The following is an 86454-nucleotide window of genomic DNA, read 5'->3' as shown; positions in this document are numbered from 1 at the left end:
CAGGGCAGTGGGTGCTTCCCGCAGCGAAATCAAGGAGGAGCCCGAAGGGCGGGGGACATTCGCGGAGGGAAGTACCCGCTGTCCTGTGCACGCGCCCCCGGCCAACCAAACGAGAACCTTCATGACCTTCTCAGTAGCCATAGACAACACCGGCGAACGCTACCCCTGCAAACCCGACCAGACCCTGCTCGGCGGCATGGAGCAATTGGGCCGCAAAGGCATCCCCGTCGGCTGCCGAGGCGGCGGTTGCGGCGTCTGCAAGGTCCGCATCGAATCGGGCCATGTGCGCCACGAGCGCATGAGCCGCTGCCACGTCAGCGCCGCGGAAGAAGCCCAGGGCTACGTGCTCGCCTGCAGGGCCTACCCGCAAAGCGACCTCGCCCTGCGCGCCGTCGACAAGTTGGCCCGCTGCATCGAACGGCATGCGGCAACGACTTCCAGAAATTCCAGTTCCCCCACCTGAACCTTTTCAACCACCAAGGAGACTCTCATGGCAATCACCGGCGTCATCCGTCCCGGACACGTGCAACTGCGCGTGCTCGACATCGAGGCCGCGCTCAAGCACTACCGCGACGTGCTGGGCCTGATCGAAACCGCTCGCGATCCGCAGGGCCGCATCTACCTCAAGGCCTGGGACGAGCACGATCACCACAGCGTGGTGCTGCGCGAGGCCGACGAGGCCGGCATGGACTTCATGGGCTTTCGCGTCGATTCGCCCGCCACGCTCGAGAAGCTCGCGGCCGATGTCAAGGCCAGCGGCCTCGCGACCGATCTGCAGTGGATCGAGGCCGGCGAGCATCTGCGCACCGGCCGGCGCTTTCGCTTCACCGTGCCCACCGGCCATTCGATCGAACTGTTCGCCGAGAAGGAAAAGGTCGGCAACGGCATGTCCTACGAGAACCCCGAGGTCTATCCCGACGATCTCAAGGGCATGGCGCCCTCGCGCTTCGACCATTGCCTGCTGTACGGCGACGACCTCGACGGCACCATGAAGTTGTTCATCGACGTGCTGGGCTTCCAGCTCGCCGAGAGCGTGGTGGCCGGTCCCGAGCGCATGTACATCGCGGCCTTCCTGACCTGCTCGACCAAGCCGCACGACATCGCATTCATCCGCCATGCCGAGAAGAACAAGTTCCACCACGCATCGTTCCTGCTCGACAACTGGGGCGAGGTGCTGAAGGCGGCCGACATCATCTCGAAGAAGCGCGTGTCGCTCGACATCGGCCCCACGCGCCACGGCATCACGCGCGGCGAAACCATCTACTTCTTCGACCCGAGCGGCAACCGCAACGAGGTGTTCTCGGGCGGCTACATCTACTACCCGGACAAGCCGCCGCTGGTGTGGACCGACGACGAGCTCGGGCGCGCGATCTTCTATCACGACCGCAAGCTCAACGAGAACTTCCTGAGCGTGCTGACCTGAGGAGCGCTCGATGAAGCAGTTCATGAACTTCATCGGCGGCGAGTTCGTCGCCGGCGCGAAGACCTTCGAGAACCGGGCGCCGGTCGACAACCGCCTGATCGGCCTGGTGCACGAGGCCGGCGCGGCCGAGGTCGATGCCGCCGTGCGCGCGGCCCGCGCCGCGCTCGACGGCGAATGGGGCCGCATGAGCGTCGCGCGTCGCGTCGAGCTGCTGCATGCGGTGGCCGACGAGATCAACCGGCGCTTCGACGACTTCCTCGCCGCCGAGATGGCCGACACCGGCAAGCCGCATGCGCTGGCCTCGCATGTCGACATCCCGCGCGGCGCGGCCAACTTCAAGGTGTTCGCCGACATCGTGAAGAACGTGCCCACCGAGAGCTTCGAGATGGCCACACCCGACGGCGGCCAGGCGCTCAACTACGCCGTGCGCTCGCCGCTGGGCGTGATCGGCGTCGTCTGCCCCTGGAACCTGCCGCTGCTCCTGATGACCTGGAAGGTCGGCCCCGCGCTGGCCTGCGGCAACACCGTCGTCGTCAAGCCCTCGGAGGAAACGCCCGCCACCGCAACCCTGCTTGGCGAAGTGATGAACGCCGTCGGCATTCCGCCGGGCGTCTACAACGTGGTGCACGGCTTCGGGCCCGACTCGGCCGGCGAGTTCCTGACCCGGCATCCGGGCGTGAACGGCATCACCTTCACGGGCGAGACCCGCACCGGCGAGGCCATCATGGCTGCGGCCGCCAGGGGCGTGCGGCCCGTGTCCTTCGAACTCGGCGGCAAGAACGCCGGCATCGTGTTCGCCGATGCCGACTTCGACAAGGCCGTGGCCGGCATCACGCGCTCGGCCTTCGAGAACTGCGGCCAGGTCTGCCTGGGCACCGAGCGGGTCTATGTGCAGCGGCCGATCTTCGACAGGTTCGTCGCGGCGCTCAAGGCCAAGGCCGAGGCGTTGAAGCCAGGTCCTTCGGAAGAACCCGGCGTCGGCCTCGGCCCGCTGATCTCGCGCGAGCACCAGCGCAAGGTGCTGTCGTACTACGAGAAGGCCGTGCAGGAAGGCGCCACCGTCGTCACGGGCGGCGGCGTGCCCGCCATGAAGGGCGCGCTGGCCGAAGGCAACTGGGTGCAGCCCACCATCTGGACCGGCTTGCCCGAGACGGCCGCCGTGATCCGCGAGGAGATCTTCGGCCCCTGCTGCCACATCGCGCCCTTCGACACCGAGGAGGAAGCGATCGCGCTCGCCAACGCCACCGACTACGGCCTCGCCACCACCGTGTGGACCGAGAACCTAGGCCGCGCGCACCGCGTCGCCAAGCGCGTCGAGGTCGGCATCTGCTGGGTCAACAGCTGGTTCCTGCGCGACCTGCGCACCGCCTTCGGCGGCGCCAAGGCCTCGGGCATCGGCCGCGAGGGCGGCGTGCATTCGCTGGAGTTCTACACCGAGCTCCGCAACGTCTGCATCAAGCTCTGAGGACACGGCAGTGACCAATCCCGAGATCGCCCACAGCGTGCGCACCGGCGGCTTCGCCACCAACGTGCACGACCTGGGGCAGGGCGCGCCCGTGCTGCTGATCCACGGCTCGGGCCCGGGCGTCAGTGCCTGGGCCAACTGGCGGCTCGTGCTGCCGGTGCTGGCCGCGAGTCGGCGCGCGATCGCGCCCGACATGGCCGGCTTCGGCTTCACCGAGCGCGTGCCGGGCGCGGCCTACGACATGGACGGCTGGGTGCGCCAGGCGCTCGACCTGCTCGATGCGCTCGACATCGAACGCACCGACCTGATCGGCAACTCCTTCGGCGGCGCGCTCGCGCTGGCGCTGGCCATCCGCGCGCCGCAGCGCGTGCGCCGGCTTGTGCTGATGGGCAGCGTGGGCGTGCCCTTCGCGATCACGCCGGGCCTCGACGCCGTCTGGGGCTACACACCCTCGTTCGAGAACATGCGCCGCATCATGGACGTGTTCGCCTTCGACCGCACGCTGGTCAGCGATGAGCTCGCGCAGCTGCGCTACGAGGCCAGCATCCGGCCCGGCTTCCAGGAGTCGTTCGGCGCCATGTTCCCGGCGCCGCGCCAGCGCTGGGTCGATGCGCTGGCCAGTCCCGAGGCCGACATCCGCGCGCTGCCGCATCGCACGTTGCTGATCCACGGCCGAGAGGACCGCGTGATCCCGCTCGCCACCTCGCTGACGCTGTCCGAGTGGATCGCCGACAGCCAGCTGCATGTGTTCGGCCGCTGCGGCCACTGGACCCAGATCGAGCATGCCGCGCGCTTCGCGCGGCTGGTCGGCGACTTCCTGGCCGAGGCCGACTGATTTCTTCCATCCCAACGCAAAGAGAGACCATGGACCCCACACTGATCCAGCAGCTCGGCGACGAGCTCTACGAGGCGCTGCGCGCGCGCGGCGTCGTCGATCCGCTCACCAGCCGCCACGAGGGCATCACCGTGGCCGATGCCTACGGCGTGCAGCAGCGCATGATCGCGCGCCGCCTCGAGGCCGGCGAGCGCATCGTCGGCAAGAAGATCGGCGTGACCTCGCGCGCCGTGATGAACATGCTCGGCGTGTTCCAGCCCGACTTCGGCTACCTGCTCGACGGCATGATCGTCGGCGAGGGCGAGTCGATCGACAGCACCACGCTGATCCAGCCCAAGGCCGAGGGCGAGATCGCCTTCATCCTCAAGCGCGACCTGATGGGCCCGGGCATCGGCAATGCCGACGTGCTGGCCGCCACCGAATGCGTGATGCCCTGCTTCGAGATCGTCGACTCGCGCATCCGCGACTGGAAGATCAGGATCGCCGACACCGTGGCCGACAACGCCTCGTGCGGCGTGTTCGTGCTCGGCGACAGCGCGGTCGATCCGCGCCGCGTCGACCTCTCGACCTGCGGCATGGTGCTCGAGAAGAACGGCGAGATCATCGCCACCGGCGCGGGCGCCGCCGCGCTCGGCTCGCCGGTCAACGCGGTCGCGTGGCTGGCCAACACCCTCGGCGCGCTCGGCATCGGTCTCAAGGCCGGCGAGGTGATCCTCTCGGGCGCGCTCGCCGCCATGTTCCCGGCCCAGGCCGGCGACAACTTCCGCGTCTCCATCGGCGGTCTCGGCGGCTGCTCGGTGCGCTTCCATTGACGGAGAAAAACCCATGACGAACAAGATCAAGTGCGCGCTGATCGGCCCGGGCAACATCGGCACCGACCTGCTCGCGAAGCTGCAGCGCAGCCCGGTGCTCGAGCCGGTGTGGATGGTGGGCATCGACCCCGAGTCCGACGGCCTGAAGCGCGCCCGCGAGATGGGCCTGAAGACCACCGCCGAGGGCGTGGACGGCCTGCTGCCGCACGTGAAGGCCGACGGCGTGCGGATCGCCTTCGATGCCACCAGCGCCTACGTGCATGCCGAGAACAGCGCGAAGCTCAATGCGCTCGGCGTGCTGATGATCGACCTCACGCCCGCGGCCATCGGCCCGTTCTGCGTGCCGCCGGTGAATCTGCAGGCGCTGATGGCCGATGCCGGCGAACGGCCCGCCAACGTCAACATGGTCACCTGCGGCGGCCAGGCCACCATCCCGATGGTGGCGGCGGTGTCGCGCGTGCAGCCCGTGGCCTACGGCGAGATCGTGGCCACCGTGTCCAGCCGCTCGGTCGGCCCGGGCACGCGCAAGAACATCGACGAGTTCACCCGCACCACGGCCGGCGCTGTCGAGCGCGTGGGCGGCGCCGCGAAGGGCAAGGCGATCATCATCGTCAATCCCGCCGAGCCGCCGCTGATCATGCGCGACACGGTGCACTGCCTGACCGAGGACACGCCCGACGAGGCGCGCATCACCGCCTCGGTGCACGCCATGATCGCGGAGGTGCGGCGCTACGTGCCGGGCTACAAGCTGGTCAACGGGCCGGTGTTCGACGGCAAGCGCGTGTCGATCTACCTCGAGGTCGAGGGCCTGGGCGACTACCTGCCCAAGTACGCCGGCAACCTCGACATCATGACCGCCGCCGCGGCGCGCACGGCGGAGATGTTCGCCGAGGCGATGCTCTCCGGCGCCCCGCAACCCGAAGCCGTCGCGGCATAGGAGCACCCACCCCATGAACACCAACACCCTCAAGGGCCGCCGCGTCACCGTGCACGACATGACGCTGCGCGACGGCATGCATCCCAAGCGCCACCTGATGACGCTCGAACAGATGAAGCACATCGCCACCGGCCTCGACGAGGCGGGCGTGCCGCTGATCGAGGTCACGCATGGCGACGGCCTGGGCGGCAGCTCGGTCAACTACGGCTTTCCGGCCCACTCCGACGAGGAGTACCTCGGCACGGTGATCCCGCTGATGAAGCGCGCCAAGGTCTCGGCGCTGCTGATCCCGGGCATCGGCACCGTCGACCACCTGCGCATGGCGCACGGCCTGGGCGTGCACACGGTGCGCGTGGCCACGCACTGCACCGAGGCCGACGTGTCGGAGCAGCACATCGCGATGGCGCGCAAGCTGGGCCTCGACACGGTCGGCTTCCTCATGATGGCCCACATGGCCTCGCCCGAGCTGCTGGTGCGGCAGGCGCTGCTGATGGAAGGCTACGGCGCCAACTGCATCTACGTGACCGACTCGGCCGGCCACATGCTGCCCGAGGACGTGAAGGCGCGGCTGGGCGCGGTGCGCGCGGCATTGAAGCCCGACACCGAGCTGGGCTTCCATGGCCACCACAACCTGGCAATGGGCATCGCCAACTCGATCGCCGCGGTGGAGGCGGGCGCGAACCGCATCGACGCCGCTGCCGCGGGGCTGGGCGCGGGCGCGGGCAACACGCCGATGGAGGTGTTCGTCGCGGTCTGCGACCGCATGGGCATCGAGACCGGCGTCGACGTGTTCGGCATCCAGGACGTGGCCGAGGACCGCGTGGTGCCGATCATGGACCACGTGATCCGCGTCGACCGCGACTCGCTCACGCTGGGCTACGCGGGCGTGTACTCGAGCTTCCTGCTGTTCGCCAAGCGCGCCGAGAAGAAATACGGCGTGCCGGCGCGCGAGATCCTGGTCGAGCTGGGCCGGCGCGGCATGGTCGGCGGGCAGGAGGACATGATCGAGGACACGGCGATCACGCTGGCGCGCGAGCGCCGGGCGCCGGTGCCGGTGGCCGCCGAGGTCGTGCAGGAGGTGGCGGCATGAAGCTCGATGCGAAGACCATCGCCGCGCTCGCAGAGCATCTCGAGACCTGCGAGCTCGAGGCGCGCGACACGCCCAAGATCACCGACGAATACCCGCAGATGGACTGGGACGACGCCTATGCGATCCAGGACGAGATCCGCCGCCGCAAGACGTCGCGCGGCCTGCGCATCGTCGGCCTCAAGGCCGGCCTGACCTCGCACGCCAAGATGAAGCAGATGGGCGTGACCACGCCGGTCTTCGGCTTCATGGCCGAGAACTACGCCGTGCCCGAGGGCGGCGAGTGCCGGGTGAGCGAGCTGATCCATCCGAAGGTCGAGCCCGAGATCGCCTTCGTGACGAAGCGCGCGCTCAGGGGCCCGGGCTGCCACATCGGCGCGGTGCTCGCGGCCACCGACTTCGTGCTGCCGGGCATCGAGGTGATCGACAGCCGTTACCGCGACTTCAAGTTCGACCTCAAGAGCGTGGTGGCCGACAACACTTCGGCCTCGCGTTTCGTGGTCGGTGGCCGGGCCGTGCCCGCGAGCGAGGTCGACCTGCGCACCACGGGCATCGTGCTCGAGAAGAACGGCCAGCCCGTGGCCTTCGGCGCCGGCGCGGCGGTGCTCGGCCATCCGGCCGCGGCCATCGCGATGCTGGCCAACCACCTGGGCGCGCGCGGCGAGGAGATTCCCGCCGGCACGCTGATCCTGTCGGGCGGCATCACCGAGGCGGTGGCCGTGCAGGCGGGCGACTCGGTCACGCTCAAGGTGCAGGGCATGGGCAGCGTCGGCCTGCGCTTCGTCTGAACAGGGAAGGAGCCGGACCATGCCGTTTGCGCAGATCTACCTGATCGAAGGCCGCACCGAGGACCAGAAGCGCGCGCTGATCGAGAAGGTCACGGCCGCCATCGTCGAGGCCGTCAACGCGCCGAAGGAGAATGTGCGCGTGTGGCTGCACGACGTGCCGAAGGAGAACTGGGGGATCGCCGGGGTGTCGGCGAAGGACCTGGGGCGCTAGCGGCCTCGCCGGTGCCGGTGCCGGCCAGCGCGCGGCGCAATGCCGGCGCCTCGGCCTCGATGTGGGCCCAGAGCCGGCTCGCGACCGGCCCCGGCGAGCGGTCGCGCCGGCGCGCCGCCACCAGTTCCTCGACGCTGCCGGGCAGGTGGCGGCCCGCGATCGAGCGCAGCCGGCCGTCGCGCAGCTCCTCCTCGATCAGGAAGCGCGGCATGTGGCCCCAGCCCAGGCCCAGCAGGATCACTTCCTTCTTCATGAGCTGGTCGGCCACGGTGCACTGGTGCGCGCCCTCGATCAGGAAGTGGTCCTTGGGCGGCGTGTGGCGCGCGGTGTCGCGCATCACGCACTGGGTGTAGGCGCGCATGCTCTCGGGCCCCGGCGCGCGCGGCAGCGGCTCGGCCAGCAGCGCCGGCGCCACCACCGGCACGAAGGGCACCTTGCACAGGTCGATCCACTCGAGTCGCGGATCGCGCTTGTCGATGCCGTGCAGGATCAGGTCGGCCTCGCCGTCGAACAGCCGTTCGGCCGGACCGGCCACCGCCTCGAAGTACAGCGCGAGCCGCGTGCCCGGGCACTGCGCGAAGAAGCGCGCCAGCATCGCCAGCACCTGCGGCCGCGGGCACAGGTCGCCGATCACCACGCGCAGCTCGCTTTCCTCGCCCACCGCGAGCTGGCGCGCATGGCCGCGCAGGCCCTCGAGCTCGCGCAGCAGCGACTGCGCGCGCGCATGGAAGGAGCGCCCGGCCTCGGTGGGCTGCACGCGGTAGCCGCCGCGGTCGAGCAGCACCAGGCCGAGCTGCCGCTCGAGCTTGGCCACGGCCGCGAACACCGCCGGATGCGAGCGATGCAACTGCGTGGCGGCGGCCTGGAAGCCGCCCGCGCGCACCACCGCGTCGAAGCATTGGAGGTCGTGCAGGGTGAAGTCGCTCATGTTCGATTTTCTGACAAGGATTGATCGAACTTTGTAATTTCTTTCGCCAGGGGGCGCAACTACGATTTGACGCACGGTGATCGCCGTTGCAGGGGCCCGAGGCTCCGAAGCCATGCCAAGGAAAGCACGCCATGAGCCACTTCACCCACACCACCACCGCCGGCGACGGCGCCCGCATCGCCTACCGCTTCGATGGCGATGCCGGCAAGCCCGTGCTGCTGCTGTCGAACTCCATCGGCACCACGCTCTCGATGTGGGACGGCGAGGTCGAGGCGCTGGGCCGGCATTTCCACGTGCTGCGCTACGACACGCGCGGCCATGGCGGCTCGGGCGTCACGCCGGGCGCCTATTCGATGGACCGGCTCGGCCGCGACGCGATCGAACTGCTCGACGCGCTGAAGATCGAGCGCGCGCATTTCCTCGGCCTCTCGCTCGGCGGCTTCATCGGCCAGTGGCTGGGCGTGCACGCGCCCGAACGCATCGACCGGCTGGTGCTGGCCAACACCTCCTCGTGGCTCGGCCCGGCCCGTGTGTTCGACGAGCGCATCGTCGGCGTGCTGGCCGCCCCCGACATGAAGGAGACGGCCGAGGGCTTCCTGCGCAACTGGTTCCCCGAGCGGCTGCTGACCGAGAACGGCCCCGTGGTGCAGGCCTTCCGCCAGGTGCTGCTCGAGATCGACCCGCAGGGCCTGGCCGGCGCGCTCGCCGCCGTGCGCGACGCCGACCTGCGCCGGCCCATCGCGCTGATCGAGCGGCCCACGCTGGTGATCGCGGGCGAGTTCGACCCGGTCACGGCCGCGAGCCATGGCGAACTGATCGCGGCCACCGTGCCGGGCGCCCGGCTGCTGACCTTGCCTGCGGTGCACCTGTCGAACGTGGAGTTTCCGAAGGAGTTCGTGGGCGCGGTGGTCGATTTCCTCGAGGGCCGATGAAGGGGAGGCAAAAGGGGGCAGGCGGGGCGCGGACGATCGATTGTTTCCTTCCCGTGAACGCCGCGGTTCCATTTGCCTAGGGTTTTTACCTAGGTTCGAGGCGCACAATTCATCTCACGGACCAGCCGCCGACTCCAAGACAAGTAGAAGGCAGCGACTGATCTGGGTGAACAGGCACTGGCGAGGTGGCCGCCCCCGAAGGGACGGCGCCCCACCCAAGACCGGTTCGAATCATCCAAAGTCAAGTCACAAGAATTGAAGGAATACTCAAAATGAACGCCTCGAAGCTCCTCTCCGCCGTTGCCCTCTCCCTGCTCGCCGCTGCCGGTGCAGCCCATGCAGAAACCTATGAGGGTGTGCATCCCCTGACCTCGGCCGCCAGCCGCGCCGAAGTCGCCGGCCAGGCCGTCATCGCCGCTCGCAGCGCCGATCCCTATGCCGAAGGCGCCAACGCCGGCCCGGCCCAGATGATCGTGTCGCAGACCAGCCGTGCTGCCGTGCGTGCCGAAGCCGTTGCCGCAGCACACAGCGACAACCCCTACGCCGAAGGCGCTTCGTCGGGCGTGGCGCCGCTGGTCGCCAGCACCGTGGACCGCAACGCAGTGCGCGCACAAGCCCGCGCTGCTGCCCGCGGCGACTCGCTGCCGCTGTAATCGGCACCCGGAACTCGGTCGCATCGTGCGGGTCGGCCCCGCGATGAGGCCAGAGGTTCAGCCAACGAAGAAGCCGGCCCTTGCGAAAGCAGGGGCCGGCTTCTTTGTTGGCTCTGCGCCATCGCGCCGATCGACGGCGAAGGAGGTCCGACAGTCAGCCCGCCCGCTCCTCGACCCCATCCACCCGATCCGTATAAAACGCCACATGGTCCTTGATCCCCGCCACCGCGTCATACGGCGACTCGTAGGTCCACACCGCATTGACCGAGCGCTCGCCGCCGGCCGGGATGCTGAAGTAGTTGCATTCGCCCTTGTACGGGCAGTAGGTCGTGTGCGTGCTGCGCCCGAGCAGCGACATGTCGACGTCGGCGCGCGGGATGTACTGCACGGCCGGGTACGAGGCCTCGCGCAAGGTGAGGGCGGCGCGGGTGTCGGCGATGGTGTGGCCGCCGAGCGTCACGACCACGCGCGCGGGGTTGAGCGCGACGGTGATCGGATGGTCGGGGCCGGGGATCTTGATGCTTCGGGGGCTGTTCATGGGGCGGGCTCCTGAGGATGGCCGGCCATCTTGCCGCCGGGCGGGTGGGGCCGCGCCGCCCGCGCGAATCCACCTATCCGCGCCAAGGTCAAGGCGCGGGCCGCGAGCGCGCGCCGCTCAGGCTGCTGTTGCTGTCGCCGCGTTCGCGTAGCGCGCCGCCGGCACGCTGTGCGACAGGTTCGGGCCCAGCGCCTGGCGCGCGGCGTCGAAGCGCTTCCAGTCTTCCACGTCCGGCAGCGAGGGGATGGTGATCAGCTCGCCCGCGTCGAAGCCGGCCAGGGCGCTGTCGACCAGGTCCTCGGCCGACATCACGATCTCCTGCGGCAGGTGCTCCACCGGCACGCCCGCGATGCCCCAGAAATCGGTGCGGGTCGCGCCCGGCAGCACGGCCTGCACCTTCACGCCCTTGGCGCCGAGCTCGTGGTGCAGCGACTGGCTCAGGTTGACCACATAGGCCTTGCTGCCGCTGTAGCTGCCGTTGAGCAGCTCGGGCGAGAGCGCGACGATCGAGGCGATGTTGATCAGCGCGCCGCCGCCGCGCGCGACGAAGCCGGGGGCCACGGCGCGCGTGAGGCGCGTGAGCGCGACCACGTTGAGCTGGATCATGGTGTCGATCTGGTCGGGGTCGGAATCGAGCAGGGTCGCGGTGGCGCCGAGGCCGGCGTTGTTGAGCAGCAGGGTGATGCGTTCGTCGCTGCGCAGCCGCTCCTCGACCCGGCGCAGGTCGGCGGTGGCCGTGAGGTCGGCCGCGAGCACCTCGACGCGGCGGCCGGTCTCCCGCACCAGCCGTTCGGCCAGTGCCTCGAGGCGCTCCTTGTTGCGCGCCACCAGCACGAGGTCGTAGCCGCGGCGCGCGAGGCGCTCGGCGTAGACGGCGCCGATGCCGGTGGAAGCGCCGGTGATCAGCGCGGTGCCCTTGCCGGGGGCGGAGATGGCGATGTCTTGCGAGCTCATGGGAAAGGTCCTTGGATGTCGAAGGGGATGAGGAAAGGTGGTTTGACAGCCAGGAGTTTGGGGCGGACACTGATGTCTCAAATGACATGTTTCCCTTATTTGAAGACATCATGACCCAGCGCATCGGACTCGTCGTCTTTCCCGGTTTCCAGATCCTCGACCTGGTGGCGCTCTCGGTTTTCGAGCTCGCGAACGCCGAGGCGGGGCGCACGGTCTACGAGCTCGAGGTGCTGTCGGAGCACGGCGGCCCGGTGGCCAGCACGGCCGGCGTCACGGTCGATTCGCGCGCCTTCGACCGGCGCCGCTTCGACACGCTGCTGGTCGCGGGCTCGACCACGGTGCCGCCGAGTTCGGGCGGGCTGCTCGATTTCCTGCGCCGCGCGCTGCCGCGCACGCGGCGCCTGGGCAGCATCTGCACCGGCGCCTTCGTGCTGGCCGAGGCCGGCCTGCTCGACGGGCGCCGCGCCACCACGCATTGGCACTTCGCGCGCGAGCTGCAGCGCGGCTTTCCGGCGATCAAGGTGGAGGAGGACGGCATCTTCATCCAGGACGGCCCGGTCTGGACCTCCGCCGGCATGACCGCCTGCATCGACCTCGCGCTCGCGCTGGTCGAGGGCGACCTGGGCCTCGAGCTGTCGCGCTCGGTGGCGCGCAAGCTGGTCATCTACCACCGGCGCGCGGGCGGGCAGTCTCAGTTCTCGGCGCTGCTCGAGCTCGAACCGCGCACCGACCGCATCCAGCAGGCGCTCGACTATGCGAAGAAGAACCTGCACAAGAACCTCTCGGTCGACCAGCTCGCCGAGGTGGCGCACCTGAGCCCGCGCCAGTTCAGCCGCGTCTTCCTGGCCGAAACGGGCCAGTCGCCGGCGCGCGCGATCGAGAAGCTGCGCGTGGAGACCGCGCGCATCCTGATCGAGGAGGGCGGCCAGTCGGTCGACCGCATCGCGGCGCAGACCGGCTTCTCCGATCCCGAGCGCATGCGGCGCGCCTTCCACCGCGCCTTCGGTCAGCCGCCGCAGAGCCTGCGTCGCGCGGCGGCGCGCACGCACGCACCCGCGATGTAGGTCGCGGCATCCGAAGCGCCGCGGCGCGCGTACCTGTTGCCATGACCGCCGTTCGGATCGCCAATTTCGTCGTGTTCCAGCTCGCCTGGTTCGCGGCCGTGCTCGGCGCGGCGCATGGCCATCCGCTGTGGGGCACGGCCTGCATCGCGGCGGCGATCGCCTGGCACCTGTGGGTGTCGGCCCGGCCCGCGCAGGAGGCCCGGCTGGTGGCCATCGCCTGCGCGCTGGGCGTGGTGATCGAGACCGGCCATGCGCTCGGCGGGCTGGTGCGCTACCCCTCGGGGCAGCCGGTCGCGCAGCTCGCGCCGTACTGGATGGTCGCGCTATGGGGCCTGTTCGCGATCGCACTCAACGTCACCCTGCGCTGGCTGCGCCGGCGCTACCTGCTCGCGGCGGTGTTGGGCGCGGTCTGCGGGCCGGCGTCGTTCGTCGCGGGCGTGAAGCTCGGCGCGGCCCAGTTCGTCGACCGGGTGCCGGCGCTCGCGGTGCTCGCCGTCGTCTGGGCCGTGGCGATGCCGCTGCTGGTGTGGCTCGCGCAGCGCTTCGATGGCGTGGGCGAGCCGATGCGCTAGAAGTCGCGCGCGAGTTCGTCGGCCCGCGCCCTGGCGCGCGCGAGGTTCGCGGCCACCGCATCGGGCGGCGCCAGCGTCGGTGCCACGGCCAGCTCCACCACGTCGACGATGCCGAGGAACTCGAGCCAGGTGCGCATGTACGGCTTCTGGAAATCGCGCGCATGCGAGGGCAGGCCTACCGGATAGTCGCTCGCGCTCGAATAGACCAGCGCCGCGCGCTTGCCATGCAGCAGGCCGGTGTAGCCCTCCTGCGCCGACCAGCGCCAGTTCTCGCCCGGCAGGGTCACGACGTCGATGTAGTGCTTCAGCCGGTAGGGCAGTCCGAAGTTCCACATCGGCAGGCTGAACACGTACTTGTCGGCCGCGTTGAACTCCTGCGCGAGGCGCACGGCGCGCTGCCAGTGCAGCCGTTGTTCGTCGGTGGCGGTTTGCGCGCGCAGCACCGCGAACTTGGCATCGATCATGGTGGCGTCGAAGGGCGGCAGGTCGAGCGCCCAGACGTCGAGGGTGCGGATCTCGGCCGTGGGGTCGCGCTCGCGCAGCCGCTGCAGGAAATGCCGTGCCGTGTCGATCGAGCGCGAGCGCCCGCCCGAGGGCGAGGCCTGGATGTGAAGGATCGTCGAAGCCATGCCGCTCAGCCCTCCAGCGTGCGCAGGCCGACGGTACCCGCCACCACCAGCGCGATGCAGGCCATGCGCGGACCCGACAGCGCCTCGCCGAAGGCGAGCACGCCCATCAGCACCACGCCGACCGAGCCGATGCCGGTCCACACCGCATAGGCCGGGCCCAACGGCAGATAGCGCAGCGACCTGGCGAGCAGGAAGATGCTCAGCAACGCGCTCGCCACGCCGACGACCGAGGGCCAGAGCCGGGTCCAGTCCTCCGAGCGCTTGAGCGCCGCGGCCATCGCGATCTCGACCAGGCCGGCCGCGAGCAGTAACAACCATCCCATGATCCGTTCCTCCGTTGTGTGTAGGGTTGATGTGGAAACGGATAATTCCGGCCCAGGCACCAAGCCACAAGTACGCACCTTCTGGTAACCATGGGAATCGCCATGCCCGCATCGAAGAAACCCGCCGCCGTGGCAGAGCCCGCGCCCGCCGACGTCTGGAGCGCCGGCTGCCCCTCGCGCCGCGTGCTCGAGCTCGTCGCCAACAAGTGGGCGCTGCTGATCATTCCGCTGCTGCGCGACGAGCCGCTGCGCAACAACGAACTGCTGCGCCGGGTCGGCGGCATCTCGCAGAAGATGCTCACGCAGACCCTGCGCGATCTCGAGATCAATGGCCTGGTGCTGCGCGAGGACCACCAGACCGTGCCGCCGCACGTCGAGTACCGGCTGAGCCCGCTGGGGCTGTCGCTGAGCCGCACGCTGATCGCGGTCGACCGCTGGGCCGAGGCCAATCACGCGGAGATCGACCGCGCGCGGCAGGCCGCGATCGCCGCGTTCTGAAGTCGCTGTTCAGTCGAGCGTGATGCCCACGCGCTTGATCACGCCGCCCCATTTCTCCGACTCGCTGCGCATCAGCCGCGCGAAGTCCTCGGGCGTGCCCGGCAGCACGTCGCCGCCCGCGCCGGCCAGGCGCTGCGCCACGTCGGGCGCGGCCAGCACCTTCTGCAGCGAGGCATTGAGCCGCTGCACCACAGGCTGCGGCGTGCCCTTGGGCGCGAGGATGCCGAACCAGCCGATGGCCTCGAAGCCCGGGTAGCCCGACTCGGCCACGGTCGGCAGCTCGGGCGCGATCGGCGAGCGAGTGGCGCTCGTGACCGCCAGCGCATGCAATCGGCCGGCCTTCACCAGCGGCATCGAGGTCACCATGGTGTCGAAGGCGAAGCTGACCTGGCCGCCCATGAGGTCGGTCAGCATCGGGCCCGCGCCCTGGTAGGGAATGTTCGAGACCTCGATGCCGGCCTGCGCCTTGAAGGCTTCCACCGCCAGGTGCGTGGTGCTCGCGCGCACGCCCGAGCCGTAGTTGATCTTGCCGGGCGCGGCCTTGGCGGCGGCCACCAGCTCCTTCATGTTCTTCGCCGCGAAGCGCGGATTGGCCACGACCATCAGCGGCGTGCGCGCGGCCGTGCCCACGGGCACCAGGTCGTTGAACACGTCGAAGCGCATGTCCTTGTAGAGGAAGTGGTTCACCACCACCGCGGTGCTGCCCATCAGCAGCGTGTAGCCGTCGGCCGTGCTCTTGGCCACGTAGTCGGCCGCGATGTTCTGCGAGGCGCCGGGCCGGTTCTCGACCAGCACCGGCTGGCGCAGGTCCTGCGCGAGCTTCTCGCCGACGATGCGCGCCGCGAGGTCGGCCGGCCCGCCGGGCGGGAAGCCCACCACGAGGTGGATCGGCTTCGAGGGATAGGCACCCTGCGCGATGGCGCACAGGGGCGCGGCCAGCGCGAGGCCGGCGGCGAGCAGCAGCGCGCGGCGCGGCGAGGAAGGGCGATGGCGGAAAGTCATGGCATGTCTCCAGCAAGAGGGCGTGCGGATGCGCCCTCGGGTTCGTGTTCAGGGGATGTGGCTCGGATGCGCGGTGCCCGGCGAAGGCCAGTGCGCGCGCAGGAAGGGCAGCAGCTCGGCGAGCACCGCCTCGGGCGCTTCTTCCATCATCAGGTGGCCGCAGTCGATCTCGCCGCCACCCACGGGCGTGCCTTCGGCGGTCGCGTCGCGCCAGATGTGGATCGGCGTGCGTTCGGCCGGGAAGCGCCCGCGCTCCCACAGCACATGCACCGGGCAGCGCACGCGCTCGCCGGCGGCACGGCCGTGTTCGTCGTGTTCGAGGTCGATCGACGCGGCGGCGCGGTAGTCCTCGATCATCGCGTGGCGCACGCTCTCGCGCGAGAAGGCGCGCAGGTACTCGGCATGGGCCTCGGGCGTCACCGCGTCGAAGCGCCGCACCATGTTGCGCAGCGTCCAGTCGAGGAAGAAGGCCGGGTCGGCCGCGAGCAGGCGCTCGGGCAGGTCGAAGGGCTGGGCCAGCATGAACCAGTGCCAGCTCTTGAGGCCGAAGTACTTGTTCGCGCGCGCCCACATCTCGACGGTGGGAATCACGGTGATCGAGCCGAAGGCCGCGACGCGTTGCGGATGGTCGAGGCACAGCCGGTGCGCCACGCGCGCGCCGCGGTCGTGGCCGATCACCGCGAAGCGCTCGAAGCCCAGCGCGCGCATCAGCGCCGCCTGGTCGGCCGCCACCGCGCGCTTGCTGTGCGCCGCGTGCAGCGGATCGCCGGGCGGGCCGAGGCTGTCGCCATAGCCGCGCAGGTCGGCCGCCACCACCGTGTAGTGGCGCGCGAGCACCGGCGCCATGCGGTGCCAGGCCGCATGCGTCTGCGGGTAGCCGTGGAGCAGCAGCAGGGGCGGGCCCGAGCCGCCGATCTCCGCGAAGATCCGCGCCTCGCCCACGTCGACGAGGCGCGGCTCGAAGCCGTCGATGAAGGCGCGCGTCATGCCGCCACCTCGAGCCGCTCGGGCGCGATCGCGAGGATCGCGGGTGCGAAGAAGTCGGCCATCAGCCCGAGCTGCCGCTCCATCATGTGGCGGCCCTCGTGCGCGATGCAGCCGCGCTCGCGCGCCACCTGCAGCAGCGGCGTGACGGCCGGCGCCATGATGACCTCGGCCACCCAGAGGCCGGTGCGCAGCGCGCTGGCGGGCACGGGCAGTGGATCGTCCGCGCGCATGCCGACCGGCGTGGCGTTCACCAGCAGTTCGGCCTCGCCGGGCTCGCGGCCGTTCCAGGTGCTGGCCTCGACGCCATGCAATTGCAACTGCCGTGCGAGTGCTTCGGCTTTCGCCGCGTCGATGTCGCACACGCGCACCGAGCGCGCGCCGGCATCGGCGAGTGCGAAGGCAATGGCCGAGGCCGCGCCGCCCGCGCCCGCGATGCAGGCCGCGCGTCCGCGCGGATCGAAGCCAGCGGCGCGCAGTCCCGCCACGAAGCCGGTGCCATCGAGCAGCTCGCCCTGCCAGCCGCCCTGCGCGGTGCGGCGCACCACGTTGGCGGCGTTGGCACGCTCGGCACCGGGCAGCAGGCCATCGCCGAGCAGGTCCGCCACGCGCTGCTTGTGCGGCACGGTGACGATGAAGCCCGCGAGGTTGCGCAGCGTGAGCAGCGCAGGCAGCAGGGCCGCCACGTCGTCGGCGCGCACATGCATCGGCACCAGCACGGCATTGAGGCCCGCCTGCTGCAGCCGGGCCGTGAGCGGCGCGGGCGCCTTCACCTGCGCGACCGGGTCGCCGAGGATGCCGAGCACCGCGGTGCGGCCGTCGAGCCGCAGCGCGGGTTGAAGAGAGACGTTCGTGTCAGTGAAGGGCATGTGCGTGTTCCTGCTGCGGTCGTGCGACGGCATCGAGCCAGCGCCTGGCCGTGGTGTACGCCAGTTCGGCGCGCCTTGCCATGCCGAGGTGATGGCGGCGCACGGCCGAGGGCGCCTCGATCGACAGCACGGCATCGGCCGCCACCGCATCGAGCACATCCGCCAGCGGCAGCGCGCCTTCGCTCGGCAGCAGGCGGTGCGCGCGTGCTTCCTCGCCGGGCGACAGGGCCGGATGGCGCCGCGCGGGTGCATCGCTGAACTGCGCCCAGCTGCGCGCGATTCCCGGCGTGCGCGCGATGCGATCGGCCGTCGCGCCGCTGCGAAAGAAGTGCAGCGTGTCGACCAGCACATGCACGTTCGATCGCCCGGTCTCGCGCACCAGCCGCAGCGCGGCATCGAGCGTGGGCACGGCCGTGTAGACCATGAACTCGAGCCCGAGCGAGAGGCCATGCGCACCCGCGATCTCGCCGAGCGCCGCGAGGTGGGCGGCGGCCCGCGCGTGATCGTCGTCGTCGCCATTCACCACCAGCCAGCGCGCCCCCAGCGACGCCGCCACCGCCAGCATCGGCTCGAAGCGCCGCGCCTCGAAGCCGGCCGACAGCCGCACCACCTCGACGTCGTGCACCTTCACGTCCAGCGCGCTCATCAGCGCGCGCGTCTCGGCCAGCATCGGCGAGCCTTCGTGCATCGGATGCGGCGCCTCGCCCGGCCGGGCCGGATGCAGGCGCAGGCCGACCGAGCGAAAGCCCGCCTCGCCGGCCGCGCGCACCAGCTCGGGCGGCGTGGCGTCGAGCAGGCTCAGGTGCGCGAGCGACAGCGTGCGGCCCACTACAGCGTCCCCTCGAGCACGGCGCCGTCGGCGATCAGCGTGCGGCGCAGTCGTGCGCGGTCCACGTCGCGCACATCGCCGCTCCAGCCGTCGTCGAGCGCGCACAGCGCCGCCGCGGTGCCGGCGGCCTGGCCCATCGCCATGCAGGTGCCCATCACGCGCACCGAGCTCTGCGCCTCGCGCGTGCTCGAGATGCAGCGCCCCGCCACCAGCAGCCGGCGCTGGCCGCGCGGCACCAGGCATTCGTAGGGGATGTCGTAGGAGCCGCCCTCGGCGATGGTCTGGTGCCGGTGGCCGTCGACCGCGAGGATGTCGAGCTCGTGGCCGCCCTTGGCGATGCCGTCGACGCGCTTGCGGCCCTGCATGATGTCGGCCTCGTCGAGCACGTGCTCGCCGAGGATGCGCCGCGTCTCGCGCACGCCGATCTTCGGCGCCACCGCGGCCAGCGCCGCCTGCTCGAAGCCCGGCACGCGCCGGCGCAGGAAGGCCAGGCCCTGCGACACCTGCGCCATCAGCCGCGGCAGCGCCTCGCTCAGCGAGGCCGCGCGCGTGCCGTCCACGCCCGCGAGCTGGGTCGAGTTGATGCTGACCTCCTTGCGCGCGGTCGAGGTCGGCACGATCGCGAGCACCGAGGTCGGGTACATCTCGCCGGCATCGATCGCCTCCTTGAGCAGGCCCTGCGTGCCGCGCAGCAGCACCTTGGGCTGGCCCTGGGCGTACAGCGCCTCGGCGCACTGGCGCGCATCCATGCCCAGGCCCGGGTAGTCGCCGAGGCCGAAGTGCGCGGGGTTGTCGCGCACGAAGCGCAGCAGCGGCTCGGTCTCGACGCCGCACACGCGGTAGACCAGGCTCGGCGGTTGCAGCGCGCCGCTGCCGGGCGCGCCTTTCTCGCTCGGTGCGCCCGCGGCCACGGCCACATCGCCGTCGCCCGAGCAGTCGATCACCACGCGCGCCGCGTACCAGGCCTCGCCGCCCTTGTGCATCAGCCGCACGCGGGTTTCATCGCCATCGGTCTCGATGCCGCAGAAGAAGGCCTGCACGCGAAGGTGCACGCCGGCCTCGGCCACGGCCTGCGTCACGGCGATCTTCATGAGCTCGGTGTCGAAGCACACCAGGTGCAGCGCGCGGTAATCGAACACCGGGCCGATGTAGCCGCCCAGCGGCTTGAGCCGGTCGAGCAGCTCTGTGACCACGCCGCCCACGATCCAGTCGCCGCGCGTCGAGAGGCAGCCGAGCATCGAGATGCCGCTGATCAGCTCGCCGCCGATCATCGGCGCCGATTCGACCAGCAGGGTGCGCGCGCCGCCGCGCGCGGCCGAGATCGCGGCCGCCACGCCGGCGCTGCCGCCGCCGATCACGATCACGTCGAAGCGGTTCTCGCCGGGGATGTCCTGTCTTTGCGTCATGCCTTCTTTCATTGCTTGGGAGCCGGCAGCGCCGGGAAGATCGTTTCCATGCCCATCGCGATCGCGAGCAGCGCGCGGTCGCTGTTCCACAGGCCGTCGATGGCCAGGCCGATCGGCAGGCCCTCGTCGGACAGCGCGATCGGCACCGTCACGCCCGGCAGCACGGCCGTGCTGGTGGGGCCGGTGTTCGCGATGTAGGCGGCCAGCGTGCTGGTGGTGCGGCCGTTGATCGTCACGCTCATCTCGGTGCCGCGGATCGGCAGCGCCGGCGCCAGCGTCACGGGGTAGAGCAGGGCGTCGAGCCGGTTGCTCTCGAACGCGCCGCGCAGCAGCGCCTGCAGCTTCGGCCGCTCGACCTTGAGCGCGGTCTCGTAGGCCTCGCGCGTCGGCGCGCTGGCCGACACGATGCGGTTGCGAAAACCCGCCGCCACGTCGGGGCTCGCGATGTCGGCGACCAACTGGTCGAGGCTCACGCCGGTCTTGTGCTTCGCGAGAAAGGCGGCGATGCCCACGCGCGCTTCGTAGTCGGTGACCGGCGCGACCCTGGCCGCGACCTCGCGCAGCCGCGGGATCTCGATCTCGACGATCTGCGCGCCCGCGCCCTTGAGTTTGTCGAGCGCGGCATCGAAGGCGCGGCGCGTGGCCTCGTCCGCGTTGTCGTAGAAGGCCGCGCGCGCTACGCCCAGGCGCAGGCCCGCGGGCGGCCTGGGCTGCACCTCGCCGCGGCTGCCCGAAAGGATCTCGTCGAGCAGTGCCAGGTCGGCCACGCTGCGCGCCAGCGGGCCGATGGTGTCGCGCGCGGTCGAGACCGGCAGCACGCCTTCGCCCGAATAGCGCCCCGCGGTCGGCCGCAGCCCCACGATGCCGTTGAGCGCGGCCGGGATGCGCACCGAGCCGCCGGTGTCGGTGCCGAGCGCGGCCGGCACGATGCGCGCTCCCACGGCCGCGCCCGAGCCGCCGCTCGAGCCGCCCGCGAAGCGGCTCGGGTCGTAGGCATTGCCCACCGCGCCATAGGCGAAGTTGTTGCCGGTGGCGCCGAAGGCCAGTTCGTGCAGGTTGAGCTTGCCGATCACGATCGCGCCCTCGGCGCGCAGCCGCGCCACGGCCGGCGCGTCCTGCGTCGCCACATAGCCCTGCAGCGCGCGCGTGCCGCCGGTGAAGGGCAGGCCCTTGACGAGGATGTTGTCCTTGATCGCGACCGGCACGCCATGCAGCCGTCCGAGCTTGCGGCCCTGCGCCACGGCGCGGTCGGCCTCGGCGCAGGCGCGGCGCGCGCCGATGCGGTCGATGGTGATGAAGGCATGCAGGTCCTGGTGCAGGTCGGCCGCGCGCAGCGAGCGCTCGACCAGTTCGCAGCTGGTGGTGGTGTGCGCGCGGATCGCGGTGGCGGCCTCGAGCAGCGTGGGCATGGGCGCGGGCTGCGCGTGCGCGACGCCGGCCAGCGCCAGGCATGCGATCGCGGCGGCGGGTTGGAGGATGAGCTTCATGGGAGCAAGAGGAGGTGGGATGAATCAGGCATGCGCATCGAGCAGCCGCGCGATCGTGTCGGCGTGGTCGACCATCGCGTCGTGGCCGCCCTGCACCTCGACGAAGGTCCAGGCCGGGTCGTTGCGCAGCCGTGCCTTGTGCGCGTCGAACACCGGCATGGCGGGCGCCGAGGCCGCGATGTAGAGCCGCTTGCGCGCGGCCGCGCCGGGCGCGGCGCGCAGCGAGATCGGCTGCAGGTAGGTGCCGTTCGGGTGGTCGGTCAGGCGCGCGTCGACCCAGGCGATGTCGGCCGGATTGCCGAGACCGAAGGCCTTGGCCGGCAGCTTGGGCCAGCGCGGATTGCCCGCGCGGTGCGCGGCCTGCAGCTCGGCCTTGCCGGTGGCGTCGAGGTAGTCGAGCATGCGTTCGCCGTCGTGCGGTGCGAAGGCATCGAGGTACACCACCGTATCGATGCGGCGCTCGGCGGCGAGCCGGTCGAGCGCGCCCGTGATCGGGTAGCCGCCATAGCTGTGGCCCACCAGCACCACCTGGCGCAGGTCCTGGCTGCGGATGAAGCCGGTCACGTCGGCGATGTGGGTCTCGAGGTCGATCGCGGTCGAGATCTCGCCGATGCGTTCGCCGACGCCCGCGAGCGTGAGCACGCGCACCTCGTGGCCCCGGGCGCGCAGCAGCGGGGTCAGCCGCTCCCACGACCAGGCGCCATGCCAGGCACCGTGCACCAGCACGAAGGTCTTGCCCGAGGGGCGCGGTGCCGGCGCGGCGCTGCTGCAGCCGGGCAGGGTGGTCGCGGCCGCCGAGGCGACCGTGGCTGCCGCCGCGGCACCGAGCGCGCCGCCGCTTTCGAGGAATCGTCTGCGTTCCATTGGGTTGTCTCCAGGTTCGAAGGTCATGAAAAAAGGGATTCAGCGCAGCGGCGACCAGTCGGCCGGCCGCAGCACCAGGCCGGTGTGCGTGCGTTCGTGCTGCCGCGCGGCGCGGGCCCAGTCGGCCCAGCCGGGCACCGAGTCGGGCCGCGCCTGCAAGGCGGAGAGCGCGGCGAAGTCGTCGAAGGCCCACAGCACCAGCGCCTCGCTGCCGTTGCGCAGCGCGGTCTCGTAGGCGCCGAACAGGCGCGGCGCGCCCGGGCCCTCGATGCGCGCGGCGGCCTCACCGAGCCGCGCGAGGTAGTCGGGTGCGCCGCCGGCCTCGAGCCCGATGGTCTGCTGCAGCACGACCGGCGCGCGCACGCCCCCGGCCAGCAGCCGCGCGCGGTCGATGCTGTAGTCGGCCGCCAGCAGCACGCGGTCGAAGCCGCCCGTGCGCTCGCCGTAGAAGCGCTCGAGCGGCTCGTGGAACAGGTCGGGCGTGGCGTCGAAGTGGCGCCCGAAGCCTTCCCAGCCGCCCTGCATCTCCCAGAAGGTCACGATCTCGGGCCAGCGGCCCGTGAGGAACACCGGCACCCAGGCCGCCATGCAGCCGTTGCTGGCCGAACCGCGCGCATTGCCCTCGGTGCGCACCAGGCGGCCCAGGGTCTCGAGATAGCGGGTGTGGGCGCCGGGCTGGCGCACGGGGTCGAGGATCTCGTGGAAATAGAGGCGCTGCATAAGACGGCGAGGTGTTTCGATGCTTCAACGCGAGGTGGTCTGGAATCGGTGTTTGTTCATGTATATGAACTGTTCCAGAATATAAACACGCAAACCGCGACTGTCAAACACCCGGCGCGTCGATCGGTGGGACGCGGGCCGCGCGCTTCCTAGAATCGGCGCACCTCACAGCACAGGCACCCATGGACGCAGCAGACAGCAAGCCCCCCGAATCGGCCGCCGTGAAGTCGGCGGACCGGGTGCTCGACATCCTCCAGCTCCTCGCGCGCCAGGGCGGGGCGCTGACCCATCACGAGATCGGCATCGCGCTCGGCATCCCCAAGAGCAGCCTCACCCACCTGCTGCGCAACCTGGTGGCGCGCGAGTTCCTCGGCTTCGACGGCGCGCAGAGCACCTATGCGCTGGGCCCGGCCGTGTTCGAGCTGGTGCGCGGCAGCGGCCTGCGCGAGCGGCTGATGGCGCAGGCCCGGCCCATCGTCGACTGGCTCGCGCGCACCGCGGGCGAGGCCACCTCGTTCTCGGTGCTGCGCGGCGACGAGGTCGAGCGCGCCTGCGTGGCCGAGTCGCGCGCGCCGCTGTCCTACCGCATGGCGGTGGGCGACAGCTTCCCGCTCTACTCGACCTCGGCCGGCAAGGCGATCCTCGCGGCCATGCCCGCGGCGCGGCGCCAGGCCTATCTCAAGAACGTGCGGCTGCAGGCCCAGACGCCCGCCACCGCCACCACGCTCGCGGTGCTCAAGCGCCAGCTCGAGGAGGTCGGCGAAAGCGGCATCGCCTATTCGCGCGGCGAGCACACGCCGGGCGTGGTGGGCATCGCCATCGCCATCGATTCGGGCGACCCGGCCGCGCCCGCGGCCTTCAACATCGTGGTGCCCGATGTGCGCTACACACCGGAGTTCGATGCGCGCTGCGTCGAGCTGCTGGGGCAGGCGCGCGAGCGCTTCCACGCGGCGTCGCCCGCGCGCTGACGCACGTCGAGATGGTCATGACCCGTCTTCTCCACCGCATCGCCGCGCTGCTGTGCGCCTGCACCCTGTCGCTGGGTACGCAGGCGCAGGACTGGCCCGTGAAGCCCGTGCGCATCGTCGTGCCCGCGCCCGCGGGCAGCTCGCTCGACCTGATCGCGCGCACCCTGGCCGACCGCCTGCGCACCGCGTGGAAGCAGCCGGTGGTGGTCGAGACCAAGGCCGGCGCCGGCGGACTCATCGGCATGGACGCGGTGGCGAAGGCGCCGCCCGACGGCCATGTGCTGGGCATCGGCTTCAACGGCCCGATCGCCTTCGGCCCCTACATGTACGCGCGCATGCCGTACGCACCGGCGCGCGACCTGCTGCCGATCGTGCTGACCACCTCTCAGCCCAACGTGCTCGCGGTGCAGGCGAGCAACCCGGCGAACACGCTGCCCGAGTTCATCGCCTGGGTGAAGGGGCAGCGCGACCGCTTCAGCTATGCCTCGGTGGGCGCGGGCAGTTCCTCGCACCTCACGATGGAGCTGCTGCGCAGCGTCACGCACATCGAGGCGGTGCACGTGCCCTACGCGGGCTCGCCGCCGGCCGGGCTCTCGCTGGCCTCGGGCGACACGCAGGCGCTGTTCACCGTGGCGCCCGCGCTGCTGCCGCTGATCCAGGGCCAGCGCGTGAAACTGATCGCGATCACCAGCGCGCAGCGCTTCGAGCTCATGAAGGAGCTGCCGACGGTCGCCGAATCGGGCTACCCGGGCTTCGAGTCGCTGGCCTGGAACGGCCTGTTCGCGCCCGCCGGCACGCCGGGCGAGGTGGTGCGCCGCATCAATGCCGACGTCAACGCCGTGCTGCGCGATCCCGCCGTGCGCACGCTGCTCGCCAACCAGGGGCTGGCCGTGGGCGGCGGCTCGCCCGAGGAATTCAGGGCCTTCATCGACAGCGAAGGCCGCAAGTGGGGCGCGATCATCGCCAAGGTCGGCATCCGGCTCGACCAATGATGGCGGCCCCCGATCCGTTTCCCCACCGCATCACGAACAACGAACAAGAGGAGTACCCCATGGCCGAGTTTCCGCAAGACATCTACACCGAACCCGAGCCCGATCCGCACACGCTCGCCAACCTCGGCCCGCTGACCGGCCTGGCCGGCATCTGGATGGGCACCATGGGCCACGACGTGAGCCCGAAGGAGGACGGCCCCGAGGCCGAGGCCTTCATCGAGCATGCCGAGTTCCAGCCGATCGACGCGCAGACCAACGGCCCGCAGATCTTCTACGGCCTGCGCTACCACCTGCGCATCGTGAAGCCCGACGACGTCGAGACCTTCCACGACCAGGTCGGCTACTGGCTCTGGGAGCCCGCCACCGGCGCGCTGGTGCAGACCCTGTCGATCCCGCGCGGCCTCACGGCCATGGCCACCGGCCAGGCCGCGCCCGATGCGCGCAGCTTCCGCCTCGAGGCCGTGCGCGGCGGCGACACAAACGGCATCGTTGCCAACCCCTTCCTCGAGCACGCGTTCAAGACCCTGCGCTACACCATCGACGTGACGCTGCACGACGACGGCAGCTGGTCGTACGAGCAGACCACGCTGCTCGACGTGCGCGGCAAGCCCGAGCCCTTTGCGCACACCGACCGCAACACGCTGCGCAAGATCGGCGAGCCGACGCCGAACCCGACCGCGCAGGCGGCGCTGGCCGAGGCCGCGGGATCGGTGGCTTCGGCGGTCGCTGCTGCCGAAGCAGGGGACACGATGATTCCGATTCCGCCCGCCGACGACAGCGTGAAGCCCGCGGTGCCGGGCGTGCCCGACGCGCTGGCCTAAGCCGTCGGCATCCGCTCGAAGGCCTGCAGCGCGGGATCGAGCGCATCCCATGCCAGCCCGCGCACGCGGTAGGTGAGCACCTGCGGCGCGAAGCGTTCGGGCTCGTCGAGACTGCCCGCATGCACCGCGATCAGCTCGGGCATGCCCGAGAAGCGCACGAACAGCGGGGTGCCGCAGACCGGGCAGAAGGCATGGCGCTTCTGCTGGCCGCTGTCGGCCGCGATCTCCCATTCGCTGGCCGCGCCGGTGATCGCCATGTCGGCGCGCGCCGGAAAGGTCAGGTACGAGCCATGCCCGGTGCCGCTGCGCCGCCGGCAGTCGCTGCACTGGCAATGGTTCTGGAAGATCGGCGCATGCTGCGTGCTGTAGCCGATCGCGCCGCAGGCGCAACCGCCGGTGTAGGGCTGGGTCATGGCGTTTCTCCGGGTGCGCGGCCTCAGGCCGCCTTGGGTTTCGCGAAGACGTCGATGCCCTCGCCGGTCTCGAGCAGCGACTTGAGGCTCGACAGCACGATCGGCCAGCCCTGCTGGATGCCCTTGGCCATGCCGCTGCCGGCCTCGAGCTCGTCGTGCGTGACGGTGAGCCGCACCATGTCCTCGTACGGCACGATGTCGAAGGCCACGCGGCTGTAGGCCTCGGGGTCGGCCGCCTGCGAGGCGCCGGCCCAGGTGATGACCAGCCGCGTCGGCGGCGCGATCTCGACCACCTGGCCCACCAGCTCGACCGGGCGCTCGTCGTTGGCACGCACGTGCTGCCACGGCGAGCCGGGCTTCCAGTCGGAGACGTTCTCGTGGCCCCAGTAGCGCCGCGCGATCTCGGGCCGGGTGATGGCCTCGAACACCTTCGCGGGCGTCGAGCGGATGTAGGTCACGTAGACATAGCTGATCTTCTCTGGCTTCATCGTCACTCTCCTTCGAGTTCCTTCTTGAGGTCGTGCAGCAGCGCGAGCCGCTGATGTTCGAACTTGCGCACCCAACGCTCGTAGACCTCGTGCAGCGGCACCGGGTTGATGAAGTGCAGCTTCTCGCGGCCGCGCCAGACCGTGGTCACCAGGTGGGCCGCCTCGAGCAGCCCGAGGTGCTGCGTGACCGATTGCCGCGCCATGTCCAGGTGCTCGCAGAGTTCGCCGAGCGTCTGCCCGTTGTGGTCGTGCAGCAGATCGAGCAGCTTCCTGCGGGTCGGGTCGCCCAGTGCCTTGAAAACCTTGTCAGCGTCCATGCGTCGTTGTTCGTGCGTGAGCAGATGATATGCAGGCAAATACCTGCATGTCAAGCCGGCCCTTGCCGCGACCGATGGGCGAGGCGTTGCTTCAGGAGAGCGCCGCTTCCACGTCCGCGTGGAACTTCGCCGAGCAGCACTCGGTCGCGCCCAGGTACAGCGAGGCCTGCGCGCCGCTCGCGAGCGTGGACTGCACCGACACGCCGAGCGCGAAGTCCTCGGCCAGCGCACCCCAGTACGAGTCGAGGTTGCGGCGCCAGTGCCGCTGCGCCTTCTCGTTCGCGGGCGGCTCGGGGATCAGCATGGTCGCGATCACGCGCGAGCGCTCGGGGGCCTCGGGCAGCACGGTGAAGGCGTTCGCATGGTCGCCCTCGTGCAGGATGAAGGTGGCCGGAAAGAAGTAGTAGATGACGTTCGAATGCGGCCCGAGCTGCCACTGGTCCTCGGGCAACTCACTCAGCCGCTCGATGCCGCGCTTGGGCAGGAAGAGGCGCTGGTGCGCGCCCTCGTGGTCGGCGATCAGCAGGTTGTCGTGGAACATCTGCGCGATGCTGTCGCGGTGCGCGTACTGGAAGTGATAGGTCTCGAGGTTGGCCTCGAACGGGATCTTCCAGTTGGCGGCGTTCGCGAACTCGCGCTGGTCGAACGGCACCCAGCGGTCGTAGCCCCAGTGGCGCAGGTCGGCGCCGAAGCGGCCGAGCCAGCCTTGCATGTCGATGCGCGTATCGTCCTCGCCGCTGGCCACGCGCGGAATCGCCCAGACGAAACCCAGTGCCTCGGCCACCGGCACGCGCGCGAGCTGGCAGTCGGCAGCCGGCGCATGCGGAAAGTCGGCCTCGCCGGGCCGTCCGCGCAGGCTGCCGTCGAGCCCGTAGGTCCAGCTGTGGTACGGGCACACGAACACGCGCTGGTTCGACGTGCCGGCCGGCCGCAGCCGCGCGCCGCGATGGCGGCAGGCGTTGACGAAGCCGCGCAGCTCGCCCTCGCGCGTGCGCACCAGCAGCAGCGGCATGCCGGCCGCATCGATGGCCAGCGTGTCGCCGGGCCGCGCGAGCGCGGCCGAGGGGCACAGCGCCAGCGGATGGCGGCGGAAGATGCGCTCGACCTCGCGCGCATGGCGCTCGGGGTCGAGGTAGCGCGACACCGGACTCAGCGAGGGTTCGCCGCGCTCGGTGCCGCCGCTGGCGATCAATGCCAGCGCGCGCCGGATCAGCGCCTTCTGTTCGTCATGCTGCATGCGCCTGTGCCATCGATGCGGCCTCCACGGGTGGGGGCTTCATTGTGGCCAGCGGTGGGCAGTTCGGCTTGTCTCAACTGGTCGAGGCCTCGTCGAATCCCTCGAAGCGCGCGAAGTCCTCGACCGTTCGCCGCGGCATCGCCATCCGGTTGACCTCGGCCGACGGCTCGCCCCAGCCCATCGACATGCCGCAGGCCGTGACCTCCTCGGGTGGCATGCCCAGCCGCGCCGCGATCAACGCATGGAAGGGCGCGAACGACACCTGCGGGCAGGTGTCGATGCCGCGCGCCTTGGCCGCGATCATCACGTTCTGCACGAACAGGCCGAGATCGAGCCAGCTGTGGCGCGCGAGCCGCGCATCGATGCCGAAGATCAGCCCGACCGGCGCGCCGAAGAAGCCGTAGTTGCGCCGCGTCTGCCGCGCGCGGGCCGCGGCGTCCGCGCGGTCGATGCCCAGCGCGCCGTAATAGCACGCCGCGAAGGCCGACTGGTGCTCGCAGAAGGGGCCGGGCAGCGGATCGGGAAAGTGCGAAGGCGCCTCGAAATCGCCCGCCACGAAGGCCGCGTCGAGCGCATCGCCGAGCGCCTTCAGCGGCGCGCCGGCCAGCACGTGCACGCGCCAGGGCTGGGTGTTCGAATTGCTCGGCGCCGTGGCCGCCACCTGCAGGATCTCGCGCACCAGCGCCTGCGGCAGCGGCCGCGGCGCATAGGCGCGCACCGAGCGGCGCGCGCGCAGCACCGCGTCGACATGGCGTGCGCTGTCGGTGGGAGCGTCGGCCCGCTGCATCGCTCAGTCCCGCGGGGCCGGGTGGTAGGCGATGCGCCCCGCCGGCAGGAAGAACAGCGCGATCACCGCGCCGCCGCGCGCCTCGGGATAGTGATGGCTGCCCGGCGCGGGCGCGGTCCAGCCGGCTTCGCACCAGCCGTTGGGCCCGTTGAGCGCGGCGCCTTCGTTCAACGGCACCACCATGTTGAACTCGCCGTAGGGATGGGCGTGGTACTGGCCGCGGTAGGCGTGGCCCGGGTTGCCCTGCGTGTTGCCGGTGCTGTCCATGTAGACGGCCGTGATGCTGAAGCCCAGCGTGCGCTCCGAGGGCTCGGCGATGCGGCTGCGGCGGTAGATGGGCCCGTCGAGCTCGACGTTGGCGGCCCAGCCGTCGCGCACGCCTTGCTTCACCAGCCGCGCGAGCGACTGGTAGAGCGCGCTGTCGGGGCCATGGGTGCGGTTGAGCCACTGCTCGACCTCGGTGCCCGTGGTCATGTCCTTGATCTCCTCGAGGAAGGGAAGGCTTCGCTCGATCAGTTCCTCGCGGTCGGTGTGCGTCGTGCTCATGTCTTTGCTCGTGGGGGTTGGAGGGTTCATTCGTCCGAGCGGAAGCCCGAGGCCCGCACCACGGGCCCCCAGGCTTCGCGCTCGCGCCGGATCTGGCGCGCGTAGTCGTCGGGTGCCTGCGTGTGCACCTCGAGGCCAACCTGGTCGAAGGCCGCGCGCAGGCCGGGGTCCTTGCTGGCCACGACCATCGCCTCGTGCAGCGCGCGCACGCCGGCCTCGGGCGTGCCGGGCGGCGCGAACACGCCGTAGTTCTCGGCGCCGCGGATCTGCGCGAAGCCTTGCTCGGCGAAGGTGGGCACAGCCGGCATGAAGCGCGAGCGCTGCTCGCCGCTCACGGCGAGGATGCGCAGCTTGCCCGACTGCAGGTAGGGCAGGAAGTCGGCCACGAAGCCGAGGTAGGCCGGGATCTGGCCGCCCAGCAGGTCCTGCATCGCCGGCGCCGAGCCGCGGTAGCCCACGTGCTGCAGCTTGAGCCCGCCGGCCTCCGACAGCTGCCAGCCGAGGAAGTGCGCCACCGAGCCCGCGGCCGGCGAGGCGTAGCTCGCGCCGGCGGGCGTGGCGCGCACCCAGGCCAGGTAATCCTGCAGGCTCTTCACCGAAGCCGGCACCGCGCTGCTGACCGCCAGCGCGCAGGTCGCGATCACCAGCGGCGAGACCGGCACGAAGTCGGTGGCAGGGTCGTAGGCCAGCTTGCTGTAGACATGCGGGTAGATCGTGAGCGCCGAGGCCTGCGTGCACAGCAGCACGCTCGCATCGGGCTTCTCGCGCTTGAGCTGGCCGCTCGCGATGCGCCCGGCCGCGCCCGCGCGGTTGTCGACGATGTAGTGCCGGCCCTGCTTGCGCCAGGCCTCGGCGAGCTGCCGCGCCGTGGTGTCGAGCGTGCCGCCGGCCGGGTAGCCGACCAGCAGCTTGCCCGGGCTGCCCTGCGACTGCGCGAAGGCGCGCGGCAGCCAGCCGGCGGCCGGAAGGGCGAGCGCGGCCTGCGTGAAGCGGCGGCGTGTGAGTGCGTTCATGGCGGGCCTCGTGGTGTGAAGTGGCCGAATGATCGGCCGGCCCCGAATTGAATGGAACTGGCGCTTTTGCAAGCGCAGAATGCACGGCATTCAACTCACGAAGAAGCGCGCCATGAGCATCGGACGCATGGACCTCAACCTGCTGAAGGTCTTCGACGCGGTCTTCGAGGACCGCAACCTGATCCTGGCCGGCCGCCGCCTCAACCTCAGTCAGTCGGCCGTGAGCCATGCGCTCACGCGGCTGCGCGAGCTGGTGGGCGACGAGCTGTTCGTGCGCACCGGCAAGGGCATGCAGCCCACCGGCCGCGCGAGCGCGATGGCGCCCCCGCTGCGCGACGCGCTGCGCCGCATCGAGGCCACGCTGGGCGTCGAGCCTTTCGATCCCGCACTGTCGTCGCGCCGCTTCACGATCGCGGCCAACGACCACATCACTGCGGTCATCGTCGCCGGCCTCACGCGCGCGCTGCAGCAGGCCGCGCCCGGTGTCGACCTGGTGATCCGCCCCTCGACCCGGCTCGACCTCGCCGAGCAGATCGACCTGGGCCGCATCGACCTTGCCATCGGCACCTTCTCGCAGGTGCCGGCGCGGCTCAATGCGCGCACGCTGCTGTCGCAGGGCGAGGTGATCCTGATGCGCAAGGGCCATCCGGCGGCCAGGCGCAAGCTCGCGGTGCGCGACCTCGCGAAGTACGCGCTGGTCACCACCTCGCTCGGCGGGCAGGAGGAGGGCGCCGTCGACGGCTTCATCCTCGAGCGCGGGCTCGCGCGCCAGTCCGAGATGTTCGACCGCTCCGCGCTCGCCGAGGCCCTGGCCGCGATCGGCCAGGTGCCGCGCCTGCGCGTGACCGTGCCGCATTCGCTGGCCATTCCCGCGCTGCTGCGCGAGAGCGACATGCTGTCGATCGTGCCGGCCTCGCTCGGCGCCTACCTCGCGTGCGCCGGCGAACTGCTGCAGCGCCAGCCGCCGTACCGCGCCGCCACCGTGGTCACGCGCGCGGTCTGGCACGGGCGCAACGACCACGACGCCGCGCATGCCTGGCTGCGCGAGATGGTGGCCGCGGCGGCCAGGGCGGCCGGCGGCGAGGGCTGATCAGAAGTCGTCGAGCTTGAGCTTGCCCAGCCGCGCCACGATCAGGTCGTGCAGCGTCTGCGCCGCCACCGACAGGCTGCCCTCGCTGCGCTGCACCAGGTAGACCGTGCGCGTGAGCGCGGGCAGCGGCAGCGGCCGCGTCACCAGCGTCTCGCGCCGGAAGTGGAACAGCGTGAGCGCCGGCACCACGCTGATGCCGAGCCCGGCCTCGACCAGTCCCATCACCGTGGCCAGGTGCTCGACCTCGAACACCGCGTTGAGCCGCAGCGGATGCAGCGCCACGTCGAGCGCCTGCCGCACGCTGCTGTTGCGCGCCATCTGGATGAAGGGCCAGGGCGCGAGCTTCTTCGCCGTGAGCCGGGTCTCGCGCGCGAGCGGATGGTCGGTGCGGCACACCAGGTGGAAGCGGTCGGCGCACAGCCGCTGGCCGCGCAGGTCGCTGTAGGCCGCCTCGCCCGCGCCCGAGGCCGCGAGCGCGAAGTCGGCCTGGCCGCTGCGCACCAGCGCGATGCAGGCGTCGGACAGCGCATCGTCGAGGTCGACGCGGATGCCGGGCCAAGCCTGCATGAACTCGGCGAACACGCTCGGCAGCCAGCCCGCGGCCAGCGAGGGCAGGGCGGCCACGCGCACCCGGCCCTTGCGGCGCTCCACGTGGTCGGCCAGGTCGGCCATGGCGCCGCCCATGTCGTCGAGCAGCCGGCGCGCCGAGCCCTCGAACAGCCGCCCCTCGGGCGTGAGCTGCACGCTGCGCGTGTCGCGGTCGAACAGCCGCGTGCCCACCGCGTCCTCGAGCGTGCGGATCAGCGCGCTGAACGCCGGCTGCGACAGGTGGCTGGCCTGCGCCGCGCGCGTGAAGCTGCGCAGCTCGGCCAGCGCGAGGAAGGCGCGCAACTGGCGGGTCGAGAGATCGGGTGTCTTGCGCGCGGCGGCGCTGCTGGTGCTCATCGCTTGTCTCCGGGGCTCGGTCGTTGTTATTCGAAATACAGATCAATCGATCTGAACTTTCGATTTTACGGATCAGGTACGGGTGCCTACAGTCGCCGGCCATGGATTCCCCCGCATCGCCGCCCCTCCTGATCGGATGCGCCGCCGGTTTCTCCGGCGACCGCACCGACGCCGCCGGACCGGTGGTCGACACCCTGATCGCGCGCCTGCGCCACGGCCTGGCCGGGCAGCGCGCCTTCCTGATCTTCGAGACGCTGGCCGAGCGCACGCTCGCGCTGGCGCAGCTGCGCCGGCGTGCCGACCCCGAGGCCGGCTACGAGCCGCTGCTCGACGCCATGCTGCGCCCGGTGCTCGCGCGCTGCCTCGACAACGGCATCCGCATCGTCAGCAACTTCGGCGCCGCCAACCCGCGTGCCGCCGCGCGGCACATCGCACGCATGGCCCGCGAGCTCGGCGCGCCGGTGCCGCGCATCGCGGTGGTGGAGGGCGACGACCTCTCGGGCCCGGCCCACCGCGCGCTGTTGCGCGAGGCGCTCGGCGCCGCGATGGACGGGCTGCGGGTGGTCAGCGCCAATGCCTACATCGGCGCCGAGCCGATCGCCGCCGCGCTCGACGCGGGTGCGCAGGTGGTGGTGTGCGGCCGCGTGGCCGATCCCTCGCTGACCGTCGGCCCCGTGCTGTCGCACTTCGGCTGGCGCGCCGACGACTGGCACCGGCTCGGCCGCGCGACCATGGCCGGGCACCTGCTCGAATGCGGCGCGCAGGTCTGCGGCGGCTATTTCGCCGACCCCGGCTACAAGGACGTGCCGGGCCTCGCGGCCGTGGGCTTTCCCATTGCCGAGATCGATGCCGACGGCCACTGCACCATCGGCAAGGCCGACGGCACCGGCGGCCTCGTGAGCGAGGCCACGGTGAAGGAGCAACTGCTCTACGAGGTGCACGATCCCGCCGCCTACCTCACGCCCGACGTGGTGGCCGACATCGCCGAGGCCGAGGTGCATGCGCTGCCCGGGCCCGACCGCGTGGCGCTCTCGGGCGTGCGCGGCCATGCGCGGCCCGCGCACTACAAGGTCAACGTCTGCCACGAGGGCGGCTGGCTCGCCGAGGGCGAGATCTCCTATGCCGGGCCGCGCGCCGAGGCACGGGCGCGGCTCGCGGCGCAGGTGCTGCGCGAACGGCTCGAGGGGCTTGCCTTGCGCGTGGACCTGATCGGCGCGCTGAGCATCTTCGGCGACGACGCCGGCCAGGCGCTCGCGGCCACGCCCGACAGCGGATTGCGCGACGTGCGGCTGCGCGTGGCCGCCACCCATGCCGAGCGCGCGCAGGCCGAGCGGCTGGCGCGCGAGGTCACGGCGCTCTACACCTGCGGACCCGCGGGCGGCGGCGGCGTGCGCACCGCGCTCACGCCGCGGCTCAACACCATCTCGTGCCTGCTGCCGCGCGAGGCGGTGCCGGTGCGCTTCGAGCTGCTCGATGAAGGAGAGGGCGCATGAGCACCGAACACCCGTACCTCGACGTCCCCCTCTACCGCGCCGCCCACGGCCGCACCGGCGACAAGGGCGATCGCTCGAACATCAGCGTCATCGCCTGGCATCCCGCGCTCTATCCCGTGCTCGCCGAGCAGCTCACGCCCGAGTGCGTGGCCGAGCAGTTCCGCCACCGCGCCCCTTCGCAGGTGCAGCGCTTCCTGCTGCCGAAGCTGCATGCCATGAACTTCGTGCTCGACGCCGTGCTCGACGGCGGCGTCAACGATGCGCTCAACCTCGACACCCACGGCAAGGCGCTCTCGTTCCTGCTGCTCGACATGCCCGTGCGCGTGCCGAGCGAGCTTGCGCACCACCTGGCCGGCCCCTGAGCGCCGAAGCAACCCTTCACCGAATTTCCAACCATCGACCCCGGAGACAACAAGACCATGAACCGACGTTCCCTCACCCTGCTCGGCGCCGCGCTGGCCCTGGCCCCGCTGCTGGGCCAGGCGCAGTCCTTCCCCGAGAAGCCGATCACCTTCGTCGTGCCCTTCGCGGCCGGCACCGCCACCGACCAGATCGCGCGCGCCCTCGGCAACGTCATCACGGCGGAGACCAAGCAAGCCGTCGTCATCGACAACCGTGCCGGCGCCAGCGGCTTCATCGCCTCGCAGTTCGTTGCCAAGGCGCCGGCCGACGGCTACACCGTGCTCATCACCACCAACACCACGCACGCGGCCAACGAGCATCTCTACAAGAAGCTGCCCTACGACCCGGTGAAGGACTTCGCGCCGCTCGCCGGCCTGGGCAAGGGCGGCCAGATCATGGTGGTGAACCCGGCCTCGAACGTGAAGAGCGTGGCCGACTTCATCGCGCTCGCGAAGAAGGAGCCGGGCAAGCTGAGCTTCGGCAGCGGCAGTTCGTCGAGCCGCATGGCCGGCGAGCTGCTGCAGCAGATGGCCGACATCAAGCTGCTGCACGTGCCCTACAAGAGCAACACCCTGGCCGTGACCGACCTGCTCGGCGGCCAGATCGACATGATGATCACCGACACCGCCACCGGCCTGCCGCAGGTCAAGGGCGGCAAGCTGCGCGCGCTCGGCATGTCGAGCGCCAGCCGCTCGCCGCTCGCGCCCGACGTGCCCACCATCGCCGAGGCCGGCGTCAAGGGCTACGAGATGGGCTACTGGTTCGCCGCCTACGCGCCCGCGAAGACCCCGCCGGCCGTGGTCAAGCGCCTCAACGAACTGCTGGTGAAGGCCGCGAAGAGCGACAGCGCGAAGACCGCCTTCTACGAGCGGAGCGGCACCGAAGTCTTCACCACCTCGCCCGAGGAACTCGCGAAGTTCCAGGCCGGCGAATCGCAGAAGTGGGGCCGCATCGTGAAGGCGGCCGGCATCGAGGCGGAATAAGCCCGGGCCTCCGGGCCGGGTCGGGACCGATCCGCGCCCGCTTTCTACCGGAGGCATGCGGCCGCATGGAAGGCGGCCGCGGCTCCGCGCATTCATAGAACGACAAGGAGATAGACATGACTTGGATTCCCGTATCGCGACGCGGGCGGATCGCGCACGCCACCACGCGGCTGGCCGCCGCTGCCATCGGCGCCTGCGCGCTCGCCGCCTGTGGCGGTGGGGGCGGCGGTACTTCGCTGCCGCTGCTGCCGCCGTCCGCACCGGCACCGGCTCCCGCGCCGGCCACCCCGCCAGCACCACCCCCGGCCGCCGCCGCGCCGCTGGCCTGCGAACTCGCGAGCTTCGCCACGCTCAAGCTCGACCGTGCCTCGGTCGATGCCGTGCAGGCCGTGCCCGCCGGCGACTTCACACCGCCGGGCTCGCGCACCGCGCTCACCGGCATGCCCGACTTCTGCCGCATCCAGGGCACCACGAACTCGGCGGTCGATTCCTCGGTGCGCTTCGAACTGTGGGTGCCGATGTCCGCCGGCTGGAACGGCAAGCTGGTCGTGACCGGCAACGGCGGCTACTCGCCGAGCCTCAACTACGGCGACATGCGCAACGCGCTGCTGCGCGGCTTCGCCACCATGGGCGGCGACACCGGCCACAGCGGCGAGGATATGCTGTTCGTCATCGGCCATCCGCAGAAGATCGTCGACTGGGGGACCAGCTCGGTGCACGACATCACCGTGGCCGGCAAGACCGTGCTCGCGGCGCTGCAGGCCAAGGCCGCCACGCGCAGCTACTACTACGGCTGCTCCACCGGCGGCCACCAGGGCTATGCCGAGGTGCAGCGCTACCCCGGCGATTTCGACGGCGTCATCGCCGGCGCGCCCGGCGGCAACCGCACCTCGCTCAATGCCGAGTTCCTCAACCGCTTCCTGGCCAACCACGCGCCCGGCGACAACACCACGCCGATCCTCACCAGCGCCAAGATCCGCCTCGTGACGCAGAAGGCCGTGGCCGCCTGCGATGCGATCGACGGCGTCACCGACGGCGCGATCGCCGATCCGCGCGAGTGCACCGGCGCCAGGTTCGACGTCGCGAGCCTGCTGTGCACCGCGGGCGACGGCCCCGACTGCCTGACCGCGCCGCAGGTGGCGGCCGTGCAGCGCATCTACGCGGGCGCCGTGAACCCGCGCACCAAGGCCACCATCTACCCGGGCCCGGCCGTCGGCTCCGAATCGGGCTGGGCCAGCTACTGGGGCACCACCGAGCCCACGCGCGCCGACTTCTGGCGCTACTGGGTGTTCGACAACCCCGGCTGGGACTGGTGGAGCTTCGACTTCGACCGCCACATGACCTATGCGCTGGCCAAGGTCGGCCCGGCGGTCGACCAGGTCAACCCCGACATCTCGGCCTTCAAGGCGCGCGGCGGCAAGCTCATCGCCTACCAGGGCTGGAGCGATCCGGTGGTGAGCCCGCACGACACCATCGCCTACTACGAGAAGGTCAACACGCTGCAGGGCTCGCGCGCCGAGACCGACGGCTTCTTCCGCCTCTTCATGGCGCCCGGCATGGGCCACTGCTCGGGCGGCACCGGTGCCACCAGCTTCGGCAACCAGGGCGGGCCCGTGCCCGACCCGAGCGCGCGCAACGATCTGCTGGCCGCGCTCGACGACTGGGTCGAGAAGGGCAAGGCGCCCGACGTCATCGTCGCCAGCCGCATCGCGGGGGGCGCCGTCACGCAGACGCGGCCGCTGTGCCCGCATCCGAAGCGCGCCGTCTACAAGGGCACGGGCAGCACCGACGTGGCCGAGAACTTCGCCTGCCAGTGAACCCGCGCGAGGCGCGCGGCCGCGCCGCCGCCTCGCGAACCCTGCCGCCGCGGAGATCGGCACCGCGCCAACCGGTCATCAACAACCACACCTGGAGACAGACATGAATCGATGGAGCCTCGCGGCTGCCAGCGCGGTCACGGCCGCGCTTTTCCTGACCGCCTGCGGCGGCAGCGGTGGAGGCGGCGGCGGCCTGCTGCTGCCCCCGCCCGCCAGCAACCCGCCCGCGCCACCGCCGCCCGCGGCCAGCGCGCCCAAGTACACGCTCTCGATCGCCAGGACCGAGGACGTGCCCGGCAGCTTCGGCAGCGCCGGCGCCTACGAGAAGATCACCGGCACCTTCACCGGCGAGGTCGACCCCAAGGACACGCACAACGCCATCATCCAGGACCTCGCGCTCGCGCCGACCAATGCCAACGGCAAGGTCGAGTACAAGTCCGAGTTCGTGCTCTTCAAGCCCAAGGACATGAGCAAGGCCAGCGGCGTGCTGCGCTACGACGCGCCCAACCGCGGCAACATCGTCAACCTCGATCCCTACTTCGCATCGCGCGGCTACGTGTTCCTCACCGCCGCCTGGCAGGGCGACGTGCCCGCCGCCACCGGCAAGGTCACGCTGACGGTGCCCGTGGCGAAGAACCCCGATGGCAGCACCATCACCGGCCCGTACCGCGCCGAGCTGCTGCCCACCGTGGCCACCGGCGATTCGCTGCCGCTGCCCGGCGGCCCGTTCAATGCCGCGATGCAGGCCTATGCCACCGCCAGCCTCGACAACACGAAGCCGGGCTACGTGCTCACGCGCCGCATCAACGAGGAAGACGCACGCCAGCTCATCCCGGCCAGCGAATGGAAGTTCGCCAAGTGCGCCGCCGGCAACCCGTTCCCGGGCACGCCCGATGAGACCAGCGTGTGCCTCAAGGCCGGCTGGGACCCGGCCTATATGTACGAGCTCGTCTACGTCGCCAAGGACCCCAAGGTCATGGGCCTGGGCCTCGCGGCGCTGCGCGACATGATCGCCTTCTTCCACCACGAGGCCAGCGATGCCGCCGGCACCGCCAACCCCGTGGCCAGCGCCATTCGCAACACCATTGCATCGGGCGTGTCGCAGTGCGGCAACTTCATGAAGACCTTCGTGCATCTCGGCTTCAACGAGGACCGCGCGGGCCGCAAGGTGTTCGACGGCGTGTTCGCGCAGATCGCCGCGCGCCAGACCAACATCAACACCCGCTTCGCCATTCCGGGCGGCGGCGGTGGCGTGCGCAGCGACCACACCGCCTTCGGCCAGGCCGGCACGCGCGGCCTGTCGAAGGACTACGTCGACGACGTGGCCCAGCGCCGCGGCGGCATCCTGTCGCGTTGCGAAGCCAGCGGCACCTGCCCCAAGCTCTTCATCGGCTTCAGCGGCACCGAGTTCTACGTGCTGCAGGGCTCGCCGCTCCTGACCGACGCCTGGGGCACCACCGACCTCGCGCAGCCCGCCAATGCGCGCGTGTACTACTACGCCAGCAGCCATCACCTGCTGGGCCTGCCCTCGATGCCCGGCAGCGCGGCCGGCGCGCTCTACGCCACCAACGGCAATGCCGGCGTGATCCCGGTGGTGCGCGCGCTCTACCAGAACCTCGAGGACTGGGTCGTGAAGGGCACCAACCCGCCCGACAGCCAGGTGCCCAGGCTCGCCGACGGCACCCTGGTGCGGCCGCAGCAGGTGAAGTTCCCGGCCATTCCGGGCGTGGGCTACACCGGCCTGGTCAACACCTTCTCGCTGCTCGACTGGGGCCCCAACTACCGTCCGCAGGACGAGAGCGGCATCGCCACCCAGGTGCCACCGGCCTACCTGGGCCGCGACTACGCCATCCTCGTGCCGCAGGTCGATGCCGACGGCAACGACATCGCCGGCATCCGCAGCCTCGACGTGGCCGTGCCCCTGGGCACCAACACCGGCTGGAACTACACCAGCAAGCCCGCCACCATCGACCAGGCCGGTCTGTTCGGCGCCTACTTCCCGTTCGCCAAGACCACCGCCGCGCGCACCGGCAGCGGCGACCCGCGCCTGTCGCTGCAGGAGCGCTACACCGACCAGGCGGGCTACGTGTCGGCCGTGACCGCCGCCGCCAACGACCTCGTGGCCCGGCGCTTCATGCTGCGCGTGGATGCCGACGCGGCGATCGCCGCCGCGGCCGCGACGCCGGTGCTGCCCTAAGCCTCGGCGACAGCCTGGGCTTCGGCCGGTGCCTGGTGCACCCCGAAGCCCGAGCGGCCCGGCGCGATGTCGGGCCGCAGGGTGAGGGCGGGAATCTCGTAGTCGCCGTGGTTCTGGCGGCGAAACGGGATCGGCGCCGTGCTGAACAGCGTGTCCATCCTCGCTCCCAGTTCCTGCTCGATGCGCGCATAGGCGGCCGCGTCGACCTTGCCCGTGCGGTGCACCACGTAGGGCGGCAGCACCTCGAAGCCCGGGTAGTAGAGGATCCCGTGATGGATCGGGAACAGCAGGTCGTCCATCGGCCCGTTGATGCCGCGCGGCGCGTAGTGCGAGGCCCAGCCGCCCGTGGTGGTGACCACCATCGCGCGCTTGCCCGCCATCGAGCCTTCGCCGAAGCGGTCGCCCCAGTGGCTGTCGGAATGCTCGCCCACCCCGTAGGCGAAGCCATAGGCATAGATGCGCTCGATCCAGCCCTTGAGGATCGCCGGCATCGAATACCACCAGAGCGGAAACTGCAGGATCACCGCGTCGGCCCACAGCAGCTTCTGCTGCTCGGCCTCGATGTCGGCCACCTGCGTGCCGGTTTCGAAGGCACGCAGCGAATCGAGCGCGGGGTCGAAGGGGGCGGCCGCGTCGCGCGCCGGAAAGTCCGCCGCTTCGAGCGTGGGCTTCCAGCGCATGGCATAGAGATCGGAGGTGCGCACCGAATGGCCCTGCGCCTCGAGCCGTTCGCGCATGAAGCGATGCAGCGAGCCGTTGAGCGAGGCGGGTTCGGGATGCGCGAGCACGAGGAGTACGTTCATGGATTCACCTGAGGTCATGAGGAAAGAAGAGGAGCGATGACCGCAGGTTAGGCAGCGTGGCGATATATTGGAAATGAATAGTTCGAATTCCAGGAATTGCCATGAACAATTTGAGCCGTCTCGACCTCAACCTGCTGCTCACGCTCGACACCCTGCTGGCCGAGCGCAACGTCACCCGCGCGGCCGAGCGCCTGAACCTGTCGCAGCCTTCGGTGAGCGTGCAGCTCGCCAAGCTGCGCGAGGTGTTCAACGACCCGCTGCTCGTGCCCGCCCAGCGCGGCATGCGGCCCACCGCGCGCGCCGACGAGTTGCGCGAGCCGTTGCGTGAGGCCCTCGAATCGCTGGGCCGCGCCGTCGCGCCCAGCAAGCCCTTCGATCCCGCCGAGGCCACCACCACCTGGCGCGTGGCCGCCGCCGACTATGCCGAGTCGGCCATCCTGCTGCCCGCGCTCGCCGCCATCCGCGCCGCCGCGCCTCACACCCGGCTGGCCGTGGTCGAGGCCGTGCCGCTGCGCATGGCGCGGCAGCTGGAGCAGGGCGAGGTCGACCTGTTCTTTCACACCAGCGTGGGCGCGCCGCCGGGGCTGCACCGGCGCGTGCTGTTCCACGAACGCTATGTGCTCGCCGGTCGCGCCGGCCACCCGCGGCTGAAGCGCCGGCCCACGCTCGCGCAGTTCTGCGCGCTCGAGCACGTCGTGGTGTCGTTGAGCGGCGGCGGCTTCAGCGGCCCCACCGACGAGGCCCTGGCCGAGAAGGGCCTCACGCGGCGCGTGGCGCTCTCGGTGCCGCACTTCCTTTTCATGATCTCGGTGCTGCAGACCACCGACATGGTCGCGATGCTGCCCGAGCGGCTGGCGCGCGGGGCCGCGGGGCTACGCGTGGTGGAGGCGCCGCTGGAGGTGCCGGGGTATGAGATGGCGATGCTTTGGCATGAGAGGAAGCATCGGGATGCGGGGCATCGGTGGGTGAGGGAGAGGGTGGTGGAGGGGGTGGGGCGGGAGTGAGGTTGGGGCGCTGGCGGGGCATCGGCTTCACCGTCCCGACCGTCTCAGGGATCAGCCAGCAGTGCGTTTCGCAGCGAATCGGCGTCGAATCGAGGTGAGCCATCGAGCACCCCTGAATCGTTGAATACACAGCTTCCCTCGTGCTTGCAGAAGGCATATGCAACGGCGCCTCCGAACTTCCAGTCGCCTCGGGTGGTGACGTTGACCATGTAGGGTCGACTGGAATCTTCCGTGATCTCTATCGGCAGCTCGCTGATGGAGGTCCAGCAGAAGTCGTTGGGGCCTTCTCCCTCGAACATGAGGAAGGAGGTCATCAAGTTGGTCGCCGGGACGTCATCATTTCTACGTAGAGACAACCGTGGAGGCGCTTTCCCCAGTTCCAGAAACACCTCGGCGACGAGGGACTCAACTTCCAAGACGTCGGCGGGCGGTTGCGAGATAGGGATGAACAGACTGTTTGCCACGCGAGCGAGTGTAGTAGCTCAAACTTGTGCGAAGGCCTGCTGGCAGTGCGACAACGGCTCGTCGATGCCGCTATGCGGCGGTGTCGAGGATGCAAAAACACGGCCTTCGGGCAAGCTTTCCGGCGACGCATAGTCCGAGGACGATGTCGGTGATGCCTCAGTCAGCATCTGGTCCAGACCCTCATTCATTCGGCCAGCGCGAATCGCGATGGATGGCTTCTTGCAAACGCTCTAGAAACAGCACCAAGTCCGATTCGCCGCCGGTTGTCTTCAGATCTGAGGTCACCTCATCAAGCGCTAGACCGACCGAGCGGAAGTCATCGAGATTCAGGTGGTCCAGAAGAAGCATGTCCATAACCCCTTCCTCATATGCGATGAGAGCTGCGGAAAGTGCTGCGCGGTTGGATTCGGTCTCACGCAGTCTGAGTTCGTCCGCGATCCAAACGAAGTCCACTCCCCGGATATCGAATTGAACATCTGTCCCTACAAGGATGGTCCCCGCCACAGCTGTACTGTCCTTCGTATTGATTGATGAGCGTGGCGCGTTGTGCCAGTCGGTAGCGATCCTACCCGGCAGATCGGGCCACAGCGCGACTTCCTGCGACGCGGAAGTCGCTCGGCGAGGTTACCGAGCTGACCGAAAATGGAGGCTCATACGGAGCCGCATGACCTCTGATGACCTCCCTTGAACAGAGAGCGACATTGAGAGCATTGATGTTGACGGCCGGTCGGTGTCCGTCGTGGCACGAAAGGTGTTCGTGCTTGGTGAGCTCGGGCCGCGTCGGATCCGGGTGACCTTTCTGGGAGTCTCCAGCGCAACGCTCAAGGTGACAGAGCACATAGAGCCGCCGCAGGGCCCGGAATACTTCAAAGCACCGTACTTGCCGAACCTGGCCCGGTGAGCCTAGATGATCATGAGCCGGGTGCCTCGAGGACGTCGTCGAGCGACAGCCTTGGCAGCCCGTCGTTCGCATCGCTGAACTGCAGCCTCATTGTCTAGCCCACCAACCGGTCTACTCGCAACCGATACCTCCTGCCTTAGGCACCAGTTTCCCAAGTCAGCAGGCCGATGTGATCGGCCGTCGCATACAGGATGTCCAACTCGTTCCATTCGGAGCGCAGGAGAACACCTGAGACGATGCTGGAACTGAGCGGAGGCACTGAAATGTCGTCCCGCGTGAGGACGTCGTCAACGTAGACGCCAGCTGCGGGATGCCGCGAACTGGCCCGAAGGAGTGACGCAGTGATCTGCATGCGCACGGCAATCTCTTGCCGGACTTCGTCGACAGGCGATTCGCGAAACTGGAAGTGCTCCAGCGCCGGCGTGATCCAATGCTTGACGATGTTCTCCGCGTCACCTACCGTCGTCTGGGTGCGATCCCACTCTTCCAGCCAGTGCAACTCGATCGACATGAGCTGGACCAACGCGTCGAACATGGACATGCGTGAGGTACGCGGAATTTCCACGATGTAGACGGACTCACCTCCTTCCACGCGTGTGCGGTGTTCGACCCGACTTGCGGCCAGACAGCACGCGTTCTGGACCAGTGTGGTTAACGGACGACTGGGGCAGAGGCTGTAGATCGCGGCGGATGAAAGCATGAATCGATTTTGCCCCGCGATCGGCGCGACCTTGGCTGAGGATGCGATGCGTTTTTCTTCAATACGAGACGAGAAAAAGTGGGCCGGACGGCCCTGAACAACCGACCTCGTTGGTTGCTGCCGTTTTTCCAAAAGAGTGAGGGCTGCGGCGTCGCTCGATAACGACGGCCGATGCACCTTCTTCATGGTCACCGACCTCGCAACCAGTGCTTGAGCGCCACCAATTCCGCCTTCACTTTTCGCCGGTGCTCTACCGGAAATATTGGAGGTACGGCTTCATCGAAGTCCGCCAGGAACTGCGCGATCTCTCTGCGATGTGCTGGCGTGAGCGTCTGCCAGAGAGCTTCACGGTCCTTGCCCCGGGGCGAGCATGTCGAGCGCCTGCCCTACGATTCCTTGATCTGTGTGGATGCCCTGTTGGTAGCAGTCCAGAAGGATTGATATCGGCCAGGGCAGTTCATTTCGTTCAGAGATCCGGCGCCCTGACGCTTTTATCGAGCCGCCGAGCGCTGGAACAAGTCTCTCGATTCTCGAGCCAATTCGTAAGCCAGCCAAATCACATTGTTGAGATGCCCACCCCCGGCATCCTCACACCACCGAGTTCCAGCCCCATGGCTACACCAAAGCAACGAGGTCAACTGCTCCAACTTGTTCTCGAGAAGATCCTCCGGGCTTGGGCCGGTGTAGGTGGGTGCTACCGCGCTGCGAGATACCGGCGTGCGACGCCGGGCCATAATCCGTCTAGCCATTTGGTGTGCTCCTTTCAAGGTGTTGCACGTCTTGTGGTTAGACGGCCAGGGTGTGTCAGCACCTTGGCCGTCGCCTTTTGTGCCCCACGTTCGCCACGATGCCCGATGCATCGACGGCCCGCCGCGAGGCGAAGCGGTTGATTCGTTCATCCGTTCAGAGTGTCGTGCGTGCTGCCTTCCTTGCCCATATAGCGGGTCGTTGGGGGAGAAGGGCATCTACTGTAGAGATTTACAGCGTGGAAAAGGTGGCCGAATGCAAACCACGGGCAAAGTCATGAGGATGGCCTGAGGGTCAATAGAGGCTGCGTTCTCGGCGGCCGCCGCCAGGAACCGTGTACCTCATCAGTCCGGCAATCTCGATTTGGAAGTCGTGGAACACGCATGTGCGATGAGGTCGAAGGCTGGTCTTTGGCTGTCAGCCGCGACCTGGCGTTCGTCGCCCCCTCGCAACAGACCCTTCGCGTGCGCGAGCGAACTGAGCGATGTGCAGATGACAATCGGCCCGCGAGCAGACACCCGCAGTGGTCTTCGTCAGGCCGCTTCCTCTCTGAAACTCTTGGCATCAAAAAATGCGATCAGCTTTCTACGTCTTGATTTCTGCAATCGCTTCGACTGCTGCGTTCGCGCAGCAGCCGCCTGTCGACCTGCCGCCACAGCAGGCTTCCCCGTCGTTTCAAGACGCCAAGAATCGCCCTACGGAAGCACAAGCCCGTAGGTTGGTTGAGCGAACGTACGCCTACTTCGCTGCGAAAGATGCAGGGCGCTTCGCGGACGCATATTCAACCTTCTCCGCAACTCAAAAGCAGACAGTGCCGTTCGATGGATGGAAGGCCCAACTCGAGAACTTCTATCGCGCGGCAGGAAGCGTGCAGGGGAGGAAGATTCAGAAGATCACTTGGTACAAGGATCCTCCGAACACCCAGCCCGGGATTTATGCAGCTGTCGATTTCACCGGCCAGTTCCCCAATCTGAGCCTCTACTGCGGCTTCGTGGCATGGCGCCAGCAGGACGACGGGGCGCTCGAAATCGTTCGCGAGGAAGCGAATTCCATCGAGAAGTCGGTCGCGGAGAGGATGACTCCCGAAATGATGCAGCGCGCTCGAAATCAGTTTCGATGCTAGGTGGGCTGCCGTCCAAGCATACTCAAGCCCGGGACTGGCAAGACGCACCGCGCCTACCTGTGGGCCTACACGCCTGGCGCCTTCGAAGACATGAAGACCGTTGTCTACGACTTCGCCGATAGTCGGGCTGGCCAGCACGCGCAGGGCTTTCAGGACGAATGGCGCGGCGCACTCGTGTGTGATGACTACTCGGGCTACAAGGCACTGCTGGCCAAGGGTGTCGTCGACGCTGGCTGCCTGACCCATGCGCCGCGCAAGTTCGTCGAACTGCACACGGCCAATAAGAGTCAGATCGCAGCGGCTGGCATCCGGTACTTCGCCCGGCTCTACGAGATCGAGCGCGAGGTGAGGGACTTGGACGCAGATGAGCGGCGCCAAATCCGGTAAATCTGAGAGACGTCCTCTTGCGCCTTCCGACGCAGCCGCATAGGTGCATCCAGGAACTGCAGCCTCACCACTGGACACCGTCGACTTGACTACTCATCGTCAACACCGCCGGTTGCCCATCCACGCTCGCTGACATACGACTTCACGTCGCCAAAACTGGCGTCCGTGACATGAAACAAGTAGGCAAAAGCAAGGAGCGACCCACACCTCAAATAGAGCGTCTCAGCGTCCCGCTCCACCTCAAGAGGAAGAAGATCAAGCCCGCGAACTGAGTGTTCGGGCGGCATCGGGCGCCCAAGTACTTGTTCGATACGCAGATGGGTCTCAGCAAAGGCCATTTCTGTTCGTTGAAGGAAGGAGTAGAAATGATACTGGCCCGTCACGACGGAATGCCCGACCGCTTACCATTCACCTTCCATGAGCGGCTCGTTTTTCTTTGGACAACACACGGTTTTCGTATCGAATCGGCGGCTGACAACGCTCGTTGAGTTCGCTCTCTCCACTGCCAACGATCAAGCCACAACGGACGAATCACGGGCATTCGTCGACCGTTTCGAAAAACTCCAGGCAGACACATTCTTCCCAGGCATCGACATCGATCTGGAAGAACTTTTCATCTCGTCGTCAGAGCGACGGTTCTGGGCGAGCGTCTTCGCTGAGCTAGCTAAGCGGATAGAACAGCGACGAATCGGTAGTCCCGATCAGCACGATTGGCGCCAGGAAGCCGCAGATCAGGCGGCGCGGATTGCTCGGATGCTGGTCTCTAATCAAGACGAAGGCTGACAAGACCGGTTCCTGCAGGGAGCTTCTCGGCAACGATCTCTGCAGGGCGTCAAGATGTCTTCGCTGGACGCTTACAAAAATGGGTCTGCTCAGTCCTTCAATCTGCGTTAGACCTGCCGCTCGTCGCCGGCGCAATTGAGTTTGGCGAAAAACTAGGTGGTGTTGAATGCGTATTGCTCGGAGATCGGGACTGGACGTCGAGAGCTGCTCTGCGTCGAGCCCTGCTCGGTATGGAGGAAAGGGTAGAAATTGAAGCACTGGTCCCCAGTTAGGTTACTCACTTCATGCTCCCATCCGGTCCAGCGCAACTGATCATAAAAGGCGTGAAGACGTTTGGAAAATGCCCATTGCGTGAATGCGGCATGACCAACTCCAAGGTTTTCCCACTCGAGCGTATCCGGTGCAAGGTAGTACATGACCCCTTGGTCGTCACCGAAAGCACCGCCGTTGATCGCGAAGAATCCGCCGACCGCATCGTCTGCTACAAGGCAGAACCCGTTCGACCGTCCTACGTTCCAAGCCGCTATGTTGCGAGTCAACCTGTGGTGACCTGAGCCGAGCATCCTTAGCCACCCCCGGTCTATCAAAATGCCGCCAGTGCCATACGCAATGGCGCCAAGCACAGATCGAGTGGTCACTTGAAGTTCAACAAGGATTTCGCCACTGCTTGTGGAAGGCGGCAATATTTCTACTGGGAGTTCGGCCTCCCGAGCCCATTGCTCAACGATCGCCATTGCTGGCTCTTGGACTTCCAGCAATTCATGTAGCGGACGCATTCACGTGTTCCTCAGAGTCCGGCTATGGCCGATAGCGGAAGTCTAGCCGTGTGCGTCTTCCTTCGGTCAAGAGGGGATGGCCGGCCGCTTACAAAATTCCCCGCGACTCAGCGGCGCTGGTATCGCCCAAGCCGCTGACAGGTGAAGGTGCACTGACGTCAAGGCGTTGCGATGAATTTCGCCGGCGTATCGTGCGCCCTGGGCCGGACGGGCTGTGAGGTTACAGTCGCTGCCATCGGAGGGGCAGCGATGGTCAAGATCTCGAGAATTGCGGCAATTTCTTTCTTCGCCCTCGCGTGCGCAAGTAGCACGGTGGCATTCGCGGAGTCCGAGCTTCTGCCCAGGGACATCGGGCGTGGCGTTCACATTTCGGTGCCGCGCGAATGGCATTCGCAACGTGCTCTGGTTGAAATGGAAGAGCGCATTCGATCGGTCGATGCAGGAAAGCCGGGGATTGCGGGAAAGATTGGCGAGCAGGTGAAAACCAAGGCGGTGCTGCTGGCAGTCGGGCAATTCGAGGACCGGACCTCGCCACAGATCAAAGTGACCAGCCAGCAGCCCCCGACCATTACCCGGGACTATATCGCTGGTGCTACGGACGAGTCACTGAAGGCCCTCGCCCCTCGCGTGGAAGACCATCTGAAGGAGTACGTACGTCACTTGGGCAATACGCTAATCTCGGTGACTCCAATGCGGGTCGTCATGTTTGGTGGCCAGCGTGCCCTCGCGAGCGAGTCGGTGCGGACATCGAAGTACGGAAACGTAGTTCAGCGCCAATACATCGTCGCAACGCCGACGCAGACCCTGCTCTTCACCATGGTGTTCCAAGAGGCTGAAGCGGCGACGCAGCGGCCATTGTTTCAGCGGGTGGAGCAATCCGTGCGGGTGGACTGAGGGCCCAGATCGGACGACCTTCCTCGGCTCAGTGACTCCGCAACCTGTCTCGGGTTCGCCAGGGAACGCTATCGTCTTTGTCTGAAGGGGCCAACGGAAGTCGGTGCTGCGAACATGATCCTCGTGAGCAACGCAAACAACAGCCCCGCCGATTGCCTTGCGCGCTACGAGTCTATCGGCGGCCGACCTGGGCATTTGTTCGGAGCCGCTGCAGGACGTCGCGCAAGAGCCTCTCCCAGAGTGCATTCTCCCGGCGCCTGCGTTAGGGGGCATGGAGCGGGCGGTTCATGTCGCGATCGCGCCGATCTCCACGGCGGCGTGGTGCTGGCCTGGTGCGGGTGTACTGGCGAGAATCGCGAACATGGCCCGCGCGCTGTAAGGTACTCGGCCCACTGCCCACGGAGAACATGAAAACCCGCAAGCTCCTCGAAGCCGACCTGCCAGCGTTGCTCGATCTCTACAAGCACCTTCACGCGACGGACGACCCCCTTCCCGCCCCGCTTGTCGTCGATGCGATCTGGCAGGAAATCCTGGCAAGTCGTCACCTTCACTACTTCGGTGGATTCGAGGGCGCCGAACTGGTCTCCAGCTGCAACCTGACCGTGATCCCCAACCTCACGCGCGGCTGCAGGCCCTATGGCGTGATCGAAAACGTGGTGACGCATGCGGCGTACCGCGGCAGAGGGTGCGCGAAAGCCTTGTTGGCCGAAGCGCTCGACACGGCCTGGTCCGTGGGCTGCTACAAGGTGATGCTGATGACCGGTCGCAAGGATGAGGCGACGTTGAAGTTCTACGAATCGGCCGGTTTCGATCGGCATGGAAAGCAGGCCTTCATCGCGAAGCCCCCTGCGGAGGCCGCCTAGTCTTCTCACGCAGAGTACCGGCGGCCATCGCGGATGTCCGCGACCCCACCTAGGTCAGATTCAATCCGCCATCCGACAGCAGCACTTCGCCAGTGAGGTAGTCCGAGGCAACCAGCATCGCAACAGCGTGCGCAATGTCGTCCGGGCTTGCGGCCCGATGCATGGGCGCACGCTCGCGCCACAGCGCCTGTGCGGCGGTCCAGTCGGCGGTGAGCGGCGTGTCGACCAGACCTGGTGCGACTGCGTTGACGCGAATGTCCGGCCCCAGCGACAGTGCGAGCAGGCGGGTCATGTGATTGAGCGCGGCCTTGCTGACCGCATAGGGAATGGATGCGCCCTTCGGGCGAACGCCCGCATGTGAGCTGATGTTGACGACGCAGCCCGCTCGACGGCGCAGGGCGGCGTCGCGCAAGGCCGATTCGGCCAACGTGATGAGATGGAAGGGCGCCACGACGTTGATTTCGTGGAGTTCATGCCACACCGCGGAAGTGGCGGCGGCGAGGTCCGCGTGCGGAATGACTTTGCTGATCCCGGCGTTGTTGACCAACACGTCCAACTGACCCCACGCGGCGATCGCTTCGCTGACGAGCCGCACCCTGTCTGCTTCCAGGGAAAGATCGGCTTGAACGTAGACGGCCTGCTTCATCTCGGCAGCCATTGCGCGACCTGTTTCCGCGGAACTTCGAGAGTGAAGGACCACGGCGTAGCCCGCCTGGCTCAACCTTCGCGCGATGGCGGCACCGATGCCGGAAGTGGACCCCGTGACCAACGCGACACGAAGCGTGGGATCGATTGTCGGATTGACGTTCATCTGAAAAACCTCAGTCTGGTTGCGATCGAATGCGCCGTTGTTGCCGCTCCGAACGAGCGATGAACACGGCGATGCCCAATGAGAGCAGCGACGTGGTCGACATCGCCGCGAGCAGGGCGTTGCGTGGATGGGACTCGTCGAGGAACAGCCCGGCCGCAAAGGCAGTGGCGCCGGCCCCGATGGCCGTCATGGCCGAAGCCAGGCCCAGCGCGGTGCCGGCGAAGCTCGCGTGGATCGACAGCACGCGGCTGTTGGCCGTGGGCATTGTCAATCCGTTGCCGAGTCCCACGCACACGCAGGGGCCGAAGAACGCGCGCGGATGAGCAAACCCCAGCACTGCCAACGCCACGCCCACCAGCATGCCTGCGCAGGTCAGCAGTCGCCCGGCAATGATGAACTGGATCGGCTGCCACCGCCGTCCGCAGCGCGCAACCGTGTAGCTTCCGGCGATGAAGCCCGCGGGCACCAGTCCCATGTAGGCACCCACCATCGCCGCGGAGGTTCCATAGGTCTGCATGGCGACGGCTGGCGCGCCGCCGATGAAGACGTAGAGGGTGCCGATGGAAGAGGCCATGCAGAGCCCATAGGCCCAGAGCTGTGGGGAACGAAGCAGTTGGCCGTACCCGCCGAGCTGTTTCGACATCGTCGTGAAGCGATGGTGGTGTGTTTCCGGCAGGTAACGCAAGGCCAGGCAGAGCGCCGCGGTGCCCAGGAGCACGAAGGCGGCGAAGTTCGCGCGCCAGCCCAGCCAGCTGTCGAGAACGCCGCCCACGGTGGGGCCGAGCATCGGGGCTATCGCCCAGGCGGACGAGACATAGCCGATCTGGCTGACCATCCCTTCGCCCGCCGTGTCGCGGATCGCGGCCAGCGACATGGCATATCCGGCAATGGCGCTGCCCTGCAGCAGCCTGCAGGCTAGGAACACCTCGATGCTGCGCGCGAAGAAGCATCCGATCGAGCCGATCACGAAGACGAGCAACGCGACCAGCAGCACGGGCCGGCGCCCGAACCTGTCGGACAGCGCGCCGGCGATCAGGTGCGTCAACGCGGTGACGACGGCGTAGCCGGCCACGGCGACGTTGACCGTCGCGAACTCGGCGTCGAACTCCTTCGCGATGCTCGGCAGGGAAGGAACGAACATGTTCAGCGGCAGAACGCCGAGCGCCGACAGGGCGATCAGCAGCCAGAGGGGTGGGGCGTTTCGATGATGAGGGGGCACGGGGCGACTCCTTTGCGCGCATGCCTCTTGCGGGGATGCGGTGACCTGACAACAAGAGCCATCCATCGAGGATGGGTACGTGGTGGCTCTCGTCGGGTCAACAGGAGCTGGGGTTCATCGGGCCTTTGGGGCCGATGATGGTGCGTGCGATTTGCTACGCGGCGAGTTTGTGGGCTCGGTGGCGTGGACTTTACACCAGCGCGATGAAACCGTATCGGTGTGAAGACTGATCAGCAAGCTTGAATGGTGCGCTGGCGAATGCCGAATATGCCCGAGCGCACTTCGGTGCATATCCGCCGGCCGACCTTATAGCTCGAAAGGGAGTCCGCGGGGACTACCAGTTCCACCTTGCTTCCTTCGATCGATGCAATCACGACGTGGCGCCATGGCTTCGTTGACGTGTATGTGCTGGAGACGACTCCTCGCTCGACGTAGCCATGCGCTGGGAGGGTCAGCGCGTTCAAGTGAAGCAAGATGGCTGGTCCCAGGGCCATGCCGATTCCTGCCGCGATCAAGAACGACGCCCGCCGGACGATGACCCACACGAACAATGCGTACGGCAAGCCCACGAGCAAGCCGAGGAAGAACGCTTTGGAAATGTCGTCCGTGCTCGTATCCAGAACCGCGCGCCAGACCAGCGCAGCCGTCAGGCAGGACAACGGTTCGGTCATGTTGATCCTGGCCTTGTCTGTAAAGCCCCCGTCGCCTTTCAAACGGAAATAGTCGTTCGCGAAAAGTGGTGCGACAGTGATGCAAAGAAGCGTGGCATAGGCCGTGGAGATCGCGACCCAGTAAGGGCGTGGGCGTGCCACCAACCATATGAAGATGGCAACGATCGCCAGCGCACCGTAGAACTTGACGCGTCGACCGAAAGGGCCGAGCGTGGGGTTGAGTTCGGGAAGGGCGAGGCCGCGTTTCATGGTTTTGGGGCACGGAGCAAATGTCTTGTGTGCCGAGTTTCCAGTCAGGCTAGTCCCGCCTGATCGACCGTACCAGCAGCTCGGCTGGCCACATCGAAAAGTGCCCACATCCACCGAACTTCGGGTCCGGCGCCCGCAAGATGCCAGAGACAACAACCCTCTTTCCTGACCAACGAATCAGCATCCCTTCGTCCATTGCGGGCGTTTCGTCGTCCACTTCCAGCCATAGCGTGGAACGTTCGCCGCGTTCGGCTACGGCGGTGGATTCGAGGGATCGATTCTCGAATCTCCAGGCCAGGAGTCCGATGACCTCGACCAACTCGCCACCGAAGGCCGACAGTCGTTCGAGGGTTTCGTTGACCGTGAATTTCATTCCTCGGCCGCCTTGGCCTGCTTCGTGGCGACACCTTCTTCTGTCTCCAAGCGAAAGCTCACGCCGCACTTGAGGCATTCCTTTGGGTTGAGGGCAACGTATTGGGAGGCTTCTACTTGGCACGTTATGAGCGACACACGCGTTGCCATTGGAGTCGCGCCGCAACGGGGGCACTTGTACCTGAACATCCTGACAAGCGCGTACAGCACAAGCGTGAAGGATGGAATCGCAAGGAGTTCAGGTGGCGGTTTCGGCTTGAACACATTCAACACAATCGCGGCAACGATGCTAAAGAGAAGAATCAATCCGAACGCGACAAGAATGTGCCGCCGCCGATTCCGGAAGTCTTGATATTCATCCGGCGACAGCGGACCCAGAGTGCTCAGGTCCTTGCGCGGGTGATAGCGGCGACGAATCATGACGTGACTTGTTCAACGAGAAGGCGATGCAGGTATACCAGCTTTGCGGTGAGCCCGGTCCCGCAATTGCGACGCCTTGCCGCAGCGAACGATGACCGGTGTTGCGGCGTCTACACAACGCTTCCGTTGCTGCGTCGCGATGCTGGTGTTAGCCTCCGCATCCCCAAAATTGACCCATTGCACTGCGGCTCGATGATCGACCGCATGAAAACCATGAAGCAGTTCCCGACCACCCAACACGCACCGAAGACCCGCGAAGCCGCGGCCGTCGCGCTGCGCGCCGAATTCGCAGAACTGCTTTCCTAGAGCCTTTCACACCTGGAGGCTCGGCCTCCGTGTTCCACAAGACCCGGTAGGCCTCGAGCCACCGGGTTTTTTGTTTTTCGCCTGCCCCTTTTGGAGATCCGGACATGAGCCTCGAACGAGAACGTCTTCCTTCCGCCGCATTCGCTGCCGGCGTGACGTCGTGCGTCGAATCCGTGGAGTGGTTCGTGTAGAGCTTCCAGGCCCTCGTGTGCCTGGAGGTCCATCCTTCAGGCCGAAAAGAAAGCCTGTCGGGTGGTCCACCCCGGCAGGCTTTTTTTTCGCCCGCATCGCGGGCATCGCGAGTTGGGTGCGCGCGCACCGACAACCCGCCGAGCGTTTCGCCTGGCCAGCGGATCGCATCGGCTTTTCAACGCTGAAACTGGAGAAAAATGATGAACAACAAGGTTCATGTGAATGTCGGAACCATCGGTCACGTCGACCATGGCAAGACGACCCTGACGGCTGCGCTCACCTTCGTGCAGGCCGCTCGCATCGGCGGCCGTGCGCTGTCCTATGGGCAGATCGACAACGCGAAGGAAGAGCGCGAGCGCGGCATCACGATCAATACCTCGCATGTCGAGTACGAGTCGGACAGCCGCCACTACGCGCACATCGACTGCCCCGGGCATGCCGACTACATCAAGAACATGATCACCGGCGCCTCGCAGATGGACGGCGCGATCCTGCTGGTGGACGGCACCGAAGGCGCCGCGCGGCAGACCATCGAGCATGTGCTGCTGGCGCGCCAGGTGAACGTCGGCCACATGGTGGTGTTCGTGAACAAGATGGACCTGGTGGCCGCGAGCGACCGCGCGGAGATCGAGCAACTGATCGAGATGGAGATCGGCGCGCTGCTGGCAGCGCACGGTTACGACGATGCCCGGTTCGTCTTCGGCAGCGCGCTGAAGGCCCTGGCCGCCGCCGAACGTGGCGACCTCGCAGGCGCCGACGTGCAATGCATCGTCGAGCTCGTGAACGCGCTGGACTCGCGCATTCCGGATCCGGTGCGCGACTACGCCGCGCCGTTCATGATGCCCGTCGAAGGCGTGCACACGATCACGGGCCGCGGCACCGTGATCAGCGGCCGTGTCGAGCGCGGCGTGATCCGCGTGGGCGACAGCCTGGAGATCGTCGGGCTCAGCTCGGTGGGTGACGAGAAGGTGGTCGTCACCGGCGTGCAGTCCTTCCACAAGGACGTCGCCGAGGGGCGTGCCGGCATGAACGTCGGGCTGCTGCTGCGCGGGGTCAAGCGCGACGATGTCGTGCGAGGCCAGGTGGTCGTGAAGCCCGGTGCGCTGAAGCCGTACCGGACGGGGCGTGCGCAGGTCTTCGTGCTGAGCAAGGACGAAGGCGGTCGTCATACGCCGTTCGGTTCGGGCTACCAGCCGCAGTTCTTCTTCGGCACGACCGACGTGACGGGTGTGATCCGCGTCGACACCGAAACCGGCCTGGTCGAGCCGGGCGCGCAGGCGCAGATCGGTTTCGAGCTGAACAAGCCCGTGGCGATCGAGAACGGCATGCGGTTCGCGATGCGCGAAGGCGGCAAGACCGTCGGCGCGGGGATCGTGACCGAGGTGCTGGGCTGAAAGGCTGAGGCCTGTTTTCCCCTGTCGTCCGCTTGGCGGGCGGCAGGGGTTTTTTCTGTCCAAACAGCCCTGCGTGGGCAGCGTTACCGAAAGAAAAGCAGCCGGAAGATCGGCTGAAATTCATCGCGCCGACAAGGGCGTTGGAAGGCGAAACGGCCGAAAACCTTTCAGGAGTTCGTTCCAGAAAAAGCGTTTGCGACAAAGGTTGGCACTACCCCGACGCCAGAGCAGCAGACGTCTACAACCTGAGCCATCAATGATTCCAAACTCCGCATATCTGTCACTTGATGCGGAACTGCTTGATCGCTATCCCTCTCGCAGTGCAGCGACCAGCCATGGCTCGCAGCTAGCAATGCCAATGTTGCCGCCAGAAAAGCCGGTCCTGACGGCCAGGCGTATGTACGTCGCTTGTCCAGGGTCGGTGCAAGACTGATGACAAGTGGCTCGTCATCTGTCGACTTGCCGATGAGGATGCCCTCAAATTTGCAGAGCAACTCATCAGTTGTTCCCCAATTTGATTCGAATGGTGCGGTCACCAAGCCCTCGACATGGTGGTCGAGGGAGAGCGTGAAATGGTCAGGAGCCCTCACGAATGGGGATGTGGTCATCTGAGTGCTTGCGTTTGGAGTCATCGATGAGCGTCCGCGATTGGCTGTTTCTGGTCGAGGGGCCTCGTTCGCTCGATCGGGTTGCTATAGGCTGAACTCGACATAGGTGTGATCCTCTCCGGCGAATTCCTCCTCGAGGATGGATCGGATGAGATCCCAGTCACCGCCGGCCAGGCCCGCCCCGATCTTGGGGTAGCCAATACGTTTTCCCGAGAAGCGGGATTTCACGGCGCCCATGGCCTTTCGGATCGCTTCGTAGTCCGCCTTGATGCCGGTACCTCGCCAATGAAACTGGGTGTATGCGTTGACCACATGGAATGAGCGGGTGCCACGGAGGATCTCCGCTTCGGAGAATGTTCCGAGCTTCCGCTCGTCTCCCTTCGTCGTACGGCAGTCCGCTGCGTAAGCCTCCGGGAAGCGCTGCTTGATCGAGAGAGCAATGCCCTTGCCCATCTGGCATTGGCAATTGCATCCATGAACGATGACGTCGAACTTGCCATCCAGCGCGAATTGGAGAAGATCTCCTGTGACGGTTTTCATGAGAAAAAAAGCTTGTTTCTGAGGAGCGAAGTTCGAGCATATGGGATGCAGCAGTCGCCATCGCGATGTGGATCGCTTACGCCGTTGTCGACCAGCGATAGCGGATGAACTTCATTGGCGTGCAGATGACCAGATGCGTCTCGTTCCACAGCTCTCTCGACAGAAGATAGGCGGGCCAGTCGCAATGCGGCGGTACATCGATCCGCGCAAAGCGATTCAGATACTCAGCGATACGCCACCTGTCCTCCACTCGGTAGAACGGCACGGACTCCTCGAGCGTCAGCGCTTGTGAGGCGTCGGCGGTCGACTTGACAAACGCCTTCACGTCCGGGTGTGGAAACTTCGATCGACCCGATACATCGATCTCAAGGGACTCCTCGCTGCCAGGATCGTCGAACTCGAATGGATCGATACGAAGAGAAAACATCTGGTTCGAGAAAGTGTGTATGCGGTCTGCCAACTTCTAGCCGAGCTGCTCTGCCAGCCCCACGATGATGCCCTCGGGCCCGCGAATGTAGGCGAGCCGGTACGACTCCCCGTACTGCATCTGTCCGATGATTTCGGCGCCATGGGCCTTGATGCGCGCGACGACATCGTCGAGGCCTTCGACGGCGAACATCACGCGGCGAAGACCCAGGGCGTTCACGGGCGTTGCCACGGGCCCGAACCGCACGGCCTCCGGCGTGTGGAACTTGTCGAGCTCGATGCCTTGCCCGTCGGGCGCGCGCAGCATCGCGATGGTGGATTTCACGTTGCCGAGCCCGACGAGCTTGCCGACGTCGGGCCCTTCCACCGTGGTCTGGCCCTCGAGCGCGAGGCCCAGTTCGATGAAGAACGCCTTCACGGCTTCGAGATCGTCGACGACGATCAGGACGTTGTCCATTCGCTTGATGGTCATGGCTGGGGTTCCTTTGGTCAGGGGCGCTCTTGTCCGGCGCGGTTCAGTTCGCTCAGGTAGGAGCCGGGCTTCTGCTCGATCTCGCTTTCGGGCCCCAGCACCGCGATGACGGTTCCCTTGATGTAGACCCGAAGCTCCGCCGGCACGGCGAAGAACTTCACCAGGTCCGGCCGGTCGATGGCCAGCTGATAGAGCGAGGTCTTCGTGAAGCGCGACGGATCTTGAGAACCTTCCTTGTCGTCGAGATCGGTGAACCACCAGCCCGAGTCGTTCGCGTCGTCAGGCTCCGCGCGCGTGAGCAGGATGCGCGACGCCGACTTGTAATCCACGTGCACCACGACGCTGTTCTGCAAGGAAGGAAACTCCGGCGCGACCTCCGCGACGAGGCTCTCGACGACATCCTTCTGGTTGCGCAGTTGCATCAGGGTGCTGTCCACCGAATCGATGAAGCGCACGGGGATCTGCTGCATGTCCGGCTCCGTGATCCGCAGCAAGCCGTCGTCGGTGTCCTCGAGCATCGTGTACATCCAGCCGACCTGGAGGCTCTGGCCGCCGCTGAACTTCTCTCCCTCGGCCACGCGGCTCTCGAGGAAGTGGAGGAACCAGGCGATGTCCGCCTCGGGAATGGCCTTGTTGCTCACGCGAATGCGGAACTCGGGGTGGCCGAAGCGTTGGCAACCCTGGGTCGTGTGGACGGCCTCGACCTGGGGTTCTATGGGCTTGCTCTTGCCGAGCGATGAGAAGAGGGAGCGCAGGGACATGGGAATTTTGTTCGGAGCGAATGGTGCCGGCGCGAGCGCGGCAGGCCAACGAATGAATCTCATGGTTTCCCGAGCATGGCGGCTCGGGACGCGTTCTGCATCCTAGCCGAGCTCATGGCGCGTTCGTCCTTTCGAATCTTCTTATTACCAACGACGTCGTCGTCTTTCAGGAGCATCGAGCGCTAGACTGCTGCTCCCTTTTTGCAGGAGACGACAGCATGTCCCGATTGCTCGTGCGCAGCTTCGGCGTTTCGCTCGATGGTTTCGCCGCCGGCTCCGACCAGAGCTTGCAGAACCCGCTGGGCGTTCGCGGTCCCGAACTCATGGACTGGTTCTTTCCCACGCAGGTCTGGCAGCGGATGCAAAAGGGGAGCGAGGCCAAGGGCGAAACCGGTGTCGACAACGAGATCGCCGAGCAGGGCTTCGCTTCGATGGGCGCCTGGATCCTCGGGCGCAATATGTTCGGTCCGGTGCGCGGCCCCTGGCCCGACGAGAACTGGAAAGGTTGGTGGGGCGACGAGCCGCCGTACCACGTGCCGGTCTTCGTGCTGACCCACCATGCGCGCGCGCCGCTGACGATGCAAGGCGGCACCACCTTCCACTTCGTGACCGGTGGCATCCACGAGGCACTGGCACTGGCGCGCGATGCCGCGGGCGGGCGTGACGTGCGTGTGGGTGGTGGCGTGGCGACGGTGCGCGAGTACTTGAAGGCCGGGCTGCTCGACGAACTGCACCTGGCCGTGCGGCCGGTGCTGCTGGGCAAGGGCGAGGCGTTGTTCGAGGGACTGGACTTGCCCGCGCTGGGCTATCGCTGCGAGCGGCAGGTGGTGGGGGAGCGGGCTACACACATGTTCTTGCGCAAGTCGGCTTGAGGCTGGCTGTCGGCGGGACGGGGCGACTGGGAGGACGGGCTACTTGCCGTCCGCCGCGCCGAGACGGGGCCGCAGCTCCCTGACCCTCGCATCGAGATTGGCCGGCGTGACCTGCCAGCGCCGAGGATCCTCGTACTCGAAATCCGCGCGAACCCGCCGCGTCTGCCGGTTGAATTGAAAGAGCATCTTGATAATGCCCTTGTCGCCTTTCTTGCCCTTCAGCAGCAGCCAGTCGCGATAGGCCTTCACCTCGCGCTCGATTGGGTCCTCAAGAAAGGCGGCCGCATGGGCCTGGCCCCGGGCGTCGTAGACATAGCCGTAGCTGCCATTGACGTCGCCATCCGCATCGATCGAGAAGATCGCGGAGACCTCGACCCAGTCGACCCCTTGCGGTTCGCCGCTGTTCACGATCTCGCGCGCGATGGCGCCCATCAGTTCCATGTTCTGCGAGACGGGCTGGGCGGGTGTCGGTGCGACCATGCCGAATGCGGTGATCGCCGCGGTCAGGAATTTGGCGAAGGGGAATTTCATTGCGTCGATGTTCGCTGGATGGCGCGATCAGGCGCTGTGGGGAGGCCTTGTCTCGTACTGAGGCAACGCATCGGTGATCTCGAACCACGGCGCCTTCGACCCCACGTACACATGGCACAGCGGCCGCACGCCCGGGTCGCCATCGAGCACGCCGAGCGCGACACCGTACACGGCCGGCTTCGCATCGAGCTTGCTGATGAGGCTCGAACCGCACACCGAGCAGAACCCGCGGTGGTCGCCTGGCGACGATTCGTAGAACCGCACCAGCGCCTCACCCCTGGTCCAGCGAAAGTCCTTCGCCAGGATCTTGCCGCGCGCGCGAAAGGCGGTGCCGTGCGCCTTCTGGCACATCGAGCAGTGGCAGTACAGCGGGTCCTTGATCGTGCCGTCGATCTCGATCGCTACGCCTTGGCAGAGGCAGCTTCCTTTGAGCACGGGTCATCTCCTTCGGTGTCCCCCGGGAGCATAGGGCAGCATGGGACAGGCGAGTATTTCATGCATCCGATCGGGGCGGTGGTGGCAATGGACGTGTCCGGTAAAGCCGTTTCGAAATCGAAGGCATGGGCAGTCCGCTCGCGGAGGTGTCCCCGAATGGAGCGCGGCAGAATGGCGCAATGTTGTCGACATTCATCCGGATTGCCGTCCCGTTTTTGATCAGTCTCGTCGGCACCTACCTGTCGGGGGTCTATCTGTACGCCTTGGCAAGTCACATTAAGTGGTTCGTGGCCATTCCTTTCTGGCTGTCGGGCGCGGGCATCGGCTTTGGCTGCGGAGTGCTTTTGACGCAAGGTTGCGTTCGGGCCTTGCGGTGGGGAGGCTTGATCGGCGCCGCCGGGCTGGTGCTGCCACTCGCCGCAGCCAGCGCAGGCTTCGCGATGGTCGTTCTCGCACCGTTCGTCGTGGTCTACGTTTTCATTCAGGGTGTCGCGGCACGTTTCGGCGCGAAGTACGGACTGCGGCTCAGGCCCCGGTGAGGCCCTGGACTTCAGTCCGGGGCAGACACGGTTTTCCGAGATCTCGCTGTCGGTCCGAAGGGCGCGTCCAGGCCGCTATCAAGAAGGCGGCCTGAGATTACTTGCCGCTCACTTGCACGGCAGGGTGCCTCGGCCAGCATGCGCGCGGCGCGCAGGAACGCCACCGGCCCGACCCAGCTCGGATTCCAGTCGTCTCCCACCGGCACCTGCCGCTTGTGGGCGATGACCAGCTCGCGTTTCGGAACGACCAGGATGTACTGCCCGTGCACCCCCCACGCCATGTAGGCGCCATGCAGTGGCGAGTCGGGCGGCTCCTCGAGCAGCCACCACAGGTAGCCATAGCCGAAGCCGCGTCGCGCCGTGTGCGGTGGATGCATCTGGGTGGAGGGCGTCGCTTCGCGCGTGATCTGTCCGATCCAGTCGGCCGGCACCAGTTGCTGCCCGCGCCAGTTGCCCTGGCGCAGCATCAGGTAGCCCAGACGCGCCATGTCGCGCGTGGACAGGTAGAAGGGATACGCGAGGTGTTGGGACCGCTTCGCATTGCCGGTGCGCGCGTGGCGAGCCATATCGAAGTCTTCGAGTTGCAGCGGCGCCGCCAGGTCTTGCGCAAAGGCCTGGTAGATGCCCTGGCCGGTCAGGCGTTCGAATGCCGTGCCGGCGGCGTTGAAGTCCCAGTTGTTGTAGAGGAAGTAGCTGCCGGGCGCCTGCGAGCCGCGAGGGGGCGCGGCGGCCGCATCGTCTCCGCCATTGGCGGCTGCGTGGTAGACCCCCGAACGGGCGGCGAGCAGGTCGCGCAGCCTGGCCTGCCGTTCGATGGGCAGCAGGCCCCCGATGTCATCGATGCCCAGTTCGGCCAGCGTGCGGTCGAGGTCGATGGCGCCGTTGGCGACGTACTTGCCGTACATCATCGACAGCACGCTCTTGCGCACCGAGAACACGATGCTCACGGCCTGGACCGGCCCTTCGCTGAACAGCACGCGACCGTCCTGCACGGCCATGAGCGCGGTCGTGTCGAGCGTGCGCACGTAGGTGCGGGTCGCGTCGAGGCTGCGGCGGCAGGCGCTGGCCGATGCGGGTTCGGGGGCGGTGGCCCAGGAGGCTTCGGGGAAGGTTGGCGATGCCGCGGGCGGGGCGGTCGTGCAGGCGCTGGCGAGCAGCAGGGCAAGGCCGCATGCGCACCAAGAGGTCAATCGGCGTTTGGTGTCGCTATCGGACTGCATGCGATTCGAGTCTACCGAGGTGCGATGATCGTCCTCATCCGGATGGAACACGACTGTCCGGGCGCTTGGTCTCTTGGAGACACGCATTGCCTCTTGTCCTGGCTATCTGCTTGCCACCCCACTCGATGAACATGACGGGCCTTCCCTCACTGCCGCTCGAACTTCTGGAGCGCGTGCTTCCCGGCGCGAAGCTCCTGCCGGACTCGATCCTGCAAGCTGCAGATCGCCGCGAGATCGCCTACGAATTCGTCTTGGTCACGGATTGGCCTGACCTCGATGCACCGGATGCCAAGCTCCAACTCTTCGATCTGGTGTTTGCGGGGAAGTCTTTCCCCGAGGGAGATGTTGTCGTCGTGACCGATGAGAGCTTTCGCAGTGGGCAACCGATTCAATGCCAGGGAGGCGAACTGCGTAGAACGTTGGATCGCTCACCGCAGTTCGTTTTCGACGGAGACGTCATTTTTCTCTGGCGTGAGATCGCTGCTCTGAGCGTCTTCCATCATGAGGGTGGATTCGCGCACATCGGGTGGTGAGGTGGCTTGCCTCCTTCTGTGAGGATAGGTTGGCCGGGTGAATTCCGTCCCGACATGCGGCAGTCTCCGCCGCCTGGTCGAGGTGGATTCCTAGAAAGCGGATGGTGCCCGCCTACAAGCCCGCATGGTGCGCATAACTAGAAAGGCTGAAGACAAGAAAGGTCTCCAGCCATGACCCTCGAACAAACCATCGACAAGTTCAAGCAGGTCGACGCCGCGCGCGCCGACTACCCCGGCGAGCACCTGATCGTGCTCGGCGCCGGCGTGTTGCTGCTGCTGGCCGCCGGCCGCAGCCGTTCCTTCCTCACGCGCATCGTCGCCGGGGCGGCGGGCGGTGCGTTGATCGGCCGGGCCGCGAGCGGCACCGGCGGCATCGCGAAGCTGGCGGGTGCATTGCAGTCCGGAGGCCTGGCATGGCCGCGCCGTTGATGGAATCGCTGCGCGCCGTCCGCGCGCCCAGGTACTGGGCCCTGGGGCTGGGCGTCGCCGTGCTCGCGGTGTTCCTGTTCTACCTCGCGCTCAGCAGCCTGGTGCATGAGAGCGCCGGGCGCGCGCCGCGCTTGCCGCCATCGATCATGCCGGAGCACGTGAAGGCGCCCAGGTCCACCATCGACAGCACCCAGCCGGCCGAATCGGCCCGCGCACCGGTCACGCCATCGATCGCCAAGCTGGACACCACGATGGCCAGCGCCGCAGCGACCACGAACAAGACGGTCCCGGCCTTCATCGAGGTCCAGAAGTGCGTGATGCCCGAGGGCGATGCGATCTACTCCGATGCGCCATGCCCGCAAGATGCCCAGGCCAGCACGCTGCGCCTGCCGAGCCATCCGAACGCCGCCGCACGCCTCTGAGTCGCAGCACCGATGGGGCTCAGGTCGCGGCGGGCACGCTTTCGCGCTCGATCGGCAACCACAGCGTGAACCGCGTCCCCGCGCTCCCCGACTGCCACCCGACCGATCCGCCGATGGCCTTCGCGCGCTGCTGCTGATTGCGCAATCCGCGCCCGCCGCGCTGCAGCGCCTCGGCCACGTCGAAGCCCGGCCCGTCGTCCTCGATCGTCACGCACACGAGGTCGTCGGTGGCCGCGGTGCTCACGCGCAGGGTGGTGGCGCGCGTGTGGCGCATCACGTTGGCGATGCACTCCTGCATGATGCGCAGGATGTGCAGCGCGCTGCCCGGGTCGAGCCAGGGCAGCGACGGCACGGGCTGCACCTCCCAGCGCAGCGCGATGCCGGCGCCCTCGATGCGCGGCGCGAGGCGGAATCGCAAAGTCGCGAGCAGCAGCAGCAGGTCGGGGTCGACGATCTCCATCGAGTCGATGGCGAGCTTGAGGTCGTCCATACAGCCCTTGAGCATGTCGGCGATCTCGGCCTCGCTCATGCTGCCTTGCTCCACCGAGCGGATGGCGCCGATCAGCGAGGAGCCGAGGCCGTCGTGCATGTCCTGCATGAGGCGGCGGCGCTCGGCGTTGAGCATCTGCTCGTTCTCCACCATGCGCAGCCGTTCGTAGCTCTGCTTGAGCTCGTCCTCGCGCTCGCGCAGCCGGTGCGCCAGGCCCTTGTTGAGCCGCGCGACCTCGGCGAAGGCGCCGGTGTAGCGCATGAACATGATGTACGAGAAGACGAAGAACAGGCCGATGATGGCGTAGGGCGAGGTGTAGACGCTCTCGGGGCTCAGCAGGTTGTTCTGCAGCAGGGCGTCGTAGCAGGTGAACGGGACGGCGATCATGGTCCAGGCCGCGACCAGCCGGCCTTCGGGCAGTTGCACGCGGTAGGCCTTGCGCAGGTTCACCGAGAAGATCAGCACGGCCACGGGCAGCACGACGAGGTTGAGCAGCGGGGTGAACAGGTACAGGCTGACGATCGAGCGCGAGACGTGCGGCACGGTGGCGAGGTTGCAGGCCAGCACGAGGCCGACCGTCAGCCGCGTGAGCCAGGGCGAGGGCTGGCCGTGCAGGCGCTCGAGGAACAGGTGGATGAGCAGGATCAGCCACAGCAGGCTGGCCACGGTCATCCACTCGAACCATTCGTCCGACATCGGGATGTAGCTGCCGCCCACGTAGTAGTGGAGCATGCGCAGGAAGGCCGCCGCCGAGATGGCGAAGAACAGCAGGTAGAGCGGCTCGCGGCGCTTGCCCAGCCACACGGCGAAGGCGAAGGCACCGACCGCGAGGAAGGCGGCGCTGCCCATGAACGGCAGCTGCACCTGCAGCATCTGGCGCGCCTGGTAGCGCCAGGACAGGTCGTCCTCGTGGCCCACCCACACGGTCGAGAGGCCGCTGCCGCTGTTGCGCAGCCGGTCGACGCGGATCAGCACCGAGGCCGGCGTGGGTGCCTGCGCCGCGAGGTTGAGCGGCAGCAGCAGCGGATGGTTGTAGCCGTTGTGGATCGGGCTGCCGTGCGACTGGTAGATGAGCACGCCGTCGCCGTACACCGCGATGTGGCCCAGCGTCTTCCAGCGCGGCAGATAGAGCAGCCGCGGCCGCTCCGAGGGCGGCAGCGCGCCGAGGTCGAGGCGGTACCAGTCGGTGACGGTGCGCACGCCACTGGAAGCGGTGGGCACGAGTTCGCGCTCGGCGGTGTAGGGCAGGCCGACCGGCTTCCAGCCGCCGCGCGGCAGTTCGGCGTCGACCGACAGCAGCGGCGGGGCCGTGAAGCCGGTGCCGTTGACCGACTGCAGCTCGGCCTCGGTGATGTGGATCGGGTGGTCGCCCGGCAGCACGGGCGCCGCGGCGGGGGCACGCGCGCAGCACAGCAGCAACAGCACGATCAGCGGCAGCGCGCGCCAGAAGGCCGCGATCCCCCGACCGGCTTGCTCGCCGTCGTTGTTGCCCTGTCTCATCGAACGCTTGCGCCCTGGAACTCGCTGTCGGCTCGCGGCGTGCGCCGGACGGACGCCGGCCTTTGCAGCGAGCGGCGCGCCCGCGGGCCGCCGGTTTCTCCCCGATCGAACGGCCGCGCGCACTGGCAGCCCGTTCGTTGTCCCGTCTTCGCGGGTCGACGGCAATTATCGGCGCGCCATCGCCCCCGCGGCCCTTGCCCTCACATAGAACGCGGGCCAAAGGTGTGCGCGCGCCACATTGGAATCCGGGTGCAGCCTGCCGAGACTAGCGGATGGCCATCGGTCCTCGGGCCGGCGGTCATCACCACTGGAAAAAACAGGAGACTTCATGACGATTCGCCATCTGCGCGCCGGTGCCGCCTGCGCCGTTCTCGCCCTGCTGCAACTCACGGCCTGCGGCGGCGGTGGAAGCAGCAGTGCCGGCTTCGTGGCCTTGCCCCCGCCCACGACGAGCAACCCGCCGCCCGACACGCCACCACCCGCGCAGTCCCCGGTGCTGCGCGCCACGGCCTACGGACCCGTGCAGGGCAACGACGACTCCGCGACCAACGGCACCTACAGCTGGAAGGGCGTGCCCTTCGCCAAGCCGCCGGTCGGCGCGCTGCGCTGGAAGGCGCCGGTCGACCCCGAGCCGTGGACCGCGACGAAGACCACGCAGAAGCTCGGCAACGCCTGCGCGCAGACCGGCCGGCTCTACGGCCCGGGCCAGAACAACCGCTACGACGAGACCATCGGCACCTCGATCGGCAAGACCACGGGTTCCGAGGACTGCCTCTACCTCAACATCTGGACGCCCTCGACCGCGGCCGCGACCGACAAGCTGCCCGTCATCGTGTTCGTCTACGGCGGCAGCAACATCACGGGCTACACCGGCGACCCGGTCTACGACGGCGCGGCGCTCGCGAAGGCGGCCAACGCGGTGGTGGTGTCGATCAACTACCGGCTCGGCATCCTCGGCTTCCTGGCCTCGCCGCAGCTCAAGGCCGGCGTGGACGCGAACGACGACTCGGGCAACTACGCGATCCTCGACCTGATCAAGGGCATGAAGTTCGTCAACGCGAACATCGCACGCTTCGGCGGCGACCCGGGCAACGTCACGCTGATGGGCCAGTCGGCCGGTGCGGTCAACGTCTATGCGCTGATGGTCTCGCCGCTGGTGGTCAACACCAAGCCCGCGCTGTTCCAGCGCCTGGTGCCGCTGAGCGGCGGTGTCGCCACCGCGACCACGGTGCCGAACCAGAACAACGCGCTGCTGGCGGCGCTGCTGGTGGCCGACGGCACGGTGAAGGACACGGCGGCGGCCACCGCCTACATCGCGTCGCAGAGCAACGCCGACCTCGCGGCCTACCTGCGCTCGAAGAGCGCCGACACGCTGCTGCAGACGGTGCTCAACAAGCTGGCGCCGCAGGGGCTGTCGGCCTCGAATCCGCTCAACGACGGCGTGGTGGTGCCGACCAATCCGATCGCGGCGATCAACGCGGGCGAGTTCCTCAAGGTGCCGGTGCTGGCCGGCTACACGCGCGACGAGACCAAGCTGTTCCCGCAGAACCTCGCGACCTCGCCCGCCTTCGGCGGCATCAGCGGCCGGCTGCTCGACGACCCGACGGTGTTCTCGATGGCCTACAACTACGACCCGAACGCGGCGCCGACCACCTCGCTCGAGCAGTGGATCCCGGGCCAGTACCTGCCGGTGACGACGCCGGTGACCGGCTTCAACGCGCGCACCGACCTCTACAACCAGTACTTCTTCATCGCGCTGCGCAAGCAGATCTTTCCGGTGCTCGCGGCGCAGAAGGTGCCGCTGTGGTGGTACCAGTTCAACTGGGACAAGTCGCCGGCGCCGTTCAACGACATCTTCGGCGCGGCCCACACCTTCGACCTGCCGTTCGTGTTCGGCAACTTCGGGCCCTCGCTCTATTCGAAGTTCGCCAATTCGAAGGCCAACGAGCCGGGGCGGCTGCAGTTGTCGGACGCGATGATGAAGAGCCTGGCGGCGTTCGCGCGCGGCGGCGATCCGAACAACGCGGCGCTGGGCGTGAACTGGCCGCAGTATCCGGCGATGCTGAACTTCGATGCCTCGCTGACGGCGAAGGCGATCACGGTGCAGCAGTAAGGCCGCGGCGCGCGAGCGCCCGAGCCGCCCGGGGCCGGTCCTGCCGGCCCGGGCGGCTTTTTTCTTTTCACAGGATCGGCATGCTCGCTTCCTTCAGCACCCGCAGCACGAAGTGCGACTTGCTGTGCCGGATGCCGGGGATCTTGTAGAGCTTCTCGCGCAGCAGCCGCTCGTAGTCGCGCGTGTCGCGCACCGCGATGCGGATGTAGTAGTCGTAGTCGCCCGAGACCAGGTAGGCCTCCTGGATCTCGGGGATGGTGGCCAGGGTGCGGCCGAAGTCGTAGAGCGTCTCGTCGGTGTGGCTCTCGAGCGTGACCTGCACGATCACCGAGTCCTGGTAGCCGAGCTTGGCCGGGTCGATGTCGACCGTGTAGCGCTTGATCACGCCCTGGGCCTCGAGCTTCTTGATGCGCGTCCAGCAACTGGTGGGCGAGAGGCCGACCTCGGCGCTGATGTCCTGCAGGGTCTTGCGCGAATCGAGCAGCAGAACCCGGAGGATCGCCATGTCGATCTTGTCGAAAAGTCCTTCGTCGTCTTGCGAAGATTTGCGATTGATTTTCATGTTTAAGGCCTGAATATCCAAAAATCAGAAGCAAATTCTGCCTCAAACACGGAAGAATTGACGGCATGAGACTGCTCGACCTCCCCACCGACCTCGCTTCGACGCTGAATTCCGAAAATTCTTCGGACATCGGCGCGGCCACCGACCTGCCCCTCGATGCCGCGCTCGCCATCGACACCGCGCCGCGCGTGCGCAACGGCGCCGAGGCGCTGCTCGACACGCTGGTGGCCTGCGGCGTCGACACCATCTTCGGCTACCCCGGCGGCGCCGCGCTGCCGCTGTACGACGCGCTGCACGGCGAGCCGCGGCTGCGCCACGTGCTGGTGCGCCACGAGCAGGCGGCCGTGCACGCGGCCGAGGGCTATGCGCGCACCACCGGCCGCGTGGGCGTGGTGCTGGTCACCTCGGGGCCGGGCGTGGGCAACACCATCTCGGGCCTGCTCGACGCGATCAGCGATTCGGTGCCGCTCTTGTGCATCAGCGGCCAGGTGTCGACCGCGGTGATCGGCACGCAGGCCTTCCAGGAAAGCGATGCGCTGGGCATGTCGCGCCCGGTGACCAAGTGGAACCACCAGGTGCGCAGGCCCGACGAGGTGCCGACGATGGTGCGGCGCGCGCTCGAGGTCGCCACGTCGGGCCGCCCCGGCCCGGTGCTGCTCGACGTGCCGAAGGACGTGCAGCTCGCGCTGCCGGGGCAGGGCGCGCCGGTGCCCGTGCCGCGGCCGCTGCGCACGCATCGCTCGCCGGTGCCGCCGCGCGCCTGCATGCAGCGCGCGGCCGACCTGATCTCGACCGCGCGCCGGCCGGTGCTCTATGGCGGCGGCGGCCTCATCAACGCCGGCCCCGCGGCCTGCGAGGCCTTCACGCAGCTGGTGCGGCGGCTGCATGCGCCGTGCACGCTCACGCTGATGGGGCTGGGCGCGTTCCCGGCCTCGGACCCGGCCTTCCTCGGCATGCTCGGCATGCACGGCACGCTCGAGGCCAACCTCGCGATGCACGAGGCCGACCTCGTGGTCTGCGTGGGCGCGCGCTTCGACGACCGCGTGACCGGCAAGCTCGACCGCTTCTGCCCGCATGCGCGCAAGATCCACATCGACATCGACCCGAGCAGCATCAACAAGGTGGTGCAGGTCGACGTGCCGATGGTGGGCGACTGCGCCGCCGTGCTCGAGGCGCTGCTCGCGCTCTTGCCCGAGCGTTTCGAGGCCGCGCGGCTCGCGCCCTGGTGGCAGCGCATCGAAGGCTGGCGCGCCGAGGACTGCCTGGGCTTCGCGCCGCGCGCCGACGCGATCCTGCCGCAGCGGCTCATGGCCTCGCTGCAGCAGGCGATCGCTGACACGGGGCGCGACACCATCGTCTCGACCGACGTGGGCCAGCACCAGATGTGGGCCGCGCAGTACCTGCGCTTCGACCGGCCGCGCCGCTGGCTCACCTCGGGCGGCGCCGGCACCATGGGCTACGGCCTGCCGGCGGCGATCGGCGCGCAGGTGGCGCATCCCGAGGCGCTGGCCGTGTGCGTGAGCGGCGACGCCTCGGTGCTGATGAACATCCAGGAGCTCTCGACCGCGGTGCAGCACCGCGCGGCGGTCAAGCTGGTGCTGTGCAACAACGGCTACATGGGCATGGTGCGCCAGTGGCAGGAGCTCAACCACGGCAACCGCCTGAGCCACAGCTGGAACGAGGCGCTGCCCGATTTCGTGGCGCTGGCCAAGGCCTTCGGCTGGGGCGCGCGGCGCGTGAGCGACCCGGCCGAGCTGCCCGCGGCGCTGGCCGAATGCCTGGCGAGCGAGGGGCCGTTCTTCCTCGACGTGCAGGTGGCGGCGCAGGAGAACTGCTTTCCGATGATGCCGGCCGGCGCGGCGCACAACGAGGTGATGCTGGCCAAGGACCGCTGGTACCAGCCGAAGGAGGCCTGAACCCACGATCCCCCGCTGTGCGCTATCTTCCCCAGCGCGCGCCGCTTACCCGCGGCGCGTGTTCCGCCCGCAGGCCGCTTACCGGTGGCCGAATGGGCATCTCCCGCGACTCTTACCGGAGCCTTCTCTCATGTCCCACGATCTCGCCAGCGTCTCGCTGGACGACAAGTACACATCCACCTCCGGCCGCGTCTACCTGAGCGGCATCCAGGCGCTGGTGCGCCTCATGCTCGTGCAGCGATGGCGCGACCAGGCCAACGGCCTGAACACCGCCGGCTTCGTCTCCGGCTACCGCGGCTCGCCGCTCGGCGGGCTCGACGAGGCGCTGTGGAAGGCGCAGCCGCACCTCGATGCCAACCACGTCAAGTTCCTGCCCGGCGTGAACGAGGAACTGGCGGCCACCGCCGTCTGGGGCACGCAGCAGGTGCACCTGACCGGCGAGAGCGCGGTCGATGGCGTGTTCGCCATGTGGTACGGCAAGGCGCCGGGCGTGGACCGCTGCGGCGACGTCTTCAAGCACATGAGCCACGCGGGCACCTCGCCCCATGGCGGCGTGCTGCTGGTGGCGGGCGACGACCACGGCGCCTATTCGTCGACCCTGCCGAACCAGAGCGACCACCTGTTCGCGGCCTCGATGATCCCGATGCTCTATCCGCAGAGCGTGGAGGAGTACATCGAGCTGGGCCTGCACGGCTTCGCGATGTCGCGCTTCGCGGGGCTGCCCGTGGGCTTCAAGGCGCTGGCCGACACGGTGGAATCGTCGGGCTCGATCCCGGCCGACGCGCAGAACGTGCGCACCCTGCTGCCCGAGGACTTCGTGCCGCCCGCGGGCGGCATGCATGCGCGGCTGTCGACCGACACGCTGGGCGTGCAGGCGCGCAAGCAGGAGGCGCTGATGCAGGACGCGAAGATCTACGCGGCCATCGCCTATGCGCGCGCCAACCGGCTCAACCGCGTGACCATCGACGCACCCTCGGCGCGCCTGGGCATCGTGGCCTCGGGCAAGTCGTACCGCGACGCGCTGGAGGCGCTCGAGGAGCTGGGCATCGACGCGGCCGAGGCGGCGCGCATCGGCATCCGCGTGTTCAAGGTGGCGATGCCCTGGCCGCTGGAGCCCGACTCGATCCGCGAGTTCGCCGACGGGCTCGACGAGATCCTGGTGATCGAGGAGAAGCGCCAGATCGTCGAGTACCAGCTCAAGGAGCATCTCTACAACTGGCGCGAGGACGTGCGCCCGCGCGTGATCGGCAAGTTCGACGAGCGCGGCGAATGGGGCGCCCATCCGCGCGGCCAGTGGCTGCTGCCGGCCACGGCCGACTTCTCGGTGGCGCAGATCGCGCGCGTGATCGCCGCGCGGGTGGCGCGCTTCCACACCAGCGACATGATCCGCACGCGGCTGGCGATCCTCGACGCCAAGGACGTGGTGCTCGGCAAGGCCGTGGCCACCCCGGCGCGGCCGGCCTGGTACTGCTCGGGCTGCCCGCATAACACCTCGACCAAGGTGCCCGAGGGCAGCCTGGCGCTGGCCGGCATCGGCTGCCACGTGATGGCGACCGCGATCTATCCCGAGCACAACCGCACGACCACCCACATGGGCGGCGAGGGTGCGCCCTGGCTCGGCCAGGCCTGGTTCTCGAAGCGCCACCACGTGTTCGCCAACCTCGGCGACGGCACCTACTACCACTCGGGTTCGATGGCGATCCGCGCCGCCGTGGCCGCGGGCGTGAACATCACCTACAAGATCCTCTACAACGATGCGGTGGCGATGACCGGCGGCCAGCCGGTCGACGGGCCGGTGAGCGTGCCGCGCATCGCACACCAGGTGGCGGCCGAGGGCGTGCGCCGCATCGCGCTGGTGGCCGAGGACCCGACGCGCTGGCGCGACCGCTCGCCGCTGCCGGCCGATGGCGGCGGCTTCGTCCTCACGATCCACCACCGCGACGAGATGGACGCGGTGCAGCGCACGCTGCGCGACTACGAGGGCGTGTCGGTGCTGATCTACGACCAGGTCTGCGCGGCCGAGAAGCGGCGGCGCCGCAAGAAGGGCGAGTTCCCGCAGGCCTCGCACCGCGTGTTCATCAACGAGGCCGTGTGCGAGGGCTGCGGCGACTGCGGCGAACAGTCGAACTGCACCTCGCTGCTGCCGCAGCCCACGCCCCATGGCCTCAAGCGCCGCGTCGACCAGAGCGCGTGCAATGCCGACTACTCGTGCGTCAAGGGCTTCTGCCCGAGCTTCGTGAGCGTGGAAGGCGTGAAGCCGCGGCGCATCAAGCCCGTGGCCGCGCGCGGCGCCGAGGCCGACGCGGCGCTGCCCGAGCCGCCCGTGCATGCGATCGAGGGCATGCACAACATCCTCATCACCGGCATCGGCGGCACCGGCGTCATCACCATCGGCGCGCTGATCGGCATGGCCGCGCATCTCGAGGGCCAGGCCGCGAGCGTGCTCGACATGACGGGCATGTCGCAGAAGAACGGCTCGGTCACCTCGCACGTGCGGCTGGCGCGCGACGCGGCGCAGCTCAAGGCGCAGCGCATTCCCACCGGCGAGGCCGACCTGGTGCTGGGCTGCGACATGCTGACCGCGGGCGCGCCCGACGCCATCGCCAAGATGCGCCCGGGCCGCAGCTATGCGCTGGTGAACACCTTCGAGCAGCCCACCGGCCATTTCGCGCAGGACCCCGAGTGGAGTTTCCCGGCCGGCCAGGTGCGCGCGCTGATCGAGGAGTCGGTGGCCGGCAAGGCCGACTTCATCGACGCGACGGGCCTCGCGACCCGGCTCATGGGCGATGCCATCGCGGCCAACCTGTTCCTCTTGGGCTTCGCGTTCCAGAAGGGCTATGTGCCATTGAGTTCGGCCGCGCTGCTGCGCGCGATCGAGATCAACGGCGTGGCCGTGAAGGCCAACCAGCAGGCCTTCCACTGGGGCCGGCGCGCCGCGCTCGACCTCGCGGCCGTGGCGCGCGAGGCCTCGCCCGCGCAGCCGGTGGCGCTGCAGCTGCCGCAGGGGCTCGACGCCTTGCTCGCGGACCGCACCGCCTTCCTCACGGCCTACCAGGACGCGGCCTATGCGCGGCGCTTCTCTGACTTCGTGGCGCGGGTGCGCGGCGCGGAGCAGGCGCGCGGCCGCGGCGATCGCTTCACGCGCGCGGTGGCGGCCAACCTGTTCAAGCTGATGGCCTACAAGGACGAGTACGAGGTCGCGCGCCTGTACACCGACGGCACCTTCATGAAGAAGCTGCAGCAGGAATTCGAGGGCACGCCCAGGCTGCGCTTCCATCTCGCGCCGCCGATCCTGGGCCAGCGCGATGCGCAGGGCCGGCCGGTCAAGCGCGCCTTCGGGCCGTGGATGCTGCGGGGCTTCCGCGTGCTGGCCGCGCTGCGCCGGCTGCGCGGCACGGCCTTCGATCCCTTCGGCCGCACCGAGGAACGCCGGACGGAGCGCCGCCTGATCGAGGAGTACCGCGCGGGCATCGAGGACATCCTCGCGCACTGGGACGAGGTCGATGCCGAGACGGCGCTGGCGCTCGCGAAGCTGCCCGAGCAGATCCGCGGCTACGGCCATGTGAAGGAGGCGAGCATCGCCGCCGCGCAGGTGCGTCGCGATGCGCTGCGCGCGCGGCTCGTGGCGCCGCGCGCCGAGGCGGGCGCGGTGGCGCGCGAGGCGGTGCCGGCCTGAGGGGGGAGGGCGAGGGCGATTCCGGAATCACCTGTTTTGGACAAGGTGATCCGGAATCGATAGACTCGCCCGCCATGGCCCGACCCAAAGCCTTCGACCGCAACGCCGCCCTGCAGGGCGCGATCTCCGTGTTCTGCGACCACGGCTACGACGGCACCTCGACCGAGATGCTGCTCGCCGCCATGGGCATCAGCCGCCAGAGCATGTACGACACCTTCGGCGACAAGCGCAGGCTCTACCTCGAGGCGCTGCAGCAGTACGCCGTGGGCCATGTGTCGCAGCACATCCGCGCGCTGCATGGCGCCGCCTCGCCGCGCGCGGGGCTCGAGGCCATGCTCGACGGCATGGCGACCCATTTCGGCGCGCACGGACAGCCGGGCTGCATGGGCATCGGCGCCGTCTGCGAGTTCGGCCGCGGCGATGCCGAGGTCAGCCTGCTGACCGACACCGCGGGCCGCATGCTGCAGTCGGCCATCGAGGGCCGCATCGGCGAGGCGCAGGCCGCGGGCGAGATCGATGCCGCGCTCGCACCGCGCGCGGCCGCGCAGTTCCTGATGGCCACGCTGTCGGGGCTCAAGATCTCGGGGCGCGGCGGCGCCTCGGCCGAGGACCTGCGCGACGTCGCGCGGATGGCCATGCGAAGTCTGCGTTGAGTTCGTGCGCGCACCCGGACTCGGGTGCGCTTTTTTTTCTCTATTCTGGATCGATCGATCCGTTAAAAAGGAAGTCGACATGACGAAATCCCTCTCCGGCAAGGCCGCCCTCGTGACCGGCGGCTCGCGCGGCATCGGCGCGGCCATCGTGCGGCGGCTCGCGAACGACGGCGCGGCCGTGGCCTTCACCTATGCGTCGTCGGACGCGGCGGCGCGAGCGCTCGTGGCCGAGATCGAAGGGCAGGGCGGCCGCGCGCTCGCGCTGCGCGCCGACAGTGCCGATGCACAGGCCGTGCGGCAGGCGGTCGACGCCGCGGCCGAGGCCTTCGGCGGGCTGCATCTGCTGGTGAACAACGCCGGCATCCTCGTCGGCGGCCTGGTCGAGGACTACGCGCTCGCCGACTTCGACCGCATGTTCGCGGTCAACGTGCGCTCGGCCTTCGTGGCGGTGCAGGCGGCGCTCAAGCACATGGAGCGTGGCGCGCGCATCGTCATCACGGGCAGCGTGGTGGCCGATCGCGTGGGCTTCGCGGGTTCGTCGGTCTATGCGATGACCAAGGGCGCGGTGGCCTCGATGGCGCGCGGCCTCGCGCGCGACCTCGGGCCGCGTGGCATCACGGTGAACGTGGTGCAGCCCGGGCCGACCGATACCGACATGGCGCCGAAGTCGGCCTACGGCGAGCGGCTGGAGCCGCTGATGGCGCTGGGACGCATGGGGCACGACAGCGAGATCGCGGGCATGGTGGCCTACCTCGCGGGGCCCGACGCCAGCTTCGTCACCGGCGCGGCGCTGACGGTGGACGGCGGCTACCTGGCCTGATCAGGCCGGCGGGCGGGTCGCGCGGTAGCCGCCCGGCGTGGTGCCGAAGCGGTCGCGGAAGGCGCGGCTGAAATGGCTGGGGTCGTTGAAGCCGTTGCGGAACGCGATCTCGGTCACGCTGAGCTGCACGAGCCGCTCGTTGGCCAGTTCCTCGGCCGCGCGCTCGAGGCGGCGTTCGCGCAGGTAGGTGCCGTACTGCGTCTGCTGCGTGGCGAACAGGCGGTGCACCAGCCGCTTGGAGATGCACAGCTCGCGCGCGATCGCCTCGACCGAGAGCTCGGGGTCGCAGAGGTTGGCCTCGACGTAGGCCGCGAGCCGCTGCCAGCGGTCGCGTTCCTGGCGTTTGGCCGCGCCCGCATCGCCGGCCTGCGGCGCGCCGGCCACCGCTTCGCAGTAGATGGCCGCGAGCAGCGAGACGAAGGATTGCTCCGAGAAATAGGCCAGCGCCGGATGCGGCTGCGCCTGCACCGCGAACAGGCGGTCGAGCTGCTGGCGCGCCGACTCGGCCAGCGTGGAGTCGGCCTGGGCCAGCGAAGGTTCGAAGTTGTCGCGCAGGTCGGCATAGATGCCGAAGAAGCGCCCGGCCGGCAGCCGCAGCTGTACCAGCCGGCCCGATTCGTCGAGCGCGCAGGTCGAGGGCAGCCGCGTGGTGCGGAACACGATGTCGCCCTTGCGGAAAGGCAGCCGGCGGCCGGCCTGCTCGATCGTGCCCTGGCCGTCGACCGCGATCATCGCGAGCACCTCGCCCGCGCCGTCGTGGCCGGACTGGCCCGCCGCATGGCGCACCTGCATCGGCGTGGAATCGAAGCTGACCGCGATGCCGCCGCCCACGAGCCGGCAGGCCTCGAGATTCATGCGCGGATGGCTGTGCTGCACGCTGAGTTCGCCGGGGTAGACCAGCGCGTCGAGCGTGGTCGAGTAGCCGCGCAGGTCGCCCGGGTAGAAGGGGCGCAGGTGCGGCGCGAAGCTCAGGTGCGGGGTCGGGTCGTGGTGCATGGTGGGCTGGGAGCCGGGCCGCGTGCATGGTTCGTGCCAAGGGCGGTCCGCGCCCGCAGTCTGGAGGGGGCGCCGCGGCCGCACATCGAGACTTTCCACTAGCGGGCGGGATCGGGGTCCCATCGCGTTGGCGCGCTGGATCAATGCGCGTGCGCGCAGGCGCAAGGCCCGGCGCGGCATCGCTTCCTACATTGGCGGCCATCGACCACCGATGAAGGAAAACCGCGTGAACCCCACCGTCACAGACGCCCCCTCCGCCGACGCGCCCCTGAAGCTCGACGGCCTCACCGTCGGCCACTGGAGCGATGCCGAGAAGCTCGCGCTGAGCTGCCGCATCCTCGCGAAGGAGGGCCATTCCGAAACCCTGGCCGGTCAGATCACGGTGCGCCAGCCCGACGGCAGCTTCCTCACCACGCCGCTGGCGCATGCGTTCGGCGAGATCCGCGCGGGCTCGGTGATGCGCATCGACGATTCGCTGCGCGTGCTCGAGGGCCGCGGCGTGCCCAACCCGGCCGTGCGCTTCCACCTCTGGGTGTACCGGCGCCGGCCCGACGTCCACTGCGTGATCCACACCCATCCGCCCTATGTGTCGGCGCTGTCGATGACCGGCGAGCCGCTGCAGGTCGCGCACATGGATGCAACGCCCTTCTTCGACGACTGCGCCTTCCTCGCCGAATGGCCGGGTCTGCCGATCGCCGACGTGGAGGGCGAGATCATCTCGGCCGCGCTCGGCGCCAAGCGCTGCGTGCTGCTGGCCAACCATGGCTTCCTGGCCGCCACGTCGAGCGTGGAGGAGTCGCTCTACCTCTCGGTGCTGATCGAGCGCGCCGCGCGCAACCAGCTGATCGCGCAGAGCGCCTACGGCCGGCTCAAGCTGGTCGATCCGGCGCTGGCACGCGAATCGCACGACTTCCTGCTGCAGCCCAGCATCGTGAAAGCCAGCTTCGCGATGTTCGCGCGGCAGGTCGAGGAGCACAAGGCATGAACACCATCGCCACCCCGGTGGGCGCCGCCGCGCCCGCGGCCGCCAAGCCGCAGAGCGTCTGGAAGGTCGGCGCCGCCACCATGGCCGGCACCGCGATCGAGGGCTTCGACTTCCTGGCCTACGGCACGGCGGCTGCGCTGGTCTTCAACAAGCTGTTCTTTCCGAACTTCGATCCGGTGACCGGCACGCTCGCGGCCTTCGGCACCTTCGCGAGCGGCATGCTCGCGCGGCCGATCGGCGGCATCGTGTTCGGCCACTACGGCGACCGGCTGGGCCGCAAGGCCATGCTCACGCTGAGCCTCTTGATGATGGGCATCTGCACGGTGCTGATCGGCGTGCTGCCGACCTACGAGTCGATCGGCCTCTGGGCCGCGGTGCTGCTGGTGCTGCTGCGCATCGGCCAGGGCTTGTCCTTCGGCGGCGAGCTCGGCGGGGCGATGCTGATGGCGGTCGAGCATGCGCCGCCGCGCTGGCGCTCGCTGGTCGGCAGCATGCCGCAGATGGGCGCGCCGATCGGCGTGCTGCTGTCCTCGGGCGCCTTCGCGCTGGTCACGCAGCTGCCCGAGGACGCCTTCCTGCACTGGGGCTGGCGGCTGCCGTTCCTGGCCAGCGCGCTCTTGATCGCGGTGGGCATCTTCATCCGCACGCGCATCGACGAGTCGCCCGAGTTCGAGGCCGTGAAGGCGCACCGCAAGACCGCCGCGCTGCCCGCGCGCGAAGTGGTGCTGGCGCACTGGCGGCCGCTGCTCCTGACCATCGGCGGCAAGCTGGCCGAGGTCACGCTGATCTACACCATCCTGGTGTTCTCGATCTCCCATGCGGTCACGCGGCTGGGCTTCTCGCGCGGCGATGCGCTGCATGCGCTGGTGCTCGGTTCGTCGCTGATGGTGCTGACCATCCCGCTGTTCGGCTGGCTGGCCGACCGTGTCGGCGCGCGGCGGCTCTACGTGTTCGGCGGCGCGCTGCTGGCCTTGATGGCGCTGCCGTTGTTCCAGGCCATCGGCAGCGGTTCGCTCACGGCCTACACGGCGGCGATGGTGGTGGCGCTCGCGCTCAACTACCCGCTGATGTTCGCGCCGCAGTCGAACCTGTATGCGGCGCAGTTCCCGGCCGAGCTGCGCTACTCGGGCATCTCCATCGGCATCCAGATGGCGGCCGCGCTCGGCGGCGGGCTGGCGCCGATCATCGCGGCGACGCTGGTGGCGAAGTACGGCAGCATCGTGCCGGTGGGGGCGTATGTGGCGGTGTTGGGGGCGGTGGCGGCGCTGTCGGCGTGGAAGATGCGGCCGGCGGCGAACGAGGGGTGACTCCTTCCCCAACTCCTTCCCCCTTTGGGGGAAGGTCGGGATGGGGGCACCGGGCGGCCGATGTTCGCGGGGCGATGGATGCGCCCGGTGCCCCCACCCCGGCCCTCCCCCAGCGGGGGAGGGTGAAAGTCAGGAGTGGCCGTCCACGCGCATCTGGAACAGGAAGTACGGCGGGATGCACGCGCCGAGCCCCTCGGGCTGGCCTTCGGCCTGCGCGCAGATGTAGTCGTCGCGGCAGGGCGCGGTGGCCGAGCAGCTGCGCAGGTTGCCGGGGCGCGTGTGCTTCGCGAGGCATTCGCCGAACGGGCGCTTCGCCGCCAGGCACTGGTTGAAGTCGCTGAGGATCGCGATGCCGCCGCACGTGCCGTTCGGGTCCTTGGGATCGCAGGGGCCCGAGCACATGCCGCCGGGGAAGCCGACCGAGGTCTTCTCGCAGACCGAGGCGGCGCCCTCGCAGGCGGTGCGCGGCAGCTTCTCGGCACGATCGAGCCAGGGGTTGGCCGAGGCCGTGATGCGCGTGGGTTCGCAGCGCGCGCCGACGATCGCCGGCTCGGGTCGTGTGTTCGCATCGAGCGGCTCGGCGAGCGGCCGGAAGGGATCGGGCTTCGGCGTGGTCAACGCTGCCTGCAGGTAGCGCGCACGGCGCGCGAGTTCGTCCTGCAGATGCGGCGAGTGCGGCACCGCGAGCGCATTGCCGGGCGTGAAGCTGCGCGAGGCGCCGCGGCGATCGAGGCCCAGCAGGTGGAAGCCCGCGACCGCGCGGCTCTGGTGGCAGCCCATGCAACTGAGGTCGTCGAGCCGGCGCAGCAGGGCCCGCGGTGACTGCAGCGTGCGGCTGCCGGGCACGGCCTGCCATTCGCTCTCGGCGAAGAGCTGCGCGAACGGGCGGTTGGCGAGGCGCTCGAGGCCACGCGGCGCGACCGAGATGGCCTCGGTGGCGAGGAAGCGCTCGGGGATCCTGAGCGTGGCTTCGTCGAGCGCGCGCAGGTTCTCGGGCTGGCGAAGCCATTGCTTCAGTTCCTGGCGCAGCGGCGCGCTGGCCTTGAGCTTCGCGACATCGGGCGTGTTCTCGAGCGGGCCCACGTCGTAGCGCTTCGCGGCCGCGTTCCAGCGGAAGGCACGCATCATGTATTCGGCATGGCCGCCGAGATCGGGCCGCACGGCCGAGGGCCAGCGCACGCTCTGCAGGTTCACCGTGAGTTGCGAGATGCGCGCGGGCGCGAGCCGTTGCGGCGCGAGCGGGCCGTCGGCCGACACCAGCCAGCGGCCCAGCGCCTCGTCGGCCATCGCGGCCTGCGGCGGCTGCCAGCGCTTCGCGGCCGCGGCGCAGCCGCCGTCGGCATCGGGCGCGTCGCCGCGCAGCTCGACGTTGACGGTCATCGGCAGCCGCGACTGCATCGCGCTCGTGCGGTAGGCGAGGCGGTACACGAGCCGGGTCTCGCCGCAGGCACCGTCCTGGAATGGGCGGCGGTCCATGCGGTTGGCCACGCCCACCAGTTCGAAGAAGGCATCGGGGCTCGCGAGCCAGCGTGCGTCGAACAGGCGGTGGGGATACTTCGCGATGCCGACGCCGGCCTGTTTGTCGCGGCGCTGGATGGCCGCGAGGCTGGCGCCGAGGGGCTCGGCGATGGACCGCCAGGCCTTCGAGCGCATCAGCACCTCGTTGCTCGCGATGCCGTCGGCGGCCGGCGTTTCGGCCAGCCAGTGGGCGAAGTCGGCACCGGACTTCTCGGCCGCCTGCAGCGCGGCGGGCGCGGTGACGAGCAGCAGCGGCTCGGCCGCGTGGGCGGTGGCGAAGAGGGAGGCCAGCGCGAGGCCGGCGAACAGGCGGTGGGGAAGCGGCACGCGGACCATTGTGCCGCGACGGTTCACGCGCTCGTGGCGGTCTCCAGCCGCTCGCGCATCATCCGCGCCACGGCCACGCCCTGCGGCTCGCCGAGCCGTTCGAGCGCGGCGATCACGCCGCGCCGGTCTTCCTCCGAGCGGTCCTGGTTGAGCTTGAACTTGCCCTCGAGCGATTGCACGGGAATCTCCACCGCCGCGATCATGTCGAGCCGCGGCGCGACGAAGTCGAAGGGCATGGCGTCGAAGTCCCAGCTGCCCGCGCATTCGGCGCGCAGCGGCGTGTCGTAGACCGCGACGGTGCGGCGCAGCACGGCGTGGATCGCCATGCGTTCCTCGATCACGCGCGGCGTGCCGCGCGCATGGATCGCCGTGTAGTTCCAGGTCGGGAAGGTGCTCTGTTTGACGTACCAGCTCGGTGTGACGAAGGCATGCGGGCCCTGGAAGATCACCAGCGCCTCGCGGCCCGCGCGCAGGTCCTCGAGCTGCGGGTTCTTCCGCGCGAGATGGGTGGTGAGCAGGCCCGGCTCGCCGTCTCGCGCATCGAGCAGGAAGGGCAGGTGGGTGGCACTGGCGCCGGCCGGGCCGACCGTGACCAGCGTGGCGAAGCTCCAGGCGCGCATGCCTTCGTGCAGCGTCGCGAGCTCGGCCTCTGCATAGGGCTTGGGCGTGTACATGCGGCGGCTCAGCGCGTGGCGAGGTCGCGCAGCCAGCGCACCGAATCGTCGAAGGCGCGGCCGGCCACGTCGGCGACCGAGACCGCCTCGAGGAAGCCGTGGATGGTGCCGGGGTAGAGCCTCTCGCTGACAGCCACGCCGGCCTCGCGCAGCCGCGCGGCCATCAGCCGGTTGTCGTCGTACAGCGGATCGCATTCGGTGACCACCATGCAGGCCGGCGGCAGGCCCTCGAGCCGGGCCGAGAGGCTGTGCAGGCGCGGGTCGGCGAAGTCGGCCGGCCCGCGCGCATAGAGGCCATAGAACCACAGCATCATGTGCAGCGACAGGCCGTACTCGCCCGCGCCGTAGCGCACCACCGAGTCGCGGTAGAGCTCGGTGCTGTAGGCACCGTAGTTCAGCAGCATGCCCAGCGGCAGCGCATCGCCCTCGTCGCGCAGCACCAGGCAGGCGCCGACCGAGAGGTTGGCGCCGGCCGAGTCGCCGCCGATGAAGAGCTGCGCGGGATCGATGTCGAGCGTGCCCGCATGGGCGGCCAGCCAGCGCATCACGTCCACGCATTCGTCGTGCGGCTGCGGAAAGCGCGCTTCGGGCGCGCGCGTGTAGTCGATGCCGATCACAGCGATGCCGGCGCGGCCCGCGTACTCGCGCATCACGCGGTCGTGGGTGTCGAGGCTGAACAGCACGAAGCCGCCACCGTGGATGTAGACCAGTGCACCCTGCAGCGCGCGCTGCGCGGGGTAGTGCACGCGGATGCGCACCTCGCCGTGGCGCGTGGGCACGCGGTGGTCGACGCTGCGCGCCATCTCGGGCCCGCCCCGCGTCCACGGCGCGCGCACCTTCTCGGCATTGGCGCGGCCCTCGGCGATGGGAATGGTGTGGCGCTTCGGATAGCGCGCGCCCTCGGCGCCCATGAGGCGCATGAACTCGACGATCTGCGGATCGAGCGGCGGCGGGGCGCTGGGATGCTGCCAGCTGTAGGGCAAGGGGGAGGTCACGCGAAGGCTTTCTCGGGAACGGGTTGGATGTCGATGGCGGGCTCGGCCAGCTCGTGCAGCGGCCGCGGCGTGGCCGCCAGCAGCGCCTGGGTGTAGGCATGGCGCGGCCGGTCGAACACCGCGTCGCGCGCGCCTTGCTCCACGATGCGGCCGCGCTCCATCACGATCACGCGGTCGGCGATCTGCTCGACGGCCGCGAGATCGTGGCTGATGAACAGGCAGGCGAAGCCATGCTGCTGCTGCAGGCTCTGGAACAGGCGCAGCACCTGGGCCTGGATCGTCATGTCGAGCGCGGACACCGGCTCGTCGGCCACCACGAAGGCGGGCCGGCGCACCAGCGCGCGCGCGATCGCCACGCGCTGGCGCTGGCCGCCCGAGAGCTCGTGCGGATAGCGCGCGCCCAGGCCGTCGAGGCCGACCTCGTCGAGCGTCTCGGCCACGCGCCGCAAGCGTGCCGCCGCATCGAGCTCGGGCAGGTGGCGCAGCGGCTCGGCCACGATCTCCTGCACGCGCATGCGCGGGTCGAGCGAGGAGAAGGGATCCTGGAACACGAGCTGGCAGGCCAGCCGGAAGCGGTGCAGCGCGGCGCGGCCGGCGGTGCGCACGTCCTCGCCGCGGAACAGGATCTGCCCGGCGTTCGAGGGCGCGAGCCGCAGGATGGCGCGGCCCAGCGTGGTCTTGCCCGAGCCGCTGCCGCCCACCAGCGCGACCATCTCGCCCGGGTGGATGTCGAGGTCGAGCGCATCGATGACGGGCACCGGCGGCTGGCGCTTGAAGAAGCCCAGGCGCGCGCCCGGGTAGCTCACGCCGAGGCCGCGCACCTGCAGCAGCGGCTGGCGCGTTTCGGTGGCTGTCGGCTTGGCGGCCTGGCGGCGCGGCAGCGCGTCGACCAGCTTGCGCGTGTAGGCCTGCTTCGGCGCGACCAGGATCGACGGCACCTCGCCGGTCTCGACCAGCCGGCCCTTCTCGAGCACGATCGCGCGCTGCGCATAGCGGCCCACCAGGCCGAGGTTGTGCGTGATCAGCAGCACGGCCGTGCCGTTGTCGCGCGCGAGCTCGACCATCAGGTCGAGCACCTCGCGCTGGCTCAGGGTGTCGAGCGCGGTGGTGGGCTCGTCGGCGATCAAGAGGCGCGGCTTCAGCAGCATCACGCTCGCGAGCATGATGCGCTGGCGCATGCCGCCCGAGAACTCGTGCGGATAGGCCTGCATGCATCGCTCGGGGTCGGCGATCTGCACGCGGCGCAGCATCTCGAGGCTGCGCGCGCGGATCTCGGCGGCCGACAGCCGGTGGTGCATGCGCAGGCCCTCGGCCATCTGCTCGCCGATGCGGTGCACCGGGTTGAGCGAGACCATCGGCTCCTGGAACACCATGCCGATGCCCGGGCCGCGGATCGGCCGCATGGCCTGCGCGTCGTGCCGGCTCAGGTCCTGGCCGTCGAACACGATGCGCCCGCCGGTCTGCGCGATGCCGGGCGGCAGCAACTGCAGGATGGCGCGCGCGGCCATGGTCTTGCCGCTGCCCGATTCGCCGACCACGGCGAGGAATTCGCCGGGCCGGACCTCGAACGAGAGGTCGTGCACCAGCGGCTGGGTGCCGTGGCGCAGCGCGATCCTCAGGTGCTCGACCGAAAGAACGGGAGAGGGGTTGGAAGGCGCGCTCATGACTTCTCCGTCCGCGGATCGAGCCGGTCGCGCAGCGATTCGCCCAGCAGGTTGATGCCCAGCAGCGTGAGCGCGATGCACAGGCCCGGCACCACGCACAGCCAGACGGCCGAGACCATGTAGGGCCGCGCGCTCGAGAGCATGTTGCCCCAGGTGGGTGCCGGCGGCGGTACGCCCAGGCCCAGGAAGCTCAGCGCGCTCTCCGACAGCAGCACCCAGCCGAACATGCTGGTGGCCAGCACGGCGACCGGCGCCACGCAGTTCGGCAGGATGTGGCGCCACATGGTGTAGATCTCGCCGTTGCCGATCATGCGCGAGGCCTCGACGTATTCGCGCTCGCGCAGCGAGAGCACGGTGCCGCGCACCACGCGCACCACCGAGGGCGCGTAGGCCAGGCTCAGCGCGAGCACGATGCCCCACTGGTTGGCGCCCACGATCACCATCACGGCCAGCGCCAGCAAGAGGCCCGGGAAGGCCAGCAGCGTGTCGTTGAAGGCCATCAGCACGCGGTCGGTCCAGCCGCGCACGAAGCCCGCGACCACGCCCACCACCAGCCCGATGGCGGTGGCCAGCGCGACCGTGAGCAGCGCCACCAGGCAGCTGGTGGAGGCGGCGCGCATCGCGCGGCTGGCCACGTCGCGGCCGAACTCGTCGGTGCCGAGCCAGTGCGCTATCGAGGGCGCCTGCAGCTTGGACTTGAGGTCGATGCCGACCGGGTTGTAGGGCGTCCAGACGGCTGCCACCACGGCCAGCACCAGCAGCGTGGCGATCAGCACGCCGCCCACCAGGGTATGGGTCTTGATCTTCATCACTGCACCGACACCCGCGGATCGAACAGGGGATAGCACATGTCCACGACCAGGTTGATGACCACGTAGATGCAGGCGGTGAACAGCAGGCAGCCCTGCAGCACCGGATAGTCGCGCGCGAAGATCGAATCGATCATCAGGCGGCCGAGGCCGGGCAGGGTGAACACCGTCTCGAGCACCGCGATGCCGCTGAGCAGGTGGCCGAGGATCAGCCCGATCATGGTCAGCGTGGGATTGAAGGCGTTGGGCAGCACGTGGCGGCGCAGCACCTGCGACTCGGGCACGCCCTTGGCGCGCGCATGCGTCACGTACTCGAGCCGCAGGATCTCGATGGTGCTGGCGCGCGACATGCGCGTGAGCACGCCGGTCTCGACCAGCACCAGCGTGACGATCGGCAGGATCACGTAGAGCACGCCCTGCGAGAAGCTCTCCGACAGCGGCACGTAGCCCACCACCGGCAGCCAGTGCAGGTACTGGCCGAAGAACATCAGCAGCAGCAGGCCGAGCCAGAAGCTCGGCACCGAGAGCATCAGCGTGGCCGCGCCGATGATGGCGAGGTCGGCGGGGCGGTCCTTGCGCCAGGCGGCGACCAGGCCGGCGGGCACGGCGATCAGCGAGGCCAGCGCCACCGCGACCAGCACGATGACGGCGCTGACCTGAAAGCGTTCCCAGATCAGCGGCAGCACCGGCAGGCCGTTGGTGGTCGAGACGCCGAGGTCGCCGCCCAGCGCCTGGCGCAGCCAGACCAGGTACTGCAGCGGCAGCGGCTGGTCCAGGCCCATCTGGTGGCGCATCGATTCGAGCTGGGCCGGGTCGGCCCCTTCGCCGAGCATCAGCAGCACCGGGTCGCCCGGGATCAGCCGCATCAGCGCGAAGACCGCGATGGAGACCAGCAGCAGCGTCGGGATCGTCATCGCGATCCGGCGCAGGAGGTAGGCGGGCATGAAGGCGCGGCCTCCGCTCAGCCGCCGGCGGCGGCCAGCCGCACGTTCCAGAAGCGCGGCTTGGCCGGCGCCCAGCCCTTGAAGCCGACCACGTTCCTGCGCATGGCGGTGGCGTCGCTGGCGTTGAACAGCACGATCATCGGCACGTCCTGCAGCATCTGCCTGTGCATCTCGTCGAACAGCGCCTGGCGGCGCGCCTTGTCGCGCGAGACCATGGCCTCGGCCAGACGGGTCTGCGCATAGGCGCTGTCCCAGACCTTGCGCGGCTGCGCGGCCTTGTCGCCCGACACCATCTCGTAGTTGAGCGCGGGATCGATGCGCGCCGAGTAGACGAAGGCCATGCTCTGGTACTGGCCCTTGGTGTAGCGGTCGAGCTGGGTGGCCCAGTCGAGCACCTCGAGCTCGATGTTGATGCCGGCCTCGGTGGCCATGGCCTGCACCAGCACGGCGGCCGAGTAGAGCGCCTCGTAGCGCTTGTTGGCGATCATGCGGATCGGCTGGCCGCGGTAGCCGGCCTCGGCCAGCAGCTTCTTCGCGGCGGCGATGTCGCGCTTGAAGCCGCCGGCCTGCGCCGCGTCGTAGTAGGGGCTGGTCGAGGGCACGACCGAGTTGTTGACGGCCGACAGGCCCTCGGTGACCGAGCGCGCGATCTCGGGCGTGTCGAGCGCCAGCGCCAGCGCGCGGCGGATGCGCACGTCCTTGAGCACGGGGTCGTTGGTCTGCAGCAGCAGCGCGACCATGGTCATCACGGGCGTGGTGTCCACGCGCACGTCGCTGCGCCCGCGCATCTCGATCACGTCGGAAGGGCTGGGGCTGATGAAGGCATCGATGCCGCCGCTGTAGAGCGCGGCCTTGGCCGCGGCCGAGTCGGGGATGACGACGAAGCGCAGGTTCTCGACCTCGGCCTTCTTGCCGCCCGTGAGGCCGTCGCGCGGCTCGGTGCGCGCGGTGTAGCCGTCGAAGCGGGTGAGCTCCACGTACTGGCCGCGCTTCCATTCCTTGAGCTTGTAGGGGCCGGTGCCCACCGGCTCCTTCCACTGGCCATCGGCTCCGACCGAGCTGCGGTGCAGGATGGCCGCGCCGCCGCAGTCGGGCCGCGCCATCATGGTGAGGAACAGCGCGCTCGCGCGGTCGAGCTTGAACACCACCGTCTTCGGGTTCGGCGCCTCCACCGAGAGCACCTTGGTCATGCCCTTGCCGTCGAACTCGCTGAGGCAGCGCCAGCCGCTTCCGGGCTTGAGGTAGCGCTGCCAGCTCCAGACCACGTCGTCGGCGGTGAGCGTGGCGCCGTTCTGGAACTTCACGCCGTCGCGCAGCGTGAAGGTGTAGCTCAGGCCGTCGGCCGAGGTGTCGACCTTGCTCGCGAGCATGGGGCCCACCGAGGTGTCCTCGCGCAGCGCGACCAGGCCCTCGCCGATGTGCAGCAGCACGTTGTCGGTGTTGTCGTCGCGGTTGCCGCCGGGGTCGGTGCTGCGGATGTCCGAGTTGATCTGGATGCGCAGCGTCTGGCCGGCGCCGGACGCGCCCTGGGCGAAGGCGGTGCCGGCGGCGAGGCCGAGCGCCAGCAGGGCGGCGGCGCGCGAGACGGAAGGCGGGCGGGCGGGGGGCACGGGTGGGTTCATGGCAAACACTCCTGGCGGGGGCTGGGCCGGTCGGGATCGGATCGGGAGGAACTCAGAGGGAATAGTCGGTGAAGCGGTGGGCCTTGAAGGGCGCCGGCGCGATGCGCATCTTCCGTGCCGCCGGGTCCATCACGATGGTCGCCACGGTGGCCGAGGAGGCGCCGCCCGGACCCGCGCTCGGGCTGCGGCAGACCGCGCGCGGCGCGCCGAAGCGGTCCTGCAGCGCGTCGAGCACGTCCTGCTCGGTGAGGTCGCCGGCGCGCTTGCGCAGGGCCTCGGTCACGCGGCGGTCGCGGTAGAGCGAGTCGGGCGTGGTCTCGAGGCTGCGGTCGACCACGCGCGCCAGCGCGGCCGGCGTCTTGAAGTGGTTGGCATGCACCAGCACGCCGTCCTCGGGCTGCTGCCAGAACACCTGCTCGGGGCAGGTCTCCAGGCTCACGGCCTCGCCTTCGGCATGGGTCAGGATCATGTTGTTGGAGATCGAGCGCGCGCTGCGGCAGACCACGCCGAGCGCATTGGCGTAGAGCTCGGACTGCAGGATGCCACGGCGGATCAGCGCCAGCGGCACGCCCTGCTGGCGGCCGTCGCTGTCGGCCTTGATGAAATTGCCGGTGACCGCGATGCCCGCGCTGTTGAGGCCGGCACGCGCCAGCGTGCCCGCCTCGGCGAAGGTCAGGATGGCCGGGCCCTTGGCCG

89 protein-coding genes and 3 pseudogenes (1 of these 92 cut by a window edge) are annotated in these 86454 nt (G+C 68.7%); 42 read left to right on the top strand and 50 right to left on the bottom strand.

Features of this window, described 5'->3' with window-relative positions:
• Positions 1-121 precede the first annotated feature (121 nt).
• The 9 genes from KV106_RS15985 to KV106_RS15945 are packed head-to-tail and all read left to right on the top strand — an operon-like array spanning position 122 to position 7558.
• Positions 122-463: a 2Fe-2S iron-sulfur cluster binding domain-containing protein gene (locus tag KV106_RS15985; protein WP_261211033.1), complete on the top strand. Its 342-nt coding sequence runs from the start codon at positions 122-124 to the stop codon at positions 461-463.
• 27 nt (positions 464-490) lie between these two features.
• A complete protein-coding gene (locus tag KV106_RS15980; protein WP_057597595.1) occupies positions 491-1423 on the top strand; it encodes a catechol 2,3-dioxygenase in 933 nt (310 codons plus the stop codon).
• Positions 1424-1433: 10 nt separating this feature from the next.
• Entirely contained in the window at positions 1434-2888 is a 1455-nt protein-coding gene (locus KV106_RS15975; RefSeq protein WP_261211032.1) for a 2-hydroxymuconic semialdehyde dehydrogenase, read from the top strand.
• Positions 2889-2898: 10 nt separating this feature from the next.
• Positions 2899-3723: an alpha/beta fold hydrolase gene (locus KV106_RS15970; protein ID WP_261211031.1), complete on the top strand. Its 825-nt coding sequence runs from the start codon at positions 2899-2901 to the stop codon at positions 3721-3723.
• Positions 3724-3752: 29 nt separating this feature from the next.
• Positions 3753-4535 (top strand): 2-oxopent-4-enoate hydratase, encoded by a 783-nt coding sequence (gene dmpE / locus KV106_RS15965; protein ID WP_057597598.1) that lies wholly within the window; start codon positions 3753-3755, stop codon positions 4533-4535.
• A gap of 13 nt (positions 4536-4548) precedes the next feature.
• Positions 4549-5472, top strand: coding sequence for an acetaldehyde dehydrogenase (acetylating) (locus KV106_RS15960; protein ID WP_261211029.1), 924 nt, complete (start codon positions 4549-4551; stop codon positions 5470-5472).
• 13 nt (positions 5473-5485) lie between these two features.
• Positions 5486-6562, top strand: coding sequence for a 4-hydroxy-2-oxovalerate aldolase (gene dmpG / locus KV106_RS15955; protein ID WP_261211028.1), 1077 nt, complete (start codon positions 5486-5488; stop codon positions 6560-6562).
• On the top strand, positions 6559-7347 hold the full coding sequence (dmpH, locus tag KV106_RS15950) for a 2-oxo-3-hexenedioate decarboxylase (RefSeq protein ID WP_261211026.1): 789 nt from the start codon (positions 6559-6561) through the stop codon (positions 7345-7347). The genes dmpG and dmpH overlap by 4 nt, the downstream gene beginning before the upstream one ends.
• Positions 7348-7366: 19 nt before the next feature.
• Positions 7367-7558 (top strand): 2-hydroxymuconate tautomerase, encoded by a 192-nt coding sequence (locus KV106_RS15945; RefSeq protein WP_057597602.1) that lies wholly within the window; start codon positions 7367-7369, stop codon positions 7556-7558.
• A gap of 25 nt (positions 7559-7583) precedes the next feature.
• Here the strand turns inward: KV106_RS15945 and KV106_RS15940 are convergent.
• Positions 7584-8486, bottom strand: a pseudogene (locus KV106_RS15940) (LysR family transcriptional regulator); the annotation flags it as partial.
• 131 nt (positions 8487-8617) lie between these two features.
• On the opposite strand from KV106_RS15940, the gene KV106_RS15935 reads away from it, so the two are divergent.
• Positions 8618-9418 carry an alpha/beta fold hydrolase gene (locus KV106_RS15935; protein ID WP_261211025.1) on the top strand — a complete coding sequence of 267 codons (801 nt, stop codon included), beginning with the start codon at positions 8618-8620 and terminating at the stop codon, positions 9416-9418.
• Between the two features lie 272 nt (positions 9419-9690).
• Positions 9691-10071: a helicase SNF2 gene (locus KV106_RS15930; RefSeq protein WP_261211024.1), complete on the top strand. Its 381-nt coding sequence runs from the start codon at positions 9691-9693 to the stop codon at positions 10069-10071.
• Between the two features lie 154 nt (positions 10072-10225).
• On the opposite strand, the gene KV106_RS15925 is transcribed toward KV106_RS15930, so the two are convergent.
• On the bottom strand, positions 10226-10609 hold the full coding sequence (locus tag KV106_RS15925) for a DUF427 domain-containing protein (protein ID WP_261211023.1): 384 nt from the start codon (positions 10607-10609) through the stop codon (positions 10226-10228).
• 117 nt (positions 10610-10726) lie between these two features.
• Positions 10727-11563 (bottom strand): SDR family NAD(P)-dependent oxidoreductase, encoded by an 837-nt coding sequence (locus tag KV106_RS15920; RefSeq protein WP_261211022.1) that lies wholly within the window; start codon positions 11561-11563, stop codon positions 10727-10729.
• 110 nt (positions 11564-11673) lie between these two features.
• Here KV106_RS15920 and KV106_RS15915 point away from each other — a divergent pair, with 110 nt between their 5' ends.
• Both KV106_RS15915 and KV106_RS15910 read left to right on the top strand, forming a co-directional pair.
• Positions 11674-12627 (top strand): GlxA family transcriptional regulator, encoded by a 954-nt coding sequence (locus KV106_RS15915; RefSeq protein WP_261211021.1) that lies wholly within the window; start codon positions 11674-11676, stop codon positions 12625-12627.
• A 41-nt stretch (positions 12628-12668) separates the two neighbouring features.
• Positions 12669-13199, top strand: a complete 531-nt coding sequence (locus KV106_RS15910) for a DUF2878 domain-containing protein (RefSeq protein WP_261211020.1) — start codon at positions 12669-12671, stop codon at positions 13197-13199.
• Here the strand turns inward: KV106_RS15910 and KV106_RS15905 are convergent.
• Together KV106_RS15905 and KV106_RS15900 are read right to left on the bottom strand one after the other, a co-directional pair.
• Positions 13196-13828, bottom strand: a complete 633-nt coding sequence (locus tag KV106_RS15905; RefSeq protein WP_261211019.1) for an FMN-dependent NADH-azoreductase — start codon at positions 13826-13828, stop codon at positions 13196-13198. The two genes, KV106_RS15910 and KV106_RS15905, sit on opposite strands and share 4 nt — an antisense overlap.
• A 5-nt stretch (positions 13829-13833) precedes the next feature.
• Positions 13834-14151: a DMT family transporter gene (locus tag KV106_RS15900; RefSeq protein ID WP_057596317.1), complete on the bottom strand. Its 318-nt coding sequence runs from the start codon at positions 14149-14151 to the stop codon at positions 13834-13836.
• 102 nt (positions 14152-14253) lie between these two features.
• On the opposite strand from KV106_RS15900, the gene KV106_RS15895 reads away from it, so the two are divergent.
• Entirely contained in the window at positions 14254-14649 is a 396-nt protein-coding gene (locus tag KV106_RS15895; RefSeq protein ID WP_057596318.1) for a winged helix-turn-helix transcriptional regulator, read from the top strand.
• Between the two features lie 9 nt (positions 14650-14658).
• Here the strand turns inward: KV106_RS15895 and KV106_RS15890 are convergent, their stop codons facing one another.
• Genes KV106_RS15890 through KV106_RS15855 form a run of 8 tightly spaced genes read right to left on the bottom strand, consistent with a single transcriptional unit; the run spans position 14659 to position 22810 of the window.
• On the bottom strand, positions 14659-15651 hold the full coding sequence (locus tag KV106_RS15890) for a tripartite tricarboxylate transporter substrate binding protein (RefSeq protein WP_261211018.1): 993 nt from the start codon (positions 15649-15651) through the stop codon (positions 14659-14661).
• A 48-nt stretch (positions 15652-15699) separates the two neighbouring features.
• Positions 15700-16638, bottom strand: coding sequence for an alpha/beta fold hydrolase (locus tag KV106_RS15885; RefSeq protein WP_261211017.1), 939 nt, complete (start codon positions 16636-16638; stop codon positions 15700-15702).
• Complete coding sequence (locus tag KV106_RS15880; RefSeq protein WP_261211016.1) at positions 16635-17504, bottom strand: shikimate dehydrogenase family protein; 870 nt, start codon at positions 17502-17504, stop codon at positions 16635-16637. Before KV106_RS15880 ends, KV106_RS15885 begins: the two co-directional genes overlap by 4 nt.
• Entirely contained in the window at positions 17491-18333 is an 843-nt protein-coding gene (locus KV106_RS15875) for a sugar phosphate isomerase/epimerase family protein (RefSeq protein WP_261211015.1), read from the bottom strand. Before KV106_RS15875 ends, KV106_RS15880 begins: the two co-directional genes overlap by 14 nt.
• Positions 18333-19739 (bottom strand): FAD-dependent oxidoreductase, encoded by a 1407-nt coding sequence (locus KV106_RS15870; protein WP_261211014.1) that lies wholly within the window; start codon positions 19737-19739, stop codon positions 18333-18335. The genes KV106_RS15875 and KV106_RS15870 overlap by 1 nt, the downstream gene beginning before the upstream one ends.
• Before the next feature lie 8 nt (positions 19740-19747).
• Positions 19748-21226, bottom strand: coding sequence for an indoleacetamide hydrolase (gene iaaH, locus KV106_RS15865; RefSeq protein ID WP_261211013.1), 1479 nt, complete (start codon positions 21224-21226; stop codon positions 19748-19750).
• Positions 21227-21250: 24 nt separating this feature from the next.
• Positions 21251-22090, bottom strand: a complete 840-nt coding sequence (locus KV106_RS15860) for an alpha/beta hydrolase (RefSeq protein WP_261211012.1) — start codon at positions 22088-22090, stop codon at positions 21251-21253.
• Between the two features lie 39 nt (positions 22091-22129).
• Complete coding sequence (locus KV106_RS15855) at positions 22130-22810, bottom strand: NIPSNAP family protein (protein ID WP_261211011.1); 681 nt, start codon at positions 22808-22810, stop codon at positions 22130-22132.
• A 182-nt stretch (positions 22811-22992) separates the two neighbouring features.
• Between KV106_RS15855 and KV106_RS15850 the strand changes: the two genes are divergently transcribed.
• The 3 genes and pseudogenes from KV106_RS15850 to KV106_RS15840 form a co-directional block, all read left to right on the top strand.
• A complete protein-coding gene (locus KV106_RS15850; RefSeq protein ID WP_057596327.1) occupies positions 22993-23778 on the top strand; it encodes an IclR family transcriptional regulator in 786 nt (261 codons plus the stop codon).
• A gap of 17 nt (positions 23779-23795) precedes the next feature.
• The gene (locus KV106_RS15845; RefSeq protein ID WP_261211010.1) at positions 23796-24770 is read left to right on the top strand and encodes a Bug family tripartite tricarboxylate transporter substrate binding protein; all 975 of its coding nucleotides are present in this window, start codon (positions 23796-23798) and stop codon (positions 24768-24770) included.
• 59 nt (positions 24771-24829) lie between these two features.
• A pseudogene (locus KV106_RS15840) lies at positions 24830-25462 on the top strand (FABP family protein); the annotation flags it as partial.
• Between the two features lie 125 nt (positions 25463-25587).
• Here the strand turns inward: KV106_RS15840 and KV106_RS15835 are convergent.
• The 7 genes from KV106_RS15835 to KV106_RS15805 all read right to left on the bottom strand — a co-directional run bounded on the left by KV106_RS15835 (position 25588) and on the right by KV106_RS15805 (position 30392).
• Positions 25588-26004: a GFA family protein gene (locus KV106_RS15835; protein WP_261211008.1), complete on the bottom strand. Its 417-nt coding sequence runs from the start codon at positions 26002-26004 to the stop codon at positions 25588-25590.
• A gap of 23 nt (positions 26005-26027) precedes the next feature.
• Complete coding sequence (locus tag KV106_RS15830) at positions 26028-26492, bottom strand: SRPBCC family protein (protein ID WP_261211007.1); 465 nt, start codon at positions 26490-26492, stop codon at positions 26028-26030.
• Between the two features lie 2 nt (positions 26493-26494).
• Entirely contained in the window at positions 26495-26809 is a 315-nt protein-coding gene (locus KV106_RS15825) for an ArsR/SmtB family transcription factor (RefSeq protein ID WP_261211006.1), read from the bottom strand.
• 91 nt (positions 26810-26900) lie between these two features.
• Positions 26901-28046 (bottom strand): aromatic ring-hydroxylating oxygenase subunit alpha, encoded by a 1146-nt coding sequence (locus tag KV106_RS15820; RefSeq protein ID WP_261211005.1) that lies wholly within the window; start codon positions 28044-28046, stop codon positions 26901-26903.
• A gap of 73 nt (positions 28047-28119) precedes the next feature.
• Complete coding sequence (locus KV106_RS15815) at positions 28120-28833, bottom strand: nitroreductase (protein WP_261211004.1); 714 nt, start codon at positions 28831-28833, stop codon at positions 28120-28122.
• A 3-nt stretch (positions 28834-28836) separates the two neighbouring features.
• Complete coding sequence (locus tag KV106_RS15810) at positions 28837-29379, bottom strand: 4-hydroxylaminobenzoate lyase (RefSeq protein WP_057596333.1); 543 nt, start codon at positions 29377-29379, stop codon at positions 28837-28839.
• A 26-nt stretch (positions 29380-29405) separates the two neighbouring features.
• Positions 29406-30392 carry a tripartite tricarboxylate transporter substrate-binding protein gene (locus KV106_RS15805; protein WP_261211003.1) on the bottom strand — a complete coding sequence of 329 codons (987 nt, stop codon included), beginning with the start codon at positions 30390-30392 and terminating at the stop codon, positions 29406-29408.
• Between the two features lie 112 nt (positions 30393-30504).
• Between KV106_RS15805 and KV106_RS15800 the strand changes: the two genes are divergently transcribed.
• On the top strand, positions 30505-31482 hold the full coding sequence (locus KV106_RS15800; protein WP_261211002.1) for a LysR family transcriptional regulator: 978 nt from the start codon (positions 30505-30507) through the stop codon (positions 31480-31482).
• Here the strand turns inward: KV106_RS15800 and KV106_RS15795 are convergent, their stop codons facing one another.
• Positions 31483-32427, bottom strand: a complete 945-nt coding sequence (locus KV106_RS15795; protein ID WP_057596335.1) for a LysR family transcriptional regulator — start codon at positions 32425-32427, stop codon at positions 31483-31485.
• Between the two features lie 101 nt (positions 32428-32528).
• On the opposite strand from KV106_RS15795, the gene KV106_RS15790 reads away from it, so the two are divergent.
• The 5 genes from KV106_RS15790 (at position 32529) to KV106_RS15770 (ending at position 39319) form a co-directional block, all read left to right on the top strand.
• Positions 32529-33920 carry an acyclic terpene utilization AtuA family protein gene (locus tag KV106_RS15790; RefSeq protein WP_261211001.1) on the top strand — a complete coding sequence of 464 codons (1392 nt, stop codon included), beginning with the start codon at positions 32529-32531 and terminating at the stop codon, positions 33918-33920.
• A complete protein-coding gene (locus KV106_RS15785) occupies positions 33917-34282 on the top strand; it encodes an AtuA-related protein (RefSeq protein WP_261211000.1) in 366 nt (121 codons plus the stop codon). Before KV106_RS15790 ends, KV106_RS15785 begins: the two co-directional genes overlap by 4 nt.
• A gap of 57 nt (positions 34283-34339) precedes the next feature.
• Positions 34340-35305: a Bug family tripartite tricarboxylate transporter substrate binding protein gene (locus tag KV106_RS15780; protein WP_261210999.1), complete on the top strand. Its 966-nt coding sequence runs from the start codon at positions 34340-34342 to the stop codon at positions 35303-35305.
• A gap of 116 nt (positions 35306-35421) precedes the next feature.
• Positions 35422-37122, top strand: coding sequence for a tannase/feruloyl esterase family alpha/beta hydrolase (locus tag KV106_RS15775; RefSeq protein WP_261210998.1), 1701 nt, complete (start codon positions 35422-35424; stop codon positions 37120-37122).
• A 103-nt stretch (positions 37123-37225) separates the two neighbouring features.
• Complete coding sequence (locus tag KV106_RS15770; RefSeq protein ID WP_261210997.1) at positions 37226-39319, top strand: alpha/beta hydrolase domain-containing protein; 2094 nt, start codon at positions 37226-37228, stop codon at positions 39317-39319.
• Here the strand turns inward: KV106_RS15770 and KV106_RS15765 are convergent.
• Positions 39316-40122: an NAD(P)H-dependent oxidoreductase gene (locus KV106_RS15765; RefSeq protein ID WP_261210996.1), complete on the bottom strand. Its 807-nt coding sequence runs from the start codon at positions 40120-40122 to the stop codon at positions 39316-39318. The two genes, KV106_RS15770 and KV106_RS15765, sit on opposite strands and share 4 nt — an antisense overlap.
• Before the next feature lie 101 nt (positions 40123-40223).
• Between KV106_RS15765 and KV106_RS15760 the strand changes: the two genes are divergently transcribed.
• A complete protein-coding gene (locus KV106_RS15760) occupies positions 40224-41126 on the top strand; it encodes a LysR family transcriptional regulator (RefSeq protein WP_261210995.1) in 903 nt (300 codons plus the stop codon).
• A 44-nt stretch (positions 41127-41170) separates the two neighbouring features.
• Here KV106_RS15760 and KV106_RS15755 read toward each other — a convergent pair whose 3' ends face one another.
• The 3 genes from KV106_RS15755 to KV106_RS15745 all read right to left on the bottom strand — a co-directional run bounded on the left by KV106_RS15755 (position 41171) and on the right by KV106_RS15745 (position 43378).
• Positions 41171-41590, bottom strand: coding sequence for a hypothetical protein (locus KV106_RS15755; RefSeq protein WP_261210994.1), 420 nt, complete (start codon positions 41588-41590; stop codon positions 41171-41173).
• 181 nt (positions 41591-41771) lie between these two features.
• Entirely contained in the window at positions 41772-42095 is a 324-nt protein-coding gene (locus tag KV106_RS15750) for a hypothetical protein (RefSeq protein ID WP_261210993.1), read from the bottom strand.
• Between the two features lie 533 nt (positions 42096-42628).
• Positions 42629-43378 carry a hypothetical protein gene (locus tag KV106_RS15745; protein ID WP_261210992.1) on the bottom strand — a complete coding sequence of 250 codons (750 nt, stop codon included), beginning with the start codon at positions 43376-43378 and terminating at the stop codon, positions 42629-42631.
• Positions 43379-44510: 1132 nt separating this feature from the next.
• Between KV106_RS15745 and KV106_RS15740 the strand changes: the two genes are divergently transcribed.
• From KV106_RS15740 to KV106_RS15730, 3 genes and pseudogenes are all read left to right on the top strand, one after another.
• On the top strand, positions 44511-45062 hold the full coding sequence (locus tag KV106_RS15740) for a DUF4019 domain-containing protein (protein WP_261210991.1): 552 nt from the start codon (positions 44511-44513) through the stop codon (positions 45060-45062).
• Between the two features lie 15 nt (positions 45063-45077).
• A pseudogene (locus KV106_RS15735) lies at positions 45078-45446 on the top strand (IS66 family transposase); the annotation flags it as partial.
• Between the two features lie 420 nt (positions 45447-45866).
• Positions 45867-46232 carry a hypothetical protein gene (locus tag KV106_RS15730; protein ID WP_261210990.1) on the top strand — a complete coding sequence of 122 codons (366 nt, stop codon included), beginning with the start codon at positions 45867-45869 and terminating at the stop codon, positions 46230-46232.
• Positions 46233-46384: 152 nt separating this feature from the next.
• Here KV106_RS15730 and KV106_RS15725 read toward each other — a convergent pair whose 3' ends face one another.
• Positions 46385-47008, bottom strand: a complete 624-nt coding sequence (locus KV106_RS15725) for a DUF2625 domain-containing protein (RefSeq protein ID WP_261210989.1) — start codon at positions 47006-47008, stop codon at positions 46385-46387.
• Between the two features lie 249 nt (positions 47009-47257).
• Here KV106_RS15725 and KV106_RS15720 point away from each other — a divergent pair, with 249 nt between their 5' ends.
• Together KV106_RS15720 and KV106_RS15715 are read left to right on the top strand one after the other, a co-directional pair.
• Positions 47258-47902: a hypothetical protein gene (locus tag KV106_RS15720; protein WP_261210988.1), complete on the top strand. Its 645-nt coding sequence runs from the start codon at positions 47258-47260 to the stop codon at positions 47900-47902.
• Between the two features lie 407 nt (positions 47903-48309).
• On the top strand, positions 48310-48765 hold the full coding sequence (locus KV106_RS15715) for a GNAT family N-acetyltransferase (RefSeq protein WP_261210987.1): 456 nt from the start codon (positions 48310-48312) through the stop codon (positions 48763-48765).
• Between the two features lie 49 nt (positions 48766-48814).
• On the opposite strand, the gene KV106_RS15710 is transcribed toward KV106_RS15715, so the two are convergent.
• The 5 genes from KV106_RS15710 to KV106_RS15690 all read right to left on the bottom strand — a co-directional run bounded on the left by KV106_RS15710 (position 48815) and on the right by KV106_RS15690 (position 52507).
• Complete coding sequence (locus tag KV106_RS15710) at positions 48815-49576, bottom strand: SDR family NAD(P)-dependent oxidoreductase (RefSeq protein ID WP_261210986.1); 762 nt, start codon at positions 49574-49576, stop codon at positions 48815-48817.
• A 10-nt stretch (positions 49577-49586) separates the two neighbouring features.
• A complete protein-coding gene (locus KV106_RS15705) occupies positions 49587-50795 on the bottom strand; it encodes a Bcr/CflA family efflux MFS transporter (RefSeq protein ID WP_261210985.1) in 1209 nt (402 codons plus the stop codon).
• 230 nt (positions 50796-51025) lie between these two features.
• Positions 51026-51715, bottom strand: coding sequence for a hypothetical protein (locus KV106_RS15700; protein WP_261210984.1), 690 nt, complete (start codon positions 51713-51715; stop codon positions 51026-51028).
• A 49-nt stretch (positions 51716-51764) separates the two neighbouring features.
• Positions 51765-52088 (bottom strand): hypothetical protein, encoded by a 324-nt coding sequence (locus KV106_RS15695; RefSeq protein ID WP_057598636.1) that lies wholly within the window; start codon positions 52086-52088, stop codon positions 51765-51767.
• A complete protein-coding gene (locus KV106_RS15690; protein ID WP_261210983.1) occupies positions 52085-52507 on the bottom strand; it encodes a hypothetical protein in 423 nt (140 codons plus the stop codon). The genes KV106_RS15695 and KV106_RS15690 overlap by 4 nt, the downstream gene beginning before the upstream one ends.
• Before the next feature lie 695 nt (positions 52508-53202).
• Between KV106_RS15690 and tuf the strand changes: the two genes are divergently transcribed.
• Entirely contained in the window at positions 53203-54399 is a 1197-nt protein-coding gene (tuf, locus tag KV106_RS15685; protein WP_409976527.1) for an elongation factor Tu, read from the top strand.
• A gap of 167 nt (positions 54400-54566) precedes the next feature.
• On the opposite strand, the gene KV106_RS15680 is transcribed toward tuf, so the two are convergent.
• The 5 genes from KV106_RS15680 to KV106_RS15660 all read right to left on the bottom strand — a co-directional run bounded on the left by KV106_RS15680 (position 54567) and on the right by KV106_RS15660 (position 57206).
• A complete protein-coding gene (locus tag KV106_RS15680; protein WP_261210981.1) occupies positions 54567-55007 on the bottom strand; it encodes a hypothetical protein in 441 nt (146 codons plus the stop codon).
• Between the two features lie 84 nt (positions 55008-55091).
• On the bottom strand, positions 55092-55547 hold the full coding sequence (locus KV106_RS15675; protein ID WP_261210980.1) for a macro domain-containing protein: 456 nt from the start codon (positions 55545-55547) through the stop codon (positions 55092-55094).
• Positions 55548-55623: 76 nt separating this feature from the next.
• Complete coding sequence (locus tag KV106_RS15670) at positions 55624-55974, bottom strand: hypothetical protein (protein WP_261210979.1); 351 nt, start codon at positions 55972-55974, stop codon at positions 55624-55626.
• 36 nt (positions 55975-56010) lie between these two features.
• Entirely contained in the window at positions 56011-56445 is a 435-nt protein-coding gene (locus KV106_RS15665) for a VOC family protein (RefSeq protein ID WP_261210978.1), read from the bottom strand.
• 17 nt (positions 56446-56462) lie between these two features.
• On the bottom strand, positions 56463-57206 hold the full coding sequence (locus KV106_RS15660; RefSeq protein ID WP_261210977.1) for an immunity protein Imm33 domain-containing protein: 744 nt from the start codon (positions 57204-57206) through the stop codon (positions 56463-56465).
• A gap of 218 nt (positions 57207-57424) precedes the next feature.
• Between KV106_RS15660 and KV106_RS15655 the strand changes: the two genes are divergently transcribed.
• Positions 57425-58078: a dihydrofolate reductase family protein gene (locus KV106_RS15655; RefSeq protein ID WP_261210976.1), complete on the top strand. Its 654-nt coding sequence runs from the start codon at positions 57425-57427 to the stop codon at positions 58076-58078.
• Positions 58079-58117: 39 nt separating this feature from the next.
• On the opposite strand, the gene KV106_RS15650 is transcribed toward KV106_RS15655, so the two are convergent.
• Positions 58118-58609, bottom strand: a complete 492-nt coding sequence (locus KV106_RS15650; protein WP_216087397.1) for a hypothetical protein — start codon at positions 58607-58609, stop codon at positions 58118-58120.
• 27 nt (positions 58610-58636) lie between these two features.
• Positions 58637-59044, bottom strand: a complete 408-nt coding sequence (locus KV106_RS15645; RefSeq protein ID WP_261210975.1) for a GFA family protein — start codon at positions 59042-59044, stop codon at positions 58637-58639.
• A 125-nt stretch (positions 59045-59169) separates the two neighbouring features.
• Here KV106_RS15645 and KV106_RS15640 point away from each other — a divergent pair, with 125 nt between their 5' ends.
• Positions 59170-59583 carry a hypothetical protein gene (locus KV106_RS15640; RefSeq protein ID WP_261210974.1) on the top strand — a complete coding sequence of 138 codons (414 nt, stop codon included), beginning with the start codon at positions 59170-59172 and terminating at the stop codon, positions 59581-59583.
• 11 nt (positions 59584-59594) lie between these two features.
• On the opposite strand, the gene KV106_RS15635 is transcribed toward KV106_RS15640, so the two are convergent.
• Positions 59595-60890, bottom strand: coding sequence for a serine hydrolase domain-containing protein (locus KV106_RS15635; RefSeq protein WP_261210973.1), 1296 nt, complete (start codon positions 60888-60890; stop codon positions 59595-59597).
• Positions 60891-60934: 44 nt separating this feature from the next.
• Here KV106_RS15635 and KV106_RS15630 point away from each other — a divergent pair, with 44 nt between their 5' ends.
• The 3 genes from KV106_RS15630 to KV106_RS15620 all read left to right on the top strand — a co-directional run bounded on the left by KV106_RS15630 (position 60935) and on the right by KV106_RS15620 (position 62187).
• Complete coding sequence (locus KV106_RS15630; RefSeq protein ID WP_261210972.1) at positions 60935-61336, top strand: hypothetical protein; 402 nt, start codon at positions 60935-60937, stop codon at positions 61334-61336.
• Between the two features lie 171 nt (positions 61337-61507).
• On the top strand, positions 61508-61765 hold the full coding sequence (locus KV106_RS15625) for a hypothetical protein (protein WP_057595408.1): 258 nt from the start codon (positions 61508-61510) through the stop codon (positions 61763-61765).
• Positions 61750-62187: a hypothetical protein gene (locus KV106_RS15620; protein WP_261210971.1), complete on the top strand. Its 438-nt coding sequence runs from the start codon at positions 61750-61752 to the stop codon at positions 62185-62187. Before KV106_RS15625 ends, KV106_RS15620 begins: the two co-directional genes overlap by 16 nt.
• A 19-nt stretch (positions 62188-62206) precedes the next feature.
• On the opposite strand, the gene KV106_RS15615 is transcribed toward KV106_RS15620, so the two are convergent.
• A complete protein-coding gene (locus KV106_RS15615; RefSeq protein WP_261210970.1) occupies positions 62207-64177 on the bottom strand; it encodes a sensor histidine kinase in 1971 nt (656 codons plus the stop codon).
• Positions 64178-64505: 328 nt separating this feature from the next.
• Here KV106_RS15615 and KV106_RS15610 point away from each other — a divergent pair, with 328 nt between their 5' ends.
• A complete protein-coding gene (locus tag KV106_RS15610) occupies positions 64506-66290 on the top strand; it encodes a carboxylesterase/lipase family protein (RefSeq protein WP_261210969.1) in 1785 nt (594 codons plus the stop codon).
• Positions 66291-66357: 67 nt separating this feature from the next.
• On the opposite strand, the gene KV106_RS15605 is transcribed toward KV106_RS15610, so the two are convergent.
• Entirely contained in the window at positions 66358-66795 is a 438-nt protein-coding gene (locus KV106_RS15605) for an Lrp/AsnC family transcriptional regulator (RefSeq protein WP_057595424.1), read from the bottom strand.
• A gap of 122 nt (positions 66796-66917) precedes the next feature.
• Here KV106_RS15605 and ilvB point away from each other — a divergent pair, with 122 nt between their 5' ends.
• The 4 genes from ilvB (at position 66918) to KV106_RS15585 (ending at position 73917) form a co-directional block, all read left to right on the top strand.
• Positions 66918-68768 (top strand): biosynthetic-type acetolactate synthase large subunit, encoded by a 1851-nt coding sequence (gene ilvB, locus KV106_RS15600; protein ID WP_261210968.1) that lies wholly within the window; start codon positions 66918-66920, stop codon positions 68766-68768.
• Between the two features lie 130 nt (positions 68769-68898).
• Positions 68899-72444 (top strand): indolepyruvate ferredoxin oxidoreductase family protein, encoded by a 3546-nt coding sequence (locus tag KV106_RS15595; protein ID WP_261210967.1) that lies wholly within the window; start codon positions 68899-68901, stop codon positions 72442-72444.
• Positions 72445-72518: 74 nt separating this feature from the next.
• A complete protein-coding gene (locus KV106_RS15590; protein ID WP_261210966.1) occupies positions 72519-73097 on the top strand; it encodes a TetR/AcrR family transcriptional regulator in 579 nt (192 codons plus the stop codon).
• Positions 73098-73176: 79 nt separating this feature from the next.
• Complete coding sequence (locus KV106_RS15585; RefSeq protein ID WP_261210965.1) at positions 73177-73917, top strand: 3-oxoacyl-ACP reductase family protein; 741 nt, start codon at positions 73177-73179, stop codon at positions 73915-73917.
• Here the strand turns inward: KV106_RS15585 and KV106_RS15580 are convergent, their stop codons facing one another.
• On the bottom strand, positions 73918-74913 hold the full coding sequence (locus KV106_RS15580; protein ID WP_261210964.1) for an AraC family transcriptional regulator: 996 nt from the start codon (positions 74911-74913) through the stop codon (positions 73918-73920).
• Positions 74914-75139: 226 nt separating this feature from the next.
• Here KV106_RS15580 and KV106_RS15575 point away from each other — a divergent pair, with 226 nt between their 5' ends.
• Together KV106_RS15575 and KV106_RS15570 are read left to right on the top strand one after the other, a co-directional pair.
• A complete protein-coding gene (locus KV106_RS15575; RefSeq protein ID WP_409976526.1) occupies positions 75140-75898 on the top strand; it encodes an aldolase in 759 nt (252 codons plus the stop codon).
• Entirely contained in the window at positions 75895-77205 is a 1311-nt protein-coding gene (locus KV106_RS15570; protein WP_261210963.1) for an MFS transporter, read from the top strand. The genes KV106_RS15575 and KV106_RS15570 overlap by 4 nt, the downstream gene beginning before the upstream one ends.
• A 129-nt stretch (positions 77206-77334) precedes the next feature.
• On the opposite strand, the gene KV106_RS15565 is transcribed toward KV106_RS15570, so the two are convergent.
• The 8 genes in view from KV106_RS15565 to KV106_RS15530 are tightly spaced (at most 52 nt apart) and all read right to left on the bottom strand, a layout consistent with a single transcriptional unit that may run on beyond the window.
• Positions 77335-79059 carry a hypothetical protein gene (locus KV106_RS15565; protein WP_261211039.1) on the bottom strand — a complete coding sequence of 575 codons (1725 nt, stop codon included), beginning with the start codon at positions 79057-79059 and terminating at the stop codon, positions 77335-77337.
• Positions 79060-79073: 14 nt separating this feature from the next.
• The gene (locus KV106_RS15560; protein ID WP_261210962.1) at positions 79074-79724 is read right to left on the bottom strand and encodes an FMN-binding negative transcriptional regulator; all 651 of its coding nucleotides are present in this window, start codon (positions 79722-79724) and stop codon (positions 79074-79076) included.
• Between the two features lie 8 nt (positions 79725-79732).
• Positions 79733-80719: an alpha/beta hydrolase fold domain-containing protein gene (locus KV106_RS15555; protein WP_261210961.1), complete on the bottom strand. Its 987-nt coding sequence runs from the start codon at positions 80717-80719 to the stop codon at positions 79733-79735.
• Positions 80716-82383 (bottom strand): ABC transporter ATP-binding protein, encoded by a 1668-nt coding sequence (locus KV106_RS15550; protein ID WP_261210960.1) that lies wholly within the window; start codon positions 82381-82383, stop codon positions 80716-80718. The genes KV106_RS15555 and KV106_RS15550 overlap by 4 nt, the downstream gene beginning before the upstream one ends.
• On the bottom strand, positions 82380-83192 hold the full coding sequence (locus tag KV106_RS15545; RefSeq protein WP_261210959.1) for an ABC transporter permease: 813 nt from the start codon (positions 83190-83192) through the stop codon (positions 82380-82382). Before KV106_RS15545 ends, KV106_RS15550 begins: the two co-directional genes overlap by 4 nt.
• The gene (locus KV106_RS15540) at positions 83192-84136 is read right to left on the bottom strand and encodes an ABC transporter permease (protein ID WP_057595422.1); all 945 of its coding nucleotides are present in this window, start codon (positions 84134-84136) and stop codon (positions 83192-83194) included. Before KV106_RS15540 ends, KV106_RS15545 begins: the two co-directional genes overlap by 1 nt.
• A 17-nt stretch (positions 84137-84153) precedes the next feature.
• Positions 84154-85758 (bottom strand): ABC transporter substrate-binding protein, encoded by a 1605-nt coding sequence (locus tag KV106_RS15535; protein WP_261210958.1) that lies wholly within the window; start codon positions 85756-85758, stop codon positions 84154-84156.
• A 52-nt stretch (positions 85759-85810) separates the two neighbouring features.
• Positions 85811-86454: the 3' portion of a C45 family autoproteolytic acyltransferase/hydolase gene (locus tag KV106_RS15530; protein ID WP_261210957.1), read on the bottom strand. 448 nt of this gene lie beyond the right edge of the window; only the last 644 of its 1092 coding nucleotides appear in the window; its start codon lies beyond the right edge, outside the window; its stop codon occupies positions 85811-85813.

Source organism: Variovorax endophyticus, from assembly GCF_025376855.1.
Classification (GTDB): domain Bacteria; phylum Pseudomonadota; class Gammaproteobacteria; order Burkholderiales; family Burkholderiaceae_C; genus Variovorax.
The sequence above is the reverse complement of the archived record's forward strand: the minus strand, read 5'-3'. Positions and strand labels throughout refer to the sequence as shown.

Excerpts from the sequence above, each read along its gene's own strand:
- KV106_RS15985 (WP_261211033.1), top strand. The coding sequence starts at position 122 with ATGACCTTCTCAGTAGCCATAGACAACACCGGCGAACGCTACCCCTGC.
- KV106_RS15980 (WP_057597595.1), top strand. The coding sequence starts at position 491 with ATGGCAATCACCGGCGTCATCCGTCCCGGACACGTGCAACTGCGCGTG.
- KV106_RS15975 (WP_261211032.1), top strand. The coding sequence starts at position 1,434 with ATGAAGCAGTTCATGAACTTCATCGGCGGCGAGTTCGTCGCCGGCGCG.
- dmpE (WP_057597598.1), top strand. The coding sequence starts at position 3,753 with ATGGACCCCACACTGATCCAGCAGCTCGGCGACGAGCTCTACGAGGCG.
- KV106_RS15960 (WP_261211029.1), top strand. The coding sequence starts at position 4,549 with ATGACGAACAAGATCAAGTGCGCGCTGATCGGCCCGGGCAACATCGGC.
- dmpG (WP_261211028.1), top strand. The coding sequence starts at position 5,486 with ATGAACACCAACACCCTCAAGGGCCGCCGCGTCACCGTGCACGACATG.
- dmpH (WP_261211026.1), top strand. The coding sequence starts at position 6,559 with ATGAAGCTCGATGCGAAGACCATCGCCGCGCTCGCAGAGCATCTCGAG.
- KV106_RS15945 (WP_057597602.1), top strand. The coding sequence starts at position 7,367 with ATGCCGTTTGCGCAGATCTACCTGATCGAAGGCCGCACCGAGGACCAG.
- KV106_RS15935 (WP_261211025.1), top strand. The coding sequence starts at position 8,618 with ATGAGCCACTTCACCCACACCACCACCGCCGGCGACGGCGCCCGCATC.
- KV106_RS15930 (WP_261211024.1), top strand. The coding sequence starts at position 9,691 with ATGAACGCCTCGAAGCTCCTCTCCGCCGTTGCCCTCTCCCTGCTCGCC.
- KV106_RS15925 (WP_261211023.1), bottom strand. The coding sequence starts at position 10,609 with ATGAACAGCCCCCGAAGCATCAAGATCCCCGGCCCCGACCATCCGATC.
- KV106_RS15920 (WP_261211022.1), bottom strand. The coding sequence starts at position 11,563 with ATGAGCTCGCAAGACATCGCCATCTCCGCCCCCGGCAAGGGCACCGCG.
- KV106_RS15915 (WP_261211021.1), top strand. The coding sequence starts at position 11,674 with ATGACCCAGCGCATCGGACTCGTCGTCTTTCCCGGTTTCCAGATCCTC.
- KV106_RS15910 (WP_261211020.1), top strand. The coding sequence starts at position 12,669 with ATGACCGCCGTTCGGATCGCCAATTTCGTCGTGTTCCAGCTCGCCTGG.
- KV106_RS15905 (WP_261211019.1), bottom strand. The coding sequence starts at position 13,828 with ATGGCTTCGACGATCCTTCACATCCAGGCCTCGCCCTCGGGCGGGCGC.
- KV106_RS15900 (WP_057596317.1), bottom strand. The coding sequence starts at position 14,151 with ATGGGATGGTTGTTACTGCTCGCGGCCGGCCTGGTCGAGATCGCGATG.
- KV106_RS15895 (WP_057596318.1), top strand. The coding sequence starts at position 14,254 with ATGCCCGCATCGAAGAAACCCGCCGCCGTGGCAGAGCCCGCGCCCGCC.
- KV106_RS15890 (WP_261211018.1), bottom strand. The coding sequence starts at position 15,651 with ATGACTTTCCGCCATCGCCCTTCCTCGCCGCGCCGCGCGCTGCTGCTC.
- KV106_RS15885 (WP_261211017.1), bottom strand. The coding sequence starts at position 16,638 with ATGACGCGCGCCTTCATCGACGGCTTCGAGCCGCGCCTCGTCGACGTG.
- KV106_RS15880 (WP_261211016.1), bottom strand. The coding sequence starts at position 17,504 with ATGCCCTTCACTGACACGAACGTCTCTCTTCAACCCGCGCTGCGGCTC.
- KV106_RS15870 (WP_261211014.1), bottom strand. The coding sequence starts at position 19,739 with ATGACGCAAAGACAGGACATCCCCGGCGAGAACCGCTTCGACGTGATC.
- iaaH (WP_261211013.1), bottom strand. The coding sequence starts at position 21,226 with ATGAAGCTCATCCTCCAACCCGCCGCCGCGATCGCATGCCTGGCGCTG.
- KV106_RS15860 (WP_261211012.1), bottom strand. The coding sequence starts at position 22,090 with ATGGAACGCAGACGATTCCTCGAAAGCGGCGGCGCGCTCGGTGCCGCG.
- KV106_RS15855 (WP_261211011.1), bottom strand. The coding sequence starts at position 22,810 with ATGCAGCGCCTCTATTTCCACGAGATCCTCGACCCCGTGCGCCAGCCC.
- KV106_RS15850 (WP_057596327.1), top strand. The coding sequence starts at position 22,993 with ATGGACGCAGCAGACAGCAAGCCCCCCGAATCGGCCGCCGTGAAGTCG.
- KV106_RS15845 (WP_261211010.1), top strand. The coding sequence starts at position 23,796 with ATGACCCGTCTTCTCCACCGCATCGCCGCGCTGCTGTGCGCCTGCACC.
- KV106_RS15835 (WP_261211008.1), bottom strand. The coding sequence starts at position 26,004 with ATGACCCAGCCCTACACCGGCGGTTGCGCCTGCGGCGCGATCGGCTAC.
- KV106_RS15830 (WP_261211007.1), bottom strand. The coding sequence starts at position 26,492 with ATGAAGCCAGAGAAGATCAGCTATGTCTACGTGACCTACATCCGCTCG.
- KV106_RS15825 (WP_261211006.1), bottom strand. The coding sequence starts at position 26,809 with ATGGACGCTGACAAGGTTTTCAAGGCACTGGGCGACCCGACCCGCAGG.
- KV106_RS15820 (WP_261211005.1), bottom strand. The coding sequence starts at position 28,046 with ATGCAGCATGACGAACAGAAGGCGCTGATCCGGCGCGCGCTGGCATTG.
- KV106_RS15815 (WP_261211004.1), bottom strand. The coding sequence starts at position 28,833 with ATGCAGCGGGCCGACGCTCCCACCGACAGCGCACGCCATGTCGACGCG.
- KV106_RS15810 (WP_057596333.1), bottom strand. The coding sequence starts at position 29,379 with ATGAGCACGACGCACACCGACCGCGAGGAACTGATCGAGCGAAGCCTT.
- KV106_RS15805 (WP_261211003.1), bottom strand. The coding sequence starts at position 30,392 with ATGAACGCACTCACACGCCGCCGCTTCACGCAGGCCGCGCTCGCCCTT.
- KV106_RS15800 (WP_261211002.1), top strand. The coding sequence starts at position 30,505 with ATGAGCATCGGACGCATGGACCTCAACCTGCTGAAGGTCTTCGACGCG.
- KV106_RS15795 (WP_057596335.1), bottom strand. The coding sequence starts at position 32,427 with ATGAGCACCAGCAGCGCCGCCGCGCGCAAGACACCCGATCTCTCGACC.
- KV106_RS15790 (WP_261211001.1), top strand. The coding sequence starts at position 32,529 with ATGGATTCCCCCGCATCGCCGCCCCTCCTGATCGGATGCGCCGCCGGT.
- KV106_RS15785 (WP_261211000.1), top strand. The coding sequence starts at position 33,917 with ATGAGCACCGAACACCCGTACCTCGACGTCCCCCTCTACCGCGCCGCC.
- KV106_RS15780 (WP_261210999.1), top strand. The coding sequence starts at position 34,340 with ATGAACCGACGTTCCCTCACCCTGCTCGGCGCCGCGCTGGCCCTGGCC.
- KV106_RS15775 (WP_261210998.1), top strand. The coding sequence starts at position 35,422 with ATGACTTGGATTCCCGTATCGCGACGCGGGCGGATCGCGCACGCCACC.
- KV106_RS15770 (WP_261210997.1), top strand. The coding sequence starts at position 37,226 with ATGAATCGATGGAGCCTCGCGGCTGCCAGCGCGGTCACGGCCGCGCTT.
- KV106_RS15765 (WP_261210996.1), bottom strand. The coding sequence starts at position 40,122 with ATGAACGTACTCCTCGTGCTCGCGCATCCCGAACCCGCCTCGCTCAAC.
- KV106_RS15760 (WP_261210995.1), top strand. The coding sequence starts at position 40,224 with ATGAACAATTTGAGCCGTCTCGACCTCAACCTGCTGCTCACGCTCGAC.
- KV106_RS15745 (WP_261210992.1), bottom strand. The coding sequence starts at position 43,378 with ATGAAGAAGGTGCATCGGCCGTCGTTATCGAGCGACGCCGCAGCCCTC.
- KV106_RS15740 (WP_261210991.1), top strand. The coding sequence starts at position 44,511 with ATGCGATCAGCTTTCTACGTCTTGATTTCTGCAATCGCTTCGACTGCT.
- KV106_RS15730 (WP_261210990.1), top strand. The coding sequence starts at position 45,867 with ATGAGCGGCTCGTTTTTCTTTGGACAACACACGGTTTTCGTATCGAAT.
- KV106_RS15725 (WP_261210989.1), bottom strand. The coding sequence starts at position 47,008 with ATGCGTCCGCTACATGAATTGCTGGAAGTCCAAGAGCCAGCAATGGCG.
- KV106_RS15720 (WP_261210988.1), top strand. The coding sequence starts at position 47,258 with ATGGTCAAGATCTCGAGAATTGCGGCAATTTCTTTCTTCGCCCTCGCG.
- KV106_RS15715 (WP_261210987.1), top strand. The coding sequence starts at position 48,310 with ATGAAAACCCGCAAGCTCCTCGAAGCCGACCTGCCAGCGTTGCTCGAT.
- KV106_RS15710 (WP_261210986.1), bottom strand. The coding sequence starts at position 49,576 with ATGAACGTCAATCCGACAATCGATCCCACGCTTCGTGTCGCGTTGGTC.
- KV106_RS15700 (WP_261210984.1), bottom strand. The coding sequence starts at position 51,715 with ATGAAACGCGGCCTCGCCCTTCCCGAACTCAACCCCACGCTCGGCCCT.
- KV106_RS15695 (WP_057598636.1), bottom strand. The coding sequence starts at position 52,088 with ATGAAATTCACGGTCAACGAAACCCTCGAACGACTGTCGGCCTTCGGT.
- KV106_RS15690 (WP_261210983.1), bottom strand. The coding sequence starts at position 52,507 with ATGATTCGTCGCCGCTATCACCCGCGCAAGGACCTGAGCACTCTGGGT.
- tuf (WP_409976527.1), top strand. The coding sequence starts at position 53,203 with ATGATGAACAACAAGGTTCATGTGAATGTCGGAACCATCGGTCACGTC.
- KV106_RS15680 (WP_261210981.1), bottom strand. The coding sequence starts at position 55,007 with ATGACCACATCCCCATTCGTGAGGGCTCCTGACCATTTCACGCTCTCC.
- KV106_RS15675 (WP_261210980.1), bottom strand. The coding sequence starts at position 55,547 with ATGAAAACCGTCACAGGAGATCTTCTCCAATTCGCGCTGGATGGCAAG.
- KV106_RS15670 (WP_261210979.1), bottom strand. The coding sequence starts at position 55,974 with ATGTTTTCTCTTCGTATCGATCCATTCGAGTTCGACGATCCTGGCAGC.
- KV106_RS15665 (WP_261210978.1), bottom strand. The coding sequence starts at position 56,445 with ATGACCATCAAGCGAATGGACAACGTCCTGATCGTCGTCGACGATCTC.
- KV106_RS15660 (WP_261210977.1), bottom strand. The coding sequence starts at position 57,206 with ATGTCCCTGCGCTCCCTCTTCTCATCGCTCGGCAAGAGCAAGCCCATA.
- KV106_RS15655 (WP_261210976.1), top strand. The coding sequence starts at position 57,425 with ATGTCCCGATTGCTCGTGCGCAGCTTCGGCGTTTCGCTCGATGGTTTC.
- KV106_RS15650 (WP_216087397.1), bottom strand. The coding sequence starts at position 58,609 with ATGAAATTCCCCTTCGCCAAATTCCTGACCGCGGCGATCACCGCATTC.
- KV106_RS15640 (WP_261210974.1), top strand. The coding sequence starts at position 59,170 with ATGGGCAGTCCGCTCGCGGAGGTGTCCCCGAATGGAGCGCGGCAGAAT.
- KV106_RS15635 (WP_261210973.1), bottom strand. The coding sequence starts at position 60,890 with ATGCGTGTCTCCAAGAGACCAAGCGCCCGGACAGTCGTGTTCCATCCG.
- KV106_RS15630 (WP_261210972.1), top strand. The coding sequence starts at position 60,935 with ATGACGGGCCTTCCCTCACTGCCGCTCGAACTTCTGGAGCGCGTGCTT.
- KV106_RS15625 (WP_057595408.1), top strand. The coding sequence starts at position 61,508 with ATGACCCTCGAACAAACCATCGACAAGTTCAAGCAGGTCGACGCCGCG.
- KV106_RS15620 (WP_261210971.1), top strand. The coding sequence starts at position 61,750 with ATGGCCGCGCCGTTGATGGAATCGCTGCGCGCCGTCCGCGCGCCCAGG.
- KV106_RS15615 (WP_261210970.1), bottom strand. The coding sequence starts at position 64,177 with ATGAGACAGGGCAACAACGACGGCGAGCAAGCCGGTCGGGGGATCGCG.
- KV106_RS15610 (WP_261210969.1), top strand. The coding sequence starts at position 64,506 with ATGACGATTCGCCATCTGCGCGCCGGTGCCGCCTGCGCCGTTCTCGCC.
- KV106_RS15605 (WP_057595424.1), bottom strand. The coding sequence starts at position 66,795 with ATGGCGATCCTCCGGGTTCTGCTGCTCGATTCGCGCAAGACCCTGCAG.
- ilvB (WP_261210968.1), top strand. The coding sequence starts at position 66,918 with ATGAGACTGCTCGACCTCCCCACCGACCTCGCTTCGACGCTGAATTCC.
- KV106_RS15595 (WP_261210967.1), top strand. The coding sequence starts at position 68,899 with ATGTCCCACGATCTCGCCAGCGTCTCGCTGGACGACAAGTACACATCC.
- KV106_RS15590 (WP_261210966.1), top strand. The coding sequence starts at position 72,519 with ATGGCCCGACCCAAAGCCTTCGACCGCAACGCCGCCCTGCAGGGCGCG.
- KV106_RS15585 (WP_261210965.1), top strand. The coding sequence starts at position 73,177 with ATGACGAAATCCCTCTCCGGCAAGGCCGCCCTCGTGACCGGCGGCTCG.
- KV106_RS15580 (WP_261210964.1), bottom strand. The coding sequence starts at position 74,913 with ATGCACCACGACCCGACCCCGCACCTGAGCTTCGCGCCGCACCTGCGC.
- KV106_RS15570 (WP_261210963.1), top strand. The coding sequence starts at position 75,895 with ATGAACACCATCGCCACCCCGGTGGGCGCCGCCGCGCCCGCGGCCGCC.
- KV106_RS15565 (WP_261211039.1), bottom strand. The coding sequence starts at position 79,059 with ATGGTCCGCGTGCCGCTTCCCCACCGCCTGTTCGCCGGCCTCGCGCTG.
- KV106_RS15560 (WP_261210962.1), bottom strand. The coding sequence starts at position 79,724 with ATGTACACGCCCAAGCCCTATGCAGAGGCCGAGCTCGCGACGCTGCAC.
- KV106_RS15550 (WP_261210960.1), bottom strand. The coding sequence starts at position 82,383 with ATGAGCGCGCCTTCCAACCCCTCTCCCGTTCTTTCGGTCGAGCACCTG.
- KV106_RS15545 (WP_261210959.1), bottom strand. The coding sequence starts at position 83,192 with ATGAAGATCAAGACCCATACCCTGGTGGGCGGCGTGCTGATCGCCACG.
- KV106_RS15540 (WP_057595422.1), bottom strand. The coding sequence starts at position 84,136 with ATGCCCGCCTACCTCCTGCGCCGGATCGCGATGACGATCCCGACGCTG.
- KV106_RS15535 (WP_261210958.1), bottom strand. The coding sequence starts at position 85,758 with ATGAACCCACCCGTGCCCCCCGCCCGCCCGCCTTCCGTCTCGCGCGCC.